Genomic DNA, 109,568 nt, shown 5'->3' with positions numbered 1-109,568 from the left:
CGTGACAGGGCCGACGCTATTTCGGCGCCCGCGGCCTCCGGGCTTTCGTCGAGCGTATCGGGTGGATCGATGACCAGTATGTCGGTTTTCTCGGCCTCGATGATGAAGGGCAGGGCATCAAAGGCGGCGCGGGCGGCCTCCTTGCTGCCGTTCCAGGCGAGCAGAACGTGTTTGAAGGTGGTGACGAGAGGACCGGCATGCGGCACCACCAGCACCGGCCGGCCGGCATCGTAGACCAGCGTATCGACGTCTGCGCTCGGATCGCCGCCGGTCTCGCGTTGGGCGGCGATGATGAGATCGGCGGCGCGCACGCTTGAAATGCCGGTCAGTGCGCTGTCGCCGGAAAAGCTTTCCAGGCTCCGCCATTCGAAAGAGAGGCCGGAATCCTCGATACGCCTCAGGAAGAAAGCCTGGAGTTTCTCGGCCCGTTCCCGGTTCATGTCGGCGGAAACCTGCAGGAACTCCGTATCGGGAAAGCCCGTCGCCGAAGTGTAGGGCACGGGGAGCGCCTCGGCATGGATACCGATCAGATGGCTCTCGAAGCGGCTGGCAAGCGGGATGGCGCAGTCGAGCACCCGCTCGCCGTCCTGTTCGTTCTGCAGAATGGCAACGATGGTCTTGAAACGCATGATGATCCCTCAACTTTGCGAGTGATGGACCTCGCGGCAGAAAAACGTTGCAGCGTCGTTCTTGGTTCCGGTTTGCGCCGGATCAGCTCGCCTTGCCGGCGAAGCCAGCCACCATGGCCTCGACATCGGCGCGCGCGGCCTCGAGCGCATCGGCGCTGCGGGCACGAACCACCAGTTCAGTCCAGAATTTGCCGTCGCCATATTTGGGGTAGGAGCCGATGATCGTATCCGGGTGCGCTTTCTGGATCTCGCCCAATGGCCCGCCGACAAGGCCCTCGCCGAACGGGCAGTGCACCGTGGCCGACAGCATTTTGCTCCCGGCTCTCAGCGTCGGGACGACATTGTCGAGCATGGCCTGGAAGATCGAGGGCACGCCGGCCATGACATGGACGTTGCCGATGCGGAAACCGGGCGCCACGGACACCGGGTTGTCGATATGGTCGGCGCCGCGCGGCATTCGCGCCATGCGTTTGCGAGCCTCCGTGTATTCGATGCCGCGTGCGGCATAGCTCGCCTCCAGCAGGGCATAGGCCTTGGCATCATATTCACAAGGCACGCCGAACGCCTTGGCGATCGAATCGGCTGTGATGTCGTCATGTGTCGGGCCGATGCCGCCGGTTGTGAACACATAGGTATAGCGTGCGCGCACGGCATTCACCGCCGCGACGATCTCGTCTTCCTCGTCGGGAACAATGCGCACCTCCTTCAGATCGATGCCGATCGCCGTCATGATATCGGCGAGGTGGCCGATGTTCTTGTCCTTGGTGCGGCCGGACAGAATCTCATCGCCGATGACAAGCATGGCGGCAGTGACGATTTCAGGCATGGAAGGCTCCGGCAGACGGCCCGTCTGAATAGCGCGACCGACGGGCGGCGGCAATGCCGCCCAAACGGCGAACGATCCAGCATACACGGATATCGCCTGGATTACGGTGGCTGGCGTAGCTTGACCAGGACGGGAGAAAGCTCTTTCCGATTGTTCTCGGGACCCGGGGTGCGATCAACGACCGCCCCGCGAAGTCAGTCCGTTTTTTGCCATCCTTGCGGCGGCATCGCGGGCGGATAAGGTGCACGGCTCGGATCCCGGTGATGACGGATGCCGCAATTCGCCGCGCCTGAACAAGTCGTCGCCTTCATCGAGCGCATAGCGGCGCGCTTTTGTCGCCCGGCATCACCGCCACTTCACGAGAATTTCAGGGAACCATTCGGCTGACTATTGGGTTTCGACCGTGTCGCACCCAAGACGACCAAGGTAGATACGGAGTAACTAATATGTACGCGAAACTTCTAGCCGCATCCGCTCTGACGATTGGCCTCGCAACATCGGCCATGGCTCAGTCGTCAGAACCGACATATACCAACCATAGCTGGTGGCTGTTCGGCAACCATGAGGAGACAACCGTCGATCCGTACACCACCGGGAGCATCGACGCCTACGGCTCCGGGCTGAGCACCCAAGGCAACACTGGAGGTATCGGTCCATGTGCCCACAACACGCCTGGTCCCGACGCCAATTCCGGGCTGAACGTCAACGATAAGTACTGCGGGAAGTAATTCGATTCACGGGGCGCCGGTTGGCTGCGGATCGTTTCACACTATCCGCGGCCATCGCCTGTCGAGATCAATCCGAGATTTCGGTCTGAGGCCGGTCGCGGCCGTCGGCGAGTTCCTCGTGCCATTTGCCCTCGGCGTCCTCATACTGGATGCCATCGGTGGAACCCGCCACCTGTTGTTCGGCCGAAGCGATCTCGGCGGCGCGTAACGCGTCCTGATGGGTGGGAAATGTCTCTGAGAAGGTTGATCCGACCTTATAGGCCCAGCCACCGTCATGCTCGACGATCTTGTAAGTCAGCTTCGCCATCAAAACCTCCAGTTAAAGGTCCGCCTGCTCAATGCAACCGGTCGTCTGGCAGCCGGTCGTCGGGCAGCTTGTCGTCGTGCACCAGCACTTCCGACTCCCTGGCGGCCTCGATCAGTGCCCGGCGCGCTTCCGCTGTCGAACGATAACCTTCCAGCACTTTGAGGCAAGTGTCGAGGGCATCACGATGACGAGGCCCGCGATTAAGCGGCCACACAGTCATCAGACACTCCGCTGCCTCCTGGGTCGAGCGGATATGGCGATATTTGCCGACATGGCCAAGCTCGACCACGACGGGCGTTTCAAAAGGCTTGTTGTCCATCATGGCCGCAACGCAAAGCAGCCAATTTGGTTGCAAAAATGGCCTTTGGCCGGCGCCCAAAGGTCGCGTCGCTTCCGCGGCACTAAATGCATTGGCGTCTCAGTAGCCGCAGTCGTTGCGTAGCCAGCGCGCATTCGCCCAGCCGGTGCCGCCGCCGATTTCGACCTGATACCAGTTGCCGCGCCGGTCGAAGATCTCCGTATGATCGCCGTTGAACAACTGCCCGATCATCCGTGAGGACGAGTTTGGCCATGTGCGCACGGCGAGAAAGCCGCTGCCGGTCGCCAGATTGTAACGGCCGGAGAGGCCGTGCACCGTACCCTCGCAATATTGCCCGACGGTCGGCGTCGAAGAGCCGAGCCAAAATCCGGCCACGGCCACGAGTGCCGCAGCCGGCAAGAATGCCCTGAACGACATGATTACCTCCCAAGCCCGGCCGCGCCCGCCGCAGCCTCACCCAGCGTAGCAGTTCGCGGCCAGAATTGAAGCGGGCCTTGGCAAACCGTCCGGGACCACGAGCAGGGGCGCCGGTCTCGGGAGAATGGGTGATCAGCTCGCCGCCTTCATCCAATGTTCCATCGTCGTCACCGAGCGGGCGAGCTGCGGCGCCGGATGGATCTTTTCGCTGAAGGTGGCCGCCGCACGCCATCCCCAGCGCGGATCGGCGAGGAAGGCGCGCGCCAGCGCCACCATGTCGGCGCGACCTTCGGCGATAACAGCCTCGGCCTGTTTCGGGTCGTCGATCAGGCCGACCGCACGGGTTGGAATGCCGGCGCCCTTGCGTACGGCTTCCGCCAGATGCACCTGATAGCCCGGCCCGGTGGGCAATTTCTGCAACGGCGAATTGCCGCCGCTCGAGCAGCAGAGATAGGCGATGCCTTCGGCCTTCAACGCTTTCGCCACCTCGATCGCGTCCTCGACGTCAAAGCCGCCATCGACCCAGTCCTTCACCGACAGCCGTGCGCCGAGCATCAGCCTTGGCACTGCTTTCTTCACCGCCCTGGCGATCTCGACGACAAGACGCATCCGGTTTTCCAGCGAGCCGCCCCAGCGATCCGTGCGCTGGTTGGACAGCGGCGACAGGAACTGGAAGATCAGGTAGCCATGCGCCGCGTGCAGTTCGATGAAGTCGAATCCGGCACGTTCGGCCCGCCTTGCGGCTTCCGCGAACCGCTCGATGAGCTGCAGGACTTCCTCGTCGTCCAGGGCGTGCGGCACGTTCCAACCGGTGTCGTAGGCGATGGCCGAGGCCGAGACGGTCTGCCAGGGATCCTCGTTTGGCTGCAATGGGCCGCCACCTTCCCAGGGCTTGCGGTTCGAGGCCTTGCGGCCAGCGTGCGCCAGCTGCGTGCCGAACTTCGTGCCGGGTGCGGCCACACGCCGGGCCGCGTCCAGCGCGCGGCGCGCGGCTGCTTCATTGTCTTCGGAATAGAGGCCGAGACAGCCATGGCTGATGCGTCCGCGCCGCTCGACATCGGTCATCTCCACCGTGACCATGCCGGCGCCGGACATGGCCAGGTTCATCCAGTGGTAGAGATGCCAGTCGCTGGCCGACCCGTCCTCGGCGGAATACTGGCACATCGGCGCCACGGCGATGCGGTTGGGAAAGGTGAGGCCATCGAGTGTGATCGGCTGGAAAAGCGATGTCGTCATGAAGAAACTCCGGGGAGGGGAATGCGCTATTTAGGCAATGGCACCCTTCCATACCACACACGAGACAGTGAAGGGCGCTGCACCAATCGCTGGCCCGATTGCGCCTGTACCGGTTCGCGGCTACGCCTGCGTTCGCCAGCAAGCTTCGAGGTGTCAGATGGAAGACCGCGTTCGTATCCGCTCGGAAGAGATTCTCTCCGACGACTGGGCGGTCCTGAAGAAGACCGTGCTCGACTATCGCCGGCGTGACGGACAATGGGAGACGCAGATTCGCCAGACCTATGATCGCGGCGACGGCGCGGTGATCCTGCCCTACGACCCCCAGCGTTCGACCGTGCTTCTGGTGCGCCAGTTCCGCTATCCCGCTTATGTCACTGGCCACCGCGAACCGCTGATCGAGGCCTGTGCCGGATTGCTGGACGAAAACGATCCGGAAACCGCCATCCGCAAGGAAGCCGAGGAAGAACTGGGTTACCGGTTGAACAGGATCGAGCGGCTGTTTTCACCCTACATGAGCCCGGGCAGCGTCACCGAGCGGCTCTGGTTCTTCATCGCCCGCTATTCGCCCGCCGACCGCATTTCGGCCGGCGGCGGCGCTCCAGAGGAGGGCGAGGACATCGAGGTTCTGGAAATGCCGCTCGACGAAGCGCTGGCCGGCATCGCCGACGGCCGCATCGTCGATGCCAAGACCATCATTCTGATCCAGCATCTGAAGCTTAATCCGATGGCAGCTTGATCGGAGACCAAGGAATTCCAATTCAGCCCGCATGATCCAACAGGCGGGTGGTGGCTGCGTCGCGATGATGTTCGGAATTAACGCGATCGATGCCTTCGACGGTGATGGCGAACGTGCCGTTTTCTGTTCTGGCGATCCAGCCCTTCGCTTTTAGATACCACAGGTGAAACTCGAGGTGCTCACGCGGACAGCCTGACATTCGTTCGAGTTCATCGTCGCCAATGCCAGGATTGTTGACGTCCTGTCGGCGTTTTGCATAAAGCAGAGAGAGCACTTTGGCTTGAAAGGCTGAATCTCGATCGAGGTTCTTGGTGTTGCTCGCCTGATCGGCCAGCTCGGCCCGGAGGTTCAAATGAGCCTTGTATTGAATATCGTATTGCGCACGCTTGACCGGATCCTTGAGCGTGTTGTGAGCCTCCAGGATATCGCTGAAGCGTGACTCGTTGCCGGTGACCTGGTTGTCGGGATGGTAGCGCATGGCAAAATGACGAAAAATGCGCTCTATCGTTTCCGAATTGGCATTCGGACTGATTTCGAGCATTTCGTAGAAGTCGATGAACATACCGGGCCTTCCCATGCCGTGTATTCTCGGCTCTCCCCGCCACAGTTCCGGGGCAAGGCCGACGATGATTATAGAGCTGAATATTTCATGATTTGCTAATACAAAGAACGGACAAAGGACAAGAACGGAACTTAAGCGAAAACGTAAGACCTTTGCGTCCTGCATCGCAGACTTTAGTCTGATAGCATTAGCTCGTTGGAGGCAGCTTACCATGACCGACAAATCCTCTGAGCCACCAATCGAGCGTCGAAGTCACTTGAGAGAAGTGGTTTTGAAGGATGCGTTCATAATCACGCAGGATGGCGAAATAGGCTGCGCCGTCAGAAATCAGCATGAGCACGGCGCTGAGTTGCGTGTCGCTGTGGGGGCAAAAGTGCCGGATAGCTTCCGGCTGCGCGTGCCGTTGGACGGTGCGACTTATCGAGCGGAAGTGCGGTGGAGAAAAGGCGAGCGGCTAGGCATCCAAATCCACGGCAATTTCTCGCTGAAGGTTAGATGATAAGGGCAAGCCGGCCTGATTTCAGGGGCGCGCCGATGCACTGCATTGCGGCGGCTTTCGTCGTTCCTGCATCCTGGCCTCCTCTCTTCGATCCTGACCTTATCGCCAATCGCTTGCCTATATATTAGAGCGAGCGCATATTCTTCGGAGAACAATGGGCGAGGGCTAAGAATGTGCAGCACCTGTGATGGTACAGGGGTCGGCCGGAGGGAGTTCCTCAAAGTCGGCGCGGGACTCGTCGCATTCGGCCTTGGTGGGGCCACGTGGTCGGCGCGCGCGGCACAAGGCGCGGCGACCGCGCTAAGCCTCGATGAAGCGCTCGCTGCGCTAAAATCCGGCAACGAAAGCTACGTCAGTCACCCGGAACTCTGCTCGATGGACCTTGCCGCGCAGCGAAACGCCGTCGCCGCACATCAGGCGCCCTGGGCCACGATCATCAGTTGCGCCGACAGTCGCGTTCCTCCGGAGCTGATTTTCGGCGGTCACGGCGTTGGAGAATTGTTCGTCGCCCGCAATGCCGGCAACCTTGTCGACACTGCGACGCTCGGTACCGTCGAATACGGGGCAGCGGTGCTCGGCTCACCCTTGATCGTGGTTCTGGCGCACACAAACTGCGGTGCCGTGAAGGCGGCGTGCGACGTGGTCACCAAGAACGCGACCTATCCTGGCGCGATCGGCCCGATGATCGAACCGATCCTGCCCGCGGCGATAGCAATGCGGAGCGCAGCGGGCGATTTCGTCGACAACACTGCCAAGGAGAGCGCGCGGAGGACCGCGAGGCGCCTTGCGGCCTCGAGCAAGGTGTTAGCCGGTCTCATTAAGGCGGGGAAGCTGAAGATAGTCGCGGCGATCTATGATCTGCAAACGGGTGCGGTGACCTACATCGAATGACACTCCCCGTCGTCGAGATCGAAGGCTCGGGGGATCTCGATGCGTTGGCGTCTGGCCTCAACGCTATTCCGACCCGGCTTAGGTCGAAGCCCGAACAGGTCGACAGAACTATCGCGGCGGGCCGCGAGGCGGTGCGCGTCAACCCGCCCCTGCAGCAGGCGTCCGGCAAGGCGCAAGGACGCGCCGGAATCGTGATGGCGGTCATCAACTGACGATCTTGCCATTGCCCATCGGAATGAGTGGCATGCGCGAAGCTTTCATCGCAACGGCAATCTTCCTGTGCCTGACTACGGCCGCGCTTGCCAGCACGGCTATATGGCCAAAACTGCTGGCCAAACATCGTGACGACGACACGAGCACCGTGGTTCGGCACGCCGCGAACCTGTTCGGGGTCATGACCTCGCTGATGCTCGGGCTGATGATCAATTCGGCCAAGAACACCTTTGAATCGATCGACCACAATGTCCACGCCTACGCGACCGAGTTGATCCTGCTCGACAGGACCTTGCGGCAATATGGCCCGCAAACCGACACGGTACGCCAGCCGCTGGTCGTCTACTTGCAGCGGGTGGCGGGCGATGCCTCGCCGACCAGCGAGACGCTGGTCGCCGCCAACCGGCTCTCTGAGCAGTTGCTGGCGGAAATCGGCACCCGGCTGAGTGCGCTGGCGCCGCCCGACGACGCGCATGGCTTCATTGTGCAGGATGCCCGCCAGCATTTGCAGAAAGTGCTGGAACTGCGCTGGGTGCTGATCGAGCAGTCGGAGGGCACGATTCCAGTGCCTCTGATCACGCTCCTGGTTACCTGGCTGGTGCTGATCTTCGCCAGCTTCGGCTTCAGGGCGCCACGCAATACGATCACCATTTCGACCTACCTGGTGTCGGCGGCTTTGGTTGCCGGGGCGATCTATCTGATCTTCGATATGGACGTGGCCTTTTCCGGCCCGATCCAGATCTCGATGGCTCCGCTGGAGAGGGCACTATCCGAGTTACAGCAGTGATCCGCAGCCGGTAGCCGCGCCGGGCTAAATGACGTTGCGGCGGTTCAACAGAGCAAATCCAACAAATTTGAAGATTTTTGCTGGTGCGGACGACGGGAATCGAACCCGTACGATCAGAGATCGAGGGATTTTAAGTCCCTCTTTTTCTGCGGTGCCTCCCGCTCAACAGTCTGGAAAACCGGGACTTCGAGCTGATGGTGACGTCCGGTTTTCTCCCACATGCGTGGGAAATCCCCACGATATTTCCCACACAATCAAGTGTGCGAGCCTGCTCCCTTGCTCTTTGCAAAATCCCACACCACGCGTACATGTGCGGGCACTGCGGGCGTGGTGAAATTGGTATACACACCGGACTTAAAATCCGGAGGCCTCGGCCATGCGGGTTCAAGTCCCGCCGCCCGCACCATGCTTCCCATAGGATCGAACGCATCACGGCACGGAGGCAATTTGAGCATGGCTAGGCGACCAACGAGCAACTGAAGGACGGCATGACGAAGGCGGAAATCGAACGCGACATTACGCCAGATGAGGCTTATCGGGCTTTCGATACTACCATCATGCATGTGTCCCCCGAGGTGGCTCAGCGCGTGGCCCTCGAAAATGAAGCGGCCGAGAGCAGCAGTACTGACTTAGCTAGGAACTTCACCAAGTTAACCGGATCGTTAGGAAGCCAGCTTGGCCTGTTGCGGCGGCGCTTTTGAACCACTTGCACCCGTTTGGTGAGCGGCATTGCAAACGGGGTTGTTGGCCTTGTTCGCCCAGATGATCCAACTCGTGAGGGTTGGCGTGAACCAGTCCCGTCGAGAGTTGAGGATCTCGGAGAACCGGGGCTCCCGTATCGATTATCCTTCAATGATTTCAATAGTATGCAGTTTATTCGCCCAACTGCGGGTTGTGGTCTGAGTGGCCATCGTCCATGTTTGGGGAACTGCGTCATCGTTGATGGCCGATGCAATCCAATGACAAAATCAACCAAACAGGAGGTAGATCGGGTGTCCGACACCACGAATATTTTTGAACAGTCCCCGGATTTCGACACCTTCGGCGGGCGCCTTTCGAGGGCCCGTGATGCGAGCGGTCTGAGTGTCAAAGAGCTTGCATGGCAATTGAGTGTCAATATGTCGACAATCAATGCTTGGGAGAGCGATCGTTCGCAACCAAGTTCACACCGGCTGTTCAATATCACCGGACTCCTCGGTGTAAGCCTATCGTGGCTGCTCCACGGCATCGGTATCGGGCCTGCGGAAGACGATTTTGAAAGCCCAATGGACGCATTTTCGGAGCAATTGACCAAACTGAGGGCTCTGCATTCTGATACTGGACGGCTCATCCGCCAAATGCAGCAGCAAATGGAAGGATAGCGGCACGAAATCAAAATCAGGCCGCTAGAGGGATGTCTTCGCTAGTGTAACGGGTGTGTGTGGGATTTTAAGTCCCTTGCGTCTACCAATTCCGCCACGTCCGCAGGCCAGCCCTTTTCAGACGCCAGACAAAGCCCGTCAAGTCGTGTTCTGCGGTGGCCGAACCCGCAACCCAGAGGAGGTGGCGTAGGGATACTGGTGCGATCGCGGAATTATCCGCGCCGCGAGCATCGATAAATATCTGGGTGGCGGATCTGATCCGCCTAAGGCCGGCGCCTCTCAAGCCCAACCCATCCCCCCGCCCACTTGGGGGCGCCGGGCGCCCTTTTCCAACAAGTATAGCTGCAGGCGCTTGCGCTTGGCCCGTGAACGTCACCAGTGGGCGATACTCAGAACTTGCAGCTGAGATTGATGCCGACCGTGTTCGGTTGCACGCTCTGATCGCGGTCGTTGAAGGGGGCCGGCGCCTCGTGGTTCTCCGAGCCGAAATCGTAATAGCGATATTGCGCGCCGACGACGAACTTGTCGGTCAGCGCGTAGTCGACGCCCACGCCCACGGTCCAGCCGACATTTGCCGAGCGGATTTCAGCCGGCGACGCCAAGGTCGAAGTCGACGTGGAAGAGTAATCCGGCGATCTCCAGGCAAATCCATTCTTCCTCGCTGGCCAAAACGCCGCCGGCTTGGCACAGTCGGGCAAACAGGAGTCTTTGATGGCCAGGAAGCCGCCCGCCCGCGCGACGAAACCCAAACCGTGGACCGAAATGGCGACCGATCTGGTCGATGTCGCGATGGGCCGCAAACCCGCCGATCTCGTCATTCGCAACGGACGCTGGGTGAACGTCCATTCGGGCGAAATCATCGCCGGCACCGACATCGCCATATCGGGCGGCCGGTTCGCCTATTGCGGGCCGAATGCCAGCCACACGATCGGGCAGGGCAGCAAGGTGGTCGATGCGGGCGGACGCTATCTCGTGCCCGGGCTTTGCGACGCGCACATGCATGTCGAGAGCGGCATGGTGACGGTCACCGAATTTTGCCGCGCCGTCATCCCGCACGGCACCACCTCGATGTTCATCGATCCGCACGAGATCGCCAATGTGCTAGGCCTGCCGGGCGTGCGGCTGATGCATGACGAGGCCGTGGCGATGCCCATCAACGTGCATGTGCAGATGCCGTCCTGCGTGCCCTCGGCGCCTGGGCTCGAACATGCCGGTGCCGAACTGACGGTCGCCGATGTCGCGGAGGCGATGAGCTGGGAAAACATCATCGGACTTGGCGAGGTGATGAATTTCCCCGGCGTCGCCGCCAACGATCCGGTGATGTCTGGCGAGATCGCCGCGACGGTGAAGGCCGGCAAGACGGTTGGCGGGCATTATGCCTCGCGCGATCTTGGTCTGCCATTCCACGGCTATGTCGCCGGCGGACCCGAGGATGATCACGAGGGCACGCGCGCCGAGGACGCCATTGCACGCGTGCGCCAGGGCATGAAGGCGATGCTGCGGCTCGGCTCGGCCTGGTACGACGTTGCCTCACAGATCAAGGCGGTGACGGAAAGCGGCATCGATTCGCGCAACTTCATCCTGTGCACCGACGACAGCCATTCAGGCACGCTGGTGCATGAGGGGCACATGGACCGGGTGGTGCGCCACGCCATCAGCCAAGGTCTGAAGCCGGTGACCGCGATCCAGATGGCAACGCTCAACACCGCCCAGCATTTCAAGCTGGAACGCGAGATCGGTTCGATCGCGCCGGGGCGGTTGGCCGACCTGCTGATCGTTTCCGATCTCACCGCAATGCGCATCGACGAGGTCTATGCGCGCGGCGTCAGGCTGGCCAAGGGCGGCAGGCTCGACATCGATATTCCGGCCTATGACTATCCGAAGACGGCGAAGAACACCGTCAAGTTGGGCAAGAAACTGAAGGCCGGCGATTTCGATATCGCGGCGCCCAAGGGTGCCAACGAAGTGCGGGTGCGGGTGATCGGCGTCATCGAGAACCAGGCACCCACGCGCGCGCTGGAGGCCGATCTGCCGGTCGAGGATGGGCTGGTCGCCATGGATCGCCGCAACGACATATGCCAGATCGCGCTGGTCGAGCGGCACAGGGGCACGGGTGGCGTCACCAATGCCTTCGTCTCAGGTTTCGGCTACATGGCCGACTGCGCCATGGCCTCCAGCGTGGCCCACGACGCCCATCACATCATCTGCGTTGGCACCAATAAGCAGGACATGGCGCTGGCCGTGAACCGACTGGGGGAAGTCGGCGGCGGCGTCGTGCTGTTCTCCAAGGGCAAGGAACTGGCGCTGGTCGAAATGCCGATCGCCGGGCTGATGTCGGACGAGCGCGCCGAGATCGTCGCCGCCAAGGCTGAGAAACTGACCGAGGCAATGCGCAAGATGGGCTGTTCCCTGAACAACGCCTATATGCAGCACTCGCTGCTGGCGCTGGTGGTCATTCCGGAGTTGAGAATTTCCGATGTCGGGCTGATCGACGTGACGACGTTCCAGAAGGTCGATCTGTTTGTCTGAGAAAGGCCGTCCGCTCTTGGTGCTTACCCGCCGGCGGCGATGGTCAGCACCTTGAACGGCGTCGTGATGATGACTTCGGCGGCGGAGCCGACGGCCTTTCCCAAGCCTTGGCCGATATTGCTGAGCTGTGCCGGGTCTTCGTCGGCGGCGAGGCCCGCTGGCGTGCGCAGCCTGTCGCCGAGCAATTGCACCAGGAACGGGTTGTCGGCGAATTTGGCGTGGTTGAGGCCGCCGTCGCCACCCTTGGTCTTGGTCAGGTCGACGACGGCCACGCCGTAGGAGGCGAGATCGGCGGCATTGCCATAGTCGCCGACGCGCGGCTTGTCGCCGGAGATAAACGAGGACAATTTGAGAGCCCGGTCGTCGCCCGAAAGCAGCACGGCGAACGGCTTGTCGGGTTTGCCATAACGGGTCATCTGCTTCTTGAACACGTCGACGTCGATGTCCGGCGAGGCAAGGATGACATAACCCAACTTGCCGCCGAGATCGCGGTCGCCGGTGATGGCGAGTTGGCGCAGCGCCTCCATCGTCAGCCAGGTTCCCATCGAATGGGCGATGATGTCGATGCTCTTGACCCGCGTCTTGGCGAGCATCCTGAGCGTTGCCTCGAGATCGTCACGGGCGGCGGTGGAACTGTCCTTGTCGTAGATATAGCCCGTCGTCTTGGCGCTCGACGCCCACGAGAACAGCACTGGCGTACCCGGATATTTCGTGTCGTGGGCGATCTGCGTCAGCCGGTAGATGCCGTCGTCGAAACCATTGTTGAAGCCATGCACGAAAACCAGCGCACGGTCGCCGCGCCTGGCGATGTCGGCGCCGACCGCCTTGGCGAATTGCGGCGCGCCTTCGTAGAAGGTGACGTCCCTGGCCGTGAAATCCTTGGCCGGGTTGCTGTTGGCCGAACCCTTGGCGCGCTCGATGTTGCCGACCTGATGGCTCTTCGGAACCGTGACATCGACCTGCGCGAAGCTGGTGGTCGGGGAGCGGTCGCCGTCGAAGACCTGCCGTGGGTCCTTCACCGCCTTCTGGCGGGTGGTGGCGACGAATATTTCATGGGTGGCCGCAATATCGGACGCCGGCACGGTGATCGTCGTCTTGTTGAGCAGATCATGCGTTTTTCCGGCGCAGCCAGCGACCAGCAGCGCGAACGCAACGACACCAAAACTCTTCAAGCGCAAGGCCACGCGTCGGCTCCCGCATAGGGGACGTCAAACGCATGACGTCGCTCGATACTCCGATAAGGCCATAGGCGGGCGTGGTCCAGTTCAAAGTGGACCAATGGTTCGGCGATGGTGAACAGGCACGGCGAAACCCGCGAGCCGCATCTATTGTCCAAGCAGGCTGATGCGGTCGGTCACGTCCCGGTCGCTGGCGAAGCCATCGTCCTCGCGCAGCCGCTGGCCGATCATCTTCACCAGTGCCGGATTGTCGGCGAATTTCGTGTGGTTGAAGCTGTCGCTGCCTTTGACCTTGGAGAGATCGACGACCGTCACGCCGTAGGAGGCAAGGTCCGCCGCATCCTTGTAGTCGCCGACGCGCGGCCGCGCGCCGGCGATCAGGCCGGACAACCTCAGCGCGCGGTCGTCGTCCGACAACAGCAGGATGAACGGCTTGTCGGGCTTGCCGTAGCGGCGCATCTGGCTCTTGAACACATCGACATCGATGTCGGGAGAGGCCAACACCACGTCGCCGAGCTTGCCGCCAAGATCGCGATCGCCGCTGATGGCCATCTGGCGCAGCGTTTCCATTGTCACCCAGGTTCCCATCGAATGGGCGACAATGTCGATGCGCCGCGCACCGGACTGCTGCAGCATTCGCAAGGTCACTTCGAGCTGGTCACGGGCGGCGCTGGCGCTTTCCTTGTCATAGACATAGTCGGTGGTCTTGGCGCCCGAGGCCCAGGAGAACAGCACCGGCGTCCCCGGATAGCCGGAATCATGGACGATCTGGGTCAAGCGGTAGACGGCGTCGTCGAAGCCAGTGTTGTAGCCATGGACGAAGACCATCACGCGGCCGCCGCGCGCCGCTATGTCGGCGTTGAGCGCGCTGGAGAATTTCGGCTGGGTGTCGTAGCCGACGACCTCGGAAGCCATGAAATACTTGGCCGGATCATCCGACTTGCCGCGTGAGCGCCGCTCGATCTGGCCGGTCGTGTGGAGCCCCGGGACGGTGACGTTGACGCGGGCGTAGTTCAGCGTCGCCGAGCGTTCGCCGTCGAAAACCTTGTTGGGGTCGTCGGAGGGCTTGCGGGTCGTGGCAATGAAGATCGAGTGGTTGCCGGCGATTTCCGTCACCGGCGCGGACATGACCGCGCTGCCGAGCAGTTCCTCGGTTTTGTGGCCGCCGCAGCCTGCCACCAGCAAGGCAAGCGCAAGAATGCAAATCGTCTTCAAATGCACGTCAAAAAATTCCACTCGAGCCCAAAAAGGGCCATCCACCCTCCGCGATATCTCCCCAGCAGGCGAAGTGCGGCGGAAGTAAGTCGTGTCCAGCCAAAATGCGGTCGGCGCTTCGCGACGGTCATCGCACTGTTGCGCGAAAGCCAAAGCGGCGGCGAGGCCGTACCATCACAGAGGGCAGGCACCGGCATCTCGGCCGGATGTCGAATTCAGGCGTCCACCAATGCGCGTGCTCGGCGCGACGCGAGAAGCATGAACAAACGTCCCCAAGTACTTGCTGGCATTTCGGGAAGGCGCCTTTGCGGGCGTGGGGCTCGGCCGGGCAATGGTCTTGCCGGGCCGGATGTGTAATAGGGTTGTGGTCTAACTCGCCCGCGGGCGATCCGGGATGATCCTGCCATGACCACCTTTTCCTCGCGCGTCGCCACCGCCGCCTCCGCGATCCGCCAGATCTTCCCGGAGACACCGCTGCAGGAAAATGACTATCTGTCGAAAAAGACAGGCGCGCGGGTGCTGTTGAAGCGCGAGGATTTGAGTCCCGTGCGGTCCTACAAGATCCGTGGCGCCTTCAACTTCTTCCGCAAGGCGCTTGGCGAAGGCAACCAGGCGGAGCTGTTTGTCTGCGCGTCCGCCGGCAACCATGCGCAGGGCTTTGCCTTCGTCTGCCGCCATTTCGGCAAGAAGGGCGTGGTCTTCATGCCGGTGACGACCCCGCAGCAGAAGATCGACAAGACCAGGCTGTTTGGCGGCGATTTCGTCGAGATCAGGCTGGTCGGCGATTTTTTCGACGACTGCTATCGCGCCGCCTTCGACTTCACCGAAAGCTCCGGTGCCCATATGGTGCCGCCCTTCGACCACAAGGATATCATCGAGGGCCAGGCGACGGTCGCCTATGAGATCGCGGACCAGATGCCGGGCGCGCGCATGCCCGACATCGTCATGCTTCCGGTGGGTGGCGGCGGTCTGGCTGCCGGGGTCACGCACTATTTCGCCGATCAGGGCCGAGAGGCGCGGTTCGTCTTTTGCGAGCCGGCCGGCGCGCCGAGCCTGCGCGAGAGCCTTGCGGCGGGAAAACGGCTGAAGCTCGCCAAGGTCGACAACTTCGTCGACGGCGCGGCGGTCGCCGAGATCGGCCGCGAACCTTTGCGCTATCTCAGGGAGTTCGCCGCCGACAGCGTGCGGCTGGTCCCGGAGAACCGGCTCTGCGCGACCATGATCGAGATGCTCAACGTCGAAGGCGTGGTCCTGGAGCCCGCCGGCGCGCTGGCGATCGATGCGCTGAAGGATTTTTCCAGGAAGGAGATCCGGGGCAAGACCATCGTCGCCGTGGTATCCGGGGGCAATTTCGATTTCGAGCGGCTGCCGGACGTCAAGGAACGGGCGCTGCGCTTCGAAGGCCTGAAGAAATACTTCATCATCCGCTTTCCGCAGCGGCCGGGCGCGTTGCGCGACTTCCTCGAAATGCTGGGCCCGGACGACGACATCGCGCGCTTCGAATATCTGAAGAAATCGGCGCGCAATTTTGGCTCGGTCCTGATCGGCATCGAAACCAAGGATCGCCGCAATTTCGATCTGCTCAAGGCGAATTTCGAGGCCGAGGGCGTCCAGTATCAGGACATCACCGACAATGAGACGTTGGCGGGTTTCATCATATGAGCGGAAAGATCTTCATCGCCCTGTTTTCCGGCATCAATGTCGGCGGCAACCGCATTGTCAGGATGGCGGAGTTGCGGTCGTTCTTCGAGGGTCTCGGTTTTTCCGATGTCTCCACCTACGTGCAGAGCGGCAATGCCGTGTTCCGGGCTGACAAGGGCGACGCCGCCGTGCTGACCAAACAGATCGAGGCGGCTTTCGAGAAGAAATGGGGTTTCCATTCGCGCATCATGGTGCGCGATTTCGAATGGCTCGAACGGCTGGTTCGCGAAAATCCCTATCCGGAAGCGGCCGCTGACCACACGAAGCTCCACGCCTATGCGCTGGAGCGTGAGCCGACCGCCGAAGAGGTGGCGCGGCTGGCTGAAAAGTGCACTGGCCCGGAGCGTTTCGAGGTCAAGGGCGATGTGCTCTATCTCAGCGCGCCGGACGGGCTCGGCAAATCGGTGTTCGCCAACCTCATTCCGCGCACGTTGAAAGTGCCGGGCACGGCCCGCAATTGGCGATCGATGCTGGCGCTGCTGGAGATGGCGGGCAAGTCCGGTAGCGATTGATCCATGCGTCTCGCCGGAAATGCCTGGCAACACGCATGAACGCGCTACGCCGCCTCTGCGCGTTTCCAGTCGAAAGCCAATTCTTCGCGGAACGCAAAGCGTTTGATGTGGTCGGCAACGACGCTTTCGAGGCGCTCGATCGAAGCGGACTCGTCCGTCGATACCGTGATGTGCAGCGCTGCCCCGTCGGCGTCCATGACCGTGCGGCCGAGTGAAAGGTCGATGACGCCGTGATTGGGGTCGAACTCGACGGGAAACTTGTGCGCCCAATGCTTGCACAACTGCTGCAGATAGCGGCTTGCGTGCGCCGTGGAGACATTGGCGTGGCTGGTCGGCATGAAGGGTTCTCCAAAGCTCGATCTCTTGGCTGGCGCTGCTCTTCAGGGCAGGCGCCATCGCCGCATAGATAGGCACAATTTAGCGAAACACCATGGAGTGGCCGCCGGCCACTCGAAAAGGTGATCGATTACCAGCTTCCGGTATTCGCCATCGACGCCCACGGTTCCGCCTTGGCCTTGGCCGGGCCTTTCTGCAGAAGCTCGATGGAGATGCCGTCCGGCGACCTGATAAAGGCCATGTTGCCGTCGCGCGGCGGCCGGTTGATGGTGACGCCATTGTCCATCAGTCGCTGGCACGTGGCATAGATGTCGTCGACTTCGTAGGCGAGGTGGCCGAAATTGCGCCCGCCCTTGTAGTCTTCCGGATCCCAATTGTAGGTGAGTTCGACCAGCGGCGCTTTCTCGTTGATGCCGCTCTGCTCGTCTTCCGGCGCGGCCAGGAAGATCAGCGTGAAGCGGCCCTGCTCGCTTTCATGGCGGCGAACTTCCTTCAGCCCGAGCTTGTTGCAGTAGAAATCGAGCGAGGCATCGACATCGGCGACGCGGACCATGGTGTGCAGATAGCGCATGTGTTTTCCTCGATCTGTTGGGTTGCGGCGCAACATAGGGTCGGCCCGGTCAAAGGGCAATCGTTCGGGTCAGGCAGCGCCGGCAAAGAACAAATCCGGTATTCCCGCAATGAACCGTGAAAAAAGGCACGTCAGGTCTTGCACACACCGGAAGCCGCGGTGTTAATCTGGTGTCAAGAATCAGTTGCGGTGTTCTTGAATAAAGGGGGCATTCTTATGGGGGAAAAGGCCTCTTTGACGGGGCGGGCCAATACCCTTGGCGACGCTTTGACGCGCGACGAAGGCGGCGATTCCGCCGACCTGACCGAAATTTCCGGCGCCATCAAGTGGTTCGATGTGGCCAAGGGCTATGGTTTCATCCTTCCGGATGATGGTGTTTCGGGCGATATCCTCCTCCATGTGACATGTCTGCGACGGGACGGCTTCCAGACAGCCTTGGAAGGCGCGCGCGTGGTCTGTCTTGTGAAGCAGGGCGAGCGCGGGCTGCAGGCGTTCCGTGTGCTTTCCATGGATGTCACCACCGCCGTCCATCCCGCCGAAATGCAGGAGCAGCGCACCCATGTCTCGGTAACGCCGGAGAGTGGGCTCGAACGCGCTTTGGTCAAATGGTTCAACCGCACCAAAGGGTTTGGCTTCCTGACGCGCGGCGAGGGCACCGAGGATATTTTCGTCCATATGGAGACCTTGCGCCGCTACGGCATCACCGAGCTTCGGCCGGGGCAAGTCGTGCTTGTCCGTTTCGGCCGCGGTGACAAAGGCCTTATGGCCGCCGAAATTCACCCCGATATGGGCACCTTGCCGGTCTCGCACTAGGGCGATCCGGCCGAGGATTTCATATGACACACAGGAACAGGCTGACGGCGGGCGTGATGTGCGCTGTGGCTGCCGTCATGGTCGCCGCCGCATTCTTCTATTTCCAGGTACCCAGCGCCGCCGATGGCCAGGCGATGATCCTTCCGGTCGATCCCGCGCCGCTGGTCGCCGTGACCAAAAACGGTAAACGCTCCTTCTCGATCGAAGTCGCCGATACCGAGGCCGAGCGTGAGGCCGGCCTGATGTTTCGCGAGGACATGGCCGCCAATCATGGCATGCTGTTCGTTTTCGACGAGACGCGCGACGTCAGTTTCTGGATGAAGAATACGCCGATGCCGCTTGATCTGATCTTTGTCGGCCAGGACGGCAGGATCCGCGCAATCAAGCAGGGCGAGCCGCAATCCGAGGCGATCGTCTCGCCGGGCGAGCCGGTCCGCTTCGTGCTTGAACTCAAGGCAGGCACTGCCGCCAGGGACGGCATCGCGGACGGCGATCTGCTGCGCCATCCGGCGATAGGCACCGCATCCGGCCCTGGCATGCCGCCCGCGGACAAGGGCGATTCTCCGAACGTCGATTCCGACTGAGCGCCAGGGATCGCTTTCCGATGCAGTTTTTCTCCCATGACGGGTTCGATCTAGCCTTCCTCGACCGCCAGCCGGCATCGGGTGAGGGCGATCCGGTGCTCATGATTCATGGCTTCGCCTCGAGCCACTATGTCAACTGGGTGTCGCCCGGCTGGTTCAAGACGCTCAGCGATGCCGGCTATCGCGCCATCGCCTTCGACAATCGCGGCCACGGCTCGTCGTCCAAGAGTTACGACGAGGCCGATTATACGCCCGCGAAAATGGCTTCGGACGCGGCAGCCCTGCTCGATCATCTCGGCATCGAGCGGGCCCATGTCATGGGCTATTCGATGGGCGCGCGCATTGCGGCCTTCCTGGCACTGTCCGATCCGGACAAGGTGGCGACGTTGGTCTTTGGCGGCCTCGGCATCGGCATGATCGATGGGGTAGGCGATTGGGATCCGATTGCCGCCGCCCTCCTTGCCGAGGATCCGGCCGCGACCACCCATCCACGCGGCCGCTCTTTTCGTGCCTTCGCCGACCAGACCCGCAGCGACCGCCGGGCGCTTGCCGCCTGCATCGTCACGTCACGGGAATTGCTTGGTGAAGAGGATATTGCCCGCATCGCCCAGCCGACGCTGGTCGCGGTCGGTACCACCGACGACATTGGCGGATCGCCGGACGAGCTTGCGGCGCTGATGCCCAACGCCAGGGCCTTCCACATCGAGGGCCGCGACCATATGCTGGCCGTCGGAGACAAGACCTTCAAGCAACGTGTGCTGGAGTTCTACGCCGAAAATCCGCTCTGACGCGCCGGTTTCTTGAGACGAAGCGCCTCGGATCGCGAAATTGACCTAGGACAAGGTCTCCAGCGACCGCGCCATGTTCAGCCTTGCCTTTGGTTCGAAGCGCTGCCTAAACTCCTGCGTGAGAAAAATATGCGGACGGGCAAGGAAGCTTTTTAGCACCGCGCCGCGTCCGGCACGCCATATCGGCTCCTCCACCCAGTCATATTCGCGGCGAACCGCGCGTTCATAGGCATCGAACGCAACCGGATCAGCGCCTAGGATCGAAAGATCCATGTCGAGAAACAGGCTGGCGTCGCGTGTCGCCGCAGCGTCGTCGAAAGGCGGCAACTGGTGCGTGGCGGTGGCGAGGATCATCGCGCTGATGCGCTTCAGGCGGGCGGCATCGGTGCGGCCCGCGAGCTTTTGCTCGGCAAGGGCGGCACTTTGCGCCTCATTGTCCTTGGCCCTGCTGTCGTAGATGGCGTCGTGGAACCAGATCGCCGCTTCGACGGCTTCAGGGTCGTCCAGTTCTCCCTGATAGTCGCGAGCCAGCGCCAGCATTGCCTCGATATGCGCAAGGCCGTGATAGTGGCGTTCCTCGGCGGCGTAGAGCGCCGAAAGCTCGGTTTTCAGCGCGTCGTCGATCAGGGGTTCGTTTTCCATGGCTGCTTGAATTCCCGCGAACCAAATCCATTTGACACAGCACTAAGGAAAATTGAGTTCAATCGTGCTATGATCTGGCTTATATGTGCGGCCCCGATGACAGCAGACTAGCAGGACGCAGGACGAGACGTCGATGAACAGCATCAGCATTTCCCGCCACAACGCGCTGCAGCCGGTCGATCCGATCTGGCGTTCGATCCGCGACGAAGCGATGGAAGCGGTCAACCGCGACCCGCTGCTGGCCGCGTTCCTCTATGCGACGATCCTCAACCAGGAAAGCCTGGAAGAGGCGGTCATTCACAGGATCGCGGAGCGGCTTGCCCATCAGGATATCGGCTCCGATCTCATCCGCCAGACGTTCAAGTCGATGCTCGCCGACGACAAGGACTGGCCGACCACGGTGCGCGTCGACATCCAGGCCTATTATGACCGCGACCCGGCTTGCGACCGGTTCATCATGCCGGTGCTCTACTTCAAGGGCTTTCACGCCATCCAGACCCATCGGCTGGCGCATTGGCTGTGGAATCAGGGCCGCAAGGATTTCGCGCTCTACCTGCAGAGCCGTTCGTCCGCAGTCTTCCAGACCGACATCAATCCGGCCGCGCGCATCGGCAAGGGCATCTTCATCGATCACGCCACCGGCCTCGTCGTCGGCGAGACCGCCGTGATCGAGGACGATGTGTCCATCCTGCACGGCGTGACGCTGGGCGGTACCGGCAAGGCCGGTGGCGACCGCCATCCCAAGATTCGCTATGGCGTGCTGATTGGCGCCGGCGCCAAGATTCTCGGCAACATCGAGATCGGCCATTGCTCCAAGATTGCCGCCGGATCGGTGGTGCTGTCGCCTGTGCCGCACAACAAGACGGTTGCCGGTGTGCCGGCGCGCGTGGTCGGCGAGACCGGCTGCGACCAGCCTTCGCGCCAGATGGACCAGCTTCTGCCGTCGCAGAAGATGGACCACGTCATCAGTTTCGATATCTGATTTGCTGGCAGCTGCCCGGCATGATTGCCCGGCGGCGCTGCCCGCTTCCGGTGCAATAAGGTCGGCTTGCCTTTACATCGCCATTGTCGACGTGCCAGAAGCGCCGTTCAAACGAGCAAGCCGATGATCGGAGAAGACTGTTGAAGCCGGACGAAATCAGAAAGCTGGACGCCTATTTCAAGCGCGTCTTCCAGAACCCCAAGCTTGAGGTCAAGGCACGGCCGCGCAAGGAAGATTCGGCCGAAGTCTATGTCGGCGAGGAATTCCTCGGCATCGTCTTCAAGGATGAGGACGATGGCGACTATAATTTCTCGATGGCGATCCTCGATATCGACCTGGCCTGAGCCCGCAATGCCACGGCAGGCCGCGTAGAGCGCGGCCGGGCCGCTTTTCAGCCGGTCAATGTCGGGTCTTCAGGATTCGCCCCGCCTCTGCCGCGATCGCCGCATCAAGCGTCTGCCAGTCGCCAAGGAATTCCCTCGGGAAGCGATAGGTAAGGCTGAGATCATCCCCGACATGGATGTCCCGCTCGCAAGGAGCCAGCGATTCGCCGGCGCTCGGCCCGCTGAGGCAGCGGGCCACGAACGGGTCCTTGCCAGCGCGCTTGCCGACGACCAGCACCTCGTTCAGATAACCTGATTTCTCATTGAACCCATAGACCGTCGTGCCGCCGGGTCCTGGAATACCGGGCTGGACGATCAGCGCGCTGTAGATCGGCCCGAACCGGCCGCTCATGTCGCGCGACATCATCTGCTGCTCGAAGGACAGGAAGATGATGTTCCTGTTGGCCCCGGCGTGATTGAAATCGTCGCGCGACGCCTCGCTGTAGCCGTCCATCTGGGGATAGCGCAGGTAAAGGTCGAGGCGCGAGGCGATACCGTCGCGCCTGGCCGGCTCGAACCTGATGAAATTGGCCGGCACGGTGATGACGTTGTTGCCGATCACCACCTCGCGCACGGTCGCGTCGTCGGTGTAGCCGGCCATGGCAATGGAGCGGCCGAACCATTTGCCGCCAAGGCTGATGGCTATCGACAGCAAGGCCAGAGCCGCGAACGCGTAGAACACCCGCTTCATCAGCATGGAATCGACCACGGTGAGTTCCGCGCCGTCGGCGATCGCTGCCTGCTTCATCTCGGTCCTCGTCCCACCGCCTGTGCGCCATCCCGGTGTCCGCCATCCCGGTGTCCCCCATCTGGGTGTCTCTTGACGGCACACATCATACGGCACGGCTCTTGCTGCCATCCTGAAGCGACTGTGCGATTTCATGGTAAATGGAGGGTTAATGTGGCCCAGATGGAACTCTTGCTGTTCGCTTTTGTCGTCGGGCTGACGGTTTGCGGGCTGACCGGCTCGACAATGGAGCTGGTATCGGGTCGCAAGGTCGCCTTCACCGAGCCCTATGTGTCGCCCTCGCATGTACTGCGCTCGCTGGCCGTCACTGCCGGCGCCGGGCCATTCATGCTGGTCAACGATGCCCTCGATGCGCGGCGCCAGAACCGCATCTCGACAGCGGCGCTCTTGTCATGCGGCTGCACCGCTATTGCCTGGTCCCTGGCGCTGGGCATCGTCGTGCTTGCCATTGCTTCCTGGGCGCTCCGTCTCCTAGGGCGTAGTGACGATTTAACTACCTGAGCCAGATGGCGATAGCTGCAAGTTTGACAAAGCCCATGAAGTTGGCGAGCAGCTTGTCGTATCGAGTTGCGACGCGGCGGAACTGTTTGAGTTTGTTGAAGAAACGCTCGATGATGTTGCGCTCCTTGTAGAGATCAGCGTCGTAGGGACGCTGATGCTTTCGATTGCGCTGGGGCGGGATGACGACGTCGGCGCCTATTTCTGCGATCTTTTCAAGCAAATGGTCGGCGTCATAGCCCTTGTCGGCGATCGCTGCGCCGGTCTCGAAGCCGTCGACGAGATCATGCGCGAAGGCGATGTCATTACGCTGCCCTGGGCTTGCGATCAGGCGAACCGGTAACCCAAGAGCATCGCCTGCCGCATGGATTTTGGTGCTCAGGCCGCCGCGAGACCGGCCCAGACCTTGGGCATCCGCCCCCCTTTTGACCGGCGCGCACCGGCGGCGTGCTGATGAGCGCGCACAATGGTCGAGTCGATCATCAGCCATTCCAGATCGGCTTCGCGCGCAAGAACCATAAGCATCTCGTCGAGAACGCCCATTTCGATCCAGCGATAGTAGCGCCGCTTCACGGATCGATAGTCGCCGAGCCGCTCGGGTAGATCACGCCAGCGCCCACCCGAGCGGGCCATCCACAGCAGGGCATCGAGGAACTTCCGGTTGTCGGTGCGCGGGCCGCGCTTGCCCTTCGTACCGCCAGGCACAAAGCCCTTGATCCGTTCCCACTGATCGTCTCGAAGCGCATCGCAGTCCATCGCTGACCTCCAAAAATCAGCGTTGAATCTGATTTGCCCTTCCTTGGGAATCCCAACCCGTTAAATCGTCACTACGTCCTAGGGTTTTCACTCTGAGACGATTCGGAGACCGACAATGCCGCTTTATGCAATCGATGGAACGGAGCCCAGCTTCGCCGACGCGGACTCGAATTGGATTGCGCCCGATGCCACGCTGATTGGCGACATCAGGATCGGCCGCAATGCCGGCTTCTGGTTCGGTGCCGTCATCAGGGGCGACAACGAGCCCGTCGTCATCGGCGCCGACACCAATGTGCAGGAACATACTGTCATGCACACCGATCCCGGCTTTCCGCTGACCATCGGACAGGGCTGTACGATCGGCCATCGCGCCATGCTTCACGGCTGCACGATTGGTGACAATAGCCTGATCGGCATGGGCGCCATCCTGCTGAACGGCGCCAGGATCGGCAAGAATTCACTCGTCGGCGCTGGCGCCCTGGTCACCGAAGGCAAGGAGTTTCCGGACAATTCGCTGATCGTTGGTTCGCCTGCCAAGGCGATCAAGGTGCTGGACGACGCCGCGGTCGAGCGGCTGCGGGCCTCGGCCGCGCATTATGTCGCCAATGGCCAACGCTTCAAGGCTGGGCTGAAGAAGGTCTGAACTCTCGGCCGGGACGTGACTTCGGACACGGGTTGCGTCTAACGATCCCGGTCGCCGAGCGCGCGCTCGGCTGTGGCTTCTCTCAACAGCGAAGCGCCCAACTCGAATCCTGCAATCTCTGCTTCTTCAAGGGCTGTCGTGTAGTGATCGATACGAGTCCTCAAAGAAGGGTCCGCGCCTGCGGTGAGAAGCAGGCGGATCGCCTCGGCGTCACGCATGGCTACGCCGTAGTGGAGCGGCGTCCAGTCGTTGACGCCTCGCATGTCCGGATCGGCGCCGTGATCGACGAGGATACGGATGATGTCGACCTTGTCCGCGCGCTCGGTGGACAGCGCCGCGATGATCGAGGGAAATCCGGCATGATCCCCGTAGTTCGGACTGGATCCGGCGTCGAGCAGCGCCGCGACGAAGGCAAGCGGACTCCAGTAGATCGCGTATTCCAGCGGATGGCCAAGACCGAGTTCGAATGGCATGCGCTCGTCGAACCAGCCGGGCGAACCGCCCAAGGCTTTGCCGAGTCCAACGAAGTCACCGGCCTTGAAGGCATCGTCGATCGCCTTGAACAGCCTGTGGCGCTCGCATCGATCTTCCGGGATTTCCAACATCGCCGTGACCCAGGAAGTGAAACCAACGGCCAATTGTGCATCGATCTGTTGCGCGTGGAAAGGCCGGGGCGACGCGATGCACCACGTGTCGTCGGGTCAGTTTTGGCGGCTTCCCTCCAGAAATGGCGGAGCCGGCCCGGGGACGGGGCCGGCTCCTTTGACCCGGTCGTTGGGGACGGGGAGGGTGGGGACTCGACCGGGTTTCTCGTTACGCCCTAGCGGACGCTGGCGACCGCGTCCGAACGGCCGTCGTTGATCGTCACCCAAACGCCGGAATTCTCCGTCGATTGACGCTTGAGATAGGTGTAGTCGGTGTCCGTCCAGGACAGCACCTTGGTTTCCAGATTGTCGAGAATGAACTCGCCGAGGCTGGTGCGCACGGTCAGCACCGCATGGCCGTCGCCATTCGGCTGGCGCGCAACCGTCATCAACAGGTCGCCGGCCGGCACGCCCACATCCATCAGCTCGCGGCGCTTTTCCAGCGCATAGTCCTCGCAATCGCCATAGCCATTGTCCGGGTAGGCCCAGTATTCCTCGACACCGTAGTTTTCCATGTCGGTGCGCGGCTTGACGCGGGTGTTGACCGAATTGTTGATGCTGACGATCGTCGCCCAGAGCTTACGGGTCAGGTCGACCGGCTCTCCCTTGGGGGTCTTCTCGTTGCATTCGCCAGGAATGCGTTCGCAGAATTCATAGTGGCCCACAGGCTGCGTGGTGCGTCCGCCGGTATGCATATAGGCCGGTCCCGCGGCATATGCTGGTCCCCAGGCGGAAAGCTGTATCGCCGTTGCCATCAGCAACAGCCTGCCCCTCGCTTTTTTCATTATTCAGTCTCCCCGTTCGAAGGAGACATTGCCACATGTGGATTTATTTGACGCAAAAGTGCAGAGTAGATATTAAGTAAAACGCCAATAGAATAAACATAAAATTTGAATCATTCGAGTATTGAATTGTTTGGATTGCCGAAGTTGGCCTTCGGCAGATTCGGCCTCGAGCGGACGATCTCGCCATGGCGACCTGCCATCCGAGGAGATATCGATCGCCGCACCCCGGAAATCAAAAAGCCGGCCGCGAGGGCCGGCTTGACGTGCGTACTTTGCTGCCCTGATCAGGCGCGCGGCGTGTTGAATTCGGAATCGAGCGTTTCGGGGCGCTGGATGACGGCGAATTCGATGGCCACGCCATCTTCGAAATGCCGGACGATCTGGCCGCGCATCGTGCCGAGCATGACCTGGACGCCGATCGCCGGTTTGACGTCGATCTCGATCGCGGCGCCGGACAGTGACAGATCGATGATCCGGCACTGATACTGACGGCCGTCGGTGAGCTGCAGCACGCTGGTCGGGTTGCGTGGCGAGACGCGCTCGTGGCGGCGGTCTTCCGGCAGGTCGAGCTCGTGCTTGTTGGCGAGCCATGTCAACTGCGCCGCGAGCTTGTCCTTCTTGCGGTCGGACGCGATCACCGTCATTGCGAAGCCGTCCGGCAACGTGCGCGTCAAGACACCTTCGATGCGGCCGATATGGTCGATATAGGCGATGACTTTCTCGCCGGGCATGCCAATGCGGTCGGTGCGAAGCGCAACGTTGCCGGGCGACATGTCCACGACCTGGCACGGGTGCTCGGTGCGGTCCTCCAGCATGAATCGTCCGTATATCTTGACCCGGACGCGCTGAAAGTTACGCCTTTCGGCTTGGGACGGCGTGTAGTCGACCGCCGCTGACCTCATGACTGCCTACACCCCGTTGGCATCCCGCGCGTCAATGCGAGGGACTTCGTCAGAGAAATACAACAAAGCGGGTTAACAAAGGGGAAAAACGGGTCCGCGGGCCCGTGTGATCATCAACTATCTTCGCGCCCGCCATCGAAGACGACGAGATGGCGGATGCGGCGAGCGTGGCCGAGCGCAGAGATCGTGTCGGGCGTCCCGATCTCGTCGGGAACGAGCGAGGGAACGGCGATCGCCGGACGGTTGTTCAGCAGCTCTTTCTCCGGGTCGATGACGCGTATGGAATCGATCAAGGCGTCGGTGATCGGATCCGCGCCCAGCCAGAACGGCTTCTCAGCGGCGCTGATCACGCCGAGGCAGCGCGGATTCTCAATGCCGCCATCGAGCGGCAAGGCGAGCAATTCGAACTTGTTGGAGCGGCCGTTGCGGCTGAAGCCCTCGAAATTGATCAGCACGACCGATTTCTGGTCGAAAACTCCGTGGATCAGCCGCGAGACCAGCCGTTGATCCTTCTCGCGCCACAGCGAGGGGAAAGAGAACCCCTTGAGTTCGCGGCCGTAGCAGGCGCAGAGCCTGGTGCCGGCCAGACGGAATACCGGCTGTCCGCGCGTGTCCCTTTCCAGGATGAACGTATCGGCCAGCAGCGACTTGATATCGGCCGGCTCGACTTCCGATCGCTTCGGAGCGGGGCGTCCGTCACGCAGGCGGTTCCAATAGTGGAACAGCGTGATCGATCCGTTTTGGTTCATACTAAAAAGCTCCGCGCATTCTGTCGTCTGATGTCCCATCGGTGAACAGAAGGGCGCCCTCCGATGACCTACATGCGTTGGGGAGCAGGAAGCGTGCCAGCGTCGTTAACACTTGTTCACGGGTCGGGGCCGTTAAGGTTAACAACTGGTTTACGTTGCGCCCTGGCAAGCCGTGTGGCACACCAAAACCACTCCAGAAGCGGTCGTTTCGCGACGATCGGCAGCACTTCAGTCAAGAGTTTTAGGGGAGCAGGGGGCTCGACCGGCCGTCCAGGGGAAACCCTGGGCGGCTTCTTTTTTGATTCGCGCCCCTGATTCGGACCGGGACGATTCGCCGTTTGCGGTTCCATCGGCGGTGATCTAGATGCTGGCCAGACCGAACCGGCCCGGACCCGACCGGCCCTGACCGAACCAGCCCGACCGAACCAGCATCGAGTGCGATTGCAGATGAGCGAACCGCAATATCCGTCCGAGCCCGAAACGGCCGAGCCCATGCCGCCACCGGCGCGTGAGCCGGTGTTCAACCTGCCGCCGATCGTGCTGGCGGTGATGGGCATCTGCGCGATCGTCTATCTGCTGCAGCAATATGCGCTGAACGACGTCCAGCAGATGACGCTGCTGTACGACGGAGCTTTTATTCCGGTCCTCTATACCGGCCAATACGGCTTCGACTGGTTCCTTTTTACCCGGCCTTTCACTTACGCCTTCATGCATGGCGGCTTTGCCCATATCGCCATCAACATGGTCTGGCTCGCCGCTTTTGGCTCGCCGCTGGCCAACCGTTTCGGCACGCTCCGGTTCGCGCTGTTCTTTGCCGTCACCGGACTGGCTTCGGTGGCGCTGTTCTGGGCGATGCATCCCTATGGAGAAGCGCCGCTGGTCGGCGCATCGGGCGCCATATCGGGCATGATGGGGGCCGCGGCGCGTTTTGGTTTCCACACCGACCGCTCGGCCGGCAAGGCGGCTTTCGCCGGCCCGGTGCTGCCGGTCGCGATCGTGCTGCGCGCGCGCGGTGTCGTCATCTTCCTCGCCATGTGGATGATCATCAATCTCGCCACCGGCCTTCTCGGATTCGCGCCGGGCATCGACGGCCAGATCGCCTGGGAGGCCCATATCGGCGGCTTTCTCGCGGGTTTCTTCGGCCTGCGCTGGTTCGACAGGGGATGGCAAGCACCAGAATGGGACACCTCCGACCGGACTTGAAATGCAACCGATCACGGCGCACCATGTTCACTCTTATGTGAAAACCGGTCAGCGCAGGAACCGGTTGGCAAAGTAGAGGAGGACGCCATGACGGTTAAGGCCATTCTCGAGCAAAAAGGCCATGACGTATTGACGCTCGGGCCGAACGAAAAACTGAGCGAAGCCATCCGAATCCTCGCCGAGCACAGGATCGGCGCGCTGGTCATCACCAATGGCGATCACAAGATCGTCGGCATCCTGTCGGAGCGCGACATCGTGCGTGTGGTTGCCAGGGAAGGCGGCGCCGCGCTCGATATCCCCGTGCGTTCGGCCATGACGCCGAAGGTGAAGATCTGCAATGAAAACCACACCGTCAACGAGGTGATGGAGATCATGACCAGGGGCCGCTTCCGCCATCTGCCGGTGGAAAAGGACGGCCTGCTGGACGGCATCGTCTCCATCGGCGACGTGGTCAAGCGCCGCATCGAGGACGTCGAGCGCGAGGCGGAGGAAATCCGGGCCTATATCGCCACCGCCTGAGCGGTGATAGGAACCGCCGGCCGAATGCCGGCCGGCGGCGCCAAGACTACCTGTTGTCGAGTTCGGAGCGGACGAATGCGAGCCCGTGCCTTGTGATGCGGTAAGGCCCGCCGCCCGCCGACCGTCGAGACGTCCAAAAAACGCCAGGCCGCGGCTTTGCGCTTGTCTCTTTTGGCGGTTTGCACTAGCGAATGACTTTCACGCCAGACGTGAAAGTCACGCCCAAACGTGAAACTCCCGTCAGAGTCACCGTAATTCGCAGGCCGCCATGTCTCTCATCGATACCCGCACGCCCGACGCCAAACGCCTGATATCAGGCGCAACCGGCGACTGGGAAATCATCATCGGGCTTGAAGTGCATGCGCAAGTGATATCGGAAGCAAAACTGTTCTCCGGCGCTTCGACCGCCTTCGGGGCTGCTCCCAACGCCAATGTCAGCCTGGTCGACGCGGCAATGCCCGGCATGCTGCCTGTCATCAACGAGGAATGCGTCAAGCAGGCGATCCGCACTGGCCTGGGGCTGAAGGCGGCGATCAACCACAAGTCGGTCTTCGACCGGAAGAACTATTTCTATCCGGACCTGCCGCAGGGCTACCAGATCTCGCAGTTCAAACAGCCGATCGTCGGCGAGGGCACGGTCATCGTCTCGGTCGGTCCCGACCGCCAGGGCGAGTTCGAGGACATCGAGGTCGGCATCGAGCGCCTGCACCTGGAGCAGGATGCCGGCAAGTCGATACACGACCAGCATCCGACCATGTCCTATGTCGACCTCAACCGCTCCGGCGTGGCCCTGATGGAGATCGTGTCGAAACCCGACCTGCGCTCCGGCGACGAGGCCAAGGCCTATGTGACCAAGCTGCGGACCATCATGCGCTATCTCGGCACTTGCGACGGCAACATGGACGAAGGTTCCCTGCGCGCCGACGTCAATGTCTCGGTGCGCCGGCCAGGTGGCGAATTCGGCACCCGCTGCGAAATCAAGAACATGAATTCGATCCGCTTTATCGGCCAGGCCATCGACTACGAGGCGCGCCGGCAGATCGCCATCCTCGAGGACGGCGGCAAGATCGATCAGGAAACGCGGCTGTTCGACGCCGTCAAGGGCGAGACGCGCTCGATGCGCTCGAAGGAAGAGGCGCATGACTATCGCTATTTCCCCGATCCCGACCTTCTGCCGCTGGAATTCGACCAGGCCTATGTCGATGCCTTGGCCAAGGAATTGCCGGAACTGCCCGATGACAAGAAAGTGCGGCTGATCTCCTCGCTCGGTCTCTCGACCTACGACGCCGCGATCCTGGTTTCGGAAAAGCCGATCGCCGATTATTTCGAGAAGGTAGCGGCCGGGCGTGACGGCAAGCTCGCCGCCAACTGGGTCATCAACGATCTGCTGGGCGCTCTCAACAAAGCCGGCAAGGACATTGAATCTGCTCCTGTTTCGCCCGACCAGCTCGGTGCGGTCATCGACCTGATCAAGGAAGGCACCATCTCCGGCAAGATCGCCAAGGACCTGTTCGAGATCGTCTGGAACGAGGGCGGCGACCCGCGCCAACTGGTTGAGAGCCGTGGCATGAAGCAGGTCACCGACACCGGAGCCATCGAGAAGGCGGTCGACGAGGTGATCGCGGCCAATCCCGACAAGGTCGAACAGGCGCGCGCCAAGCCGACCATGGCCGGCTGGTTCGTCGGCCAGGTGATGAAGGCGACCGGCGGCAAGGCCAATCCGCAGGCCGTCAACGACCTCGTCAAGGCCAAGCTGGGCATCGAGTAAGCATGTTCGTCCGCACCGCCGGAGACCGCGACCTCGCAGCCGTACGGGCGTTGCTGGTCGAGACCTGGCATGCCACCTATGACGCGATTTACGGTGCCGAGCGGGTCACCGAGATCACCAATGAATGGCACTCGATCGCTTCGTTGAAGGCCAGGTTGGCAAAGCCGACCAGCGAGTTCCTCGTTGCCGATGATGGCAAGCGCATTGGCGGCATGGCGTTTGCCGAAGCCGTCGGAGACGGCGGCGTGGTCATGCTCAGGCAGCTCTATGTGCTTCCCTTGCTGCAGGGTCGAGGTATCGGCGGCATGCTCCTCGACGAAATCATCGAGAGTTTTCCGGAAGCCCACCGCATTCGGCTCGAAGTGGAAGAGAAGAACGGCCGAGCCGTTGCCTTCTATCAGGCCAATGGCTTCGTCCAGGCCGGCCGCACCGAGAATTGCGGCTCCGCGGGCTCGGCCATCCCGGCGCTGATCTATGAACGGGTACTTGCCGCCTGAGCACCATGGCGGCGTGATCACCTTCGCGCGAGCGCGAGACCCGGGCTCTGTTTTCGTTTGACGGCCCTGATGTGCGGCACCAAAGCTGCAAAGGCCGACCCGCGCGAAGCCGGAATAAACCGGCATGCGCAGGACGGCTTTTGGGGGGAACCATGCCAAGTCTGCCGGAACTGATGCCGACCGAGGTGTCGGACGAAACTTTTGGTGGCGTCACCTATCACATAGCGGGCGAACTGGTGCCTGTGCTTTCCGTCGACGTGACGCGGATGCCCGTCTATTTCGAGCACCACATCCTGTTGTGGAAGAATTCCACGATCTCCATCGGCCTGAAATCGCTGAAGGGTGCGCTGAAGCGCATGATGGCCGGCATGCAGATTTTCGTCACCGAGGCGTCAGGGGCGGGCATCATCGCCTTCAGCCGCGACGGGCCGGGTCACATCGTGCCGATTCACCTGCTGCGAGGCGAGGAGATCCAGGTCCGCGAGCACCAGTTTCTCGCCGCCACCAGCAATGTCGACTACACATTCGAGCGTGTACGCGGCCTGGCGACGATGCTGTTCGGCCAAAGCGGCTTCTTCATCGACCGGTTTCGCGGCGATGCCGGTGACGGCATCGTCTGGCTGCACGGCTACGGCAACGTTTTTGAAAAGACGCTCGCTCCGGGCGAAACCATAGACATCGAGCCCGGCGGCTGGCTGTTCAAGGATGCCTCGGTCAGGATGGAAACCAAGATCGACCGGCTGTCGAGCGGCTTCTTCGGTGCCAACATGAATTTCATCGTCAACCGCTTCACCGGCCCGGGCAGGGTCGGTATCCAGTCGATGTACCTGCATATGCCAACCGAGGAGTAGGTCAGGGAGCCGCAGGCGGGACGGATGGAGGCCGGAGCAATTCCAGGAAAGGTCCGTAGCGCTTTCCCCAGGGAATTGCGTGAAAACAAAGAGTTGGAGCGGTTCGTCGATTCTATCAAACGCTGAACCGCTCCAGGATCAGCGCGAACGCAGCGGCGGCGACGGCTCGCGCATCAGCAGTTAGAGGTCCCGCTGTGCGCCTGACGCCGGCGGCGTCGCGCCTGCAAACGGCGATCGAGAGTGCGAACGCCGATCAGGCGGTGGGAACTTCGACATTGTCGATCAGCCTGGTTTTTCCCAGCCAGGCGGCGGCGAGAAGGCGGCCGGCGCGGTCGTGCCGCCATGGCGTAAGTGTCAGGCTTTCGCGGGCCTCGACATAGTCGACCTTCTGGAAGCCGGCGGCGATCAGGGCGCGGCTTGCTTCGGCGATCGTTTCCTCTCGACCTGCGCCCGCTGCCAGCGCCGCTGCCGCCTTGCGCAGGACAAGGTTGAGCCGACGGGCGATCTGGAGTTCGGCTTCATCGAGATAGGCGTTGCGCGACGACATGGCGAGGCCATACGCGTCACGTATGGTCGGCGCGCCGATGATATCGACGGGCAGGTCGAGGTCGTGGCAAAGCTGCCTGACGACGCAAAGCTGCTGGTAATCCTTTTCGCCAAAGATGGCGAAGTCGGGTGCAGCCTGCAGGAGAAGTTTGGCCACCACGGTGGCGACGCCGTCGAAAAAGGTGGGGCGAAAGTCCGTCTCGAGCCCGGCTGACGGGCCGCCGACCGAGATTTTCGTGGCAAAACCGGCGGGATACATCTCGCTGACGTCAGGCGTGAAGGCAAGATCGGCCTTGGCCGTCGCCAGCATGTCGAGGTCGCGCGCCAACTGGCGCGGGTACTTGTCGAGATCCTCGCTCGGCGCGAACTGCGTCGGATTGACAAAGATCGACACCACGCAGCGATCCGCTCTTTCGAGGGCGATCTTGACCAGCGAAAGATGCCCGTCATGCAATGCGCCCATGGTCGGCACCAAGGCGATGCGCAGCCGATCGCGCCGCCAGTCGAGGATTCGCGCGCGAAGCGCGGCAACGCTGTCGACGACGTCGGCCCGGCTCATGCTTCATCCCCGTCATTTGTTCTCGAGAAGACATGGGTAGGACCGGGGAAATCGCGGTCCCGCACCTCCGATGCGTAGCGCTCGGCGGCATGCGCGATCACACTGCGCAGGTCGGCATATTGCTTGACGAATTTAGGCACCCGATCGACCGTCAGCCCGACCATGTCGTCGATGACCAGGATCTGGCCGTCGCACTCGCCGCTGGCGCCGATGCCGATGGTTGGAATGGCGATGCGGCGGGTGATGTCCGCGGCGACCGTCTCTATCGTTCCTTCGATGACCAGGGAAAACGCACCGGCCTTCTCGACCGCGAGCGCGTCGGCGATCAGGGCGGCCACATTCTCGTCCGTGCGGCCCTTGATCTTGTAGCCGCCATCCTTTTCCACCGATTGCGGCTGCAGGCCGATATGGCCCATGACTGGGATCTCGGCGGCCACGATCGCCGCTATCTGAGCGGCCATGTCGACGCCTCCCTCGAGTTTCACCGCCTGGCAACCGGTCTCGCCAACGATGCGCCGCGCCGAGGCCACGGCCTGCGCGGCTGAATCCTCATAAGTGCCGGCCGGCATGTCGACGACGACGCAGGCCGTGGCCGAGCCCCGCATCACGGCTTGGCCGTGCGCGATCATCATGTCCAGCGAGGCGCCCCGCGTCGTCTCATGGCCATGCAGGACCATGGCCACACTGTCTCCGACCAGGAGCAGGTCGACATGGGGATCGAGCAGGCGGGCGATCGGGTAGGTGTAGGCGGTGAGGCACACGATCGGCATGCCGCCCTTGCGGCGGCGAATCAGGTCGGCGCCGATGCGAATGTCGGTGGTCGGCAATTGCGCGGCCAATCGTCGCCTCCTTCAGCCCCCGGCCGGACGGGATTTCCGGACGGGCGCGCAGAGCTTTAGAAAGAGTGGCAACGCTTGGCAAGCGCGCATCCGGTCACCCCCGGGGATCAAAGGCTTGTGTCGGGTCCCTGGCGCGCCATTTGCGCGCTCCCCATGGCAAAACTCTTGCCTTCCCGAAAGCCTGACGCCATAAGCAGGAAACGGGCGCCGCCAGCGCGAGGGTTCTGAGATGAAGACTTTCCTGACGCAGTTTTTCACTTGGTGGAACAGCCAGACGCTGGGAACGCGCCTGCACACCTGGCGGTACGGCAAGAAGGTCGGCCAGGACGAGGCCGGCAATGTCTACTACGAAGGCGGCATCGATTCGGAAGGCCGTACGCGCCGCTGGGTCATCTACCGCAACTATTCGGAAGCTTCGGCCATTCCGCCGGGCTGGCACGGCTGGATTCACCATCGGGTCGATGTCGCTCCCCCCAGCGACGACTACCGGCCGCGCGATTGGCAAAAGCCACATTTGCCCAATCTGACCGGCACGCCAGCGGCCTATCGTCCGAAGGGCTCGGTGCTGACCAATCAACATCGCCCGCAGGTCACCGGCGACTACGACGCCTGGACGCCGGGGTCGTAACGGCGCGGGTTGTAACGGTAAGGTGCAGGCCGGTCCTTTATCGCCACAATTGGTGTTTAGCTGCTTGCTGATCAGAAAACGGCGACTAGCCTTGGCGATCGACGGAATCACCTGGGCGCGAACCACCGGTACCCCTGCATGAGCTTTTTCAACCTGATATCGACGGGCGGCCTGACGCTAGCCGCCAGCCTCGCCGTCAGCACTATCGCCTTTGCGGCTTCACCCGCACCTGCACCCGCGGCCCCGGCGCCGGCTGCGCCCGCGGGATCGGATCGGATCACCAATCCGGTCGCCGAGTTCGCCGGCATCGACAAGATCACCGGCCGCATCATCACCTTCGATGTCTATATCGACGAGACGGTGCAGTTCGGCGCCCTGCAGGTGACGCCACGCGTCTGCTATTCCCGGCCGCAGAACGAAGAGCCGAAGACCGACTCCTTCGTCGAGGTCGACGAGATCACGCTCGACCGCAAGATCCGCCGCATCTTCACTGGCTGGATGTTCGCCGAAAGCCCTGGGCTCAATGCTGTCGAACATGCCGTCTATGACGTCTGGCTGAAGGCGTGCAAGCAGAAGTCGGATGTGCCGGCGCCCGATGCCGGCAAGAGCGGTGCGACCAAGGCCGACGGGGCGAAAGCCGACGCGTCGAAGCCAGCCGCGGCCACAGTCGGTCCGGACGCGGCACAGCCCGACGACGCCGCGGAACCCAATACGACGGACACCAACAACTGATCTCTTGGAACCGCCATGGCTGGCGCGCGTTGGACAATCACCACGCGCGTGGAGGACACGCCAATGTCGGACAGCAAGCGGATCATGGCCAACAAGGCCGAGTTGCTGGAACTCGAAAAAGGTTTCTGGACCGGTGACGCCGCCTACTATGCTGCCAATGTCGATAGCGAATGCCTGGTGGCGTTTCCGCAGATGGCACAGGCGATGGACAATGCCGATCTGGCCAAGACCGCAACCAAACCCAACCGCTGGCGCGACCTCGACATCGAGCTCAAGGGAATAATCGAACCCGGTAGCGATATCGTCATGCTGACTTACGAAGCGCGCGCGACGAGGGAGAATGGCGAGCCCTATGCGGCGCTGGTCAGCACCGGCTACGTCCATCGCGCCAACGGCTGGAAGATGATGTTCCATGCGCAGACGCCGCTCGAGGCTTCGCCCAAATCGCCCAAATAGGCCTTGATCCCTACGGAAAAAAGACCGCTTCACCTTTCAGCGCGTCGGCCAGCATCTTTTCGTATTTGCCGCGCGGCACGTCTACCGCGCCGAAGCGCTTCAGGTGCTCGGTGGTGAACTGCGTATCGAGGAGCGCGAAACCGCGTGCCTTCAGGCGCTCGACGAGATGCACGAGGCAGGTCTTCGACGCGTCCGTTTCTTTGGAAAACATGCTTTCCCCGAAAAACACCCGCCCGAGCGAGACCCCATAGAGCCCGCCGACCAGACGCCCCTCGCGCCATGCCTCGACCGAATGGCAGTGTCCCATCCGGTGCAGTTGCACATAGGCTTCGCGGATCGGCGCGTTGATCCATGTCGAGCGGCGCTCCTCGCGCTTTTCGGCACAGCCGTCGATCGTCGCCTCGAAATCGAAGTCGAAACGGATGTCGAACGGGTGCCTACGGATCGTCTTCTTCAGGCTTTTGGGCGTGTGAAAGCCATCGAGCGGAATGACGCCCCGCGTCTCCGGTCGCACCCAGAAGACCTCGGGGTCACCAGCACTCTCGGCCATCGGAAAGACGCCCGAGGCGTATGCCTTGAGCAGAAGGTCGGTGGGAATGCGATAGCCTGGCGCGTAGGGACGGGTCATCGCGTCATTATAGCGGCAAGTTGGGGCTATTCGCCCTTGGCCAGATATTTTTCCAGCCAATGGATGTCGTAGTCGCCATTGGCGATGTCGGCATTCCCAACGAGATCGCGAAACAGCGGCAACGTCGTCTTGATGCCGTCGACGACGAATTCGTCGAGCGCCCGGCGCAGCCGCATCATGCATTCGACGCGATTGCGCCCATGCACGATCAGCTTTCCGATCAGGCTGTCATAGTAGGGCGGGATCTTGTAGCCGGAGTAGACACCGGAATCGACGCGGATGCCGAGGCCGCCGGGCGTGTGGAAATGGGTGATAGTGCCGGGCGAGGGGGTGAAGGTGCGCGGATCCTCGGCATTGATGCGGCATTCGATGGCGTGGCCGTTGAACTTGATGTCTTCCTGCCTGACCGAAAGGCCGCCGCCGGAAGCGACGCGGATCTGCTCGTGGACTAGATCGATGCCGGTAATCGCTTCCGTCACCGGATGCTCGACCTGGAGGCGCGTGTTCATCTCGATGAAATAGAACTCGCCGTTCTCGTACAGGAACTCGATGGTGCCGGCGCCAGAATAGCCGAGATCGGCAATCGCCTTGGCGCAGATGCCGCCGATGCGCGACCGTTCCTCGGCGTTGAGCGCCGGCGAATTGGCCTCTTCCCAGACTTTCTGGTGGCGCCGTTGCAACGAACAGTCGCGCTCGCCGAAATGCACGCCGTGGCCAAAGCCGTCGCCGAACACCTGCACCTCGATGTGGCGCGGTTTCTCCAGGTATTTCTCGATGTAGACCGCGTCGTCGCCGAAGGCCGCGCCCGCTTCCGAGCGCGCCGTCTGCAAGGCGATCTCGAGGTCTGTCTCGGTATGCGCCACCTTCATGCCGCGCCCGCCGCCGCCGGCCGACGCCTTGATGATGACGGGATAGCCGATCTCGGCGGCGATGCGCCTGGCTTCCTTCTCCTCGGTCACCGCGCCATCGGAACCCGGCACCACCGGAATGCCGAGGCGTTTTGCCGTGCGCTTGGCCTCGATCTTGTCGCCCATGACGCGGATGTGGTCGCCGGACGGGCCGATGAAGGTGATGTTGTGGGCCGCCAGAATGTCGGCGAACTTGGCGTTCTCCGACAGGAAGCCGTAGCCCGGATGCACGGCGTCGGCGCCAGTGATCTCGCAGGCCGCGACGATCTGGTGGATGTTGAGATAGCTGTCGCGCGACGGCGGCGGACCGATGCACACGCTCTCGTCGGCGAGCCTGACATGCATGGCGTCAGCGTCGGCGGTCGAATGCACCACCACGGTCTGGATGCCGAGTTCCTTGCAGGCACGCAGCACCCGAAGCGCGATTTCGCCGCGATTGGCGATGAGGATCTTCTGGAACATCCGGTCGGCTCTACTCGATCACGACGAGCGGCATGCCGTATTCGACCGGCGTGGCGTCCTCGAACAGGATCGCCGTCACGGTGCCGGCGCGTGGCGAGGGGATCTGGTTCATTGTCTTCATCGCCTCGATGATCAGCAGCGTCTGGCCTTCCTTGACCTTCTGGCCGATCTCGATGAACGGCTTGGCGTCCGGCGAGGGCGCGAGGTAGGCGGTGCCGACCATGGGCGAAGGGACGGCGTTCTTGGACACGTCGACCGCCGCCGGGGCAGCCGCGGCGACAGATTGGGCGGCCGCTGCCGGCGCATAGGTCGGTTGCGGTGCGGCGATCGCATGGACGGTGGGCGCCTGCCGCGACACCCGCACTTTCAGGTCGCCGAGTTCAACCTCGATCTCGGTCAGGTTGGTGTCGTTCAGTATGCCCGCGAGATCGCGGATCAGTTGCTGGTCAACACCGGTCTTCTTTATCGACATTTTCGAGCCTTCTGTTTGTTGGCCGGTCATAGGCGTGCGGCCAGCGCTTGCAGCGCCAGCGTGTAGCCGAGCGGCCCAAAGCCACAGATCATGCCGACAGCGACCGGCGCGACCATGGAGACGTGGCGGAACGGTTCCCGCGCGTGGATGTTGGAAAGGTGAACTTCGGCGACCGGCAGCGGCGCGATCGAGCGGATGGCGTCGTGGATGGCGATCGAGGTATGGCTATAGGCGCCTGGGTTGATGACGATGCCTGCGGCTTTGTCGCCGGCTTCCTGGATCCAGTCGACAAGATCGCCTTCATGGTTCGACTGGCGGAAATCGATCTCGATCCCAAGCGATTTGCCTGCCTGCTTGCAGTCGTCCGCGATGGCTGCGAGCGTCTTGCCGCCATAGATGCCCGGCTCGCGCTTGCCGAGCGCGTTGAGATTGGGACCGTTCAGGACGAAAACCGTTTTCAAAAAAGCCGACCTTTTCCGGCGCCAGCGTCAAGCCGGCGCGCTGGGCCTCTATACCGGGCATAGTCGTCCGCGGAAAGAGCGCAAGTGCGTTCTTTCACTGTCCACAACAGGCCGAAATGCGCCCGTGAAGAAAACCGCTTGCCGGTCAAAGCGCGGCTTTCGCCGCCTCGATCTTTTCGGCAAGCACTTCCTGCCCGAGCGCCCCGAATACGACCTCGTTGCCGACGACGTAGGAAGGGGTTCCGGTGATCTGCAGCTTGTTGGCAAGATCGTAAGTCTTGGAGAAGGCCTGGGGGATCGACGCGTCCTTCATCTTCTCGCGCAGCGTCGCCTCGTCGGCGCCGAGCGAAAGCGCGATCTTGATCGCCGTTGCCTCGGTGGCGCGCCCCTGGCCGCCGAGCAGCGCATTGTGGAACGCGCCGTACTTCTCCGGCATCATCATGTGGAACGCCATCGAAACGACGCTGGCCTTCTGCGAATCCGGGCCCAGGATCGGGAATTCCTTGAGGACGAAGCGCAGATCCGGATCGGACTTGGTCAGCGCCCGCATGTCCTCGATGGCGCGTTTGCAGAAGCCGCAATTATAGTCGTAGAACTCGACGATCGTGACCTTGCCGTTCGGGTTGCCGACGACCCCGTCGAAAGTGGAGTTGAAGATCTGGTCCTTGGCGTTCTTGATGACGCCGAGCGCCGCGAGCCGCTGTTCCTCCTTCTGCTTGGCTTCGAGCGCATCCTGCACTTCGAGCAGCACTTCCGGATTCTTCAGCAGATAGTCGCGGATGATTCCCTCGACCTCGGTGCGGTCGATTTTAGTGTCGGCCACGGCCGTCTGGACGGGCTGAGCCGCCTGGACAGGCTGTGCCGTTCCGGCCTTCGCAATCTGCGGACTGCCGGCCACGAAACCGAAAGCCAGCATGGCAAGGGCGACCGCAACCCCTGTGGTGCCCAGCAGCAGTGCCTTTTTCATCGTTCTCGTTCCTTCTGCCTGTTTTCCGGTCTGTCGCAGCACGCGGCCGGAGGGTTCATGAAATTACTGGCTCTTGCCTGATGATTTGTAGTTAATGATGTCCTGGGCGCGTATCCAGCGCGGCTCGCCGCGCTTCATCTGCTGTTGCGCCCGCATGGCGAAGATCTTCGCATCCTTGTAGTCGCCGGAATAGAAGTGGCCTTCGGCGGTGGCAAGGTCGGCCCCCGGTATGTCTCCCAGCTTGCCGTAAGCCTGCGCCAGATAACGATACCCCGTGGAATTTTCCTTGTCGCGCCCCAGGCCATTGTTGATCTGTACGACGGCTTTCTTGAGCGAGTCGGGCGTGCCGACCGCCATCAGCGCCTGGCCAAGCGAGACAGGCAGCAGTCCGGATCGTGCCGGATCGAGGCTGACCGCTTTGGAATAAGCGTCGGCCGCATCTCCAGGTTTGTTCGCTTTCAGCAATATGTCGCCGCGCAGCTCCTGGAAGTAGGCATTCTTGGGCTGCGCCTTGATCAGGGCGTTGGTCTTGGCGAGCGCCGAGGCGAGATTGCCGTAGAGATAGGTCGACTGGGCATCGCCATAGAGCGCCGCCATGCTGCCCCGCATCTTCTGCATCAGCCGCGCCGCGGCGGCCTGGCCTTCCATGTAGACGGCAATCTTCACCCGCATCATGTCATGGCGCTGCTGCAGCGTCGGCGGGTCGAGCGTGTCGACGTTGGGGCTTTGCTTGACCAGCACTTCGAGGTTGGCGATGCGGTCCTGCGGCATGGGATGGCTGATCCGGTAGGGATCGACCTGCGCGCCCGACAGCGACAGCGCGGTCTGGAAGCGGTGGAAGGTCTTCAGCATGCCCATGCCGGACTGGCCGGTGGCGTTGAGATAGGTGATCGCCGAGCGGTCGGCCGTGATTTCCTCGGTGCGCTGATAGGCGAGGATGCTGCGCTGCGCCATCTCGCCGCCGCCAGCCGCAACGCCCATGCCGGCGCCGGCAAGGCCGCGGCTGTTTGTGGTCGCGCCGGCAACCATGGCGCCGGCGCCGAGCAAAGTGGCGATGATGGCCATGGTCTTGGCGCGTTCGAGCTGTTCGCGTAGTTTCTGTTGGTGGCCGCCGGCGATATGCCCGGCTTCGTGCGCGATGACGCCGATGATCTCGTTCGGCGTCTCAGCCATCATCAGCGCGCCGGTGTTGATGAACAGACGGCGCCCGGTGACGAAGGCGTTGAAGCTGGAATCGTTGACCAGCACGATGTCGATGCCGTCATTCGCGAGCCCGGCCGCCCTGAAGATCGGCCGCGCATAATCGCGCACCAGAGCTTCGATCTCGGCGTCGCGTACCACTGGCACGCCCTGGGCGAAGGCGGTCGCCGAACCGGCCACCGCAACCGCGGCGGCAAGCGAAATCGTCGCGAAGACACGCGCTGTCTTGGCAATCGTCGATCTGGATCGGCTCAACATAATGTGTCGACTGGTAGACGAGCGGGCGAAAGATGAAAAGTCGGCGCCGGAAAAACTTCCTCAACTTGTGATCCTAACATCAATCGGGCATTTGTGCGGCGCATGCGTCAGGACCTGGCGCGCTCAATCCTCGGACAGGGATAAAAATGGTCGTTTCGCTCTCCCATCGCGGCAATGTCGAGCCGTTCCACGCCATGGATGTGCTGGCCGAGGCGAACCGGCTAAAAGCGGCCGGCATACCGGTGATTTCCATGGCGGTTGGCCAGCCATCCGATCCAGCGCCGGTACGAATTCGCGCCGCTGCGGCCAAGGCGCTGGAGGACGGACGCATAGGCTATACCGACACCTTGGGTCTTGCCTCGCTGCGCAAGGCGATCGCCGGGCATTACGCGGACCACTATGGCCTCGATGTCGACCCCGGCCGGATCGGGGTAACCACCGGATCGTCGGCGGCCTTCAATCTCGCCTTTCTGGCGATGTTCGATCCGGGCGACCGGGTCGCCATCGCCGCGCCCGGCTACCCCGCCTATCGCAACATCATGGCAGCCCTTGGCATCGACGTGGTCGAAATCGAACTCGGTGACGCGGCTTATCTGCACGCCGGCCATCTGGAGGCCGCGCATCGCGAGAAGCCGCTGAAGGGCGTGCTGTTCGCAAGTCCGGCCAATCCGACCGGCGCTGTCATACCGGCCGACGAACTGGCGATCCTGGTCAACACGGCGGAATCCTTTGGCATCGCCGTCATTTCCGATGAGATCTACCATCGGCTGGCCTATGGCGCCCCGGACACCACGGCACTCGCCTTTAGCAACAGCGTGACGGTGATCAACTCCTTCTCGAAATACTACTGCATGACCGGCTGGCGCATCGGCTGGATGGTGTTGCCGGACGAACTCGTGCGCCCCGTCGAGCGGATCGCCCAGAGCCTCTACATCTCGCCGCCGGAGCTGTCGCAGATCGCGGCGATCGAGGCCTTTGCCGCAACCGAGGAATTGGAGGCGGTGAAACGACGCTATGCCTGGAATCGCGAGCTCTTGATGAAGCGACTCCCGGAGTTGGGTTTTCCCCTGGCGGCGCCCATGGATGGCGCCTTCTATGCCTTTTGCGATGTCACCCGGCACAGCAATGACAGCATGGCCTTTGCCCGCAAGATGCTGGCCGAAGCGCATGTGGCGGCGACGCCCGGCCGCGACTTCGACACCCGGGCTGGGCACCGTACGATGCGGTTTTCCTATGCCGGCAGCCACGACGACATGGTCGAGGCGCTGGCACGCATCGAACGCTGGTTGAGGTAGCGCTATGCCGGAGCTCGAACAGGCGCTGGCGGAAGTCGCGGCGGAAATGGCTGAACGCACCGATCGCGGCGATGTCGCGACCTACATTCCCCAACTGGGCAAGGTCGACCCGAAGAAATTCGGCATCGCGGCCGTCACCAATGATGGTCGCACGCTGGTGGCCGGCGATGCCGACCAGGTTTTTTCGATCCAGAGCATCTCGAAGGTGTTCGCCCTGACGCTGGCGCTCGGCAATGTCGGCGACGCGCTGTGGGAGCGGGTAGGGCGTGAGCCCTCCGGCAACCCGTTCAACTCGATTGTCCAGCTCGAGCATGAGAACGGCATTCCGCGCAATCCGTTCATCAATGCCGGCGCCATCGTCATTTCCGACATCCTGCTTGCCGGCCACCAGCCGCGCGAGGCGATCGGCGAGATCCTGCGCTTCATCCAGTTCCTCTGCGACGACGAGACAATCATCATCGACCGCGAGGTCGCGGCCTCCGAACGCGCCACCGGCTACCGCAACTTTGCGCTCGCCAATTACATGAAGTCCTTCGGCAATCTCCACCATGCGCCGGAACTGGCGCTGGGCGTCTATTTTCACCATTGCGCCATCGCCATGAGCTGCCGGCAGCTGGCAATGGCCGGCCGCTTCCTCGCCAATGGCGGCAAGAACCCGGCGACGGGGCATTCCGTGGTCTCGGCTGAGCGGGCGCGGCGCATCGGCGCCATGATGCTGACCTGTGGCCACTATGACGGCTCGGGCGATTTCGCCTTCCGCGTCGGTATTCCCGGCAAGAGCGGCGTCGGCGGCGGCATATTGGGCATCGTGCCGGGTATCGCCTCGCTCGCCGTCTGGTCGCCTGGCCTCAACGCCAACGGCAATTCCAAGCTGGGTTCGATCGCGCTGGAAAAGCTCGCCAGGATGATGAACTGGTCGATCTTCGCGCCATAGGGATCACGACCTGCCGGACATGAAAAATCCCGCGCCGTTCGTTTCGATCGGCGCGGGATTCTTTTTTTGTCAGAAAATCAATTCAACAGTTTGAAAAGCTTAGAAAAACCCTTTCCGCTGCCACCAACCGGCACGCTTCGGCTTTTCTTCGGCCTTGGCTTCGGGCTCATCGGCCACCGTCGAGGAAACCACCGGCACGACAGGTGTATCGGCGGCTGCCGCCTTGCGGCGTGATGGCCGGGCCTTGGGTGTCTCCCCCGTGACCGCTGCCTCGTCCGATGCCATGGCTGGCGTCTCGGCGGGTGCCTGCACGGCCATTTCCGCGGTCGGCTCCTCGGCGGCGGCTTCGGCGGCTGCCTTCTTCGGCTTGACTGCGCGGCGCGGCTTCTTGGGCTTCTCGGTGCTCGGCGCCTCATCGCTCACGGCAGCCGCCGGTTCTTCGACGGCAGCGGCAGCCACCGGCTCGATCGACACAGGCTCGCTTAGGGAAGCGTCAGCCTCGGCAGGCTCGGTTGTTTCACCGGCTTCCGCCTCGGTCTCGCCTTCGCCGTCTTCGCGACGGTTGCGCTTGCCGCCGCGTTTGCCGCGCCGGCGCTTCTTGCCCTGGCCATCGTCGGATGCTTCCGCCGTTTCGACGGTCTCGCTTGCGGCGCCCGCGGCCTCGTCGTCTGTCTCGGCGTCGTCATGATCCGCCGCGCTTTCCGACGCGGAGAAGCCGTCATCTGGCGTGGAGAGAGAAGTGCCGTCCGTCGGGGCGCCATGCTCGCGGTCGCGATCCTTGCCGCCGCGCCGCCTGCGACGCTTGCGGCGCTTGCGGTCGCGGCCTTCGCCTTCCTCGCCGGATCTGGGCTGCTGATGCTGCGACGGCTGGGCGTGCCGTGGTTGCTCGGCTTGAGCCGGCGCTTCGTCTTCCTCCTCGACGACGACGATCTCGTCCTCGGGCTCTTCCGGCTCGACATAGGCCGGCAGACTGCGCACCTCGACGAAGCCTTCCGGCTTCTCGGCCAGTGCCCCGCGGAAGATCGCATAGTGCTGCGCGCCGACCGTATCGTCGGCCTCGATGGTGACGGTCAGGCCGAAGCGGCTTTCCAGCTCCACCAGCGTGCCGCGCTTGTGGTTGAGCACGTAGAGCGCGGTCGCGGCCGGCGTGCGTACCGTGATGTGGCTGCGCGAATCCTTGAGCAGGAATTCCTCGATCGCCCGTACCACCATCAGCGCCACCGACGAATCGGAGCGCACATGCCCGGTGCCGCCGCAATGCGGGCACGGCTTCATGGTCGATTCCAGCACGCTGGCGCGGATGCGCTGGCGCGACATCTCCATCAGGCCGAAATGCGAGATGCGGCCGACCTGAATGCGTGCGCGGTCGTTCTTGAGGTGATCCTTCAGCCGCTTCTCGACGGAGCGGTTGTTGCGGTTCTCCTCCATGTCGATGAAGTCGATGACGATCAGCCCGGCAAGGTCGCGCAGCCTGAGCTGGCGGGCGACTTCCTCGGCCGCTTCCAGATTGGTGTGGAGCGCGGTGTCCTCGATCGAGTGCTCCTTGGTGGAGCGTCCCGAATTGACGTCGATGGCGACCAGCGCTTCGGTCTGGTTGATGATGATGTAGCCGCCGCTCTTCAGCGTCACTTGCGGCTGCAGCATGCGGTCGAGCTGCGCCTCGATGCCGTTGCGCACGAAGATCGGCGTCGTGTCGCGGAACGGCTGAACCACCTTGGCGTGGCTCGGCATCAGCATGCGCATGAAGTCCTTGGCTTCGCGGTAGCCCTCTTCGCCGGAAACCAGAATCTCGTCGATATCCTTGTTGTAGAGATCGCGCACCGAGCGCTTGATCAGGCTGCCTTCTTCATAGACGAGGGCAGGGGCGGTGGACTGGAGCGTGAGATTGCGCACGTTCTCCCACAGTCGCATCAGATATTCGTAGTCGCGCTTGATCTCGGCCTTGGTGCGGCTCTCGCCGGCGGTGCGCAGGATGACCCCCATGCCTTGCGGCACTTCGAGATCGGCAACGACTTCCTTGAGGCGCTTGCGGTCGACCGCGCTGGTGATTTTGCGCGAAATACCGCCGCCGCGCGCCGTGTTCGGCATCAACACCGAATAGCGTCCGGCGAGCGACAGGTAGGTGGTGAGCGCCGCGCCCTTGTTGCCACGCTCTTCCTTGACGACCTGCACCAGCAGGATCTGCCGGCGCTTGATCACTTCCTGGATCTTGTACTGGCGGCGCACCGGCTTGCGGCGGTTGCGCACTTCCTCGAGTGCATCCTCGGCGCCGACGGATTCGATCTCATGATCGTCGGGATGGGAAGAGGATACTTCCTCGAGCATCCCGCGATCATTGTCGCTGGAAGTGGCTTCGCTGCCCTGTTCCGGCTGCGGAACAGGCTCGGAAATCACATCGGCTTCGACGGAGGCGGCGATCGACTTGGGGCCGCCGTCGCTGGCCTCGCTTTCATCCTGTTCGGAAGAGCCCCCGTCATGCTCGGGTGCAGCATCATCTTCGGATGCACCGGCGTGCTCCGAGGCATCCCCCGCGTGTTCCGTGATCCCGGAAACGTCGGGCATGTCCTCGGCGACGGCATCCGCGCCATTGTCGCTGTGTTCGTCTGCCTCGCCAGCGGTTTCGTTTGCCTCGCCGGTATCGGCTGTGCCGGCATCGCGCCTGTTTTCACCACGGTCGCGGGTCTTTCCGCCGCGCCGGCGACTGCGCCGTCCACGGTCCCGGCTCTGGCGATCGTCGCCTTCGCCGTCCTCGTTCTCTTCGTCCTCGGCCTCCTGTGCTTCCGCGCGCAGCAGTGCCTGACGGTCGGCGACCGGAATCTGGTAGTAGTCGGGGTGTATTTCACTGAAGGCGAGAAAACCGTGACGGTTACCGCCATATTCGACAAAGGCTGCCTGAAGGGAAGGTTCGACGCGCGTTACGCGGGCGAGGTAGATATTTCCTTTGAGCTGCTTCTTGTCCTGGGATTCAAAGTCGAATTCTTCGATACGGTTACCGCGTACGACGACAACGCGTGTTTCCTCCGGGTGGGAGGCGTCTATCAGCATTTTGTTGGGCATTATTTCGTTTCCCCCCGGCAGCCGTCAGCCGCAGCTGGCGGGGCAAAGCCCGCTGCTGTGTGTCTGGATGAGAGTGGGTGCCGGACAATTGAACGTCCGCCGGACGCTGCCCGCGTGTCATGGCGGTGCCGCCCGCAGCCATATTGGCGCGGTTTGATGCGGACCTTTCCATGATTGCGCTTGAAGCCATCGTCACCAGCAGAACCTTTTGAACCAAAGCCCGGAAACCGGACCAGCTTGTTTGCTCATACAGAGCCGGCGCGGGAACAAACCCGGCCGTTTTCCTCACGCAGGCGATTCCCCCGCCACGGGCGCACACCTGCGAAATTCGTCGCAATCACCTGAAGCCTTTTCGCCTGAAGCGAAAGGAGCCGCCTTTCATCTGACCCTGTAGCAGGAAGCTGCGGAGGAGGGCGGTTCCAGGATTGCAGTGATCCACCATCGCTTTTATGATTTGGCGGGTTGGAAGGCAACCCCGATTTCCGATGCCGGCAAAAAGCAGTTCCGTTGCGTAAGCCTGGGTTCCGATCCTGCATGAAAAGGCTTGGTTAACCTTCTCTGGATACCAATCGTTAATCGAGTTCGCCGCCTAACCGGCACTTCGACGAAACGAGCCGGCGCCTGGCGCCAAACCGGGAGCGACTGGAAGAGAGATGGGACTGGCGGACTTCACAGACAAGGGATGTCGTGTTGGCGGCCAGATCCTCGGTGCCTTCTGTCTCGTGCTGCTGGTGGTGTTTTCGTTCGCCTTTTCCACTATTGCCGATGCCGCCGACGCGCCGCTCGTGGCGAAGGGCTACAAAATGGCCGGCGATGCCACCAAGATGCGCATCGTCATGGATTTCGATCGCGAGCCTGACATCAAATGGTTCCTGCTGCGCGGGCCCAACCGCCTTGTCATCGATCTTGCGAACACCCGATTTGCCGTCGATGCCAAGGATTTGAAGCCGCGTGGCCTTGTCAAGGGCGTGCGGCTCGGCGAACTCGGCGAGGGCGTCTCGCGACTGATCCTGACCGGCAAGGGGCCGTTCGCCGTCGACAAGCTCGATGTGCTCAAGAACGAGGACGGAAGCGGCTACCGCATTGCCATCGACATGTCGGCGGCGTCCGAACGTGAGTTTGACGCCGCCCTTGCCAATCAGGCACTGAGCACCGGTTCCACGGTTTCGACCGACAAGGGCGGCCGGGTCGGCACGGGACCAGTCTCCAATCCGGGCCACCGATTCACCGTCGTCATCGACCCCGGCCATGGCGGCATAGATGGCGGCGCCGAGGGCCTGCACGGTACTATCGAGAAGAACGTCACGCTGGCCTTTGCCACGGAGTTGCGCGACAAGCTCGCGGCCATCGGCAAATACGATGTCTTCATGACCCGTGATACCGATGAATATCTGCGCCTGGACGACCGCGTCCGCATTGCCCGCCAGCATGAGGCCGATCTGCTGATTTCCATTCATGCCGACACGATCAGCGTCAAGGGCATCCGCGGCGCCACTGTCTATACGGTCTCCGACAAGGCTTCCGACCCGGAAGCGCAGGCGCTTGCCGACCGTGAAAACCTGTCCGACCAGTTCGCCGGCATGGTCATCAAGGACGACAACAAGGAAGTGACCGATATCCTGATCGACCTGATCCGCCGCGAGACGCACACTTTCTCGATGAGTTTTGCCCACACATTGGTCGGTCAGCTCTCGACCAGCGTCGGCCTTATCAACAATCCGCAGCGTTCGGCCGGATTCAAAGTGCTGAAGGCCCCGGACGTGCCGTCCGTGCTGGTCGAGCTCGGCTATCTCTCGAACGCCAAGGACGAGGCGCAACTGCTCGACGCCGAGTGGCGCGGCAAGGCAGCGCAAAGCATCGCCAACGCCGTCGCATTGTTCGCTTCCGCGCGCGCCGGGATCGGAACCGGAGGTTGACCTCTGTCGCGGCGCCTGCAACCAGAGGCGGCGTTGCGGGATGACAACACCCGGCACTTTTATTTCCGGCTTGTGGCCGTGAAACGCGGCCCTGCCGTATTTTGTCCACATGGTGGCGACATGGGTTTTCGATTGCGGATTGGGACCGGCTCGAAAGCTTGCGTGGAAGGCGGCTTCGTTTAGGAAATTCCCGAACCAAGGACTGGAGCGGGTATGATTCGTCTCATTGGCTATTTTTTCGGCATCGGAACGACGCTGGCCCTTCTGGCCGCGGCGGGCGTTGCCCTCTACATCGGCCATATAGCAAAGGATCTGCCCGACTACGAAGTGTTGGCCAAGTACGAGCCGCCGGTGACCACCCGTATTCATGCCTCGGATGGCTCGCTGATGGCGGAGTATGCACGAGAACGGCGCCTGTATTTGCCAATCCAGGCCATCCCGGATCGCGTCAAGGCCGCCTTTCTGTCCGCGGAGGACAAGAATTTCTACAGCCACCCTGGTGTCGACATAACGGGGTTGGGCAGAGCGGTGATGACTTATGTTTCGGGTGGCCCCATGCAGGGCGGCTCGACGATCACCCAACAGGTTGCCAAGAACTTCCTGCTGACCAACGAGCGCTCCCTGGAACGCAAGGTCAAGGAAGCCATCCTTTCATTCCGCATCGAACAGGCCTATTCGAAGGATCGTATCCTCGAGCTCTATCTCAATGAGATTTTCTTCGGCTTCAATGCCTATGGTGTCGCCGGCGCCGCGCTGACCTACTTCGATAAATCGGTGAACGAGCTGACCGTGGCCGAGGCCGCTTATCTGGCATCGCTCCCGAAAGGTCCGGCCAACTACAATCCCTTCAAGCACGCCGACCGGGCTATCGAACGGCGAAACTGGGTGATCGGCCAGATGGTCGAAAACGGTTATGTGACGCCCGAAGAGGGCGCGAAGGCGAAGGCCGAGCCGCTTGGCGTTGCTCCGCGCCGCACCGGCTCCTACCTTTTCGCCGGCGAGTACTTCACGGAAGAGGTTCGTCGGCAGATCATCGCCCGCTACGGCGAGAACGCCCTCTACGAGGGCGGGCTGTCGATTCGCACCACCCTTGACCCGAAGGTCCAGCTCATTGCCCGCAAGGCGATGCAGAATGGATTGATGAAATACGATACTTTGCGCGGCTATCGCGGACCGGTGAAGACGATCGACGTCTCTGGCGACTGGGGTGTGCCGTTGGGCGCCGTCAAGGGACTGGAAGACGTTCCCGAGTGGTCGCTGGCCGTCGTGCTCGACAGTTCGGCGTCCGGGCTGTCGATCGGCCTGCAGCCCGCACGCCAGGCGTCGGGCGATATCGTGAAGGAACGCGTCGAAGGCACCGTCAGCAAGGAAGACATGGGCTTTGCCATGCGCCATGTGGTCGACGGCAAGACAGTCAAGGCCAAGTCGCCGGCCGACGTGCTGAAGCCGGGCGACGTCATCTTCGTCCAGAAGAACGACGGTTCCGACAATGCCTACAGCCTGCGCCAGGTTCCCGAGGTGGAAGGCGGCCTGATCGCGATGGATCCGCACACCGGCCGCGTGCTGGCCATGGTCGGCGGTTTTTCTTATTCGCAGTCGGAATTCAACCGCGCCACGCAGGCAATGCGCCAGCCGGGCTCCTCGTTCAAGCCGATCGTCTATTCGGCCGCGCTCGACAATGGCTATACCCCGGCCTCGGTGATCATGGACGGACCGATTACCATCCAGAGCGGCAACACCACCTGGACGCCGAAGAACTATGACGGCACGGTCGCCGGCCCGGCGACACTGCGTTCCGGCATCGAGAAGTCGCGCAACCTGATGACGGTGCGGCTTGCCAATGACATGGGCATGAAGCTGGTCGTCGAATATGCCGAGCGCTTCGGCGTCTATGATCACCTGGCGCCATATCTGCCGATGGCGCTGGGTTCGGGTGAGACGACCGTCATGCGCATGGTTTCGGCCTATTCGATCATGGCCAATGGCGGCAAGTCGATCAAGCCGTCGCTGATCGATCGCATCCAGGACCGCTACGGCAAGACGGTGTTCAAGCAGGACGAGCGTGGCTGCGAAGGTTGCAACGCGACTGAGTGGAAGAATCAGCCGGAGCCGGAACTTGTCGACAATTCCGAGCAGGTGCTCGATCCGATGACCGCCTACCAGATCACCTCGATGATGGAAGGCGTCGTCCAGCGCGGCACCGGTGCAACCGTCGGCGAGCTTGGCCGCCATATCGCCGGCAAGACCGGCACCACCAACGACGAGAAGGACGCCTGGTTCATCGGCTACACGCCGAACCTCGTGGTTGGTCTCTACATGGGTTACGACACGCCGCGCGGCCTTGGTCATGGCGCCACCGGCGGCGGTCTTGCCGCCCCGATCTTCAAGGATTTCATGCGCGTGGCGCTGGACGGCACGCCCAATGTCGACTTCAAGGTGCCCGACGGCATGAACCTGATCGCCATCAACCGCAAGACCGGCATGCGCGCCACCTCGGGCGATCCAGGCACCATCATCGAGGCCTTCAAGCCGGGCACCGGCCCCGCCGACAGCTACTGGGTAATCGGCATGGGCGCCGACGGCTCCAATGCCTCCGGCGGCGCGTTGTCGCCGCAGGCCAACCAGGCCATCCAGGACGGCGGCGGCGGCCTTTACTGACGGTTCACACGTCCAAATGGGCCAGCCTCGAACTGGTCCATTTCGCTTTACACTTGGCGGCACCGTCCCTATGTATCGCGCCGACCGAAGCGTCATTTCAGCAACAGGACAAAATACCAGGCCATGCGCGCGGAAACGCAGAATATTGTCGACGAGATCAGGCAGGCGATAACCCTGCTGAGGAGGCATCTTTGACTGGGATCAGGCCATAAAGCGGCTTGAATACCTGAACGTGCGAGCCGAGGACGCCAGCCTCTGGAACGAACCGCTGGAAGCGCAGAAGCTGATGCGCGAACGCCAGGGCCTCGAGGAAGGCATCGCGGCGGTCAAGGGGCTGACCCAGGCGCTGGAAGACAATATCGGCCTGATCGAGCTGGGCGAGGAAGAGGGCGACGAAGGCGTCATCGCCGAAGCCGAAGCCGCGATCCGCTCGATGCAGGGCGAGGCCAAGGCCCGCCAGGTCGAGACGTTGCTCTCGGGCGAGGCCGACGCCAACGACACCTACCTCGAAATCCACGCCGGCGCCGGCGGAACCGAAAGCCAGGACTGGGCCTCGATGTTGTTGCGCATGTACACGCGCTGGGCCGAGCGCCGCCGCTTCAAGGTCGAGGTGCTGGAAGTGCATGACGGCGAAGAGGCCGGCATTAAGTCCGCAACCTTGCTGATCAAGGGCCACAATGCCTATGGCTGGATGAAGACCGAATCCGGTGTCCATCGCCTGGTGCGCATCTCACCCTATGACAGCAATGCGCGCCGCCATACGTCGTTCTCCAGTGTCTGGGTCTATCCTGTCGTCGACGACAGGATAGAGATCGACGTCTCCGAATCGGACGTGCGCATCGACACCTATCGTTCGTCCGGCTCGGGAGGCCAGCACGTCAACACCACCGATTCGGCCGTGCGCATCACCCATATCGCCACCGGTATCGCGGTCGCCTGCCAGGCCGAACGCTCGCAGCACAAGAACAAGGCCAAGGCCTGGGAAATGCTGCGCTCGCGACTCTACGAGGAAGAGCTGAAGAAGCGCGAAGCGGTCGCCAACGCCACCGAGGCGTCGAAAAGCGATATCGGCTGGGGTCACCAGATCCGCTCCTACGTGCTGCAGCCCTATCAGTTGGTGAAGGATCTGCGCACCGGCGTCGAGAGCACCAGCCCGTCGAGCGTGCTCGACGGCGACCTCGACGATTTCATGGAGGCCTCGCTGTCACAACGCATCGAGGGCGGCGCGGGCGAAGTGGTAGCCGACCTGGATTAGGCTGCATGTGCGCGTCATCGCAAGGCTTCTGATTCGGCATGTTGCTCTCGTGCAGGACGGGGTCTTTTCCTGTCCCCAAAACGGGAGCGTCGCATGTTTGTCGCTCGTCCGACCGCCCCACATCTTCGTGGGCCGCGGGGCGACTGGTGCTCCATTGCTGACGATCTGCGACCATGTCACCGGCAATCAAGAGCATGTGATCGCGCGCATCTGACGATCTGCCGGCTGGAACCACTCCGGACCAATCCCGTTGTTTGCATGCCCCGCCTTCCGGGAACGAACCTGGTCTGAATCTCGTCAGGGGTAGCAGTATGTCATGCGCGTGCGCCTCATGGTCTGGGCGCTGCGGCTTCTTGCGCCGACCAAGGAATCAGCCCAGCATCCAAACGCTGGGAGACAAAAAAGCATTTATGGCCGGACGCGGCATATCTGCGACTGACGATCCGGCCACTGGGAAGACACGTTCCGGGAACGGGCAGGCGAAATGCTTGACGCTCGAAAGGAACGTCCCATGTCTGCTGCCACGCCCAGATCGGCCCGAGCCGTTCAACCGGTCGGCCGACTTATGTTTTCCCTGTTCGCTATCGGCGTGATCGCGATGTTCGCGCCAGCTGCTTTTGCTCATGACGCCAAGCCTACGGCGGCAAAGCCGCAGGGTTGGAGCTATCCGTTCGCCTGCTGCGCCAACTATGACTGTCGTGCCGCGCATACCGGCGAGGTGCTGGAGAAACCCGAGGGCTACGTGATCGCCGGCACCGGCGAGGTGGTTCCGATGACGGACAAGCGCGTCAAGGACAGCCCTGACGGCGAGTTTCACTGGTGCGCTCATCAAGCCGGTCTCGATGCCGGCAAGACGATATGCCTGTTCGTGCCGCCGCGTTCTTTTTGATGCTGCGCGGCTAACGCCCGTCGGTACACGCGTCTGCTGACGGATGGTTGTCAGGATCGCTTCTTTATGCTGCCTTGCCGCTTGGGCGCAGGACAATGGAGAGGTGATGTTCATGGCCATCAAAGGAAGCTGCCACTGCAAGGCGACGATATTCGAGGTGTCGGAGGCGCCGCGGACGGTGACACAATGCACCTGTTCGTTCTGTTCGAAACGCGGCTCGCTTTGGGCCTACTATACCCCATCGCAGTTCAAGCTCGTCACGCCGCTGAAGAACGTTTCCTTCTATCAATGGGGCTCGAAGACCGTAAAGCATGGTTTTTGCGCAAGCTGCGGCTGCGGCACCTTCACCGAAACACCGGACTGGTCGACCGGCGAGCCGGATTTCGACAATCCGAAGATCAGCGTCAACTCGCGGCTGTTCGATGACTTCGATCTCGACAAGGTCGAAGTGGTGATCATTGACGGCAAGAATCTCTGGTAGCCCGTCAAGGGTGCTTCGTTGCGCAACAGAGCCCGGGAAAAGCCGCGACGCCCACTTTTCCCGTTCCGTTTTTCGCCGCATTTCATGGTACAAGTCGCGGTAAGGGCTGATTTGGCGCCGTCGTAAGGCGTGACTTGGAGAGGGACCATCCTATGAAAAAGACCGTGCTCGTCGCGATGGCGACGGCTCTGCTCGTGACCGCGTGCACCACCACCGATCCGTATACGGGCGACCAGAAGATTTCCAACACGGCCGCGGGCGCGGGTCTTGGCGCCCTGGCAGGCGCCAGCCTTGGTCTGCTTGCTGGCGGCAATGATCGTCGCAACGCGCTGATCGGCGCCGGCATCGGCGCGCTGGCCGGGGGCGCCATCGGTGCAACCATGGACCAGAACGAGGCTGAACTGCGCCGGCAGCTCCAGGGCACCGGCGTCAGCGTCACCCGCAGCGGTGATCAGATCATCCTCAACATGCCGTCCGACATCACCTTCAACACCGACCAGGACGCGGTGAAGCCCGGCTTCTACCAGGTGCTGAATTCGGTGGCGCTGGTGCTGAAGAAGTTCAAGCAGACCACGGTCGACGTTTTCGGCCATACCGATTCGACCGGTGGCGACCAGCACAATTTCGATCTGTCGCAGCGCCGTGCGCTGGCGGTCGCGAACTATCTGTCCGGCCAGGGCGTCGATCAACGCCGCTTCGCCGTCACAGGATTTGGCAAGACAAGGCCCGTCGCGTCGAATGCCACGGCCGAGGGCCGGGCCCAGAACCGACGCGTCGAGATCCAGCTTTCGCCGCTCACCTGAGCAGAATCGCGTCTCAAGCGATGCGAGAAACGGCCCCAAATGGGGCCGTTTTTCATCCAGCCGTGTATTGGCGCTCGGTTTCGTGACAGCAGTCAAAGAAAATTAGCAATATCTAATAAATTCTTTTCCGCGGCCGTGGAAAGGATTAGCATCGACGCTGTTCCAGAGAGGATGGGGCGGTTTAATCGGCCGCGCAATCAACATCGTTGCCGCCTCGGTCTTGCACGGCCAGATCATGAAATCTGGGAGGAATGCATGACAAGAACAGCCAGTCTTGGGCGCTGCGGCGTCCTCGCTTTGACAAGCGTTGTAGGCGCATGGTTAGGCCTCGCCACGGCTCATGCCGAGGACGCCAACAAGGCCGACATCGACGCGTTGAAGAAATCGCTCGCCAAATATCAGGATTACACCGCCGCCGTCCGCGATCTCTATCTGTCGACGGTCGGCTGCGTCTACTACAGCGGAGAAAAGATACCCGGCTCCATGGTTTATCCGAAGGGCGCCATGGGCATCCATTTCGTCAACGTCCCAAGTGTCGGCCAGAAACTAGATCCGATGCATCCCAATGTATTGATCTACGAGCCGACCAAGAAAGGCCTGAAATTGGTCGGCGTGGAGTGGCTGGTGCCGCTGACCCCCGACATCAAGGAACCACCCAAGCTGTTTGGTCAAACCTTCATGGGCCCGATGGAGGGGCACTATCCGTTAATTCCCAGGGAGTTCGTCCACTACGATCTTCACGCCTGGCTCGAGGACAATCCGAACGGCATGTTCAGCCCGACGAACCCGAAGGTGAAATGCGACAAGGCCGAGTTTCCGATGCTGGAGAAACCGACCAAGATGATGCCCGGGCCGATGTGACCTGGAGCGGACCAGCGTCCAATGGAATTGCTGAACTGCCCCAATGTTTCGTTCCCAGGCAATTCCGGGACGCTATGCGCTTTTCCTTGAATTGCTCTTGGCTACAGGGCGAAAAAGGAGGCAAGCCGGGTAGCCGGCTTGCTGGCTGGAATCAGACCTTGGCGACGATGCGCATGAAGGCCGGCATGTCGTCGCCGAAGCCGACTGTGGTGTCGTTGTCTTCCTGATGATGGCGGGCAGGGCGGTTATTGCTGCGCTGCGGCCTGGTATCACCGCGCTCAGGTGCGCGCGGCTCATTGCGGTCGGACGATTTGCGCTCCGTGTTTTCCGAACGGATTGCATCCTTGCGCGCGCGCCGTTCGACAATATCGGCCGTCTCGGCCACATCGGGCTGCGGTTGAGCAACCGCGGTCGTGACATCTTCCTCGCTGTGCCTGCCGCGACGCTCGCCGCCCTTCTTGCGCCCGCCCCTGTCGTTGCGGTCCTCATCCTTGCGGCCGGCACGGCGCGGCGCGCCTTTGCCGCGGCGCGGAGCATCGTCCTCGCCTTCGCTGGCAACCACCGTCGACAGGTCGCCGTCATGCCACTCGATCTTGGCGCCGATCAGCCGCTCGATGGCATCGATATACTTGGTGTCGGACTTGGTCGCGATGGTGAAGGACTTGCCCGAGCGCCCGGCGCGGCCGGTGCGGCCGATGCGGTGGACATAGTCCTCGGCGTGGATCGGCACGTCGTAGTTGAAGACATGGCTGACATCGGGAATGTCGAGGCCGCGCGCGGCGACATCCGAGGCGACGAGATAGCGCAGCTTGCCGTCGCGGAAATTGGCCAGCATCTGCATGCGCGCGCGCTGGTCCATGTCGCCATGCAGCGCACCGGCGTCGAAATCATATTTCAGCAGCGAGCGGAACAGCTCCGAAACCTCGATCTTGCGGTTGCAGAAGATGATCGCGTTCTTCAGCTCCGCGTCCTCGGCCTTGATCAGGTTACGCAGCGTTTCGCGCTTGTCCCAAGGCTTCGAGCCCGATTTGACCAGCCGCTGGGTGATGTTGGTAGCCGCCGACGCGGCCTTGGAGACCTCGACGCGGACCGGCGCATGCAGGAATTTTTCCGTCAGCTTGGTGATCTCCGGCGGCATCGTCGCCGAGAAGAACAGCGTCTGCCGAGTGAACGGGATCATCTCGCAGATACGCTCGATATCGGGAATGAAACCCATGTCGAGCATGCGGTCGGCCTCGTCGATGACCAGGATCTCGACGCCGTTGAGCAGCAATTTGCCGCGCTCGCGGTGGTCGAGCAGGCGGCCTGGCGTCGCGATCAGCACATCGGCGCCGCGCTCCAGTTTCTTGTCCTGCTCGTCGAACGACACGCCGCCGATCAGCAATGCGATGTTGAGCTTGTGGTTCTTGCCGTATTTGACGAAGTTTTCTTCGACCTGCGCGGCAAGCTCACGCGTCGGCTCCAGGATCAGCGTGCGCGGCATGCGGGCGCGGGCGCGGCCCTTTTCCAGCCGGGTCAGCATCGGCAGCACGAAGGAGGCGGTCTTGCCGGTGCCGGTCTGGGCAATGCCCAGCACGTCCTTGCCGAGCAAGGCGTGCGGGATCGCACCAGCCTGGATCGGGGTCGGCTGGGTGTAGCCGGCATCGGTGACTGCGGAAAGCACCTTCGGCGACAGGCCAAGGTCCGAAAAGGTCAACGCTTCTTGAGCGATCGTCGTGTCTGAGGACAAGTGTTGCTGTCTTTGGCTGGTTCGGGGAAGCGCAACGTCATTCGTCGCGGCAAGCGCCACGCGCCTGCAAGATTGGTATTGCGATTAGGCGCAAGCCCGCGATTTGTCAACAGAAACGGGCAGGATTGGTGCGATTGTGAAGTTGTAACCTTAATCGCGATGCTTAATCCGACCGCTTGTCTCCGTGCCGGCTCAGTAACGGAACTGTTCGGCCAGGATGCGTTCGTTCCAGGAGTGGTTGGGATCGAACAGCAAAGTCGCGGTGGCGGTCGGCGATTCCCGCACCGTGACCGATGTCACCGCCTTGACCTCCGTGTGGTCGGCGGCGGCGTTCACCGGCCGCTTTTCCGGCTCCAGAATGTCGAAGCGCACGGTCGCCTTGTTGGAGAGCAATGCGCCGCGCCAGCGTCGCGGACGAAACGGGCTGACCGGCGTGAGAGCCAGAAGGGGCGCATCGAGCGGCAGGATAGGGCCGTGCGCGGAAAGATTGTACGCGGTCGATCCGGCAGGCGTCGCGATCATGACGCCGTCGCAGTTCAGTTCCTCGATCCGTATCTGATCATCGACGCTGATGCGGATCTTGGCCGTCTGATAGGATTGGCGCCAAAGCGCAACTTCGTTGATCGCCAGCGCCGTGACGTGTTCGCCATCCGAGGTGGTTGCCAGCATCTCCAGCGGGCGGATCGTCTCGGCGACCGCGGCCGCGATGCGCTCGGTGAGCCCTCCGGACCGGTACTCATTCATCAGGAAGCCGATGGTGCCACGGTTCATGCCGTAGACTTTCTTTCCGGTGCCCATCGTGTCGCGCAAGGTCTGCAGCAGGAAGCCGTCGCCTCCCAGCGCCACCACGACGGTCGCCTCGGCGACCGAACGTTGGCCATAGCGCGCCGACAGGCTTTCAACAGCCGCCTTGGCGTCTGTTGTCTCGGACGAGACGAAGGCGATGCTGTTGGCGGCTGTGCTCATGGCTTCCCGATCGCGACCGATTGGCGCCGGCAGGTTCTGGCCGCGCCAGCGCCGGGGTAGCATGGGGCGGGCGGGTCTGCAAAGAGAGCCTCCGCCAGTTCACGAAGTGACGTGCGGCAGTGCCGCCACATGGGCCGGTCGCGGTTGATGTCGTGGCGCGATCGAATGTGATGGTTAAGGCCACGCTTAAGGTCTCGTAAAGCTGGATCGATCATGTTAGCCGGCATGGGGTGGCGTGGGGCGCCCGCAGCACCGGCTTATCCTTCGGGACGCAAAGGACGCTGCGCACGTTAGATTTGTGTGCACGATCCCGCGGATCCTGATGCCGGCGGACATGCGCCAACCGGACGAGGCCGACATATTGCCGGTAGCACGCCTGATCATCGTCTTTGTCATGTTGGGAAGTTTCGCGCTTGTCTTCGCCGAACTGGTGCGCCAGTCGGAACAAATGAGCGCCAGGCCGGTCCCGACGGCGTCACGCTGCGGTGATGCCGCCGGAATGCCTTGCCCGCAAAGGGCACTGTAGGCCGCCCAGACACGCTGACCGGACCAATATCGCCGAACTCGGCAGGCACCAGCCGTGACCCAGAGGTGACCGATCACCGGCTGGCGCAAGACAAGTTTGATCGTTGCAATTGCGGCATATACAAAAGCACTGATAGAAGCGCTTTGGATCTGACATTGGATTCCGTTTCTCTCGTTTCTGGGAATCGAGCCGCGCGCCGGGTTGACCGGCCGAATCTGGGTGGTAGGGCATGCTGCGTAGCGTATTGGTTTCCGGGGGCTGCGGCTTCATCGGATCGCATCTTGTCGATCGCCTGCTGCGGCGCGACGATCTGGAAACGCTTGTCGTCGTCGACAATTTGTGGACCGGATTGCGCGACAACATAGCCCATGTCTCGGATCCACGCTTCAGCCTGCGGATTGGCGATGCCGAAAGCTTCGAGGCGAGTGGGCATTTCGATGAGATCATCCATCTGGCGTCACCGGCTTCGCCCGTATGGTATATGCGCGAACCGGTCCGCACGATCAAAGCCAATATAGGCGGCGCGCTCAATCTCCTGTCGCTGCTGCGGCCCGGCGGCCGCTTCTGTTTTGCCTCGACCTCGGAAGTCTATGGCGATCCCCTGGTTTCGCCGCAGCCGGAGAGCTACCGGGGATCCGTCGACTGCACCGGGCCACGGGCCTCCTACGACGAGGGCAAGCGCTGCACCGAAGCGCTGCTGTTCGAACAGCAGCGCGTCAGCGGGCTCGATGTCCGCGTCGTCAGGCTGTTCAACACCTATGGGCCGCGAACGCGCATCGATGATGGCCGCGCCGTTTCGAATTTTGTCAGCCAGGCCCTGACGACCGGAATCCTGACGGTTTACGGCGACGGCTCCCAGTCACGCAGCTGGGGTTATGTCGACGATATCGTCGATGGGTTGGAGCGCTTCTTCTGGCGCGACAGCATCTCGCACCGTGGTCCCCTGAACATCGGCAACAACCGCGAAATCTCGGTTCTCGACACCGCGAAATTCGTCTGCTCGCTTGTTCCCGGCAGTCGTATCGAACACCATGCGCCTGTCCCGCAGGATCCCACGAACCGGTGCCCGGACCTGACACTGGCAAGGCAGGTTCTTCCCGGCTGGGAAGCCACGACCGGTTACCAGGAGGGGATCCGGCGTACTTTCGAATGGTTCAGGCAACAGATTGCCGACGGCGGCAAATTGGCGGCGACGGCCTGAGAACCAGAGATTTGCGGCTTCAGACCCGGTCCGTCATGGCGACCGCGAAACAGAATCGAGCCGACCGGCGAAATAGGGCTCAAGCACGGTTTCGAAGGCCTTTAGGGCGGCACCGATCGCCTGGTGCATGTCGAGGTAGCGGTAGGTCCCCAACCGTCCCCCGAGATGCAGGTTTTTCTCCGCACTCGCCCGATCGAGATAACGGCGATAGACCGCCTGATCCTTGCGCGTGTCGATCGGATAATAAGGCTCGTCGGTGCGGCCGGCAAAACGGGAATACTCGCGGCCGATGAGCGTTTTGTCGCTCCCGTGCTGGCGCTCCGGGTTGAAATGCCGGAATTCGACGACGCGGGTATAAGGCACGGCTTCGTCCGCGTAGTTCATGATCGCCGTACCCTGGTGGTCCGGCATGTTCAGGACCTCCAGATCGATATCGATGGTTCGCCAGCCGAGTTCGCCCTCGCTATAGTCGAAATAGCGGTCGATCGGGCCGGTGTAGACGACCGGCAGGCCCTTCGGCAGCAAGGGCTTGATATCGAAGAAGTCGATGCCAAGCCGTGTTTCGATAAGCTCGTGCGCGAGCATCCTTTCGAATATCGCCGTATAGCCATCCACGGGTTGCCCCTGGAAGCGGTCGTTGAAATAACCGTCCTCGAACGTGTAACGGACGGGCAGGCGCGCGATGATCTGCGCCGGCAGTTCGCGCGGGTCCGTCTGCCATTGCTTGGCGGTGTAGCCCTTGATGAAGGCCTCGTAGAGGTGGCGGCCGACGAGGGAGATCGCCTTCTCCTCGAGATTGGCCGGTTGGCGGTCGCCCAGTTCCGCCGCCTGCTCGGCGATCATGCCACGCGCCTCGTCGGGGCTCAGCCGCCTGCCGAAGAACTGGCAGATCGTGGCAAGGTTGATCGGCAGTGGATAGACCTTGTCGCGGTAAGTTGAGAACGCACGATGGCGATAGGCCGTGAAACCGGTGAAGGCGCGCAGATAATTCCAGACCACCTCGTTGGATGTATGGAACAGATGCGGCCCGTAGCGATGGATCTCGACGCCGGTGACCGGATCTGGTTCGGTGTAGGCATTGCCGCCGATATGCCGGCGCCGGTCGATCACCAGCACGCGCCGGCCAAGCTGCGTAGCGATGCGCTCGGCGAGTGTCGCACCGTAAAAGCCTGCGCCGACGATGAGGATGTCGGCCTTGGCCAGCAGGTTCCTGTCCATTCGCCTATCCGAATCCTTAGGGCTCGAGAATTATCTGGGACAGGTCGACCGACTTGGAATATTGCCTGCGCAGCAGGCGCCATAACAATTTCATCAATCGGTTCACCTGGCGAAAAGCTTTCCTGTCCAAGAGATAGTCGGCCACCATACGCAGGCCGATCATGGGTTTCGATCGCCAGCGCCTGCCTTTGCGATCGACGGCCTCATAGGACAATGGAAAGAACTCGCCAAATCCATATTGCGACGCCAGTTGGTGATATTCGTCATGAGGCGTTCTGCCTGACTTGAGCATCGCTGTCGCCAGATGAACTCCCACCGGCCGCGTATGACGAACGGGCAAGGCGTCGAAAACAGCCGATCTTCCCAGATTTTGCGCGGCAAGCCTCGTCCATAGGGAATCGAGGCCAAAACCGCTCATGGATTCTTTGAAAAGGGGCAGCATCTTGGCCGCGACGTCGGTTCTCAGGCAGGGAGCCATGATCTCGATCTTATCGACCAGGCGAAATTCGAAGCTCTTGCAGCGAAGAAATGGTAGGTGAGAAAAATAGCTGTCCAGCGTCAGTGCCGGCTGGGCAATGTGCAGATCCAGTCGGCGCATTTTGGCGAACATTGCTTCGATAGTCGCCCGGTCAGCCTCCAGATCATCATCGGGGAACCAGATATACTGGTAACGATCGAGCAGGTCCGGCCGCTGGCTGAGCAGAGCATGGATGCCATCCCATTTGCCGCCCTTGTAGTCGACCCTGTTTTCATACGGCTGCCGAAATGACGACGGATCAGTTCCATAGTAACTGACAATCAGGTCGAATTCGCATTCGGACACATCCGCTCCCCATCCGCGATGGAGAGAATTGTCTCCAGCCCTGACGATGACGAGATTGCGGCGGGTACTCGTCAAGGACTTGGTTTCGGCGTCCATTCATGAGTCCAAAGCTATAATGGTGAGCCCCTACACCAAACCCGAATGAAAGCGAAGAGCCAAACATCCGAAGAAAATGATCGTCCAGCACTGATGTCTTGTACTGTGCTTGCGACACACCGCGAATCTAGATTCGCCGCTCGATCGATTCTAGGCTCGATGCGCAACCATTGCAGGCGGGACTCTCATGAAGCTGATTGTTGTGACCCCGGCCGGCCGCGAGAAATATCTTCGCCTGCTGAGCCATCATGTACTGAAAAGTCCCGAGGTGGACGAATGGCATCTGTGGGACAATTGCCGCAATGAAGCCGACCGCGCCTATCTCCAGAAATTGGCAGCCAGCGATCCTCGCTGCAAGATCAAGACGCTCCCGAGCGCCGACGGCAGCCTAGAGATCATCGGCAGGTTTTTCCGCTTCTGTGACGACGCCGACGCTCTCTATCTGCGCCTCGACGACGACGTGGTGTTTCTGGAGGAGGGTTTTCTTCCCAGATTTAAGGAGCGGGCGATGGCGGAAAAAGGCTCGGCCCTCTGGTATGCGCCGCTCATCATCAACAACGCGGTCTGCAGCACCCTGATCAAGAATTTTTCCAGGGTGCTGATCGATGGGCCACTCACCTGTCAGGCGATGTGTCCGTACTCTTGGGCGCACGCAAGCTTTCCAATGGCGCTTCATCCGGTCTTCATCGAGGCCGTTCGGACGAACCGGCTTAGTGATTTCCGCGTCCCTGATCGGGAAGTCAGGTTGGGGCGCTTCTCGATCAACGCGATCGGTTTTTTCGGGTCGGAAGTGCTGGACATCGGCGAAGTCTTCTTTCCGCCGGGAAATGACGAAGAGGAATGGCTGTCAGTGACGTTGCCGGCGAAGCTCGATCGTCCAGGCAAGGTTTTCGGCGATCTGGTCGCCGCCCATTTCAGCTTCTTCACACAGGAGCAGCGCCTGCTGCAAACCACCATCCTTGACGACTATTACGCGCTCGCCGGGCTGCCCGCTCCCGCTTACGAGAAGCCGGTTGTCAAAGCGAGATTGAAGGACCGATTGAGGCCATGGCGGAAGCGGAAGGACCCCGCGCCTAAATATAGGGTTTCCCTTCCAGCCGACAGGCATGGCGCCTGAAGGCTGGAGCCTTCTCTTCGCTTTTTCACCCAGGTCGAAACTTCAGGCAATTGCCGGGCAACACCAAGCCTGTCGAAAAGATATTGACTGTATAGTTAGTTATAATCTAGCTTCGAAAGCGAACACCGAGTTGGTCAGCTGGCGTCAGCCAGTGAATGGCCGCGAAGAGGGGGACTTTCCTGACCGCCATTCGGCCCGTTGCTGGGGCGGAAGGCTCAGGCTTGTTCATCAGCAGGAATGGACCTGAGGCGGCGACGCCGCCGGTCCCAACAATGGGAGCAACTCGCATGAACTGGAAATTGACCGCTGCGGCCGTCGGGCTGTCGCTGTTCGCCGCAACAGGCGTCGCCCGCGCCGATGGCGAACTCAACATCTACACCTGGGGCAACTACACCAGTCCGGACCTGATCAAGAAGTTCGAGGAGACCTACAAGATCAAGGTCACCGTGACCGACTACGACTCCAACGACACCGCGTTAGCCAAGGTCCGCCAGGGCGCTTCCGGCTATGACATCGTCGTGCCTTCCGCCAGCGTCGTGCCGATCTGGATCAGCGAAGGCCTCCTGCTGGAAACCGATCCCAACACGATGGAGAATTTCAAGAATGTCGATCCGCGATGGGTCGACGTTCCCTTCGATCCGGGCCGCAAATACACCGTTCCCTGGCAGTGGGGCACGACAGGCATTTCAGTGAACAAGTCGGTCTATTCAGGCGACCCGAACACGTCTGCGCTGTTCCTCGACCCACCGCCCGAGCTTGTCGGCAAGATCAATGTCGTCCCCGAAATGGGGGACATCATGTTCCTCGCAATCGCTTATGAAGGCGGAAAATACTGCACCAACGACATGCAGGTGCTGAAGAAGGTCCGTGACAAGCTGGTCGAGGCGAAGGCGAAATGGCTTTCGCTCGACTACGCGGCCGTCGACGGCCTGGGCAGGGGCGACATCGCCGCCGGCGTCGACTGGAATGGCATATCGCTGCGCGAGCGGCTGCAGAACGACAAGATCGTCTACGGCTATCCGAAGGAAGGTTTTCCGATCTGGATGGACAATGTCGCCGTTCTCAAGGACGCCAAGAACGTCGACAATGCCAAGCTCTTCCAGAACTTCATAATGGACCCGAAGAACGCCGCGATGATCTCGGCTTTCGCTCGCTATTCGAACGGGATCAAGGGCTCGGAAGCCTTCATGCCCGACGATATGAAGAACGCACCTGAGGTGAATATTCCGGCCGAATTCGCCGCCAAGGGCCAGTTCATGCCGGCCTGCCCACCGGATGTGCAGGCGCTTTACACCAAGATCTGGACCGACCTCCAGAAGTAGCGCCACCAGCCGAACCCGACAAAAAAGCCACCGGGCCGCGATGCGCGGTCCGGTCATCCCCAATGCCAGGTGCGATCACGTGATCGCGGGAGATTTTCGATGTCCGATCTCGACCTTTGCTACATGCCGGCCAGCGAGGCGCTGCGGCTGTTCAAGGCGAAGAAACTCTCGCCCGTCGAACTGATGCGGGCCACCATCCGCCGCGCCGAGGCTACCAAATCGGCGATCAACTGCTTCACCTTCACGCATTTCGAGGAGGCAATGAAGCTGGCCGCGAAGGCAGAGGCGAAATATGCCAAGGGCGCCAGGACCGGCGCGCTCGAGGGGCTGCCGATCGGCATCAAGGACGAGAGCTACATCAAGGGCAAGCCGACGTCGCATGGCTCGCTGCTGTCCAGGGATGCCATAAGCGGACACACCTCGACTATGAACGAGCGTATCATCAACGCCGGTGGCATCGTCCATGCGCGCACGGCGACGCCCGAATTCAGCTGCGCCGGTTATACCTGGTCGAAGCGGTGGGGCGTCACCCGCAACCCTTGGAATCCCGACTTCACGCCGGGTGGCTCGTCGGGAGGTTCGGCGGCAACGCTGGCGTCGGGCACATCGTCGATCGCCACCGGCTCCGACATTGGCGGATCGATCCGTATTCCGGCGTCGGCCTGCGGTCTCGTCGGCTACAAGCCGCCTTATGGGCGCAACCCGGACGAGCCGCCCTTCAACCTGGATTTCTATTGCCATACCGGGCCGCTGGCGCGGAACGTCCGGGATGCGATCCTGCTGCAGAATGTCATGGCGGGTCCGAGCCCGCTCGACATCGCCACGCTTCGCCCCAAGCTGCGCCTGCCGCTTGATTACAAGCCAATCAAGGGCTGGAAGATTGCGTTCTCGATGGACCTGGGCTCTTTCGAGGTCGATGCCGACGTCCGCGGCAACATGCTTGCCGCGTGCGATGTGTTCCGCTCGCTTGGGGCGACGGTCGAGGAAGTCGATCTTGGCTGGGATGACGGAGTGCTCAAGGCAGGAATGGCCTATCTGGAGCATCTTTTCGGCGCTTCGCTATCGCAATTGCTCGCCGAGCACGGCAGCGACATGACCAGCTATGCCAGGCGGTTTGCCGAGGACGGGCAAAAGTCCAAGGCCACCGACTTCGTCGCGACGCTGGATGTGGCGGCACGGATGTATCAGACGCTGGGTCCGCTGTTGGAAACCTACGATGTGCTGATCTGCCCGACGAATGCGCTTCCCGCGGTGCCGGCGGAGTTCGATCAGACCACCGGAACCGTCGAGATCAACGGCAGAGAGGTGAACCCTTCGCTGGGCTGGGTGATGACGACGCCGTTCAACATGCTGAGCCGCTGTCCGGTGCTTTCCATGCCTTCGGGGCGGGCGGCGAGCGGTGTGCCGACGGGCTTCCAGATCGTCGGTCGTACCTATAGCGATGCCGACGTCTTCCGGGCTGCGATGGCCTATGAAACGGCGCAGGGGCAATGGTACACAGACGCCGGAACGCGCCCATCGCTTTGACAGGCGGTGCAAGGGAAGTGGATGAAGATAGTGCAACGCAAGGCAACGGCAAAAGGCACGGTCGAGAGGGCCAAGGGCAGGGCTTCGGCCAATGACGCCGCGCCCAAGGACCGTCGCCGGGAACGCGGTGAAGCCAGCGTGCAGCGCATCATCGACGCCACCATCGAACTCATTGCGGAGGAGGGGCTGGCGAGCGTCACCATGCAGCGCATCGCCGAGCATGTCGGCTCGTCCAACGCCCTGGTGGTCTTTCATTTCCGCAGCAAGGAGAACTTGTTCAGGGCGGTGCTTAAGTATCTCAGCGATCAATATGACGCGCTGTGGCTCAACCTGGTGCGAGCCCCCGGCCTGTCGCCGGTCGAACGGCTGTTGGGCGCGGTCGGCTGCGCGCAGCGCTTCGCCAGGCAGCATCCGAAATGGGTGTCGGTCTTTGTCGCCTTCTCCAGCGACCGCAAGAGCATGCAGATCTACAATGAAATCGGCCTGCCCAGCGATCTCGCCTACACCGCCGAAGCGCGCGAATTGCTGGTCGAGATTTCGCGCGGCGGCGGTTACGCCGGCGTCGACATAGACACGCTGTCGGAGAGCCTGAATTACCTCGTTCACGGAGCGTGGTACTGGGATCACCTCAACCCGGCTGGCCGCGACACTGACGTCGTGCGCAAGACCATGCTGCTGCTGCTGCACCAGGCCTTTCCACGGCATTTTGACTTGATGCCATAACCCGCCCCTCAAAGGCTCTGCCGCAGATGGCAGCCGGCCTGCCGCTTGCGCGCGAGATACTCGTCGATCAACTGGCGGTAGCGCACCTTGCCGAAGCTCGGGAAATGGCCGCCATGCACGACCGAGACGTCCAGATCGCGCATGGCGAGCAGCGTCGCCATGTAGTCTGGAATATCCGAGTGGTAGACATCGTCGATAAGCGGGCCGTCATAGATGATGTCGCCGGACAGCAGGATGCCGGTCTTCTTTTCGTAAAGCGCAATGCCGCCCGGCGAGTGGCCTGGCGTGTGGACGACTTCGAAGGCGCGGTCGCCGAGATCGATGATGTCGCCATGCGCGAGCAGATGGTCGGCCGGCGCCGGCTGGATGCGGTAGCGCGCTGTTTCCCAGCCCTTCGGCTGGCGATCGAACATGTCATCGGTCGCATAGGTGCCGGCGGCGGTCCATTCGTTGCGCGGATCGGCGAGGATTGCCGCCTCCGCCGAATGCACGCAGCGATCGGGGAACTCATGGTGGCAGCCGATGTGGTCGAAATGCGTATGGCTGGCGACGCAGGTCAGCTTGCGCTCGCTCACCAGTGGCACATGCGTGCGCAGGCTGAAATGACCGAGACCACTGTCGAACAGGAGATCGCGGTCGCGGCCGCGCACGTGCCACATATTGCAGCGGAAGAACGGCTTGATCCAGGGCTCGTGGATCAGCGTGATGCCGTCCGCCATGCGGATCGTCTCGTACCAGTCCGGTGCGTCGATGACCGCGAGCATGCCCATGTTCAATCCGTCAGCAGGATGATCTGGTCGGTATCGCACGAAACCGCCACGGTGTCGCCCGGTCGGACAGTGGCGGTAGCGGGCAGCTTGGCGCATCGCCGACCGGTGCCTGGTCGGGCAAGGCAAAGTATGTTGCCAATTTCTTCAATGGCGCGTGGTTCTTCATCCCTCCTTTGCCTGGCGCTCAAGCCTATGCAGCCGACGAGGACGCCTACTATTACTATGATGCCGGTGGGACATGGACGTCCCTCGGCAGCGGCGGCGGCAGCGGCGGCACATCGAACCCAACGGAATCTCTCATCATCGCCATTGGCGACGAGACGACCGCCATCACGACCGGAACGGCGAAAGTCACGTTCCGCATGCCCTACGCCTTCACGCTATCGACGGTGCGGGCGTCGCTGACGACGGCGTCGTCATCTGGGACGCCGACGGTCGATATCAACGAGGCCGGCACCACGATCCTGTCGACAAAGCTGACGATCGACATGAGCGAGAAGACGTCGACAACGGCGGCCACTCCGGCGGTGATTTCCGACCCGGATTTGGCCGACGATACCGAGATCACCATCGACATCGATACCGCCGGCACGGACGCCGCTGGGCTGAAGGTCTACCTGATCGGGTCTCGCCCGTGAGCATGATGGTTCAATCGGGCCGCTTTGGCGGCGGGGGTGGTGGTGGTGGCGGCGGTTCGCCAACCTCATATTTCAACACCGGTGGCAGAGGCGATCGAACCGCGTCAATCACCACCACCCTGGTTTCTGGAAGCATCGCAGGCACGATCGACAATCTGGTTGACGGTGCCTTTGGAACCAACACAACGGATTCGTGTGCATTCTTTGCCAGCCAGACCAACATCGTCATCAAGTTCGATTTCGGAACCGGCAAGATCATCGACGGCTTCCGCTGGTATCAAAACCAAGGCAGCGGCCACGGCACCTATGTGTTCGAGGGCTCGAACGACGACAGTTCCTACACGCAGATCGGTGGTTCGTTTACCCTGGGTGCGGCCATTCTAACGGATTTCACGGGGATCAATAGTACGGCGTACCGGTATTACCGGCTGCGCCAAACCGCCGGCACGACATCGAACATTCCGTGGCTGGAGGAAATCGAATTCCGCATCGCGGCGTCTGGTGATGCAGCGCGAGACACCCGGGAGTATGGCGACCGCACTGCGATCATCACCATATCCACAACTGCGTCGATCACCGGCGGCGCCATCAACCACCTGATCAATGGTGGGCCTCGCAGATGACTCGTCGGGCGGTGTTCAATTCTCAAGCGGCGAGTCGTCCAAGGAGATCAAGTTCGACCTCGGAACCGGGAAGATCCTGACCGGGCTGCATTGGCTTCAGGATGGCACGAATTCGCATGGAACCTGGGTGTTCGAAGGCTCCAACGATGACAGCACCTATACCGGGCAGGGAAGCAGCTTCACGCTTGGCGGCGCGCTGATAACGGAAGTGACATGGTCGAATTCCACCGCCTATCGATATTATAAGCTTCGGCAAACCTCTGGCTCGACTTCCACGCAGATCAACCTCGAAACCGAGTTCAGGATCACCTGATCGAAAAGGACGAGGGCCGGCGCGACGAACGCCGACCCTCTAGCGCGTCCCGTCGGGTTCAATGACAGGGGCGTGCGTTGCTTGTTACGAAGACGCTAGGCTGCAGCGGCAGCGCAAGCAGTGTTGCCAGTAGCCCCGTGGCCATTGAGCGCGGTGCAAAGGCCGGTGAACTGACCCGTTACCCAGACGCCGATGCCGATGATGATCAGGATCGACGCGGCGGCGATAATGCCGATGAGGATGGAATATTCGACCATGGCAGCGCCGGATTCTTCGTCACGGAATGCCCTGGCAATGCTGATAAGTTTCGTCATTTGGATTCCCCTGTTTACACCCTACTAACCCGGACAGAGGTGCCTAAAAGGTGCTCATCCCCCGGTCCTGATCTCGATCCTGTTCCTCCCAATGCTTGGGTGTCAACTGTCGTTTAATGAACGGTTAACTCTTGAATGCTTCGAGACGCAAGGTTCACATGCTTAAGTAGCTGCTAATGCAAGCGAATTCCGCGCCTTAACCATAGGGCGATGTTGGCTACCCCTTCGGTAGGATCTTATCGGCAGATATATCCCGTTATTAAGCAGCGGCTAATGCGATCACGCCCAATGCGCTGGCCCCCTATGCCCCGCTGATCCGCTCTGCCGAAGATCACGGCCGGGTCGTTACTCCGGTGTTTGCCTAACCCGGGGCAGCGCCTGTCCATGATCAGCTTAGCAGCGCAGGAGACCACTCCGGAAAGCGGAGATGTATCTCTAACGCTATCAGGATACCCCCCAAAATCGCTATCGCCATTACAAGCTTTTGCGACGCCGTCATCTGAACCTCCTTAGCCGCCGCCTGGGGCTGGTCGCTTCGGCAGATTCTGGCGCGGCACAAGCGGATATCCGACCTGGCCGAAGTAGTTTTTTGGGATAGGATCGTCGACCCCGTATTTCTGCGGTGCCTCGTCCCCGGGCAGGTTAAACGTGCCGAAGATCGCGTCGATGATAGCCAGTTGGCCAGCGAAGTTCTTGTCATAGGCGGCACGCTCGTTGGCGTGGTGCCAATGATGGAGTTGCGGACTGACAATCAGCCATTTGAATGGTCCGAAATTCATCTTGACGTTGGAGTGGATCAAGAGCGTGTGCCCTAGGTATATGACGAAATATATGCCCAAGGCCTCGGTTGTAAATCCGAGCAGGAAGACAGGTATAAGCGTCAAGGACTTGGAGACGAACAGGTCCACCGGGTGAAGGTGGAAGCCGACGAGCCAGTCCATCTCGTCGACGGCGTGGTGGATGGAATGGAACCGCCATAACGCCGGGATCGCATGAAAGGCGCGATGGATGAAATAGACGCCTAGATCGGTCAAGATGATGATCTCGATGACCTGAAGCCATGTGGGCTGCCCACTTATAGCATTGGTCAGACTCATGGGGATAAGCAGCGCCCCAGCGTTAATCGCAGGCGCCAGCATGAGCCCCGCCAGGAGGTTGACTATGCCGCCGTTGAAGGTGGCATAGATCAGATCGTTGACGATGCCTTTGCGGAAGATTTGCTGGGGCCGCAGAGAAAAAAGCCGCTCCAGCGGAATGAAGATCAAAGCGCAGATCAACAGCGATTTGAGGCCAAACATATCCATGATCCATCCCACCCAATGTCTGCCGGAGAATGAAGCACTCGCAAGCTTCCCATGCAAGCGGATGGTGTACGGGAGGTTAGTTCCTGGGCAGCCGGACTAAATGAGCCAGCGTGCGTGGAGATCATCCCACGCTTCGTCTCTTTGGCGCCTCAACTCATATTCCGGCACCAGCACCGGCTTTTCGAGGACGGCCGTGTGCTTCGGCCATACATAATCGCTGGCTTTCTGCCCGCCCCAAATGGCGATCAGCACAGCGACCGCTACACCACAGGCGCGCTCGAAAGATAGTTCCACCGTAACGGCCCCCTCTGCTGCCGGGATGATGAGCAAATAATGCCAATAAAAGATGAACGGATGGCAGGCTTGAGTGGTCCATGCGCCTCGCGCACTTTGCAAAACGGCTGATTTAAGTCGGCTTGTCCACCAGCGGCTTCTTTCTCGTTGGAGGCTTGTAGGCGTTCACCAGCCTGACGACAGTGGCATCGACCGTGACGGGAATGCCCAGGTTCACCGTCACACGGTCTTTGTCGAGTAGGTGCGTAACGTTGCCGATCAGTTCGATCGGCTGGCCGTGCGCGACCTTTGTCGTTCGGTCGAAGATCGAGTGCGGAAAATCGTAGGAGGGGATCGTCACGCTGATGCGATCCTCTGTCACGCGACCCCGTACCTTCGCGGTGATGGCGACCTCATCGCCGATGTTGAAGCTGCCCTTTGCCATACGATGAGTCTGGCGCGGCCAAGGCCTTCGTCAAGCGATTGCTAATGTGAGATTGGTGCCTTCGAGGCGACCCGGCTACCAGGAGGGGGATCTGGGGGATCATCCAACAGCAGCCGGGTCATGCCGGAGATCCTCCCGGCGGCGCTATCATGTGCTTGTATTAGCAATAGCGCAAATACCTCTTTCGTAGCGAGCACGGAAGCGTAAGGGTGCCTAAGCGAACTGAAGCTGCTCTTCGACTGGCCTCTCGCGCATCCTCAACACAAGCAGTCGCGTAGCTGCGAATGGACCCATGACGATGAACGCCAGTGCGAGGTCGAAGAAGACCGAAAAGAATGCGCTGGGGACGTAACAAACGGCTTCCATGCTGTTGACCCTTTCAACCACCTGCCTGGTGGCCTCCTCCGCCCTATCAGCATGATCCGGCTTTGGCGGAAATGCAAGCACGGCGCGGCAGCCGGGGCTCAACCGGGCAGCGCCTGGCTGATCGTCAGCGGCCGCGCCGGATTTCGAACACCAGGGTCACCGCGAGCGCGACGAGGGCCACAAGCACGGCGCCCACGGCAGGATGAAGGCCGGTCCAAAACGCGACGAGTATGACCGGATAATGCGTGGCATAGAGCGGGTAGGACAATGCTCCGGCCCAGGCAGCCCATTGTGCGCGCGGCAAGGCGAGAGACGCCCGAACGATGAAGGGGCAGGCGAGCAACGCCGCGATTTCGAAGCTGGCATTGCTTGATCCGATACTGAGCAGGATCGCCAAGGCGACTACCGCCGCAACAGGATGATGTCTGAGCGGGGTGTCGCCATAGCGGCGGAACATCCAGATTCCGACCAGGTAACAGGTCAGTTCACGCGGGATAAGCCACAGGATCGACCCGATATCGGCTCCCCAGTGCAGGTGGCCTTCAAAGTCGACGGCGGCGAGAACACCGCAGAGCCCCGCCAGTATGAGCAGCCGCGCATTGGACAATCTCGCGAAGATCGCACCATGAAGCGCGTTGGCGATGATCTCCACGAACAGCGACCACGTCGGGACGTTCAAGGCGAATGCCGTTGGACCGCCTGCTGGGAGAAACAGTAGGATCAGCGCATAGGACACCACCATCGGGATCGACGGGCCAAGCATGGCGGCCGTTACCGCGAGCCCGATGGTCGAACCGATGGCAAGCGGAAGGAATAGGCGGCGATATCGTAGGCCGATGAAGCCAAGCGTCGACAGCCCGTCCCGCAAGCGATGCTCGTAGGTCCTGGTCATGACGAAACCGGACAGGATGAAGAACAGGTCGACGGCCACCGAAAAGCCGATGGGAACGTGCGGGAGGTCGTACGTCAACACCAAATGGAAGGTAGCCACGGCTAAAGCCGCGACCCCGCGTAGAGCATCCAGCCCGTAAAGCCTTCCCCCCATGCACTTCAAGGTGGACCGGGAACGTCTGCCGGTCAACTTCCGCAGCGCCGCGATGGCAGTTTGCCCGAGGCTTGCCGATAAATCGCAACTTATGCAACATCCGCGGCATGCGCGATTGTGAGCTGACAGAGCGGCCGGGCAAGGGGTGGACACCGTGGAAAGAGGGCGCCGTCGACCTTGAGATCGATCGAATCTGGTGGGCGGCGCGGTGCCTCCACTTCGCCAAGCTGAACGTCTCATGCTGGTTTGACGGATCAGATCTCGTCGCGATCGAGCATTGGGGCTATCGTCGGCCGCAATGGTGCATGCGGCTCAAGCCGAAGGGCTGGGTGCCGCTGCCGGGAGAATTCAGGCTGGAGCGCGAGCGCGTGCAGCAGGAGGCGCTTGCCAGATATCGGGCGGCGGCGACGGAGCGATGCCTTGCGGCCACAGCGAGGCGCCATCGTGATCACCGGGCGCTTTTCTCGCCGTGCCATGCTCGTCGGCGCAATTGCCGCTCTTCCCGCCCTGGCAGGCGCTACAGCGCTTCAGGGCCTGCCGGCAGTGATATCGCTCACCACAAAGCCGCTTCGCAGCCACGCGGATCGGTGGGCCAGCATCGAGGCGAGGTTGGCCGAGCTGCCCCCCAAGATAGCCGAGAACCTTCGAGAGCAGTTCTACACTGTGATCGAGCGTGTCTGGCAGATGCAGCAGAGCGGCGTCGATTCGACGACGATCAGGGCCTACATCACCGATTGGAAAGGGGACAGGATCGCCTACATCGACAGCCCGGAGGCGTGGGCATGAACGCGCCAGTCGGAACCCTGAAGCCGCTCGGGATGCCCTCGGGCATGGACCCTCGCACATGGCGCAAGGCGATCGAAGCCCGTGTCAACGAACTGCTTGACCAGTCCATGGCGCTGATCACCGCGCTCGACGTGATGGAGGTGGACTGCGATCTCGAGCCCAGCGGCGACGAGCTGGACGCCTCGACTGCCCATGGCGGCGCCATAGGAGGCCATTGGAACGAGGACACAGAGCAGGAAGACAGCGGCTTCGGCGATCAGGACGGCATGAACGAGGACTGCACGGGCGAGCCGTCGCTTGGCTGGACAATGGCCATGAACCAAGACCACGCAATGACGAGATCGGCCGGCTGGGCGCTTGACGACGGCGAGCAGGACGTCGGCGACATGCCCGAAGACGAGCGCTACAGCGGCCTCTGACTTTCCCTCATTTGCGGGAATGTGGCCCGGCTGCGCAGGTGGCCGGGCTTTCTGTGGCGGAAAAGTCACGCAACCTGGATAAGCGGTGCTGCAACTGGCGCGCGCTTATTAACCAGCTAGGCGAAGCGTATCGTCATGGAGGGTAAAGGGGAACCTTGACCGCACGCGTTTTTCATTTCCTCCCGAACTAGCGCCCGCTGCGGAAAACGTGGTGGGCGTCTTTCTTTTTGAGACTGGTGGGCTTCGGCTTCCGGGCCTTTTTTGATGTTGCCTAATCTCAGCCAATAGGAACATATTCCCGGCGCGGCGATTTCTAATTCGAGCTGCACCTGGTGCTGCGTTTGAAGAAAGATCGCCTGGCGAAGCCCCCAAGCCTCAAGCCCGGCAAAGTTACGTCCTGATCCCCATCAGGAGGCCGGTGGAGGAACCGGCAATCTCTTCGATGCAAGACAGATGCCAGCATTTTGGTCCCAAAACGAGACAGGATGTCCAAGACCATCGCCGACGCCATTCGCAGCCGTGAGACGTTCTACGTCACCTGCGGTCATCCCATGTGCAATCATTCCACCCAGCTCGACCTGCAGGCGCTAGGCGCCCGCCTGGGGCTCGACCACGGCGCCATGCACAATGACCTGGTGAAGGTGTTTCGGTGCGATCGGTGCAAGCAGGCGGGAAGGGATCAGCGGCCGGCGTTTTTCACCTGCATCCCGGATTATGGCCGATTCGATCGGGAGAGGATGGGGACGAAGGGCTGACTGCTGGGTGGCCACGGTTTTTCGTTAGGATAACGATTCTGTCACCCGAAACGTTACCCAGGGTGACATCTGCCACAAGACATGGTTACGCAATCGTTAGCTAAGTTGTTGATGTTGCTGGTGCCCCCGGACGGAATCGAACCGCCGACCTTCGGTTTACAAAACCGCTGCTCTACCAGCTGAGCTACAAGGGCACGGCGCTTCGGTTAGCATATTTGTTGCGCCAGTAAAGACAAAACTCCATTTTTGGCCCCGTCGTGGTGGATGACGCCATGGTCCGTGCTGAAATCCGCAAACGCGCTTCCTACATGAGGACGAGGTGCAATCGCTTCGGACTGGAGTGTCGCATGATCAGGCTTGTCATCATTCTCCCTATCGTCATCGTGGCGTGGATGCTGCTGGTGAAGCTCATCAGCGACGTGAAGAAGGCCAATGTCGACTGGACGGGCGTCACGACGATCATCGGCTTCATCGCGCTCGCCTTCTGGCTTCGCCATATCACCGGCTTGGGCTGAGCCCGTGGCGAATAGTCAGTAGTGGTCATGGCGCGAACCGATATGGCCTGCTCACTACACACCAACCGTGTTTCAAAAAAATCTCCGGATCTGTCGAACCTTTTGCCGGGCCGCGCCGACTGATCTTCAGAGGCGAATGGTCGCCTCGATCAAAGATCCAGGAGATCATCATGTTCAAGCGCAGTTTCGTTTCCGCCCTCGTCGCCATCTTCGTTGCAACCGGCGCGCTCGCCGGCACCGTACAGTCTTCGTCGGCTCATGGCATGCATCACCATCATGATCATTACGACGACTACCTCGACTACCAGGATTATCCGGACTACCCGGATTACTGGTGGGTCTACGGCCATCACCATCACCATCATCACCACCACCACATCATCGTCTACTGAGCGCGGCCTGGCCGCGTGACTGAAGAAACCAGTTCCAGGAAAGGGCGGCTTCGGCCGCCCTTTTTGCTTTTGCATTGACGCGGCCTCCCTGTCGCAGTCACGGACGATGACCTGATTGGCGAAAGGTACCTGAAGCGCACGAGTCTGGTTGATCAACACCGGCGAGGGCGCCGAGCCTTTTAGGCTGCGGCTATCTGCTTCTTCGAAAATTCTTCGAAAAAATAAAAACCCCGTCGAACCTTTTTCGACGCCGCGGCGACAGATGATCAAGAGGCGGATGGATCGCCTCGGTCAACGAAGCAAGGAGATCGTCATGTTCAAGCGCACACTCGTTTCCGGCCTTATCGCGTCCACCGTCGCCGCCACCGCTTTGGTCGGCACCGTCCAGCCCTCGGCGGCCCATTCGCATCACCACGACCTCGGCATCGGCATCGCCGCCGGCGTTGGCGGTTTCGTCCTCGGCAGCCTGCTTGCCCAGCAGCAGCCGCGTACGGTCTATGTCGATGAAGATGGTGGTTCCTGGCACGTCCGTCGCTGCTTCGAGCGTTACGCGAGCTACGATCCGGACTCCGACACCTATATCGGCCATGACGGCTACAGCCACTACTGCCGGCTCTGAGGACCAGCGACAGGAAAGTGGACAAACAGGAAAAAGGGGTTGCGAGGCAGCCCCTCTTCCTCGTTTGAAGACCGCCCGTCTAGAGGTGCGTCCTCGGGCCGGTGTCGAGGATCGGCAGACCGGCCGCGCGGCAGGACCCGCCAATTTGAAGCCGGGCAGCCTGCGTCTCGTCTCCCATCGCGACCAGTTCAAAGCTGCTTGCGGCTTCCGGGTAGACCTTGGCGATGAATGGCTTGTCGCCGCCTTGGGCGCCGGACAAGGTCTTGGCGCTGACTGTGCCGCAGGCCACGATCTCCTGGCGGCCATCGAGCGTTCGCTCGCCGGCGAGCATGGTTCCGAACCTGGCGGAGGCCGGATTCGGCAGGCGCTGGCGGATACCGGCCGTGATGATCTCCTCCAGCGCGAGTGAGATCGGAATTGGATTGACCCGTTGGCCGCCGGTATCGGGTCGTGGTGTCGCCGCCACGCATCCGCAAAGCGAAGCGGCAAGCAGAAGCTGAACCATTGTCCTCATTCGCGCCCTTTCGCATGCATTCGGGCACCCAGGCAAGACGGCCAAATCCCAAGCGGCGTGCGCCATGTCGGACTGGCGATGGTGGTCGATTTCTTCGACATGGCGGCTACAAGCATCTAGGCAGGCGCTTCGTGATCAACTGACCGCCACGCCGCCTATCATCCTGGTCACTTCGGCTGCGGCATCGCGCACCAGCGGGCCGATCTCCGCCAGTCGGTCGGGCGTGACCCGTACCGTCGGCCCCGACACGGAAACGCCGCCAATCGGTTCGCCATACTCGTTGAAGATGGCGGCGGCGACACAACGCATGCCGGGGTGGCGCTCCTCGTCGTCGACCGACCAGCCGCGATGCTTGGTGGCCGCCAGATCGTGGGCGAGGGCGGAGATGTCGGAAAGGGTCCTGTCAGTATAGCGCTGCAGGCCCGCCTTGCGCAGGATGGCTCCGACGCGCTCCGGTTCGAGATGCGCCAGCACCGCCTTGCCGATGCCCGAGGCATGGAAGGGACTGCGCGTGCCCGGCCGGAAGAAGGCGCGGATCGCCTGGTGCGTCTCGACCTGGCTGACGAAGACTACGCAGTCGTCCTCGGCGACGCCGAGATTGGCAGTCTCCCCGGTCTTCTCCATCAGGTCCTGCATGACGATGCGGGCACGGTCGACCAGCTTGCGGCGGCGTAGGAACGCCGCGCCCATGCGGTAGGTCTCGACGCCGATCGACCAGAGCTGGTCAGACGTATCGAACTCGACCATGCCGTGGTTTTCGAGGGTCGTCAGCATGCGGTAGGCGGTGGAGGCGGCGAGCCCGCTTTGCGCCGATATCTCGCTCAGCGACAGGCCGCTGCCGTCCGCGACAATGGCCAGAATGCGCAAGGCCCGGTCGAGCGACTGTACCGAGGAAGCTTCGGCCGGACCATTGAAGGCACGCGGGCGCCCACGTTGCCGTTTTTCGGTCGTTTCCATGGTCGGCATTGTCGGCCCGTTTTCCCAAAAAGCAATGAAAAAGTTTTCCATGAAATTCCGGGCGCAAATACTGGAAAAGGGAAAACCAAATAAATTCAGGCGGTAGCATTTGTTTTCTAAAAATGAAAAAATATTCTGAAAAAATTGAAAAATCACCGAGTCGATGACATCCTTAGCCATCCAACAATCATCTCGTGGAGGCTGGAAATGGCCAGGATGCGCGCTGTCGATGCCGCTGTTCTCGTTCTCGAAAAGGAAGGCATTTCCTGCGCCTTCGGCGTGCCGGGCGCGGCGATCAATCCCCTGTATTCGGCGATGAAGGCGAGGGGCACCATCCGCCATGTCCTTGCCCGCCACGTCGAGGGCGCCTCGCATATGGCGGAAGGCTATACCCGCGCGAAATCAGGCAATATCGGTCTCTGCATCGGCACTTCGGGGCCGGCCGGCACCGACATGATCACCGGGCTCTATTCGGCCGCGGCCGATTCCATCCCGATCCTGTGCATCACCGGCCAGGCGCCGCGTGCGCGCCTCAACAAGGAGGATTTCCAGGCCGTCGACATCGCCGCCATCGCTGCGCCCGTCGCCAAATGGGCGGTGACGGTCATGGAGCCCTATCTGGTGCCGATGGCGCTGCAGAAGGCGTTCCATCTGATGCGGTCGTCGCGGCCGGGTCCGGTGCTGATCGACCTGCCGGTCGACGTCCAGTTGGCCGAGATCGAGTTCGACATCGATGCCTACGAGCCGCTGGCGCCGTTCAAGCCGGCAATGACACACGCCCAGGCGGAAAAGGCGCTGACGATGCTCAACGCGGCCGAGAAGCCGCTGATCGTCGCCGGCGGCGGCATCATCAACGCCGACGCATCGGACCTGCTGATCGAATTTGCCGAGATCACGGGCGTTCCGGTCATCCCGACGCTGATGGGCTGGGGCGCAATCCCCGACGACCACCGGCTGATGGCCGGCATGTGCGGGCTGCAGACCTCGCACCGCTACGGCAATGCCACCATGTTGGAAGCCGATTTCGTCTTCGGCATCGGCAACCGCTGGGCCAACCGTCACACCGGCTCGGTCGACGTCTATACCAAGGGCAAGAAATTCATCCATGTCGACATCGAGCCCACTCAAATAGGCCGTGTCTTCGCGCCCGATCTCGGAGTCGTCTCCGATGCCGGCGCTGCGCTTAAGATGCTGCTCGACGTCGCCACCGAGTGGAAGATGGCGGGCAAGCTGCGCGACTGGTCGGGCTGGGCCAAGGAATGCCAGGGCCGCAAGAAGACGATGAAGCGCAAGACCCATTTCGAACAGGTGCCGCTGAAGCCGCAGCGTGTCTATGAGGAGATGAACAAGGCGTTTGGCCGCGACGTCACCTATGTCACGACCATCGGCCTGTCGCAGATCGCCGGGGCGCAGTTCCTGCATGTCTACAAGCCGCGCAACTGGATCAATTGCGGCCAGGCCGGCCCGCTTGGCTGGACCTTGCCGGCAGCACTCGGCGTGCGCGCCGCCGATCCAGACCGCACCATCGTGGCGCTGTCGGGCGACTATGATTTCCAGTTCATGATCGAGGAACTGGCGGTCGGCGCGCAGCACAAGCTGCCCTACATCCACGTCGTCGTGAACAACGCCTATCTCGGCCTGATCCGCCAGGCGCAGCGCGGCTTCTCGATGGATTACGAGGTCAGCCTGGCCTTCGAGAACATCAACCGTACCGGTGATCCGGAGGCGGGCTACGGCGTCGACCACGTCGCCGTCGCCGAGGCGATGGGCTGCAAGGCGATCAGAGTGCGCAAGCCGGAGGAATTCGCCGGCGCCTTCAAGCAAGCGGAGCGGTTGATGAAGGAACATCAGGTTCCGGTCGTGCTCGAATTCATTCTCGAACGGGTCACGAACATCTCGATGGGCACCGAGATCGACAAGATCACCGAATTCGAGGACCTTGCCGAACGTCAGGAAGACGCTCCGACCGCCATCGTGATGCTCGACTAATTTTGTTCGAGCATCGGGTCGATGCTCCAGGGAGAAAAAGAATGCCACGTTTTTCAGCCAATCTGTCGATGCTCTTTGGCGAGCATGATTTCCTCGACCGCTTCGATGCCGCCGCCCGCGCCGGCTTCAAAGGTGTCGAATATATCGGCCCTTATGATCACGCGCCCGAGGTAGTGGCCGCGAGGCTGAAGAAGAATGGTCTGACGCAAGTGCTGTTCAACCTTCCCGCAGGCGACTGGGCCAAGGGCGAGCGCGGCATCGCCGTGCTGCCGGATCGCGTGCCGGAATTCCGCCAGGGCATTGCCAAGGCGATCACCTATGCGCAGGCGCTTGGCTGCCAGCAGGTCAACTGCCTGGCCGGGATCGAGCCGCAGGACATTGCACGGGACACGCTTGAAAATGTCTTTGCCGAAAATCTCGCCTTCGCTGCGGAGAAGCTGGAGCAGGCCGGCATTAAGCTGCTGATCGAACCGATCAACACGCGCGATATTCCCGGCTTCTTCCTGAACTATTCCGACCAGGCGCTGGCGCTGATCGACCGCGTCGGCTCGAAGAACCTGTTCCTGCAATACGACATCTATCACATGCAGATCATGGAGGGGGATCTCGCCCGTAAAATCGAGGCAAACCTCGGCCGCATCGCGCATATCCAGCTTGCGGACAATCCCGGCCGTCACGAGCCGGGGACGGGCGAGATCAACTATCCCTTCCTCTACGACCATATCGATCGGATTGGTTATTCCGGCTGGGTGGGGGCGGAATACAAGCCGAAGGCGGGGACGGAAGCCGGACTGGGTTGGTTCAGGGAACTGACCGGGCAGGGAATCGCGGCGGCGTAGCGGCTGGGAAATTGTCAACGTCGGCGCTGCCCCTCACCCTTACCCTCTCCCCGTGAAGAACGGGGAGAGGGGATCGTCAGCGTTGAAGCGCGTCCCTTCTCCCCGTCACTATACGGGGAGAAGGTGCCGGCAGGCGGATGAGGGGCGGCGCCAACTTTTGATGAATTCGAAAGAACTTGCAGGAGAAACCACATGGAAACCATCGGCTTCATCGGCCTCGGCATCATGGGCGCGCCCATGGCGGGGCATCTGCTCGACGCCGGCTACAGCGTCATCGCCAGCGACCATCGCTCCAAGCCGCCGGCTGATCTCGTCGCCAAGGGCCTGAAGACGGTTACCGGCCATGCCGCCGTGGCCAAGGCCGCCGACATCATCATCACCATGGTGCCGGATACCCCACAGGTGGCCGAGGTGCTGTTCGGTGAGAACGGCGTCGCCTCTGGCCTTTCCAAGGGCAAACTCGTTATCGACATGAGCTCGATCTCGCCGATCGAGACAAAGGAATTCGCAAAAAGGATCAACGATCTCGGTTGCGACTATCTCGATGCGCCGGTTTCGGGCGGCGAGGTCGGCGCCAAGGCCGCATCCCTCACCATCATGGTCGGAGGCGAGGAACAGGCGTTCGAGCGTGCGAAACCGGTTTTCGAAAAGATGGGCAAGAACATCACCTTGGTCGGGCCGAACGGTGTCGGCCAGACCACCAAGGTCGCCAATCAGATCGTCGTCGCGCTGACCATTGAAGCCGTCGCCGAAGCACTTGTTTTTGCATCGAAAGCCGGGGCCGATCCAGCCAAGGTCAGGCAGGCGCTGATGGGCGGGCTGGCAGCGTCACGCATCCTCGAAGTGCATGGCGAGCGCATGGTCAAGCGCACCTTCGCGCCGGGTTTCCGCATCGAACTGCACCAGAAGGATTTGAACCTGGCGCTGGAGGGTGCAAAGGCGCTTGGCGTGTCGCTGCCCAACACATCGACCACCCAGCAGCTATTCAATTCCTGCGCCGCCAACGGTGGCGCCAAGGAGGATCACTCGGCGCTGGTGAGGGCGCTGGAGCGGATGGCGAATTTCGAGATCGGCAAGGAGGCAAAAGAAAGCAAAGGCAAAGCGGCATAGGTCGGAAGAGGGCGGCATAACGTTCCCAAGCCGCAAACTTTTGTCTTAACCCAGGAACGGGTTCCGGCAAGCGTTCGCCGGAACCCGTTTTGATTCATGGCGGGAAGCTTGCCGCTTCCAATCAGCCACGCTTCAGAAATGCCCGCGCTGCATAAAGGCTCACCGCCGCTGCGTTCGACACGTTGAGTGAGCGGATAGCGCCGGGCATGTCGAGCCTGGCCAACGTCGTCACCGTCTCGCGCGTTTTCTGGCGCAGGCCCTTGCCTTCAGCGCCGAGGACCAGGGCTATCTTCTCGCCAGCAAAACTCGTTTCGAGTTCCGCCGGCCCGTCCGAATCGAGCCCGATGGTCTGGAAGCCGGCTTCGTGCAACTGGCCGAGCGCATTGGCGAGATTCCTCACCTCGATCTGGTCGATATGCTCCAGCGCGCCGGAGGCGGATTTCGCCAGCACGCCGGATTCCTGCGGACTATGGCGGGCCGTGGTAATCAGCGCCCCGGCGCCGAAAGCGACCGCCGAGCGCAGGATGGCGCCGACATTGTGCGGGTCGGTGACCTGGTCGAGCACCAGCACCAGCCTGGTGTCGCCGAGTGCGTCGAGACGCTTCGGCTTCAGTGGCTCCGCCTCGATCAGCACGCCCTGATGCACCGCGTCCGAGCCGGTGACTTTGTCGATGTCCCTGGGTTCGACCAGTTCAGCCTTGAATGGCAGGGCGGCGAGATCGCCGATCTCGAGCCGTTCGGCCGCATTGCGCGTCACCAGCATTTTCTTGATCCGGCGGCGCGGATTATCGAGTGCCGCTCGCACGGTGTGCAGGCCATAAAGTCGCACCAGGCCATCCCCGGCGTTCTCGCCTGGTGGCACGGGTTGGCGCTGCCTGAACGCCGGTGCGCCGCCGCTTTTCTCGTCGCGAAAGGCGCGGCGCAGCTTGGCGTAGTGGGTGTCTTTCGGGGTATTGGAATTGTTGCTCATGGCCGGCTTCTATAGCGGTCTCCTGCTGTCAGGGATATGCCCTGTCGCCGCAGCCGGCGAACAACGTCGAAAAACCCTTCCTGCGCGGTTGACACCCACTGGCCTTGCCGCCATAAGGCGCTTCGCTGGTTTCGGAGAAGACACAACTCGGGTCCGAACTGGCGCGAATGCCTCGTTGCATGGCTCCGGCGGCAGAATGGAGAGGTGCCCGAGTGGTTAAAGGGGACGGACTGTAAATCCGTTAGCTTAGCTTACGTTGGTTCGAATCCAACCCTCTCCACCACTGCCGGTCCGGAAGCCCTGAATGCGAAAAATATCGGACCGAAAGTGCACGGCGCTATCGGGCAATCTGGCACGTCAGGTTGCCGTCTGAGCCGCTCGAACGCAATCGTGCCATCGCTTGATCTCCATCTTGGACCGGATCGGAATGAGGCTGAGGGTGATCGCAGGCACCGCTCCGTACGAAATCAACAATTGGCTCCTGTGTGAAAATGCGCGATCATTGGAAAATGGCACGCAAATTGGACGACAAACTCGATTGCAAGGCTTGCGGGACGATCCAGATGGACATTCCCGACGACGCCACGGAGTCGACGCCAATTTATTGCAGCAATTGCGGTGCCTTCCTCGGCGAATGGGGTGAATTGCAGGACGATTTCTACCGCCAGGCTCGCGACGCCGAAGCATTCGACCTGCGCGACGGCAACATTATCAAAAAGTAGGATGCCATAAAGGCAACCGCCGGGTGCTAGGCCGCTATTGGACCGCTCCTCCGTCGGCAGAGCCTGTGGAAAAGCGCGCCATTGAGTGAACGCGGTCAGCGCATTTGTGATCCGGCCCAGACGCATTCGGTGGGGCCGAATTCTTCCGGTTTCGCGCTCTTGTCGAAGTACCGCCGCGCGGTAATTCCCTTGAAGGGGTGGGCACTCCTCCCCTTCACGACAGGAGCTGACCATGAAACACCAGACACTCGACCAACTACAGGCCGTCGCCAGGATTGAACCCTCGGCGCCATATTCGGAAATGACACGGGATGAGCGCATCGCGCGATGGGCTGAACTTCTCGATCAGAATCCCGAGCGATGCCTTGGCGCGTTTACAGGCACCGAACATATGCATCCGGAGGCACGCGCCATCGCACGCGGCGAAGGGTCGGCAATTACTGTTGCCTTCGAAGACCCGATGCTGCGCGCGTTGGGTCTTCGGGATGACACTTATGGCGAGGCCAAGCGCTTCTTCGAACTGAACGACTGGCAACTGCATGACATCGTTTGCGATTGTCACGTAGGCTCTACCATGAAAGCACGGTGGGCTGCCGCTCGGGTCCGCGCGACAATTGGCGGCAACAGGTTTCTTACGTGGTTGAGGCAAAGGATCATGTTCTGACGCGCGCGGGGCGGCTTAGGTGAGGATCGTCACCTGTTCGCATTCGCAACCGCGCGCGGTGCGACCCCACCTGACCCGTCTTGTCGATCAGTCCCTGTGCTCGTGGCAAAGCCGGACGGCTGCACGATGACTTCTCTGCGTTCCGCCGGCTACGGCGGCGGCCAACGGCCACTCCATGCCGGTTGCGAAAGAGCGCGGTTAATGGAGTAAGAGCATGCGCGTTTTGATGGTTTTCACGCTCCTGCTGGTCGCAATCGCAACGGCGCTCTCGCTTGCACATGCATTGGAGCTACCGGGCAAAATGCGCCTGAAAGAGGCGACCTACAAGGCAGTGCAGACGATCTACTATCCCGGCTTCACGATTGGCGGTTTTTCCGAAATCGGAGGCATCCTCGCGCTTGCCATCCTGCTCTATTTGACGCCTTCTGCAAGTACTCGGTTCTGGTGGACGCTCGCGTCGCTGATTTTCCTGGCGGCGCAACACGCGACCTATTGGCTGGTCACGCATCCCGTCAATAATTTCTGGGTGAAGGACGTCGCCATGTCGAGATCGGGCGCGGCGTTTTTCTCCATATTCGCTCGGAAGCAAGATGGTGATTGGAGAGATTTCCGGAATATCTGGGAGATGTCGCACGTCATCAGGGCAAGCCTTGCAATGTCGAGCCTGACCTCGATCGCCGTTGCGGCAACGCTTTTTGCGGATGGCTGATCGGGGGCGCCCCGGGCAACCAAATTCGCGGAACCTCGTTGTCGACCATCAGTCAGGGGAGGTTTCGATGAAGAAATCCTTGTCGCTTCTGGTGTTGGCTGCTGCTCTTGCGCTCGGTGCCTGTGATAACAGCACCCAACCGACGAAAGCCAACACCGACTCCGTCAACAAGAATCCGCAGGTTGACCAGGATGTCAGACCCAAGTCGACGACTGGCGGCGACCAGCCGGTTACAGCGCCGGAGAGCAAATGAACCTTGTCTCATTTTGCGATACGCCACTGCTGCGCGTCGCTTATCTCAGTGGTGGGCCGCAAGACGGTCCGCCGGTCGTCCTGCTGCATGGCTGGCCGGACGACGCGACCACTTACGCGCGCATTTCGCCGGTCCTCCACGAGGCCGGCTTTCGGACGTTTTCGCCGTGGTTGCGAGGTTTTGGGCAGACATCGTTCCTGTCGAAAGAAACCATGCGATCCGGCGAAATTGCCGCAATGGCGCAGGATGTGCTGGACTTTGCCGACGCGCTTGGCCTCAGCCGCTTTGCTATCGTCGGTCACGACTGGGGAGCACGGATCGCCTACCTCCTGGCCTCGATCTTTCCCGATCGCATCAGTTGCTGTGCCGCGCTATCGCTTGGCTGGCAACCCGGCACACCGGCAACGCCGGCGCCTGAACAGGCGAAAGCATTTTGGTATCAATGGTTCATGGCAACAGCGCGCGGCGCTGAGTTCGTGCGAAAGAACCGCAAGGAATTCGCCAGATTCCAATGGGACAGCTGGAGCCCGTTGGGCTGGTTCGACGACGCCATTTTCGATGAAGTGGCTGCATCCTTCGACAACCCGGATTGGCCGGACGTGACGTTGCATTCCTATCGGGTTCGCTGGGGTGAGGCGGAGCCCGATGCGCGCTACGCGGAGCTGGCCCGCCGGCAAACATCGGTCAAGATCATCACGGTGCCGACCTTGACGCTTCATGGTGGCGACGACCGTGTCGTACTGACCGCATCCTCGGAAGGACTGGAGGAGCATTTCACGGCGCCCTACAAACGAGTGGTCCTGGACGCGGTCGGGCACTTCCCGACACGTGAGGCTCCACACGAGGTTTCGAGGCTGTTGGCGAGCTTTCTCGATAGTTTCGGCAGCTGATAATCACTTGGCTCGGCGGCCCGCTCGGCTTCACCGCACAAGCTGGAACCTGATGCATCGCCGCGCATTTCGTCTCCATCGATGGATCGAGACGCAGTCCAACGATCAATCGATAGTCAGGGAGAATTCGGATGCAAACTTCAGCCGCAACGTCAGAACACGACTTTCGCCCACTGACCATAGAGCCGTTTGCCGGGACGGTGACCGTGCGATTTTCCGATGCTGTGGTCGCAGCCACGGAGCACGCGAAGGTAGTCAGGGAAGAGGGGCAGGAGCCGACGTTCTTTATCCCTTTCGAGGACATCTATTTCGACCTTTTCGAAAAGACCAACACCACAAGCAGCTCACCGCTCAAGGGGACCGCGAGTTACTGGCGGGTCCATGCTGTCGGTAGCTCGGCCGACGACTTCATGTGGGCATACGAGACGCCCGATACGGCAGCGCTGGCCATTGCAGGTCATGGCACCTTCGATCCGGGAAAGGCGCGCATCGATGTCGACCCGGTGGAGGACCAACGGCACACCCCCCATGTCATGGAATAGGATTATCTTCGATGTCGATGCCGGGCCTGGCATATGGTCCGTTGGGGCACCGATGCATGCATGTTTGTGTCGATATGCAAAAGCTGTTTGCCGAGCCGTCGCGGTGGGCGACCCCCTGGATCACCCGTGTCCTTCCTCAAATCGAGAGGCTGGTCGAAAGACGAGCGCCACAGACCGTCTTCACGCGCTTCCTGCCGGCGCAAAAGCCGGGGCAGGGCGTCGGCACATGGAAGCGCTATTATGAGCGCTGGGCCTCGATGGCGATCGAAAATATTGGTTCCGACATGGTCGACCTGTTGCCGGCGTTGGTCACTTACTGCCCGCCAGCGGCAGTCATCGACAAGCACATATACTCGCCTTGGTTCGAAGGTCACCTCAGGGCCTTTCTGAACGAACGCGACATCGACACGCTGGTTATCACCGGCGGCGAAACCGACGTGTGCGTTCTGGCCACGGTGCTCGGAGCGATCGATTTCGGCTATCGCGTGGTTCTTGTTACGGACGCGCTGTGCAGTTCATCCGACGCAACGCATGACGCGCTGTTGACCGTTTATCACCAACGGTTCGCGCTGCAGGTGGAGACGGTCGAGATGGAAACGGTTCTCTCGAACTGGATCTGACGTTGCCGGTCATTCGCCAAGCATTCAATGCTTGCGACTTGCGATGCTTGCCGGGAAAAATAGCAGGCGGCGGAAGTCCTGGAATAGGTTGGTGGGGCGGGCCGGCTATTTCGGCTGGCGTCCGTCAGGTTTTGGAGACCGCAGCAGCAAGGCGAGGGGAACAAAAAGTGCCGTCGCGATGGCGCAGTAGCGAAAAACGTCGATGTAGGCGAGCAGCGAAGCCTGGCGCGCGATCAACTGCCCAAGCCAGCCGATGGCTTGCTGCTTGGCCTGAAGCATGCCCGAGCCTTGGGCGACAAAGTGATCCGTCACCTGACGCAGCACCTGCTGATAGGCGGGTGACGACTGCACGGTATGGCTGACAAGGTTCGATTGATGCAGCTGCGCGTTTTGAGCGATCACGGTGTTCGACAATGACACGCCGATGCTCCCGCCGATGTTACGGGCGACGTTGATCAGCGCCGACGCCTGGTTGGTCTTCTGCGGAGCGAGGCCGACATAGGCCGCAGTCGAAATGGGGATGAACAGGAACGGCAGGCCGATCATCAGGAAGATGCGCGCGAAGGCAAAGAAGCGGAAACTGGCGTCCGGGGTGAGGGACGTCATGTGCCACAGGGCGACCACGACAACGGACATGCCCATCATGATCAGATATTTGGGCTGCACCAATCCGGCGGCAAATCCGGAAATCGGCATCAAGATCAGCATGGCGATGCCGCCGGGCATCATGGAAAGGCCCGACAGGGTGGCCGTATAGTCGAAGGCGGTCTGTTGCAGCTGCGGCATCAACTGCGTGGTGCTGAACAACACGGCTCCGACAGCCATCATCACCAGGAACGACGCGCCGAACTGGCGGGTGAACAGCAGGCGCACGTCGACGATCGGATCGCGGTGACTGAACTCCCATGGGATGAGCAGCAGGAACGAGATCGCCGAAATCACTGCAAAAGTCGTGATGAAACCCGATGCGAACCAGTCGTTTCTCTGACCCTCATCGAGGAAGATTTCCAGGCAGCCAAGAGCGGTGGCGACCAGGATGAACCCGACCCAATCTATTCTGAGGCCGCCCTTCAGCCGCTCCTGACGTTCGCGCTCGATCACGTCCGGCTCGACGAGAAGCCACTGCACCAAGGCAAGCGACATGATGCCGAACGGCACGTTGATGAAGAAGATCCAGTGCCAGGAGAAATGGTCCGTCAGCCAGCCGCCGAGGGTCGGCCCGACTGTCGGTGCGACGATGACGGCGATGCCATAAAGGGCAAAAGCCTGGGAACGCTTCTCGGGCGGAAAGGTATCGGCAAGGATGGATTGTTCGCTCGGCGCCATGCCGCCGCCGCCGAGACCCTGCAGGATCCTGAAGAAAATGAGCATTTCCAGATTGGGCGCGAGGCCGCACAACAGCGATGCGATGGTGAACGTCGCCACGCAAAGCATGTAGTAGCGCTTCCGCCCGATCACGCTGGCCAACCAGCCGCTGACCGGGATGATCACGGAATTCGCGACCAGATAGGTAGTGATCACCCAGGTGCTCTCGTCCATGCCGGCAGCCAGGCTGCCGGCGATGTTGCGCAGGGCCACGTTGGCAATCGAAGTGTCCAGCACCAGCATGAAGGTGGCGATGGAGACGACGATGGCGATCAGCCAGGGATTGCGCCCGCCGGCGGCGGACCGGCTTTCGCTTTGGGCGCTGGAGATTTCGCCAGTCATCGCACCTTGACCGTCGGCACCACCGACAGGCCCGGACCCAGCAGCACGCCGGGCGGTTTGTCGAAGACGATCTTCACCGGCACGCGCTGCACCACCTTGACGAAGTTGCCGGTGGCGTTTTCTGCCGGCAGCAGGCTGAAGGCGGTGCCACTGCCCGCCTGGATGCTGTCGACGCGGCCATGAAAAGATCTGTCCGGATAGGCGTCAATCTCGATGTCGACCGGCTGTCCGGGCCGCATCAGATCGAGCTGTGTTTCCTTGAAGTTGGCCTTCACCCAGACTTCGTCCGGAACAAACATCATCAGCACCTGGCCTGGCTGGGTATAGGTACCGTTGGCGACCGAGATGCTGGTTGCCCGCCCGGCGACCGGTGCGGTGATGGTTGTGCGGGATAGCATGGTCCTCGCCTGGTCCTGGCTGGCCTTGGCCTGATTGAGCTTGGCTTCGGCGCTTTTGGTCTGCGCCTGCAAAACAGCGACCTGGCTCCTGGCGGCTGTTACATTGGCTTGAGCGCTGTCGAGAGCAGCCTGGTCCTGGCGCAGCGTCGAAGCGGCCTGCTGCGCCTGCTGTTGGGTAGCCGTGCCCTTGGCCAGAAGTTCACGGTTGCGCTGGTCCTCGGCTTTGGCGAAATCGAGCGCGGCCTGTGCCTCCGCCGTCTGCTTCTGCGCCGCATCGATCTTTGCGTTTTGTGCTTCGATCTGAGCCCCTAGTTCGACAATGTCGGCCTGCGCCGAAACCACGCCGGCATCGGCCTGTTCAAGGCTGGCCCGATAGTCGCTGTCATCGATGCGCAACAGGACGTCGCCCGCCTTGACCGGTTGGTTGTCGGTCACCGCAAGGTCAGTGACCCGTCCTGATATCTCGGCGCTGATAGTTATCGTGCGGGCGTCGATAAAGGCGTCGTCGGTCGATTCATACTGGCGGGCATTCAGCCACCACATGATCAGTGCCACGGCGGCTAGCAACATCACGATCAAGATTGCAATGGCCACGTAAGGATGCCGCCGGGGGAAACCTAGGAGGCTGGGCTTTTGTTCATCCGCCTGCTTGTCCCGCGCTTCGCGCTCCGGAGCGTTAGGCTGCGCCACATCGCCCCTGCGTTTTGGCGACGCATCCTGTCCGGCCTTGCTCGAAACGCCGCGCGCATCTCTGACTTTGTCTGGTTCTTCAGTCTCGGTTTTTGCATCCACGGGGAGAACTTTCAGGGAAGGCGCCGACCGCTTTAACGACCGATTCAACGACAGCTCTTCACAAAAGTTCCTGACGAACCGGCTCGGCGGCATTCGTCGGGATCGTAGCCAAAGCCATTCAACCGACGGCAAATCTGATCACTGTGATGAGGATCACGATGCCGACCAGCCCTGCGATGAAGATGATCCGGCGTGTGCGGGTTCGCAGGATGATCTCACCTTGTCGCGCCTGTTCAGCCGAAAAGACAGGGCCTTCGTCATCAAGCCGATCGCTTCGCCGATCGCTCCGATCATTGCTCATGATCGCCTCCTTCCTTGGAACCTGTCGAGGACAACCATGGTCTTGCGGCTGAAGTTCCGCATGGCCGTCCTGCAAAGGAAACGATCACAGCGATGTGAGGAGGGAACTTTGCCTCCCGCGAACAGTTTCGTCCGCTTGAGACTCCAGCCAGGCGGAAAGCCAGCCATGTCCAATCCCACAAGCCCTAGCGGCCTGAGCAGACGCACCTTCATGACGGGTTCTGTTACGGCGGCAGCCGCAATGCCTCTCATGGCCACCTCGACAAAAGCCGCCGAGCCATCGCCTGCCAGAGCGGCCGAACCTCGTGACCTGTCGACGATTTCGCTTCGGATCAACAAGCAGGCCTACACTCTCGCACTCGACAATCGCACGAGCCTGCTTGACGCTCTGCGTGACCATGTTGGTCTGACCGGCACCAAGAAGGGTTGCGACCACGGCCAGTGCGGTGCCTGCACCGTTCTTGTCGATGGGAAGCGGGTGCTATCCTGCCTGAGCTTTGCCGTCATGAACCAGGGCCGCGAGGTCACGACTGTCGAAGGCCTGGCTTCGGCCGACGGCGAACTGCACCCGGTGCAGCAGGCGTTTGTCGACCATGATGCCTTTCAATGTGGCTACTGCACGCCGGGCCAGATCATGTCCGCCATCGGTTGCATCGACGAAGGCCATGCCGGTTCGGAGGATGATATCCGGGAGTATATGAGCGGCAATCTGTGCCGGTGCGCAGCCTATCCGAACATCGTCGCGGCGATCATCCAGGCGCGCGACGAGATCAGGAGGGCCTAGGATGCGTCCCTTCCTCTATGAAAGACCAACGAGCGTCACCGCGGCGATCGCCATGGCGTCTCATCTCGATGGTGCGCCAACACAGGCCGACACCCAGTTCATCGCCGGCGGCACCAATCTGGCCGACTACATGAAGCTGGGTATCGCACGGCCGGAGCGGCTGCTCGACCTTAACGAGCTTGCCGAGCCTGCTTTGCGGCAGATCAAAACGGACGACGACACCATCCGTTTCGGTGCGCTGGTTCGCATGGGTGAGGCAGCCGACAACAAAGACGTCAGGCGCCGCTGCCCGCTCCTTGCCGACAGCCTGAAATTCGCCGCTAGCGGCCAGCTTCGCAATATGGCCAGCCTTGCCGGCAACGTGTTGCAACGAACGCGGTGCGAGTATTTTCGGGAAACCTCCTGGCCGTGCAACAAGCGGGAGCCCGGTTCCGGCTGTGCGGCGATGGAAGGGATAAACCGCCAGCATGCCGTGCTCGGCACCAGCGATGCCTGCATAGCGACCTATCACGGTGATTTCGCGCAGGCGCTGATTGCACTCGGTGCGGTCGTCGAAGTGGAGGGGCGGCGTGGCCCGCGCAAGATCCCATTCGCCAGCCTGCACCGGCTTCCCGGCGACACGCCCAACATCGAGACGGATCTGGCCGCCGATGAAGTCATCGTCGCCATCGACGTTCCGCTTGGTGCATGGAGCCGTCGCTCGCGCTACCTGAAGATACGCGATCGCGAATCCTACGCATTTGCGCTGGCCTCGGCGGCGGTGGCGCTGGAGATGGACGGAGACACGGTCAGGCAAGCGCGCATAGCACTCGGTGGCGTCGCGACGGTGCCATGGCGCGCGAGGGCGGCGGAGGATGCGCTGCGTGGCAATGCCCTCGACGACAAGGCCGCGAGGGCTGCTGCCGAAGCCGCATTCGCTGATGCCAAGCCACGAGAACACAACGCGTTCAAGATACCGCTCGGAAAGCGCACGCTGGTGCGAGCGCTGCTCGAGACCCGTGACATGAAGGTCTGAGCCATGAATCAAGCCGCTCCAGCTCCAAAAGAAAACCAAGGCGAACCGGTCGTCCGCATCGACGGCAGGCTGAAGGTTACCGGGCAGGCCAGCTATCCGGCCGACATCGCCACGGCCAATGTCGCTTATGGCGCTCTAGCCACGAGCAGCATCGCTCGGGGCAAGGTTTCCAAACTCCATACGGATGACGCCAGGGCCGTGCCAGGAGTGCTGGACATCGTGACCTATGGCGACATGGATCAGACAGACACGCCGAAATTTGGCAACACCGGTGCAAGCTCCATCGCCCCCCTGCACGACAAGACGATCTTCCACGATGGCCAGATCATCGCCCTGGTCGTTGCCGAGACATTCGAGGCGGCGGAGGAAGCGTCGATGTTGATCCGCGCCGACTACGAAGACGAATCGCCAAGCGCCAGCTTCGATTCCGAAGGCGTGAAGGTGGAACCGGCGGCCGGCAAGAGCCCGATGTTGCAGGAGGATGTCAAAGCCGGCGACTTCGACGCTGCCTATGCATCCGCAGCCGTCAAGATCGACCAAAAATATTCGACGCCGACCCAGCATCACAATCCGATCGAACTGTTTTCGACCACGGCGATGTGGCAAGGCGATCAACTCACCGTCCATGAGCCAAGCCAGAATGTCACCGGCTGGAAAATCGAACTTGCCCGGCAGTTGAAGATCGACCCTGCCAATGTGCGGATTGTCAGCCCTTATGTCGGAGGCGCGTTCGGTTCCAAGGGACCGATGACGGCTCGCACCGCAATTGTCGCGGTTGCCGCGCATCGTGTTGGACGGCCGGTACGCTGCGTCGTCAGCCGCATGCAGGCTTTCAACACCCAGACCTACCGGGCCGAGACCAGGCATCGAATCCGCATCGGCGCCGGCAAGGACGGCCGCATCACGGCGTTCGGACACGAGGGCTGGGAGGTTACATCACGCCCTGACCCTTATGTCGTCGGCGGCACGTCAGCCACCGGTCGCATGTACAACTACGATTCCGTGCTCACTCACGTTTCTATCGTCCATGCCGATCGCAACACACCGGGCTACATGCGCTCGCCGCCGGAGACGCCGTACGTCTACGCGCTCGAGAACGCCATGGACGAAATGGCTGTGGCGCTCGGCATGGATCCCGTCGAGTTTCGGCGCATCAACGAGCCTGAAAAAGAGCCTATCGGAGGCAAGCCATTCTCTAGCCGGTCGCTGGTCAAATGCTACGACCAAGCCGCCGAAGCCTTTGGCTGGTCGAAGCGTGACGCCGCGGTCGGATCGATGCGCGAGGGCGACTGGCTGGTCGGCCTGGGATGCGCGACAGCCATCTATCCAACGGCCAGCGCGCCATGCGCGGCCCGAGTTCGCTTGACCGCCGATGGACAGGTTCGCGTTCAGTGCGGTTCGCACGAGATTGGCACCGGTGTGCGCACCGTCGCCGGACAGATGGCCGCCGAGCGTCTCGGCATAGGGATGGACAAGGTCAGTGTCGAGATGGGCGACAGCACCCTGCCGCCCGCGCCGGTCTCGGGTGGCTCGATTTCGACCGCGAGCGTCTGCTCGGCGGTTCTGAAGGCCTGTGACGCGGTGCGCGGAAAACTTTTCGCGGCAGCCGTCGCCGGAGATGGCCCATTGGCTGGTTCCGGCAATGCCAAGCTGGACATGGAGCAAGAGAAGATCGTGGCAATCGGCGGCAAATCCGCCAGGCTGTCGGATGTCTTCAAGGTGATGCAGGTCGGCGCGATAGAGGAGTACGCCGAGTTTGCACCAAGGGGTTCGACGCCGGAAGCACTGAAGAAACTCTATGCCGGGCAGGCGGAATTCCACGGCGGCGATCAGGACAAGGAGTCCGTGAAATACGCCTTTGGCGCTGAATTCGTCGAAGTGCGCGTCAACAGCTACACGCGCGAGATCCGGGTGCCGCGCATCGTCGGTGCCTTTGCCGCCGGCCGTATCATGAACACGCGCACCGCGCGCAGCCAACTGATGGGCGGCATGATCTGGGGTATCGGCCAAGCCCTTCACGAGGCGACGGAGATCGACCGGCGCAACGCCCGCTACGTCAATCGTGACCTGCAGGACTATCTGGTGCCGGTCAACGCCGACATCAAACAGGTCGACGTCATCCTTGTTCCCGAGGTCGACCTAGACGTCAACCCGGCTGGCGTCAAAGGCTTGGGGGAGCTAGGCAATGTCGGGACCGCGGCGGCCGTGGCAAGCGCCGTGTACCATGCCACGGGCAAACGCATTCGAGACTTGCCGATCAGGATAGACGATTTGATAAGCCGATGATCAAGGGCCGCGACGGGAAGGTGGCTTCGCTGGCGCGATGCAAACGGCGCGGTGGCGCGCGGTATAGCGCCGGCCCGATACCTTGTCGTGCCACCTCATGTCGGAGCAGTGGCGGAATAGACGGCGCACGGCATCGACTACGCGCTTGCGGCTTCCTCTGCCAACAAGCTGTCGGGGCCAGGTGGTATCTGCGGGATGACCGTGCCGAGAGCATCTCAAGCCAGGCCCTCAGGCTCCCTGAGGACCGGCTCAGCCCGCGGGCAATGCGTAAGCAATGACCTCGTCGCCGACCTTCGTCTCCATGAAGTGGTGGCCGCCAGGTGCGATCACGACGTACTGCCGGCCGCCGACTTCATAGGTCATCGGCGTGGTCTGGCCGCCTGCCGGCAAGTCTGTTTGCCAAACCACCTTGCCAGTCTTGATGTCGATGGCGCGCAGCTTGTCATCCGTCGCCGCGGCAATGAAGATCAGCCCGCCCGCGGTCACGAGCGGCCCACCATTGTTCGGCGTGCCGATGTCGATCGGCAGCATGGACGGGATGCCCAATGGGCCGTTCTTGACCGCCTCGCCGAGCGGCTTGTCCCACAGCGTCTTGCCAGTTTTCAGGTCGATGGCGCGGATGTGGCCATAAGGCGGTTCGGAACACAAAAGTCCCGTCGAGAGTCGCCAACCCGCGTTGACGGCGATGGCATAGGGCGATCCCATCTGCGGATCGCCCATGTCCTTGGCCTTCTGCGAACCGCCGCCCTGCTCGATCGACTTGAAACCGATCTGATCGGCTTTTTCCCGCGGCAGCAGCTGGTTGTAGTTGGGCATGTCATTGTAGTTGGCGATCAGGATGCCGTCATCGGTATCGACAGCGATGCTGCCCCAGTCGGAACCGCCATTGTAGCCGGGATATTCGATGAAAGGCTTGTCCACGGTCGGCGGCGTATATTCGCCCTGGTAGGAGGCCTGTCGGAACTGGATGCGGCAGTAGAGCTGGTCGAGCGGGCTCATGCCCCACATGTCCTTCTCGGTCAGCACCGGCTGGTCGAGATGCGCATAGCCGGAGTAGGGCTGCGTCTTGGACAGCTTTTCGGGTTCGACACCACCCGACGGAACCGGCCGCTCCTCGACCGGGAAGAGCGATTTTCCGGTCTTACGGTCGAGCACGTATATCTGGCCCTGTTTGCTCGGCACGATGATTGCGGGGACTTTTCCATCAGCTGTCGGGAAGTCGACGAGCGTCGGCTGCGAGCCGAGGTCGTAATCCCAAAGGTCGTGATGAACGGTCTGGAAATGCCAGGCCGGCTTGCCTGTGGCGACGTCGATCGCCACGATCGAGGAGTTGTATTGATTTTCGAAGTCCTTGCGATCCACGCCGTAATAGTCGACCGAGGCGTTGCCGAGCGGCAAATAGACATAGCCGAGCTGAGGATCGGCGGCCGCGACGGTCCACATATTGGGCGTGCCGCGCGTATAAGTGGCGCCTTGGGGCGGCGCGCCGGTGCGGTCGGGATGGCCCATGTCCCACGCCCAGACCAGTTTGCCTGATATCACGTCATAGCCGCGCACCACGCCCGACGGGGCATTTTCAGCCTGTCCGTCCTTCACCTGGGCGCCAAGCACGGCTATGCCGCGCACGATGGTCGGCGGCGCGGTCACCGAGTACCAGCCGGGAACCGTCTTGCCGAGCCCCTGGGTGAGGTCTACGACGCCTTGCTGGCCGAAATCACCGCATGCCTTGCCGGTCCTGGCATCGATGGCGATCAACCTGGCATCGAGCGTGCCCCACAGGATGCGTGTCGCGCATGGCTGCTCGGCGTTTGCTCCCTGAGCGGCGTAATAGGCGACACCGCGGCAGCTGGCGCCGTACGGAATGGCGTCGTCGGACACTTTCGGATCATATCGCCACTCCTCCTTGCCGGTCGCCGCATTGGCGGAGATGACGATACCCTTGGCCGAACAGGCAAAGAGATGACCGTCGACCTCAAGCGGTGTGTTTTCCGGAGAGTATTTGTCGGCCGCCGCCTTGCTTGGCATGTCGTCGGTGTGGAAATCCCAAACCTTGGTCAGCTTCGCCACGTTGCCGGCGGTGATCTGTTTGAGGGGCGAATACCGCGTCGCCAGCTCCGAGCCGCCGTAGACAGGCCAATTCGATCCAGCCTGGTGGATCGCGGTGTCGGCCTGAGCCGGCGGGGCGGTTTCCACCGCGCCTCCAACTGGCGGCGTGGCAGGAGCGATCGCTTCCTGCGATTGTGCCGCAAGCGTGAAATGATGGAGCCCGATTGCGCAGCCGACAATGACAACGCCAGCGGATGTGGTCGCGTACGCAGCGTCGCGAACGCGCTTCGCGCGGTCAGCGCTGAAGGCCGGCAAGGTCAGCAGAACGAAAATTAGGACAATTGTCGGGGCGAGCACGCGGGGCATCAGCCCCCAGCCGTCCATGCCCACTTCCCAATAGGCCCAGGCAAGCGTCGCTATCCAGGTTAGGGCGTAAAGCCAGACGCCTGCGGCATTGCCACTCAAAAGCAAAATCCCGGCGACCAGGAGCGCCACTCCGGCAGGCAGGTAGTACCAAGACCCGCCCAGCGCGATCAGCCAGGCGCCGCCTGCGCCGATCAGCAAGCCAAGTATCACCAGCAATACGCCTATGAACATTGACCACCAGAAGGCGAGACCTGAGCGGGTGAGAGTGGCGGGGTTTGGATTGGCGTGTGTCATGTCGACATTTCCACGTGGCATTTATCGTGATCATGTCGAACGCCCGCCATTGCGCATGGTTGCGGTTTGCTGCTGTTTTCGGCAGCGCCCGAACGTCACCATTTTGTGAGCATTCCGCGCCTACGGAACCTTTGGCACGTCCCCGCCGTTAGGCGCTCGATCCAAAAAACATGCAAATCGGCGAGGGGATGCCGCAGGTCTTTTCCAGCAATGCCAATGGAATTGCCCGCTTCGTGTTGTGGGGACTTTGTTTCTTCGCGATTTTCGCGGCCATGGGCGGCACGGCACTTTTGCGTTCGGGGTTCATCACCGGCGTGGGCCGGCCCGTGGCACAGGCAGTCCCGTTCAGTCACAAGCACCATGTCGGCGATATCGGACTGGACTGCCGCTATTGCCACAATGGCGTCGAGACGTCGGCTTCGGCGGGACTACCGGCGACAGAGGTGTGCATGACCTGCCATTCGCAACTCTTCACCGATGCCGACATGCTGGCACCGGTGCGTGCAAGCCTTGCCTCAGGTCAGCCGCTGCAATGGCGGCGCGTCAATTCCGTGCCGGATTTCGTCTACTTCAACCACTCCATCCATATCGCCAAGGGCGTCGCCTGCGAGACCTGCCACGGCGACGTCGATGAGATGCCGCTGATGCAGCGCGCGCATTCGCTGTCGATGGAATGGTGCCTGGGCTGTCATCGCGATCCCGGTCCCAATCTCCGTCCGCCGCAGGATGTCTTTCAGCTGCACTGGAAACCGCCGCAGGACATCGAAGAGGTCAGGCGTTCCCTGATCAGCATCCTTGATATCCACCCCGAGACGATGACGGATTGCTATGTCTGCCATCGCTGACATCAAGCCGTTCCCAGCCACGGATCTAGCGGCATTGCGGCGGGCCGCGACGGGACGCGAGCCGTGGCGGAGCCTGGACGAACTGGCCGAAACGGCGGAGTTCCGGCGCTTCGTCGAGGCGGAATTTCCAGCGATCGCCGAACGCCTGCCGTTCAGTCTCGACCGGCGCACCTTGTTGAAGCTGATGGGCGCGTCGCTTTCGCTGGCCGGTCTGACCGCCTGCAGCGAAGCGGAGCGCATCGTGCCTTACGTGCGCCAGCCGGAAGACATCATTCCAGGCAAGCCGCTCTACTATGCGACCGCACTCTCCAGCGATGGTTACGGTATCGGCGCGGTTGTCGAGAGCCATGAAGGCCGGCCGACCAAGGTTGAGGGCAATCCGGATCATCCGGCCTCGCGCGGCGCTACCGATGCGATCATGCAGGCGGCGGTGCTGTCGCTGTTCGATCCCGAACGGTCGCGTACGCCGCTCAGGCAAGGCGAGCCGGCGGGTTACGGCGACTTTCTCAAGGACATGGCGAAGCTTGCCGGCGGATTGGCCGCTTCGGGCGGGCAAGGTTTGGCACTGCTGATCGAGGCAACAACGTCGCCGACGACCAAGGCGCAGATCGGATCGCTCAGGCAGCGCTATCCCAAACTTCGCGTCTTCAAGCACGATCCGCTTGCAGCCAGCGCGAACGAGCAGGCAACGGCCAAGCTGTTCGGCAGGCCGCTGACGCCGATCTACCATCTAGACCGCGCCGATGTGATCGTCAGCCTTGATGCCGATTTCCTCGGCGAAGGGCCGGGGCGTCTGGCCTACGCCCGCGATTTCGCCTGGCGGCGGCGCGTGCGTCAATCGACGGACACGATGAGCCGTCTCTACGTCGTCGAGTCGACACCCACAATCACGGGTGCGGCGGCGGATCATCGCCGTGCTGTCAGACCGAGTGCCGTCGAGGGCGTTGCCGTCGCAATCAAGGCTGCCCTGGAAGGCGACCTGCATGCGGCCAGCTTGTCACCCTTCGGCCCGGAATGGATCAACGCGCTTGTCGACGATCTCCGCAGCGCCGGCCGCAACGCACTGGTGATGCCTGGCGCGCATCACACGCCGTTTGTCCATGCCGTTGCCTTTGCCATGAATGCCAGACTTGGAGCCATCGGCAATACGCTGGACTTCATCGAGCCGCCGGACACCATGCCGATCGACGGCGATCTTGCCGCGCTTTGCCAGGCCATCGCGACCGGATCGGTCGACAGCGCCATGGTGCTCGGTCCCAATCCCTTGCATACGGCGCCGTCGGACGTCGATGTACGCAAGGCCTTTTTGAAGCTGAAGCTTCTCTTCCACTGGGGGCTCTATCGCGACGAGACCGCATTTCTAGCGCAGTGGCACATTCCCGCCGCGCACGAATTGGAGAGTTGGAGCGACATCCGCGCCTATGATGGCACGGCCTCGATCGTGCAGCCGCTGATCCAACCTCTGTTCGGCGGCAAGAGCCTGCATCAACTGCTGGCGGCGCTCGGCGGTGAGTTCGATGCCGATATGCAAGCCCTGGTGCGTCGGACATGGACGGCCATGGACGAGCCGGCTTGGCGAAAGGCACTGCGCGATGGTGTCGTGCCGAATACCGTCACTGCTCCTGTCGCCGTCTCGATGCCGGCGGATATCGGCGGTCCCACGCCGCATGCCTCCGTTGCCGATCGGCTGGACATCCGCTTCATGGCCGATCCTTGGCTGCGCGATGGCCGTCACGCCAATTCATCGTGGCTGCAGGAACTGCCCCGCCCACTGAGCAAGCTTGTCTGGGGCAATGCGGCACTGATCTCACCGGCGACCGCGCAGCGCTTGGGACTAGAAAACGGGCAAATGGTCAATCTGGCGCGAAGCGGCAAGGATATCGACGCGCCGGCCTGGATCATGCCCGGACAGCCCGACGACACGGTGACGCTGTCGCTTGGCTTTGGCCGCAAGGTCGGTTCGGTCGCGGCGCTGTCCGCTGGTTACGACGCCTTTGCCTTGCGCACCACCGGCGCTCCATGGTTTGCGGATAGCGTCGCGTTGACCGCGCGCGACAGTTCGGCGCGGGTGGTGACGACCCAGCACCATCAGGCGATGGAGGGCAGGGCGATCGTGCGACACGCGACGCTCGACGCCTTCAGGCAAAATCCGCATTTCGTCCGTGAAGGCGTGCCGCCGGCGCCGATGGAATCGCTGTACCCCGATTGGAAATACGACCAGGAAGCCTGGGGCATGTCGATCGACCTCTCGGCCTGCATCGGCTGTATGGCTTGCGTATCGGCTTGCCAGGCCGAGAACAACATCGCAACCGTCGGACCGGATGAAGCCGCCCTCGGTCACGAGATGCATTGGCTGCGCATCGACCGCTACTATGCCGGCGCTGTCGACGACCCCGACATCTTCTTCCAACCGGTGCCCTGCATGCATTGCGAGAAGGCGCCGTGCGAGGTCGTCTGTCCGGTCAACGCGACGGTCCACACCCATGACGGCCTGAACGCGCAGGTCTACAACCGCTGCATCGGCACGCGCTACTGTTCGCAGAACTGCCCCTACAAGGTGCGTCGCTTCAATTTCCTCGAATACCAGGAATTCGACAAGGACAGCGCGGGGCCACGGCAGGCCGTGCAGAACCCTGACGTCACCGTGCGTTCGCGCGGCGTCATGGAAAAATGCACCTATTGCGTCCAGCGCATTGCCGAAAAGCGCATTCGCGCGCAGATCGAGAACCGTGAGATCGGCGACGGCGAAGTTGTCACCGCCTGCCAGCAGGCGTGCCCGACGCAGGCCATCACCTTCGGGGATCTAAAAAAGAAGGATTCTCACGTATCGCGCGAGAAAGCCGCGCCGCATAGCTATGCGCTTCTCGAAGAGCTGAACACGCGGCCGCGCACAACCTATCTCGGCAAGATCAGCAATCCGAACGCCGGGATCGCCGGCAAACCTGGTGCGGAGACCGGCGATGGCTGAAGCGGTCGGCGCCAGAGCCGAAAAAGCCCAGCCGCGAGCACCGGTGCTGCGCGGCCACCATGATTTCCCCGAGATCAGCGGCCGCATCAGCGCGATCGTCCTGCAAGGCAGGCTGCCGCGCTTCTTTTGGGCCGCGTTCTTCGTCTGCTTCGCCTTGGTACTGCTTTTCCTCTATTCCATCACCTATCTGATCTCGGTCGGCGTCGGCGCATACGGCATCAACATCCCCGTTGCCTGGGGCACGATGATCTCCAGCTTCGTCTGGTGGATCGGCATCGGCCATGCCGGCACGCTGATCTCGGCGGTGCTGCTTTTGCTGCGCCAGCCCTGGCGCGCCTCGATCAACCGCTTCGCCGAAGCCATGACGCTGTTTGCCGTGGCAATGGCCGGGCTCTACCCGATCCTGCATCTCGGCCGGCCATGGTTCTTCTACTGGCTGCTGCCTTTGCCCAACACGCAAATGCACTGGCCGCAATGGCGCAGTCCGCTGGTATGGGACTTTTCCGCGATCGCCACTTACGCCACCGTCTCGCTGCTGTTCTGGTACATGGGCCTGCTGCCGGATCTCGGCGTGCTGCGCGACCGCGCCAGATCACGCGCCGCGCAACTCTTCTACGGCATCCTGGCGCTTGGCTGGCGCGGCTCGGCCTTCCACTGGGCGCGCTATCGGACCGTCTATTTCCTGATGGCAGCGCTCGCCACGCCGCTCGTCGTGTCGGTGCATTCGATCGTCGCGCTCGACTTCACCTTTGCCATCGCACCGGGTTATCACTCGACGATCTTCCCGCCATACTTCGTCGCCGGCGCGCTGCTCTCCGGATTTGCCATGGTGCTGACCATCGCCATTCCCTTGCGCTGGGCCTTCGCGGTCGAAGACCTGATCACGTTGCGCCACATGGAGAACGCCGCCAAGCTGATGATCGCGGCCGGCATGATCGTCATCTACGGCTACGCGTCGGAAGCATTCTTCGCCTGGTATTCCGGGCAGCCTTATGAGCGCGCCATAATGGTCCAGCGCGCCGTTGGTCCTTACGCGCCATTGTTCTGGATCATGCTGTTTTGCAATTGCATCGCGCTGCAGCTGCTCTGGCAGCGCCGCGTGCGGCTCAATATGCCGATTTTGTTTTCGATCGCGCTCGTCATCAACATCGGCATGTGGCTGGAGCGCTACGTCATCGTGGTGACTGGTCCGAGCCGCGATTACCTGCCATCGTCCTGGGGCGAACAGTCGCTGACCTGGCTCGATTTCGGCATCCTGTTCGGCTCGATCGGCACCTTCTTCGCGCTGGTCTTCCTGTTCATCCGCATCCTGCCGGCGATCACCATCTTCGAGGTCGAGGAACTGGTCGAAGAGAAAAGCGGGGCCGCATGAGCCTGCATGGCGTCATCGCGGTATTCGCCGATCCCGATGCGCTGACGCAAGCGGCACGGACGATGCGCGACAAGGGTTACCGGCGCATGGACGCGTTCTCGCCCTTCGAGGTGCGCGGCCTTGCCGGGATTTTGGGCATGCCAAGGACTCGGCTGCCATGGGCCGTGCTGGCGGGCGGCATTGCCGGCGGCCTGCTGGTCTACGCACTGATACTCTATTCGGTCGAGATCGACTACCCCGTCAATGTCGGCGGCCGGCCGCTGCATTCCTGGCCGCCTTTTACGGTGATCGCCTTCGAGGCAGCCATCCTGGGCGCCGCCCTGGCCGGGTTCGTGGGCATGCTCTGGGCGAACGGTTTGCCGCGATACTACCATCCAGTCTTCAATGCCAAGACCTTCACTTATGCGCGGGGCGGCAAGTTCTACCTGCTCGTCGAAGCGGCCGATCCGAAATACCGCAAGGGCGTCACCAAGGGACAGCTGACGCGGCTTGGCGCGGAGACGGTCGAGGAGGTGGAGGCATGAAACGGCGCACGCTACTTGTGCCATTCCTCCTGCTGCTCGCCGGCTGCAAACAGGACATGGCCGACCAACCGCGTTACAACCCGCTCGACGCCAGCAAGCAATTCGCCGACGGCATGTCGGCCCGGACGCCGGTCGAAGGCGCCGTGGCGCGCGACGCCGACATCGCGGCAACGCCGGACAAATTTCCGTACCCGGTCACCATGGCGCTGCTCCAGCGCGGGCAGCAACGCTTCGACATCTTCTGCTCTCCCTGTCATGGCCGCACCGGCGACGGTCACGGCATGGTGGTCCAGCGTGGTTTCCCGGCGCCGCCGAGCTATCATCAGGACGCGCTGCGCAAGGCAACCGATCGCCATTTCTACGATGTGATCACCAATGGCTATGGCGCGATGTACTCCTATGCCGCGCGGGTGCCACCGACCGATCGCTGGGCGATCGTCGCCTATATCAGGGCCTTGCAGTATTCACGCCATGCACCCGCCGATGCGCTGCCGGAGACCCTTCGCGCGAAACTCGACGCGGAGGCCGCGCGATGAGAGGTCTCGCATGGCCCGATGGATATTTTGCGCCGTTGGCCGTGGTGGCCGCCGCAGGGCTTCTGCTTTGCGGCGTCGGACTTTTCCTCGATCCGCGCACGACGTTTGCCGGTTGGCTGACGATGTGCCTGTTCCTTGTCGGATTGCCGCTTGGCGCGATGACTGTCCTGATGGTCCATGGCCTGACCGGCGGTCGCTGGGGCGACGTGCTGCGTCCGCCCTTGCGCGCCATCGTCGCGACGCTGCCGGTGGCGTTGCTGTTGTTCCTGCCGATCCTTGCGCGGCTCGATCTGGTCTTTCCCTGGGCGGGAGCGGACCCTGCGATGCTGCCGGAAGCTGTGCGGCAAAAACTTGCCTATCTCAACGTGCCGTTGTTCATCGGTCGTTTCCTGGCGTGCGCACTGGCGTGGCTGGTGCTCGCTTGGCTCGTCATCGGCTGGACAGAGCCTGATGGCGACAGATCGAGACAGGGGACCACCACCGGCTATGCGATCGGACTCATCGTCCACGGCCTGGCCGTAACAGTGCTTGCGATCGACTGGATGCTATCGATCAGGCCGGAGTTCACGTCGACCATCTACGCGATGCTCGAAGCGGCGGCCGAAGTCGTTGGCGCGTGCGCATCGGCTCTGGTCGTGTTGGCCGCCGGCCGCGCGATCGAGACGATGCCGGGTGGCGAGGAGGACGTCGCGCTTGGCGAAGACGTCGCCAACATGCTGTTCGGCTTCATGCTGATGTGGGCCTACCTCTCCTTCATGCAGTGGCTGATCGTCTGGGCCGGCGACCTGCCGGAAGAAATCCACTGGTACGTGCTTCGTGGCCAGGACGGCTGGCAATATCTGCTCTGGTTGTTGATCGCGCTGCAATTCGTCTTGCCGTTCTTCGCTTTCCTCATGCGCTCGGTCAAACGCAGCCATCGCGGCCTGCTGGGGCTCGGCGCGGCCGTTCTTGCCGGACATTTCCTCGACGTCGTCTGGCGCGTTCGCCCGTCGCTGTCGGCAGCCGGCGCGCAATTGTCCTGGCCGGACCTTGCGGCGTTCGCAGGGGCGGGTGGCGCGTGGTGTGCGTGTTTCCTCTATCTCTGGGCGAGGCCGGATCGGATCGCTATGTGGCGCAGGAGGCTGCTCCGTGGCTAAGGCCTTGCATCCCGAAACGCGTGATGTCTGGCCACGCACCCTGCTGCTCTTTGGGATCGCCCTGCTGGTCTTTCTGGCGCTTGCGGCGCTGGCGCTGAAGCTGATTTTCGATACGGCGCCATACCGGCCCTTGGTGAATACCGAGAAAGCCAGCCAAGCAGGTCCCGCACTACAGCACTTGCCGGGAGCCGACCTCGCGGCATTCCGCAAACAGGAAGAGGAGGAACTCGGCAAGCTTGCCTGGGTTGACCGCGGTGCCGGCATAGCGCGCATTCCAATCGAAGACGCGATGAAGCTGGTTGCGGCGCAAGGTCTGCCGGACTGGGCGGGCGCGGCCGCTTCGGCAGGTAAGGATTGCGCCTTGCTCGAAAGCCAGGTTCCACGCGCGCCCCAGGCCAGCAATTGCCACGCCGGATCATTCACCGCGCAGCCAAACGACAAGGCGCGCCAGCCGAGCCAAGCCGCACCGGCCACGGGAGCGAGCCCATGACGCGCTTGGGGCTGCTGATACTCTTGCTGCTTCTTCCAACTGCCGCCAGTGCCGCGGCGCGACCCTCTTTCGATCCGCAAATCGGCGCCCAACTCGATCTCGACCGGGTTTTTCAAGACAGCTCCGGCAAGCAGGCGCCGTTATCGGGCATTCTCGACGGTCGGCCGGCGCTCGTCATCTTCGGCTATGACAAATGTCCCAACCTTTGTGGCGTGACACAGCAGGCCGTGGCCTCGGATCTGAACAAGACCGGCCTGGATCCTTCGACCTATCACGCGCTTTTCGTCTCGATAGATCCTTCGGAAACCGCCGGAGATGCGGCCTCCGTCCGGAGCGAGGTCGCGGGGTCCGCCGGTCAGGCCGGCTTGTCGGCCTGGCGTTTTCTGACCAGCGCCGATGGCGCGGGTGCCTTCCTTGCATCGGAGGCCGGCATCACCTTCGACCGGCGTGACCGCATCGCCCAATACGTCCATCCGATCGCCGTCATCGCGCTGACGCCGCAAGGGCGGATCGCGCAGGTGCTGCCAGCGCTGACCTTCGAGCCGCGCGATCTCAGGCTCGCTCTGGTCGAGGCGTCGGCAGGGCGGCTGGGATCGATCGCCGACCATGTCTTCCTGCTCTGCGCCGGCTTCGATACCTCGAAAGGGCAGTACACCTCGACGATACAGGCAGTTCTGAAGATAGCGGGACTGGCAATGCTGCTGGTGCTCGGCGCCAGCCTTTTCATGCTGACGCGGGGGAGGCGGGTTTGAGCTTCGGCATTCCCTTCACGCCGCCCGAGGCATCGTCGATTGCCGGCAGCGTCGACACGTTGTTCTACGCCTTGCTGGCGTTCACCGCGGCCTTGGGGATCTTCCTGGCGAGCCTCGTCGTCTTCTATGCCATCAAATATCGCGCCGGCTCCAGGGCCGAACGAACCGGCGAGCGCGCGCGCAGCCTGCCCCTGGAGGTGGCCTGGACAGTAGCGAGCCTGCTGATCGCCTTCGTCATCTTCGGGTGGGGCGCCGTGCTGTTCCTGCGTCGCGAACATCCGCCACTCGATGCGCTCGAAATCGCCGGCCTCGGCAAGCAGTGGATGTGGGAGTTCCGTCATCCCGGCGGCCAACGCGAGATCAACGAGCTGCATGTGCCGGTCGGCAAGGCGGTGATCGTCTCGTTGGCATCGCAGGATGTCATCCACTCCTTCTTCGTACCGGCTTTCCGGGTCAAGCAGGACGCCGTGCCGGGCCGCACCACGCATGTCTGGTTCATCGCCGAGGAGCCCGGGCGCTATCATCTGTTCTGCGCGCAATATTGCGGCACCCAGCATTCGGAAATGGGCGGTTGGGTAACGGTGATGCCGCCGGAAGATTATGCGGCGTGGCTGGAAAACCAGGGCAAGGGTGACACGCTCGCGGCAGATGGTGAAAAACTGTTTCGGGCGCTCGGCTGTTCCGGTTGCCATGAGAAGTCCAGCAAGGTGAGGGCGCCGGATCTCGCCGGGGTCTTCGGACGGCCGGTGGCGTTGGACAACCAGCAGACCGTCATCGCCGACGAACGCTATCTGCGCGATTCCATCCTCGACCCGAAGAAGGAAATCGCCGCCGGCTACGATCCGGTGATGCCGAGCTTCGATGGAATTGTCGACGAGGGCGAGATGCAGATGCTGCTCGCTTATCTCAAATCGCTTTCACCGCGGGCGGCGACCAAGAACGAGGCGATCCAATGAGCACCGAAGCGCTGAGGCCTTCGAGCTATCTTGGCGAGGGCGCCGGTCCCGCGGCATGGCTGTTGACCACCGACCACAAGCGCGTCGCCTGGCTCTATCTGGTGTCGCTCACGGCTTTCTTCTTCCTCGGCGGCGCCTTTGCCGTGCTGATGCGCGTGGAGCTTGCCACGCCTGCCGGCGACCTCGTCTCCGACGACACCTACAACCGACTGTTCTCCCTGCACGGCATCATCATGGTGTGGTTCTTCCTGGTGCCGTCGATCCCGGGGACGTTAGGCAATTTCCTTTTGCCATTGATGATCGGCGCGCGCGATCTCGCCTTTCCGCGTCTCAACCTCGCCAGCTGGTATGTGTTCATCCTCGGCAGTGCCTTTGCCCTGGCCTCGGTGCTCGCCGGCGGCGTCGACACGGGCTGGACCTTCTACACGCCGCTCTCGACGCTTTATGCGAATGGTTTCGTGTCGATGGCGGCCCTTGGCGTCTTCATCGTCGGTTTCTCGACGATCATGACCGGCATCAATTTCATCGTCACCATCCATACGCTGCGCGCGCCGGGGCTGACCTGGTTCCGGCTGCCGATCTTTGTCTGGACGATGTACGCCACCGCGCTGGTGATGGTGCTGGCAACGCCCGTACTGGCCGCCTCGCTGCTCCTGATCGTGCTCGAGCGGGTCTTCGGCATCGGCATCTTCAACCCGGCGCTCGGCGGCGACCCGCTGCTGTTCCAGCATCTGTTCTGGTTCTATTCGCATCCGGCCGTGTACATCATGATCCTACCCGGCATGGGCGTCGTTTCGGAGGTGCTGCCCTGCTTCAGCCGCCGGCCGTTGTTCGGCTACAAGGCCGTTGCCTTGTCCTCGATGGCGATCGCGGTGTTCGGCTTCCTCGTCTGGGGCCACCACATGTTCGTCTCCGGCCAATCGGCCTATGCGGGCGTACTGTTCTCGTTCCTGTCGTTCTGCGTCGCCATCCCTTCGGCGATAAAAGTGTTCAACTGGAGCCTGACGCTGCGCAAGGGCGAAATAAGCTTCGAGACGCCGATGCTCTATGCGTTGTTCTTCCTGGCGCTGTTCACTTTCGGGGGGCTGGCTGGGCTGTTCCTGGCGGCGCTCGCCATCGATGTCCATGTCCACGACACCTACTTCGTCGTGGCGCATTTCCACTACATCATGGTCGGCGGCATGGTGACGGCCTACATGGCGGGGCTGCATTTCTGGTGGCCGAAACTGACCGGCCGCATGTATTCCGAGACCTGGGGACGCATCGCCGCGACTGTCACCTTCCTCGGTTTCAACCTGACTTTCTTTCCACAATTCGTGCTCGGTTTTCTCGGCATGCCGAGGCGATATCACACCTATCCGCCCGAATTTCAGTTCTGGCATGTCCTGTCGTCCGCCGGCGCGGTGGTACTGGCGGTGGGCTACCTGATGCCGTTGTTCTATCTCGGCTGGTCGATGTTTCGAGGTGCGCGAGCGCCCGCCAACCCGTGGAGCGCGACCGGGCTCGAATGGCAGACGGCTTCACCACCTCCGCCGCACAATTTCGACACCATGCCGAGCGTCAGCCGGCCCGCTTATGACTATGCGATGAAAGGGTTGCAGCACGAGACATTCAGTCCCCACAAGGACGAAGCCTGATGAGTACCGAAAGTGTCGCCTTCGATACAAAGGCCCGCGAGAAGGCTGCCGACACGTTCGGCATGTGGGTGTTCATCGGTTCCGAGGCGATGCTGTTCGGCGCGATCCTGCTGGTGTTTTTCTTCGCACGGTCGAGCTACGGACCCGCATTCGCCGCCGCATCACAACATCTATCGCTGCCGCTCGGCACGCTGAATACGGCCGTTCTTTTGACCAGCAGCTTCGCAATGGCGCTTGCTCACATGTTCACGGCCAGCCGGCGTTGGCGCCCGGCCGTCTGGGCGTTGATCTGCACGGCCCTGCTTGGAATTGTCTTTCTGTTCGTCAAGGCCATCGAGTACGGCAGGGAATTCGAGGAGGGCCTGGCGCCGGTCCTTGGCGCGCCGTTCAACTTCCCAGGCCCAGATCCGGCCCATGCCGAGTTCTTCTTCGCGCTCTATTTCGCCATGACTTCGCTGCATGCGCTGCACCTGATATGCGGCATCGCCGTGATTGCCGGCATGCTCCTGCTGTGGCCACGCACGGCGGAGGCCAGCCGCGCTCATCGTGTCCAGGCAATCGGGCTTTACTGGCATTTCGTCGATATCGTCTGGGTCTTCCTGTTTCCCGTTCTCTATCTGATCAACCGATGAACCACATGCGCAAGCTTACATTCGCCTATCTCGGGCTCCTGGCCTTGCTGGCTTTGACGGTCGGCTCGTCGTTCCTCGACCTCAGTGGGTTGAATTCGGCGCTCAACCTGGCGATCGCCGCGGCCAAGGCCGCGATCATCGCCATTTTGTTCATGCAATTGACCAGCGAGGGCATCTTGCCCCGGCTGGCGGTAGCAGCGACAGGCTTGTGGTTAGTCGTTCTGTTTGGCTTGACGTTGATCGGACAATGACGTCGAGCCTGGCCTGCAATATCGGTTTGGATCGCGAGAGGCTTCTTGACCTTGGGAACCTTGTCGAATAGCTAGGGCCTGCGTGCGCGGGTATGGTGAAATGGTATCACATGAGCCTTCCAAGCTCTTGGTGCGGGTTCGATTCCCGCTACCCGCTCCAGATTTTCAGCTACACATGGGTAAGCCGAAACACTGCGCGGCAGGCGCGCAGTGTTTCAGGCATTGGTGTGCGCCGCGCTAGAGCGGTTCAGCGTTTGATAGGATCGCCGAACCGCTCTAACTCTTTGTTTTCACGCAATTCCGG

At 61.7% G+C, this 109,568-nt stretch carries 119 protein-coding genes and 4 tRNA genes (1 of these 123 cut by a window edge); 78 read left to right on the top strand and 45 right to left on the bottom strand.

Annotated elements, in window-relative coordinates; genetic code table 11:
* Both FJ970_RS21355 and FJ970_RS21350 read right to left on the bottom strand, forming a co-directional pair.
* On the bottom strand, window positions 1-629 hold the 5' portion of the coding sequence (locus tag FJ970_RS21355; protein ID WP_140755084.1) for a universal stress protein. Its footprint begins 205 nt before the window's first position; the window shows 629 of its 834 coding nt (coding positions 1-629); its start codon is at window positions 627-629; its stop codon lies off the left edge, out of view.
* A gap of 82 nt (window positions 630-711) precedes the next feature.
* Window positions 712-1,455, bottom strand: coding sequence for a competence/damage-inducible protein A (locus FJ970_RS21350; protein WP_140755082.1), 744 nt, complete (start codon window positions 1,453-1,455; stop codon window positions 712-714).
* A gap of 446 nt (window positions 1,456-1,901) precedes the next feature.
* Between FJ970_RS21350 and FJ970_RS21345 the strand changes: the two genes are divergently transcribed.
* Window positions 1,902-2,183 (top strand): hypothetical protein, encoded by a 282-nt coding sequence (locus tag FJ970_RS21345; RefSeq protein ID WP_140755080.1) that lies wholly within the window; start codon window positions 1,902-1,904, stop codon window positions 2,181-2,183.
* Window positions 2,184-2,250: 67 nt separating this feature from the next.
* Here the strand turns inward: FJ970_RS21345 and FJ970_RS21340 are convergent, their stop codons facing one another.
* The 4 genes from FJ970_RS21340 to FJ970_RS21325 form a co-directional block, all read right to left on the bottom strand.
* Window positions 2,251-2,490 (bottom strand): DUF2188 domain-containing protein, encoded by a 240-nt coding sequence (locus FJ970_RS21340; RefSeq protein WP_027145493.1) that lies wholly within the window; start codon window positions 2,488-2,490, stop codon window positions 2,251-2,253.
* A 28-nt stretch (window positions 2,491-2,518) separates the two neighbouring features.
* Window positions 2,519-2,812: a DUF982 domain-containing protein gene (locus tag FJ970_RS21335; RefSeq protein ID WP_140755078.1), complete on the bottom strand. Its 294-nt coding sequence runs from the start codon at window positions 2,810-2,812 to the stop codon at window positions 2,519-2,521.
* Between the two features lie 96 nt (window positions 2,813-2,908).
* Complete coding sequence (locus tag FJ970_RS21330; protein ID WP_140755076.1) at window positions 2,909-3,226, bottom strand: SH3 domain-containing protein; 318 nt, start codon at window positions 3,224-3,226, stop codon at window positions 2,909-2,911.
* A 132-nt stretch (window positions 3,227-3,358) separates the two neighbouring features.
* Window positions 3,359-4,462 (bottom strand): NADH:flavin oxidoreductase/NADH oxidase, encoded by a 1,104-nt coding sequence (locus tag FJ970_RS21325; protein ID WP_140755074.1) that lies wholly within the window; start codon window positions 4,460-4,462, stop codon window positions 3,359-3,361.
* 157 nt (window positions 4,463-4,619) lie between these two features.
* Between FJ970_RS21325 and FJ970_RS21320 the strand changes: the two genes are divergently transcribed.
* A complete protein-coding gene (locus FJ970_RS21320) occupies window positions 4,620-5,198 on the top strand; it encodes an NUDIX domain-containing protein (protein ID WP_140755072.1) in 579 nt (192 codons plus the stop codon).
* A 22-nt stretch (window positions 5,199-5,220) separates the two neighbouring features.
* Here FJ970_RS21320 and FJ970_RS21315 read toward each other — a convergent pair whose 3' ends face one another.
* Complete coding sequence (locus FJ970_RS21315; protein WP_140755070.1) at window positions 5,221-5,760, bottom strand: DnaJ domain-containing protein; 540 nt, start codon at window positions 5,758-5,760, stop codon at window positions 5,221-5,223.
* 211 nt (window positions 5,761-5,971) lie between these two features.
* On the opposite strand from FJ970_RS21315, the gene FJ970_RS21310 reads away from it, so the two are divergent.
* The 7 genes from FJ970_RS21310 to FJ970_RS21280 all read left to right on the top strand — a co-directional run bounded on the left by FJ970_RS21310 (window position 5,972) and on the right by FJ970_RS21280 (window position 9,511).
* A complete protein-coding gene (locus tag FJ970_RS21310; protein WP_140755068.1) occupies window positions 5,972-6,259 on the top strand; it encodes a PilZ domain-containing protein in 288 nt (95 codons plus the stop codon).
* A gap of 375 nt (window positions 6,260-6,634) precedes the next feature.
* Window positions 6,635-7,150 carry a carbonic anhydrase gene (locus tag FJ970_RS21305; RefSeq protein WP_224593893.1) on the top strand — a complete coding sequence of 172 codons (516 nt, stop codon included), beginning with the start codon at window positions 6,635-6,637 and terminating at the stop codon, window positions 7,148-7,150.
* Window positions 7,147-7,362, top strand: coding sequence for a hypothetical protein (locus FJ970_RS21300; protein WP_140755064.1), 216 nt, complete (start codon window positions 7,147-7,149; stop codon window positions 7,360-7,362). The genes FJ970_RS21305 and FJ970_RS21300 overlap by 4 nt, the downstream gene beginning before the upstream one ends.
* Window positions 7,363-7,394: 32 nt before the next feature.
* Complete coding sequence (locus FJ970_RS21295; protein WP_140755062.1) at window positions 7,395-8,150, top strand: DUF4239 domain-containing protein; 756 nt, start codon at window positions 7,395-7,397, stop codon at window positions 8,148-8,150.
* Window positions 8,151-8,471: 321 nt separating this feature from the next.
* Window positions 8,472-8,556: transfer RNA gene (locus FJ970_RS21290), tRNA-Leu, on the top strand.
* A gap of 82 nt (window positions 8,557-8,638) precedes the next feature.
* The gene (locus FJ970_RS21285; protein ID WP_140755060.1) at window positions 8,639-8,851 is read left to right on the top strand and encodes a hypothetical protein; all 213 of its coding nucleotides are present in this window, start codon (window positions 8,639-8,641) and stop codon (window positions 8,849-8,851) included.
* A gap of 291 nt (window positions 8,852-9,142) precedes the next feature.
* Window positions 9,143-9,511: a helix-turn-helix domain-containing protein gene (locus FJ970_RS21280; RefSeq protein ID WP_181178246.1), complete on the top strand. Its 369-nt coding sequence runs from the start codon at window positions 9,143-9,145 to the stop codon at window positions 9,509-9,511.
* Window positions 9,512-9,900: 389 nt separating this feature from the next.
* Here the strand turns inward: FJ970_RS21280 and FJ970_RS21275 are convergent, their stop codons facing one another.
* The gene (locus FJ970_RS21275; RefSeq protein WP_227791867.1) at window positions 9,901-10,113 is read right to left on the bottom strand and encodes an outer membrane protein; all 213 of its coding nucleotides are present in this window, start codon (window positions 10,111-10,113) and stop codon (window positions 9,901-9,903) included.
* 109 nt (window positions 10,114-10,222) lie between these two features.
* On the opposite strand from FJ970_RS21275, the gene ade reads away from it, so the two are divergent.
* Complete coding sequence (gene ade, locus FJ970_RS21270) at window positions 10,223-12,040, top strand: adenine deaminase (protein ID WP_140755056.1); 1,818 nt, start codon at window positions 10,223-10,225, stop codon at window positions 12,038-12,040.
* Window positions 12,041-12,063: 23 nt separating this feature from the next.
* Here ade and FJ970_RS21265 read toward each other — a convergent pair whose 3' ends face one another.
* Window positions 12,064-13,224 (bottom strand): alpha/beta hydrolase, encoded by a 1,161-nt coding sequence (locus tag FJ970_RS21265; protein WP_140755054.1) that lies wholly within the window; start codon window positions 13,222-13,224, stop codon window positions 12,064-12,066.
* Between the two features lie 141 nt (window positions 13,225-13,365).
* Entirely contained in the window at window positions 13,366-14,439 is a 1,074-nt protein-coding gene (locus tag FJ970_RS21260) for an alpha/beta hydrolase (RefSeq protein ID WP_140755052.1), read from the bottom strand.
* A gap of 399 nt (window positions 14,440-14,838) precedes the next feature.
* On the opposite strand from FJ970_RS21260, the gene ilvA reads away from it, so the two are divergent.
* Both ilvA and FJ970_RS21250 read left to right on the top strand, forming a co-directional pair.
* Complete coding sequence (gene ilvA / locus FJ970_RS21255; RefSeq protein WP_140755050.1) at window positions 14,839-16,095, top strand: threonine ammonia-lyase IlvA; 1,257 nt, start codon at window positions 14,839-14,841, stop codon at window positions 16,093-16,095.
* Window positions 16,092-16,646, top strand: coding sequence for a DUF1697 domain-containing protein (locus tag FJ970_RS21250; RefSeq protein ID WP_140755048.1), 555 nt, complete (start codon window positions 16,092-16,094; stop codon window positions 16,644-16,646). The genes ilvA and FJ970_RS21250 overlap by 4 nt, the downstream gene beginning before the upstream one ends.
* Window positions 16,647-16,690: 44 nt before the next feature.
* Here the strand turns inward: FJ970_RS21250 and FJ970_RS21245 are convergent, their stop codons facing one another.
* Window positions 16,691-16,984 (bottom strand): DUF2218 domain-containing protein, encoded by a 294-nt coding sequence (locus FJ970_RS21245; protein ID WP_027145506.1) that lies wholly within the window; start codon window positions 16,982-16,984, stop codon window positions 16,691-16,693.
* Window positions 16,985-17,112: 128 nt separating this feature from the next.
* Complete coding sequence (gene gloA / locus FJ970_RS21240; protein WP_140755046.1) at window positions 17,113-17,553, bottom strand: lactoylglutathione lyase; 441 nt, start codon at window positions 17,551-17,553, stop codon at window positions 17,113-17,115.
* Between the two features lie 216 nt (window positions 17,554-17,769).
* Here gloA and FJ970_RS21235 point away from each other — a divergent pair, with 216 nt between their 5' ends.
* From FJ970_RS21235 to FJ970_RS21225, 3 genes are read left to right on the top strand one after another with little or no spacing between them, the layout of a single operon-like run.
* Complete coding sequence (locus FJ970_RS21235; RefSeq protein ID WP_140755750.1) at window positions 17,770-18,366, top strand: cold-shock protein; 597 nt, start codon at window positions 17,770-17,772, stop codon at window positions 18,364-18,366.
* Between the two features lie 23 nt (window positions 18,367-18,389).
* Window positions 18,390-18,950: a DUF192 domain-containing protein gene (locus FJ970_RS21230; RefSeq protein WP_140755044.1), complete on the top strand. Its 561-nt coding sequence runs from the start codon at window positions 18,390-18,392 to the stop codon at window positions 18,948-18,950.
* A 20-nt stretch (window positions 18,951-18,970) separates the two neighbouring features.
* On the top strand, window positions 18,971-19,738 hold the full coding sequence (locus FJ970_RS21225; RefSeq protein ID WP_181178244.1) for an alpha/beta fold hydrolase: 768 nt from the start codon (window positions 18,971-18,973) through the stop codon (window positions 19,736-19,738).
* Between the two features lie 45 nt (window positions 19,739-19,783).
* Here the strand turns inward: FJ970_RS21225 and FJ970_RS21220 are convergent, their stop codons facing one another.
* On the bottom strand, window positions 19,784-20,380 hold the full coding sequence (locus FJ970_RS21220; RefSeq protein WP_140755040.1) for a hypothetical protein: 597 nt from the start codon (window positions 20,378-20,380) through the stop codon (window positions 19,784-19,786).
* Between the two features lie 133 nt (window positions 20,381-20,513).
* On the opposite strand from FJ970_RS21220, the gene cysE reads away from it, so the two are divergent.
* Both cysE and FJ970_RS21210 read left to right on the top strand, forming a co-directional pair.
* The gene (gene cysE, locus FJ970_RS21215; RefSeq protein ID WP_140755038.1) at window positions 20,514-21,362 is read left to right on the top strand and encodes a serine O-acetyltransferase; all 849 of its coding nucleotides are present in this window, start codon (window positions 20,514-20,516) and stop codon (window positions 21,360-21,362) included.
* Between the two features lie 140 nt (window positions 21,363-21,502).
* Complete coding sequence (locus tag FJ970_RS21210; RefSeq protein WP_140755036.1) at window positions 21,503-21,706, top strand: DUF3126 family protein; 204 nt, start codon at window positions 21,503-21,505, stop codon at window positions 21,704-21,706.
* Window positions 21,707-21,761: 55 nt separating this feature from the next.
* Here the strand turns inward: FJ970_RS21210 and FJ970_RS21205 are convergent, their stop codons facing one another.
* Window positions 21,762-22,493 carry a hypothetical protein gene (locus FJ970_RS21205; protein WP_140755034.1) on the bottom strand — a complete coding sequence of 244 codons (732 nt, stop codon included), beginning with the start codon at window positions 22,491-22,493 and terminating at the stop codon, window positions 21,762-21,764.
* Window positions 22,494-22,655: 162 nt separating this feature from the next.
* On the opposite strand from FJ970_RS21205, the gene FJ970_RS21200 reads away from it, so the two are divergent.
* Complete coding sequence (locus FJ970_RS21200) at window positions 22,656-22,994, top strand: DUF6949 family protein (protein ID WP_415752048.1); 339 nt, start codon at window positions 22,656-22,658, stop codon at window positions 22,992-22,994.
* On the opposite strand, the gene FJ970_RS21195 is transcribed toward FJ970_RS21200, so the two are convergent.
* A protein-coding gene (locus FJ970_RS21195) for an IS5 family transposase (protein ID WP_227791866.1) occupies window positions 22,987-23,747 on the bottom strand; the annotation gives its coding sequence in 2 pieces (ribosomal slippage) (window positions 22,987-23,408 and window positions 23,408-23,747; 762 coding nt in all). The genes FJ970_RS21200 and FJ970_RS21195 overlap by 8 nt on opposite strands.
* Window positions 23,748-23,862: 115 nt before the next feature.
* Here FJ970_RS21195 and FJ970_RS21190 point away from each other — a divergent pair.
* Window positions 23,863-24,390: a gamma carbonic anhydrase family protein gene (locus FJ970_RS21190; RefSeq protein ID WP_140760079.1), complete on the top strand. Its 528-nt coding sequence runs from the start codon at window positions 23,863-23,865 to the stop codon at window positions 24,388-24,390.
* Window positions 24,391-24,428: 38 nt separating this feature from the next.
* On the opposite strand, the gene FJ970_RS21185 is transcribed toward FJ970_RS21190, so the two are convergent.
* From FJ970_RS21185 to FJ970_RS21170, 4 genes are all read right to left on the bottom strand, one after another.
* Window positions 24,429-24,995, bottom strand: a complete 567-nt coding sequence (locus tag FJ970_RS21185; protein ID WP_140760081.1) for an ankyrin repeat domain-containing protein — start codon at window positions 24,993-24,995, stop codon at window positions 24,429-24,431.
* A 215-nt stretch (window positions 24,996-25,210) separates the two neighbouring features.
* Window positions 25,211-25,819 carry a transglutaminase-like cysteine peptidase gene (locus FJ970_RS21180; RefSeq protein WP_140760083.1) on the bottom strand — a complete coding sequence of 203 codons (609 nt, stop codon included), beginning with the start codon at window positions 25,817-25,819 and terminating at the stop codon, window positions 25,211-25,213.
* A 284-nt stretch (window positions 25,820-26,103) separates the two neighbouring features.
* Window positions 26,104-26,721 (bottom strand): PilZ domain-containing protein, encoded by a 618-nt coding sequence (locus FJ970_RS21175; protein ID WP_140760086.1) that lies wholly within the window; start codon window positions 26,719-26,721, stop codon window positions 26,104-26,106.
* Window positions 26,722-26,834: 113 nt separating this feature from the next.
* Complete coding sequence (locus FJ970_RS21170; protein WP_140760088.1) at window positions 26,835-27,470, bottom strand: PAS domain-containing protein; 636 nt, start codon at window positions 27,468-27,470, stop codon at window positions 26,835-26,837.
* 447 nt (window positions 27,471-27,917) lie between these two features.
* On the opposite strand from FJ970_RS21170, the gene FJ970_RS21165 reads away from it, so the two are divergent.
* From FJ970_RS21165 to FJ970_RS21140, 5 genes are all read left to right on the top strand, one after another.
* On the top strand, window positions 27,918-28,673 hold the full coding sequence (locus FJ970_RS21165; RefSeq protein ID WP_140760090.1) for a rhomboid family intramembrane serine protease: 756 nt from the start codon (window positions 27,918-27,920) through the stop codon (window positions 28,671-28,673).
* A gap of 87 nt (window positions 28,674-28,760) precedes the next feature.
* Entirely contained in the window at window positions 28,761-29,192 is a 432-nt protein-coding gene (locus tag FJ970_RS21160) for a CBS domain-containing protein (RefSeq protein ID WP_140760092.1), read from the top strand.
* A gap of 268 nt (window positions 29,193-29,460) precedes the next feature.
* Window positions 29,461-30,960 carry an Asp-tRNA(Asn)/Glu-tRNA(Gln) amidotransferase subunit GatB gene (gatB, locus tag FJ970_RS21150; RefSeq protein WP_140760095.1) on the top strand — a complete coding sequence of 500 codons (1,500 nt, stop codon included), beginning with the start codon at window positions 29,461-29,463 and terminating at the stop codon, window positions 30,958-30,960.
* 2 nt (window positions 30,961-30,962) lie between these two features.
* Complete coding sequence (locus FJ970_RS21145; protein ID WP_140760097.1) at window positions 30,963-31,457, top strand: GNAT family N-acetyltransferase; 495 nt, start codon at window positions 30,963-30,965, stop codon at window positions 31,455-31,457.
* 152 nt (window positions 31,458-31,609) lie between these two features.
* Window positions 31,610-32,308 carry an AIM24 family protein gene (locus FJ970_RS21140; protein ID WP_140760099.1) on the top strand — a complete coding sequence of 233 codons (699 nt, stop codon included), beginning with the start codon at window positions 31,610-31,612 and terminating at the stop codon, window positions 32,306-32,308.
* A gap of 253 nt (window positions 32,309-32,561) precedes the next feature.
* Here FJ970_RS21140 and panC read toward each other — a convergent pair whose 3' ends face one another.
* Window positions 32,562-33,413, bottom strand: coding sequence for a pantoate--beta-alanine ligase (panC, locus tag FJ970_RS21135; protein ID WP_140760101.1), 852 nt, complete (start codon window positions 33,411-33,413; stop codon window positions 32,562-32,564).
* Entirely contained in the window at window positions 33,410-34,252 is an 843-nt protein-coding gene (panB, locus tag FJ970_RS21130; protein WP_140760103.1) for a 3-methyl-2-oxobutanoate hydroxymethyltransferase, read from the bottom strand. Before panB ends, panC begins: the two co-directional genes overlap by 4 nt.
* Window positions 34,253-34,481: 229 nt before the next feature.
* On the opposite strand from panB, the gene FJ970_RS21125 reads away from it, so the two are divergent.
* The 3 genes from FJ970_RS21125 (at window position 34,482) to FJ970_RS21115 (ending at window position 36,068) form a co-directional block, all read left to right on the top strand.
* Window positions 34,482-34,880 carry an NADH:ubiquinone oxidoreductase subunit NDUFA12 gene (locus tag FJ970_RS21125; RefSeq protein ID WP_140760106.1) on the top strand — a complete coding sequence of 133 codons (399 nt, stop codon included), beginning with the start codon at window positions 34,482-34,484 and terminating at the stop codon, window positions 34,878-34,880.
* Window positions 34,881-35,018: 138 nt separating this feature from the next.
* Complete coding sequence (locus FJ970_RS21120) at window positions 35,019-35,612, top strand: DUF2155 domain-containing protein (RefSeq protein WP_140760109.1); 594 nt, start codon at window positions 35,019-35,021, stop codon at window positions 35,610-35,612.
* A gap of 63 nt (window positions 35,613-35,675) precedes the next feature.
* Window positions 35,676-36,068, top strand: a complete 393-nt coding sequence (locus tag FJ970_RS21115; RefSeq protein WP_140760269.1) for a hypothetical protein — start codon at window positions 35,676-35,678, stop codon at window positions 36,066-36,068.
* A gap of 10 nt (window positions 36,069-36,078) precedes the next feature.
* On the opposite strand, the gene aat is transcribed toward FJ970_RS21115, so the two are convergent.
* From aat to FJ970_RS21085, 6 genes are all read right to left on the bottom strand, one after another.
* Window positions 36,079-36,696: a leucyl/phenylalanyl-tRNA--protein transferase gene (gene aat, locus FJ970_RS21110; RefSeq protein WP_140760111.1), complete on the bottom strand. Its 618-nt coding sequence runs from the start codon at window positions 36,694-36,696 to the stop codon at window positions 36,079-36,081.
* Window positions 36,697-36,722: 26 nt separating this feature from the next.
* A complete protein-coding gene (accC, locus tag FJ970_RS21105; RefSeq protein WP_140760113.1) occupies window positions 36,723-38,066 on the bottom strand; it encodes an acetyl-CoA carboxylase biotin carboxylase subunit in 1,344 nt (447 codons plus the stop codon).
* A 10-nt stretch (window positions 38,067-38,076) separates the two neighbouring features.
* Window positions 38,077-38,538, bottom strand: a complete 462-nt coding sequence (gene accB, locus FJ970_RS21100) for an acetyl-CoA carboxylase biotin carboxyl carrier protein (RefSeq protein WP_140760115.1) — start codon at window positions 38,536-38,538, stop codon at window positions 38,077-38,079.
* A gap of 26 nt (window positions 38,539-38,564) precedes the next feature.
* Window positions 38,565-38,999 (bottom strand): type II 3-dehydroquinate dehydratase, encoded by a 435-nt coding sequence (aroQ, locus tag FJ970_RS21095; RefSeq protein WP_027146847.1) that lies wholly within the window; start codon window positions 38,997-38,999, stop codon window positions 38,565-38,567.
* A gap of 145 nt (window positions 39,000-39,144) precedes the next feature.
* Window positions 39,145-39,966, bottom strand: coding sequence for a DsbA family protein (locus FJ970_RS21090; RefSeq protein ID WP_140760117.1), 822 nt, complete (start codon window positions 39,964-39,966; stop codon window positions 39,145-39,147).
* Between the two features lie 63 nt (window positions 39,967-40,029).
* The gene (locus FJ970_RS21085) at window positions 40,030-41,424 is read right to left on the bottom strand and encodes a M48 family metalloprotease (RefSeq protein WP_140760119.1); all 1,395 of its coding nucleotides are present in this window, start codon (window positions 41,422-41,424) and stop codon (window positions 40,030-40,032) included.
* Between the two features lie 146 nt (window positions 41,425-41,570).
* On the opposite strand from FJ970_RS21085, the gene FJ970_RS21080 reads away from it, so the two are divergent.
* Window positions 41,571-42,719, top strand: coding sequence for a pyridoxal phosphate-dependent aminotransferase (locus FJ970_RS21080; protein ID WP_140760121.1), 1,149 nt, complete (start codon window positions 41,571-41,573; stop codon window positions 42,717-42,719).
* A gap of 4 nt (window positions 42,720-42,723) precedes the next feature.
* Window positions 42,724-43,653: a glutaminase gene (locus tag FJ970_RS21075; RefSeq protein WP_140760124.1), complete on the top strand. Its 930-nt coding sequence runs from the start codon at window positions 42,724-42,726 to the stop codon at window positions 43,651-43,653.
* Between the two features lie 99 nt (window positions 43,654-43,752).
* Here FJ970_RS21075 and FJ970_RS21070 read toward each other — a convergent pair whose 3' ends face one another.
* On the bottom strand, window positions 43,753-46,710 hold the full coding sequence (locus FJ970_RS21070; protein ID WP_140760126.1) for a ribonuclease E/G: 2,958 nt from the start codon (window positions 46,708-46,710) through the stop codon (window positions 43,753-43,755).
* A gap of 653 nt (window positions 46,711-47,363) precedes the next feature.
* Here FJ970_RS21070 and FJ970_RS21065 point away from each other — a divergent pair.
* From FJ970_RS21065 to FJ970_RS21035, 7 genes are all read left to right on the top strand, one after another.
* Window positions 47,364-48,626 carry an N-acetylmuramoyl-L-alanine amidase gene (locus tag FJ970_RS21065; protein WP_140760128.1) on the top strand — a complete coding sequence of 421 codons (1,263 nt, stop codon included), beginning with the start codon at window positions 47,364-47,366 and terminating at the stop codon, window positions 48,624-48,626.
* A gap of 213 nt (window positions 48,627-48,839) precedes the next feature.
* Window positions 48,840-51,284 carry a penicillin-binding protein 1A gene (locus FJ970_RS21060; RefSeq protein ID WP_140760130.1) on the top strand — a complete coding sequence of 815 codons (2,445 nt, stop codon included), beginning with the start codon at window positions 48,840-48,842 and terminating at the stop codon, window positions 51,282-51,284.
* Window positions 51,285-51,407: 123 nt separating this feature from the next.
* Window positions 51,408-52,539, top strand: a protein-coding gene (prfB, locus tag FJ970_RS21055) for a peptide chain release factor 2 (protein WP_140760132.1) whose coding sequence is annotated in 2 segments (ribosomal slippage) — window positions 51,408-51,473 and window positions 51,475-52,539 — 1,131 coding nt in all. Because the reading frame shifts where the segments join, the coding sequence is not laid out codon by codon here.
* Window positions 52,540-53,050: 511 nt separating this feature from the next.
* Entirely contained in the window at window positions 53,051-53,428 is a 378-nt protein-coding gene (locus FJ970_RS21050; protein ID WP_140760134.1) for a hypothetical protein, read from the top strand.
* A gap of 112 nt (window positions 53,429-53,540) precedes the next feature.
* Window positions 53,541-53,909: a GFA family protein gene (locus tag FJ970_RS21045; RefSeq protein WP_140760136.1), complete on the top strand. Its 369-nt coding sequence runs from the start codon at window positions 53,541-53,543 to the stop codon at window positions 53,907-53,909.
* Between the two features lie 152 nt (window positions 53,910-54,061).
* Window positions 54,062-54,712 carry an OmpA family protein gene (locus FJ970_RS21040; RefSeq protein WP_140760139.1) on the top strand — a complete coding sequence of 217 codons (651 nt, stop codon included), beginning with the start codon at window positions 54,062-54,064 and terminating at the stop codon, window positions 54,710-54,712.
* 255 nt (window positions 54,713-54,967) lie between these two features.
* On the top strand, window positions 54,968-55,573 hold the full coding sequence (locus FJ970_RS21035; protein WP_140760141.1) for a hypothetical protein: 606 nt from the start codon (window positions 54,968-54,970) through the stop codon (window positions 55,571-55,573).
* 151 nt (window positions 55,574-55,724) lie between these two features.
* On the opposite strand, the gene FJ970_RS21030 is transcribed toward FJ970_RS21035, so the two are convergent.
* Window positions 55,725-57,302, bottom strand: coding sequence for a DEAD/DEAH box helicase (locus tag FJ970_RS21030; protein WP_181178674.1), 1,578 nt, complete (start codon window positions 57,300-57,302; stop codon window positions 55,725-55,727).
* Window positions 57,303-57,494: 192 nt separating this feature from the next.
* On the bottom strand, window positions 57,495-58,268 hold the full coding sequence (locus FJ970_RS21025) for an NAD kinase (protein ID WP_140760143.1): 774 nt from the start codon (window positions 58,266-58,268) through the stop codon (window positions 57,495-57,497).
* Between the two features lie 322 nt (window positions 58,269-58,590).
* On the opposite strand from FJ970_RS21025, the gene FJ970_RS21020 reads away from it, so the two are divergent.
* Together FJ970_RS21020 and FJ970_RS21015 are read left to right on the top strand one after the other, a co-directional pair.
* Window positions 58,591-58,794: a hypothetical protein gene (locus FJ970_RS21020; protein WP_140760145.1), complete on the top strand. Its 204-nt coding sequence runs from the start codon at window positions 58,591-58,593 to the stop codon at window positions 58,792-58,794.
* A gap of 232 nt (window positions 58,795-59,026) precedes the next feature.
* Window positions 59,027-59,995, top strand: a complete 969-nt coding sequence (locus FJ970_RS21015) for an NAD-dependent epimerase/dehydratase family protein (RefSeq protein ID WP_210243051.1) — start codon at window positions 59,027-59,029, stop codon at window positions 59,993-59,995.
* 33 nt (window positions 59,996-60,028) lie between these two features.
* Here FJ970_RS21015 and glf read toward each other — a convergent pair whose 3' ends face one another.
* Together glf and FJ970_RS21005 are read right to left on the bottom strand one after the other, a co-directional pair.
* On the bottom strand, window positions 60,029-61,213 hold the full coding sequence (glf, locus tag FJ970_RS21010) for a UDP-galactopyranose mutase (RefSeq protein ID WP_140760150.1): 1,185 nt from the start codon (window positions 61,211-61,213) through the stop codon (window positions 60,029-60,031).
* Between the two features lie 16 nt (window positions 61,214-61,229).
* On the bottom strand, window positions 61,230-62,132 hold the full coding sequence (locus FJ970_RS21005) for a hypothetical protein (protein WP_140760153.1): 903 nt from the start codon (window positions 62,130-62,132) through the stop codon (window positions 61,230-61,232).
* A 187-nt stretch (window positions 62,133-62,319) separates the two neighbouring features.
* Here FJ970_RS21005 and FJ970_RS21000 point away from each other — a divergent pair, with 187 nt between their 5' ends.
* The 4 genes from FJ970_RS21000 to FJ970_RS20985 all read left to right on the top strand — a co-directional run bounded on the left by FJ970_RS21000 (window position 62,320) and on the right by FJ970_RS20985 (window position 66,821).
* Window positions 62,320-63,249, top strand: a complete 930-nt coding sequence (locus tag FJ970_RS21000) for a hypothetical protein (RefSeq protein ID WP_140760156.1) — start codon at window positions 62,320-62,322, stop codon at window positions 63,247-63,249.
* Window positions 63,250-63,536: 287 nt separating this feature from the next.
* On the top strand, window positions 63,537-64,571 hold the full coding sequence (locus FJ970_RS20995; protein WP_140760159.1) for an extracellular solute-binding protein: 1,035 nt from the start codon (window positions 63,537-63,539) through the stop codon (window positions 64,569-64,571).
* A 99-nt stretch (window positions 64,572-64,670) separates the two neighbouring features.
* Complete coding sequence (locus FJ970_RS20990; RefSeq protein ID WP_140760162.1) at window positions 64,671-66,098, top strand: amidase; 1,428 nt, start codon at window positions 64,671-64,673, stop codon at window positions 66,096-66,098.
* Between the two features lie 21 nt (window positions 66,099-66,119).
* Window positions 66,120-66,821: a TetR/AcrR family transcriptional regulator gene (locus tag FJ970_RS20985; protein WP_181178675.1), complete on the top strand. Its 702-nt coding sequence runs from the start codon at window positions 66,120-66,122 to the stop codon at window positions 66,819-66,821.
* Window positions 66,822-66,829: 8 nt separating this feature from the next.
* Here FJ970_RS20985 and FJ970_RS20980 read toward each other — a convergent pair whose 3' ends face one another.
* Window positions 66,830-67,591, bottom strand: a complete 762-nt coding sequence (locus FJ970_RS20980; RefSeq protein WP_140760165.1) for an MBL fold metallo-hydrolase — start codon at window positions 67,589-67,591, stop codon at window positions 66,830-66,832.
* 5 nt (window positions 67,592-67,596) lie between these two features.
* Between FJ970_RS20980 and FJ970_RS20975 the strand changes: the two genes are divergently transcribed.
* The 3 genes from FJ970_RS20975 to FJ970_RS20965 are packed head-to-tail and all read left to right on the top strand — an operon-like array spanning window position 67,597 to window position 69,165.
* Window positions 67,597-68,229: a DUF2793 domain-containing protein gene (locus tag FJ970_RS20975; protein WP_140760167.1), complete on the top strand. Its 633-nt coding sequence runs from the start codon at window positions 67,597-67,599 to the stop codon at window positions 68,227-68,229.
* Window positions 68,226-68,852, top strand: a complete 627-nt coding sequence (locus FJ970_RS20970) for a hypothetical protein (RefSeq protein WP_140760169.1) — start codon at window positions 68,226-68,228, stop codon at window positions 68,850-68,852. The genes FJ970_RS20975 and FJ970_RS20970 overlap by 4 nt, the downstream gene beginning before the upstream one ends.
* Window positions 68,836-69,165 carry a hypothetical protein gene (locus tag FJ970_RS20965; RefSeq protein ID WP_227791865.1) on the top strand — a complete coding sequence of 110 codons (330 nt, stop codon included), beginning with the start codon at window positions 68,836-68,838 and terminating at the stop codon, window positions 69,163-69,165. Before FJ970_RS20970 ends, FJ970_RS20965 begins: the two co-directional genes overlap by 17 nt.
* Window positions 69,166-69,260: 95 nt before the next feature.
* Here the strand turns inward: FJ970_RS20965 and FJ970_RS20960 are convergent, their stop codons facing one another.
* The 5 genes from FJ970_RS20960 to FJ970_RS20940 form a co-directional block, all read right to left on the bottom strand.
* Window positions 69,261-69,479, bottom strand: a complete 219-nt coding sequence (locus FJ970_RS20960; protein WP_140760174.1) for a Flp family type IVb pilin — start codon at window positions 69,477-69,479, stop codon at window positions 69,261-69,263.
* Between the two features lie 509 nt (window positions 69,480-69,988).
* On the bottom strand, window positions 69,989-70,783 hold the full coding sequence (locus FJ970_RS20955; RefSeq protein ID WP_140760177.1) for a sterol desaturase family protein: 795 nt from the start codon (window positions 70,781-70,783) through the stop codon (window positions 69,989-69,991).
* 96 nt (window positions 70,784-70,879) lie between these two features.
* Window positions 70,880-71,077 carry a hypothetical protein gene (locus FJ970_RS20950; RefSeq protein ID WP_140760180.1) on the bottom strand — a complete coding sequence of 66 codons (198 nt, stop codon included), beginning with the start codon at window positions 71,075-71,077 and terminating at the stop codon, window positions 70,880-70,882.
* 112 nt (window positions 71,078-71,189) lie between these two features.
* Window positions 71,190-71,501: a hypothetical protein gene (locus FJ970_RS20945; RefSeq protein WP_140760182.1), complete on the bottom strand. Its 312-nt coding sequence runs from the start codon at window positions 71,499-71,501 to the stop codon at window positions 71,190-71,192.
* A gap of 490 nt (window positions 71,502-71,991) precedes the next feature.
* Window positions 71,992-72,858, bottom strand: coding sequence for an acyltransferase family protein (locus FJ970_RS20940; RefSeq protein ID WP_181178676.1), 867 nt, complete (start codon window positions 72,856-72,858; stop codon window positions 71,992-71,994).
* 474 nt (window positions 72,859-73,332) lie between these two features.
* On the opposite strand from FJ970_RS20940, the gene FJ970_RS20935 reads away from it, so the two are divergent.
* The 3 genes from FJ970_RS20935 (at window position 73,333) to FJ970_RS20925 (ending at window position 74,872) form a co-directional block, all read left to right on the top strand.
* Window positions 73,333-73,698: a hypothetical protein gene (locus FJ970_RS20935; protein ID WP_140760186.1), complete on the top strand. Its 366-nt coding sequence runs from the start codon at window positions 73,333-73,335 to the stop codon at window positions 73,696-73,698.
* Complete coding sequence (locus FJ970_RS20930; RefSeq protein ID WP_140760188.1) at window positions 73,695-74,117, top strand: hypothetical protein; 423 nt, start codon at window positions 73,695-73,697, stop codon at window positions 74,115-74,117. The genes FJ970_RS20935 and FJ970_RS20930 overlap by 4 nt, the downstream gene beginning before the upstream one ends.
* Before the next feature lie 485 nt (window positions 74,118-74,602).
* Window positions 74,603-74,872, top strand: a complete 270-nt coding sequence (locus FJ970_RS20925) for a hypothetical protein (RefSeq protein WP_140760191.1) — start codon at window positions 74,603-74,605, stop codon at window positions 74,870-74,872.
* 118 nt (window positions 74,873-74,990) lie between these two features.
* Here FJ970_RS20925 and FJ970_RS20920 read toward each other — a convergent pair.
* Window positions 74,991-75,066 (bottom strand) — tRNA-Thr (locus FJ970_RS20920).
* A 153-nt stretch (window positions 75,067-75,219) separates the two neighbouring features.
* On the opposite strand from FJ970_RS20920, the gene FJ970_RS20915 reads away from it, so the two are divergent.
* The 3 genes from FJ970_RS20915 (at window position 75,220) to FJ970_RS20905 (ending at window position 76,398) form a co-directional block, all read left to right on the top strand.
* Window positions 75,220-75,387, top strand: coding sequence for a hypothetical protein (locus FJ970_RS20915; protein ID WP_140760193.1), 168 nt, complete (start codon window positions 75,220-75,222; stop codon window positions 75,385-75,387).
* Window positions 75,388-75,557: 170 nt separating this feature from the next.
* Complete coding sequence (locus tag FJ970_RS20910; protein ID WP_140760195.1) at window positions 75,558-75,779, top strand: hypothetical protein; 222 nt, start codon at window positions 75,558-75,560, stop codon at window positions 75,777-75,779.
* A gap of 313 nt (window positions 75,780-76,092) precedes the next feature.
* On the top strand, window positions 76,093-76,398 hold the full coding sequence (locus tag FJ970_RS20905; protein ID WP_140760197.1) for a BA14K family protein: 306 nt from the start codon (window positions 76,093-76,095) through the stop codon (window positions 76,396-76,398).
* Window positions 76,399-76,477: 79 nt separating this feature from the next.
* Here FJ970_RS20905 and FJ970_RS20900 read toward each other — a convergent pair whose 3' ends face one another.
* Window positions 76,478-76,903, bottom strand: coding sequence for a hypothetical protein (locus FJ970_RS20900; protein WP_227791863.1), 426 nt, complete (start codon window positions 76,901-76,903; stop codon window positions 76,478-76,480).
* Window positions 76,904-77,047: 144 nt separating this feature from the next.
* Window positions 77,048-77,869 carry an HTH-type transcriptional regulator BhcR gene (bhcR, locus tag FJ970_RS20895; RefSeq protein WP_140760275.1) on the bottom strand — a complete coding sequence of 274 codons (822 nt, stop codon included), beginning with the start codon at window positions 77,867-77,869 and terminating at the stop codon, window positions 77,048-77,050.
* Window positions 77,870-78,076: 207 nt separating this feature from the next.
* Here bhcR and gcl point away from each other — a divergent pair, with 207 nt between their 5' ends.
* The 3 genes from gcl (at window position 78,077) to FJ970_RS20880 (ending at window position 81,807) form a co-directional block, all read left to right on the top strand.
* A complete protein-coding gene (gene gcl / locus FJ970_RS20890; protein ID WP_140760201.1) occupies window positions 78,077-79,858 on the top strand; it encodes a glyoxylate carboligase in 1,782 nt (593 codons plus the stop codon).
* 41 nt (window positions 79,859-79,899) lie between these two features.
* The gene (gene otnI, locus FJ970_RS20885; protein WP_140760203.1) at window positions 79,900-80,697 is read left to right on the top strand and encodes a 2-oxo-tetronate isomerase; all 798 of its coding nucleotides are present in this window, start codon (window positions 79,900-79,902) and stop codon (window positions 80,695-80,697) included.
* A gap of 192 nt (window positions 80,698-80,889) precedes the next feature.
* The gene (locus FJ970_RS20880; protein ID WP_140760208.1) at window positions 80,890-81,807 is read left to right on the top strand and encodes a 2-hydroxy-3-oxopropionate reductase; all 918 of its coding nucleotides are present in this window, start codon (window positions 80,890-80,892) and stop codon (window positions 81,805-81,807) included.
* A 121-nt stretch (window positions 81,808-81,928) separates the two neighbouring features.
* Here the strand turns inward: FJ970_RS20880 and FJ970_RS20875 are convergent, their stop codons facing one another.
* The gene (locus tag FJ970_RS20875) at window positions 81,929-82,777 is read right to left on the bottom strand and encodes a TrmH family RNA methyltransferase (protein WP_140760210.1); all 849 of its coding nucleotides are present in this window, start codon (window positions 82,775-82,777) and stop codon (window positions 81,929-81,931) included.
* A 198-nt stretch (window positions 82,778-82,975) separates the two neighbouring features.
* Here FJ970_RS20875 and FJ970_RS20870 point away from each other — a divergent pair.
* The 8 genes from FJ970_RS20870 (at window position 82,976) to FJ970_RS20835 (ending at window position 87,177) form a co-directional block, all read left to right on the top strand.
* Window positions 82,976-83,060: transfer RNA gene (locus FJ970_RS20870), tRNA-Tyr, on the top strand.
* 280 nt (window positions 83,061-83,340) lie between these two features.
* Window positions 83,341-83,499, top strand: a complete 159-nt coding sequence (locus FJ970_RS20865; RefSeq protein ID WP_084637125.1) for a hypothetical protein — start codon at window positions 83,341-83,343, stop codon at window positions 83,497-83,499.
* A 232-nt stretch (window positions 83,500-83,731) separates the two neighbouring features.
* On the top strand, window positions 83,732-84,163 hold the full coding sequence (locus FJ970_RS20860; RefSeq protein ID WP_140760212.1) for a hypothetical protein: 432 nt from the start codon (window positions 83,732-83,734) through the stop codon (window positions 84,161-84,163).
* 214 nt (window positions 84,164-84,377) lie between these two features.
* A complete protein-coding gene (locus tag FJ970_RS20855; RefSeq protein WP_140760213.1) occupies window positions 84,378-84,872 on the top strand; it encodes a DUF1772 domain-containing protein in 495 nt (164 codons plus the stop codon).
* 67 nt (window positions 84,873-84,939) lie between these two features.
* Window positions 84,940-85,125, top strand: coding sequence for a hypothetical protein (locus tag FJ970_RS20850; protein ID WP_140760215.1), 186 nt, complete (start codon window positions 84,940-84,942; stop codon window positions 85,123-85,125).
* A complete protein-coding gene (locus FJ970_RS20845) occupies window positions 85,122-86,015 on the top strand; it encodes an alpha/beta fold hydrolase (RefSeq protein ID WP_140760218.1) in 894 nt (297 codons plus the stop codon). Before FJ970_RS20850 ends, FJ970_RS20845 begins: the two co-directional genes overlap by 4 nt.
* Window positions 86,016-86,146: 131 nt before the next feature.
* Window positions 86,147-86,557: a DUF427 domain-containing protein gene (locus tag FJ970_RS20840; protein WP_140760220.1), complete on the top strand. Its 411-nt coding sequence runs from the start codon at window positions 86,147-86,149 to the stop codon at window positions 86,555-86,557.
* Between the two features lie 11 nt (window positions 86,558-86,568).
* Window positions 86,569-87,177, top strand: a complete 609-nt coding sequence (locus tag FJ970_RS20835) for a cysteine hydrolase family protein (RefSeq protein WP_140760222.1) — start codon at window positions 86,569-86,571, stop codon at window positions 87,175-87,177.
* 105 nt (window positions 87,178-87,282) lie between these two features.
* Here the strand turns inward: FJ970_RS20835 and FJ970_RS20830 are convergent, their stop codons facing one another.
* Together FJ970_RS20830 and FJ970_RS20825 are read right to left on the bottom strand one after the other, a co-directional pair.
* Window positions 87,283-88,884 (bottom strand): DHA2 family efflux MFS transporter permease subunit, encoded by a 1,602-nt coding sequence (locus tag FJ970_RS20830; RefSeq protein ID WP_140760224.1) that lies wholly within the window; start codon window positions 88,882-88,884, stop codon window positions 87,283-87,285.
* The gene (locus FJ970_RS20825) at window positions 88,881-90,167 is read right to left on the bottom strand and encodes an HlyD family secretion protein (RefSeq protein WP_224595513.1); all 1,287 of its coding nucleotides are present in this window, start codon (window positions 90,165-90,167) and stop codon (window positions 88,881-88,883) included. The genes FJ970_RS20830 and FJ970_RS20825 overlap by 4 nt, the downstream gene beginning before the upstream one ends.
* A 373-nt stretch (window positions 90,168-90,540) precedes the next feature.
* Between FJ970_RS20825 and FJ970_RS20820 the strand changes: the two genes are divergently transcribed.
* The 3 genes from FJ970_RS20820 to FJ970_RS20810 are packed head-to-tail and all read left to right on the top strand — an operon-like array spanning window position 90,541 to window position 94,459.
* A complete protein-coding gene (locus FJ970_RS20820; RefSeq protein ID WP_140760228.1) occupies window positions 90,541-91,158 on the top strand; it encodes a (2Fe-2S)-binding protein in 618 nt (205 codons plus the stop codon).
* A 1-nt stretch (window position 91,159) separates the two neighbouring features.
* A complete protein-coding gene (locus FJ970_RS20815; protein ID WP_140760231.1) occupies window positions 91,160-92,173 on the top strand; it encodes an FAD binding domain-containing protein in 1,014 nt (337 codons plus the stop codon).
* Between the two features lie 3 nt (window positions 92,174-92,176).
* The gene (locus FJ970_RS20810) at window positions 92,177-94,459 is read left to right on the top strand and encodes a xanthine dehydrogenase family protein molybdopterin-binding subunit (protein WP_140760233.1); all 2,283 of its coding nucleotides are present in this window, start codon (window positions 92,177-92,179) and stop codon (window positions 94,457-94,459) included.
* A 249-nt stretch (window positions 94,460-94,708) separates the two neighbouring features.
* Here the strand turns inward: FJ970_RS20810 and FJ970_RS20805 are convergent, their stop codons facing one another.
* Window positions 94,709-97,165, bottom strand: coding sequence for a membrane-bound PQQ-dependent dehydrogenase, glucose/quinate/shikimate family (locus FJ970_RS20805; protein WP_140760235.1), 2,457 nt, complete (start codon window positions 97,163-97,165; stop codon window positions 94,709-94,711).
* Window positions 97,166-97,353: 188 nt separating this feature from the next.
* Here FJ970_RS20805 and FJ970_RS20800 point away from each other — a divergent pair, with 188 nt between their 5' ends.
* From FJ970_RS20800 to FJ970_RS20740, 13 genes are all read left to right on the top strand, one after another.
* A complete protein-coding gene (locus FJ970_RS20800; RefSeq protein WP_140760237.1) occupies window positions 97,354-98,010 on the top strand; it encodes a cytochrome c3 family protein in 657 nt (218 codons plus the stop codon).
* Window positions 97,994-100,978, top strand: a complete 2,985-nt coding sequence (locus FJ970_RS20795) for a TAT-variant-translocated molybdopterin oxidoreductase (protein WP_140760239.1) — start codon at window positions 97,994-97,996, stop codon at window positions 100,976-100,978. Before FJ970_RS20800 ends, FJ970_RS20795 begins: the two co-directional genes overlap by 17 nt.
* Window positions 100,971-102,350 carry an NrfD/PsrC family molybdoenzyme membrane anchor subunit gene (gene nrfD, locus FJ970_RS20790; RefSeq protein WP_140760241.1) on the top strand — a complete coding sequence of 460 codons (1,380 nt, stop codon included), beginning with the start codon at window positions 100,971-100,973 and terminating at the stop codon, window positions 102,348-102,350. Before FJ970_RS20795 ends, nrfD begins: the two co-directional genes overlap by 8 nt.
* Window positions 102,347-102,874 (top strand): DUF3341 domain-containing protein, encoded by a 528-nt coding sequence (locus FJ970_RS20785; RefSeq protein ID WP_140760243.1) that lies wholly within the window; start codon window positions 102,347-102,349, stop codon window positions 102,872-102,874. The genes nrfD and FJ970_RS20785 overlap by 4 nt, the downstream gene beginning before the upstream one ends.
* On the top strand, window positions 102,871-103,410 hold the full coding sequence (locus FJ970_RS20780; RefSeq protein ID WP_140760246.1) for a c-type cytochrome: 540 nt from the start codon (window positions 102,871-102,873) through the stop codon (window positions 103,408-103,410). The genes FJ970_RS20785 and FJ970_RS20780 overlap by 4 nt, the downstream gene beginning before the upstream one ends.
* Complete coding sequence (locus FJ970_RS20775) at window positions 103,407-104,546, top strand: hypothetical protein (RefSeq protein ID WP_140760248.1); 1,140 nt, start codon at window positions 103,407-103,409, stop codon at window positions 104,544-104,546. Before FJ970_RS20780 ends, FJ970_RS20775 begins: the two co-directional genes overlap by 4 nt.
* Window positions 104,539-105,036, top strand: coding sequence for a hypothetical protein (locus tag FJ970_RS20770; protein ID WP_140760250.1), 498 nt, complete (start codon window positions 104,539-104,541; stop codon window positions 105,034-105,036). Before FJ970_RS20775 ends, FJ970_RS20770 begins: the two co-directional genes overlap by 8 nt.
* Window positions 105,033-105,788, top strand: a complete 756-nt coding sequence (locus FJ970_RS20765) for an SCO family protein (RefSeq protein ID WP_140760252.1) — start codon at window positions 105,033-105,035, stop codon at window positions 105,786-105,788. The genes FJ970_RS20770 and FJ970_RS20765 overlap by 4 nt, the downstream gene beginning before the upstream one ends.
* Window positions 105,785-106,744 carry a cytochrome c oxidase subunit II gene (gene coxB / locus FJ970_RS20760; RefSeq protein WP_140760254.1) on the top strand — a complete coding sequence of 320 codons (960 nt, stop codon included), beginning with the start codon at window positions 105,785-105,787 and terminating at the stop codon, window positions 106,742-106,744. The genes FJ970_RS20765 and coxB overlap by 4 nt, the downstream gene beginning before the upstream one ends.
* Window positions 106,741-108,381 carry a cytochrome c oxidase subunit I gene (ctaD, locus tag FJ970_RS20755; protein ID WP_140760256.1) on the top strand — a complete coding sequence of 547 codons (1,641 nt, stop codon included), beginning with the start codon at window positions 106,741-106,743 and terminating at the stop codon, window positions 108,379-108,381. Before coxB ends, ctaD begins: the two co-directional genes overlap by 4 nt.
* Window positions 108,381-109,013 carry a cytochrome c oxidase subunit 3 gene (locus FJ970_RS20750; RefSeq protein ID WP_140760258.1) on the top strand — a complete coding sequence of 211 codons (633 nt, stop codon included), beginning with the start codon at window positions 108,381-108,383 and terminating at the stop codon, window positions 109,011-109,013. Before ctaD ends, FJ970_RS20750 begins: the two co-directional genes overlap by 1 nt.
* A gap of 5 nt (window positions 109,014-109,018) precedes the next feature.
* Window positions 109,019-109,264, top strand: a complete 246-nt coding sequence (locus tag FJ970_RS20745; RefSeq protein WP_181178677.1) for a cytochrome C oxidase subunit IV family protein — start codon at window positions 109,019-109,021, stop codon at window positions 109,262-109,264.
* Window positions 109,265-109,350: 86 nt separating this feature from the next.
* A tRNA-Gly gene (locus FJ970_RS20740) sits at window positions 109,351-109,424 on the top strand.
* Window positions 109,425-109,568: the final 144 nt, after the last annotated feature.

The organism is Mesorhizobium sp. B2-1-8, assembly GCF_006442545.2.
Lineage (GTDB): Bacteria > Pseudomonadota > Alphaproteobacteria > Rhizobiales > Rhizobiaceae > Mesorhizobium.
This window is presented reverse-complemented; position numbering and strand designations above follow the sequence as displayed.

Bases quoted from the DNA above. Each gene is read 5' to 3' on its own strand.
- FJ970_RS21350 (WP_140755082.1), bottom strand. From the start codon at position 1,455: ATGCCTGAAATCGTCACTGCCGCCATGCTTGTCATCGGCGATGAGATT.
- FJ970_RS21345 (WP_140755080.1), top strand. From the start codon at position 1,902: ATGTACGCGAAACTTCTAGCCGCATCCGCTCTGACGATTGGCCTCGCA.
- FJ970_RS21340 (WP_027145493.1), bottom strand. From the start codon at position 2,490: ATGGCGAAGCTGACTTACAAGATCGTCGAGCATGACGGTGGCTGGGCC.
- FJ970_RS21335 (WP_140755078.1), bottom strand. From the start codon at position 2,812: ATGATGGACAACAAGCCTTTTGAAACGCCCGTCGTGGTCGAGCTTGGC.
- FJ970_RS21330 (WP_140755076.1), bottom strand. From the start codon at position 3,226: ATGTCGTTCAGGGCATTCTTGCCGGCTGCGGCACTCGTGGCCGTGGCC.
- FJ970_RS21325 (WP_140755074.1), bottom strand. From the start codon at position 4,462: ATGACGACATCGCTTTTCCAGCCGATCACACTCGATGGCCTCACCTTT.
- FJ970_RS21320 (WP_140755072.1), top strand. From the start codon at position 4,620: ATGGAAGACCGCGTTCGTATCCGCTCGGAAGAGATTCTCTCCGACGAC.
- FJ970_RS21315 (WP_140755070.1), bottom strand. From the start codon at position 5,760: ATGTTCATCGACTTCTACGAAATGCTCGAAATCAGTCCGAATGCCAAT.
- FJ970_RS21310 (WP_140755068.1), top strand. From the start codon at position 5,972: ATGACCGACAAATCCTCTGAGCCACCAATCGAGCGTCGAAGTCACTTG.
- FJ970_RS21305 (WP_224593893.1), top strand. From the start codon at position 6,635: ATGGACCTTGCCGCGCAGCGAAACGCCGTCGCCGCACATCAGGCGCCC.
- FJ970_RS21300 (WP_140755064.1), top strand. From the start codon at position 7,147: ATGACACTCCCCGTCGTCGAGATCGAAGGCTCGGGGGATCTCGATGCG.
- FJ970_RS21295 (WP_140755062.1), top strand. From the start codon at position 7,395: ATGCGCGAAGCTTTCATCGCAACGGCAATCTTCCTGTGCCTGACTACG.
- FJ970_RS21285 (WP_140755060.1), top strand. From the start codon at position 8,639: ATGACGAAGGCGGAAATCGAACGCGACATTACGCCAGATGAGGCTTAT.
- ade (WP_140755056.1), top strand. From the start codon at position 10,223: ATGGCCAGGAAGCCGCCCGCCCGCGCGACGAAACCCAAACCGTGGACC.
- ilvA (WP_140755050.1), top strand. From the start codon at position 14,839: ATGACCACCTTTTCCTCGCGCGTCGCCACCGCCGCCTCCGCGATCCGC.
- FJ970_RS21250 (WP_140755048.1), top strand. From the start codon at position 16,092: ATGAGCGGAAAGATCTTCATCGCCCTGTTTTCCGGCATCAATGTCGGC.
- FJ970_RS21245 (WP_027145506.1), bottom strand. From the start codon at position 16,984: ATGCCGACCAGCCACGCCAATGTCTCCACGGCGCACGCAAGCCGCTAT.
- gloA (WP_140755046.1), bottom strand. From the start codon at position 17,553: ATGCGCTATCTGCACACCATGGTCCGCGTCGCCGATGTCGATGCCTCG.
- FJ970_RS21235 (WP_140755750.1), top strand. From the start codon at position 17,770: ATGGGGGAAAAGGCCTCTTTGACGGGGCGGGCCAATACCCTTGGCGAC.
- FJ970_RS21230 (WP_140755044.1), top strand. From the start codon at position 18,390: ATGACACACAGGAACAGGCTGACGGCGGGCGTGATGTGCGCTGTGGCT.
- FJ970_RS21225 (WP_181178244.1), top strand. From the start codon at position 18,971: ATGCAGTTTTTCTCCCATGACGGGTTCGATCTAGCCTTCCTCGACCGC.
- FJ970_RS21220 (WP_140755040.1), bottom strand. From the start codon at position 20,380: ATGGAAAACGAACCCCTGATCGACGACGCGCTGAAAACCGAGCTTTCG.
- cysE (WP_140755038.1), top strand. From the start codon at position 20,514: ATGAACAGCATCAGCATTTCCCGCCACAACGCGCTGCAGCCGGTCGAT.
- FJ970_RS21205 (WP_140755034.1), bottom strand. From the start codon at position 22,493: ATGAAGCAGGCAGCGATCGCCGACGGCGCGGAACTCACCGTGGTCGAT.
- FJ970_RS21200 (WP_415752048.1), top strand. From the start codon at position 22,656: ATGGAACTCTTGCTGTTCGCTTTTGTCGTCGGGCTGACGGTTTGCGGG.
- FJ970_RS21190 (WP_140760079.1), top strand. From the start codon at position 23,863: ATGCCGCTTTATGCAATCGATGGAACGGAGCCCAGCTTCGCCGACGCG.
- FJ970_RS21185 (WP_140760081.1), bottom strand. From the start codon at position 24,995: ATGTTGGAAATCCCGGAAGATCGATGCGAGCGCCACAGGCTGTTCAAG.
- FJ970_RS21180 (WP_140760083.1), bottom strand. From the start codon at position 25,819: ATGAAAAAAGCGAGGGGCAGGCTGTTGCTGATGGCAACGGCGATACAG.
- FJ970_RS21175 (WP_140760086.1), bottom strand. From the start codon at position 26,721: ATGAGGTCAGCGGCGGTCGACTACACGCCGTCCCAAGCCGAAAGGCGT.
- FJ970_RS21170 (WP_140760088.1), bottom strand. From the start codon at position 27,470: ATGAACCAAAACGGATCGATCACGCTGTTCCACTATTGGAACCGCCTG.
- FJ970_RS21165 (WP_140760090.1), top strand. From the start codon at position 27,918: ATGAGCGAACCGCAATATCCGTCCGAGCCCGAAACGGCCGAGCCCATG.
- FJ970_RS21160 (WP_140760092.1), top strand. From the start codon at position 28,761: ATGACGGTTAAGGCCATTCTCGAGCAAAAAGGCCATGACGTATTGACG.
- gatB (WP_140760095.1), top strand. From the start codon at position 29,461: ATGTCTCTCATCGATACCCGCACGCCCGACGCCAAACGCCTGATATCA.
- FJ970_RS21145 (WP_140760097.1), top strand. From the start codon at position 30,963: ATGTTCGTCCGCACCGCCGGAGACCGCGACCTCGCAGCCGTACGGGCG.
- FJ970_RS21140 (WP_140760099.1), top strand. From the start codon at position 31,610: ATGCCAAGTCTGCCGGAACTGATGCCGACCGAGGTGTCGGACGAAACT.
- panC (WP_140760101.1), bottom strand. From the start codon at position 33,413: ATGAGCCGGGCCGACGTCGTCGACAGCGTTGCCGCGCTTCGCGCGCGA.
- FJ970_RS21125 (WP_140760106.1), top strand. From the start codon at position 34,482: ATGAAGACTTTCCTGACGCAGTTTTTCACTTGGTGGAACAGCCAGACG.
- FJ970_RS21120 (WP_140760109.1), top strand. From the start codon at position 35,019: ATGAGCTTTTTCAACCTGATATCGACGGGCGGCCTGACGCTAGCCGCC.
- FJ970_RS21115 (WP_140760269.1), top strand. From the start codon at position 35,676: ATGTCGGACAGCAAGCGGATCATGGCCAACAAGGCCGAGTTGCTGGAA.
- aat (WP_140760111.1), bottom strand. From the start codon at position 36,696: ATGACCCGTCCCTACGCGCCAGGCTATCGCATTCCCACCGACCTTCTG.
- accC (WP_140760113.1), bottom strand. From the start codon at position 38,066: ATGTTCCAGAAGATCCTCATCGCCAATCGCGGCGAAATCGCGCTTCGG.
- accB (WP_140760115.1), bottom strand. From the start codon at position 38,538: ATGTCGATAAAGAAGACCGGTGTTGACCAGCAACTGATCCGCGATCTC.
- FJ970_RS21090 (WP_140760117.1), bottom strand. From the start codon at position 39,966: ATGAAAAAGGCACTGCTGCTGGGCACCACAGGGGTTGCGGTCGCCCTT.
- FJ970_RS21085 (WP_140760119.1), bottom strand. From the start codon at position 41,424: ATGTTGAGCCGATCCAGATCGACGATTGCCAAGACAGCGCGTGTCTTC.
- FJ970_RS21080 (WP_140760121.1), top strand. From the start codon at position 41,571: ATGGTCGTTTCGCTCTCCCATCGCGGCAATGTCGAGCCGTTCCACGCC.
- FJ970_RS21075 (WP_140760124.1), top strand. From the start codon at position 42,724: ATGCCGGAGCTCGAACAGGCGCTGGCGGAAGTCGCGGCGGAAATGGCT.
- FJ970_RS21070 (WP_140760126.1), bottom strand. From the start codon at position 46,710: ATGCCCAACAAAATGCTGATAGACGCCTCCCACCCGGAGGAAACACGC.
- FJ970_RS21065 (WP_140760128.1), top strand. From the start codon at position 47,364: ATGGGACTGGCGGACTTCACAGACAAGGGATGTCGTGTTGGCGGCCAG.
- FJ970_RS21060 (WP_140760130.1), top strand. From the start codon at position 48,840: ATGATTCGTCTCATTGGCTATTTTTTCGGCATCGGAACGACGCTGGCC.
- FJ970_RS21050 (WP_140760134.1), top strand. From the start codon at position 53,051: ATGTCTGCTGCCACGCCCAGATCGGCCCGAGCCGTTCAACCGGTCGGC.
- FJ970_RS21045 (WP_140760136.1), top strand. From the start codon at position 53,541: ATGGCCATCAAAGGAAGCTGCCACTGCAAGGCGACGATATTCGAGGTG.
- FJ970_RS21040 (WP_140760139.1), top strand. From the start codon at position 54,062: ATGAAAAAGACCGTGCTCGTCGCGATGGCGACGGCTCTGCTCGTGACC.
- FJ970_RS21035 (WP_140760141.1), top strand. From the start codon at position 54,968: ATGACAAGAACAGCCAGTCTTGGGCGCTGCGGCGTCCTCGCTTTGACA.
- FJ970_RS21025 (WP_140760143.1), bottom strand. From the start codon at position 58,268: ATGAGCACAGCCGCCAACAGCATCGCCTTCGTCTCGTCCGAGACAACA.
- FJ970_RS21020 (WP_140760145.1), top strand. From the start codon at position 58,591: ATGCCGGCGGACATGCGCCAACCGGACGAGGCCGACATATTGCCGGTA.
- glf (WP_140760150.1), bottom strand. From the start codon at position 61,213: ATGGACAGGAACCTGCTGGCCAAGGCCGACATCCTCATCGTCGGCGCA.
- FJ970_RS21005 (WP_140760153.1), bottom strand. From the start codon at position 62,132: ATGGACGCCGAAACCAAGTCCTTGACGAGTACCCGCCGCAATCTCGTC.
- FJ970_RS21000 (WP_140760156.1), top strand. From the start codon at position 62,320: ATGAAGCTGATTGTTGTGACCCCGGCCGGCCGCGAGAAATATCTTCGC.
- FJ970_RS20995 (WP_140760159.1), top strand. From the start codon at position 63,537: ATGAACTGGAAATTGACCGCTGCGGCCGTCGGGCTGTCGCTGTTCGCC.
- FJ970_RS20990 (WP_140760162.1), top strand. From the start codon at position 64,671: ATGTCCGATCTCGACCTTTGCTACATGCCGGCCAGCGAGGCGCTGCGG.
- FJ970_RS20985 (WP_181178675.1), top strand. From the start codon at position 66,120: ATGAAGATAGTGCAACGCAAGGCAACGGCAAAAGGCACGGTCGAGAGG.
- FJ970_RS20980 (WP_140760165.1), bottom strand. From the start codon at position 67,591: ATGGGCATGCTCGCGGTCATCGACGCACCGGACTGGTACGAGACGATC.
- FJ970_RS20960 (WP_140760174.1), bottom strand. From the start codon at position 69,479: ATGACGAAACTTATCAGCATTGCCAGGGCATTCCGTGACGAAGAATCC.
- FJ970_RS20955 (WP_140760177.1), bottom strand. From the start codon at position 70,783: ATGGATATGTTTGGCCTCAAATCGCTGTTGATCTGCGCTTTGATCTTC.
- FJ970_RS20945 (WP_140760182.1), bottom strand. From the start codon at position 71,501: ATGGCAAAGGGCAGCTTCAACATCGGCGATGAGGTCGCCATCACCGCG.
- FJ970_RS20930 (WP_140760188.1), top strand. From the start codon at position 73,695: ATGAACGCGCCAGTCGGAACCCTGAAGCCGCTCGGGATGCCCTCGGGC.
- FJ970_RS20925 (WP_140760191.1), top strand. From the start codon at position 74,603: ATGTCCAAGACCATCGCCGACGCCATTCGCAGCCGTGAGACGTTCTAC.
- FJ970_RS20915 (WP_140760193.1), top strand. From the start codon at position 75,220: ATGATCAGGCTTGTCATCATTCTCCCTATCGTCATCGTGGCGTGGATG.
- FJ970_RS20910 (WP_140760195.1), top strand. From the start codon at position 75,558: ATGTTCAAGCGCAGTTTCGTTTCCGCCCTCGTCGCCATCTTCGTTGCA.
- FJ970_RS20905 (WP_140760197.1), top strand. From the start codon at position 76,093: ATGTTCAAGCGCACACTCGTTTCCGGCCTTATCGCGTCCACCGTCGCC.
- FJ970_RS20900 (WP_227791863.1), bottom strand. From the start codon at position 76,903: ATGGTTCAGCTTCTGCTTGCCGCTTCGCTTTGCGGATGCGTGGCGGCG.
- bhcR (WP_140760275.1), bottom strand. From the start codon at position 77,869: ATGGAAACGACCGAAAAACGGCAACGTGGGCGCCCGCGTGCCTTCAAT.
- gcl (WP_140760201.1), top strand. From the start codon at position 78,077: ATGGCCAGGATGCGCGCTGTCGATGCCGCTGTTCTCGTTCTCGAAAAG.
- otnI (WP_140760203.1), top strand. From the start codon at position 79,900: ATGCCACGTTTTTCAGCCAATCTGTCGATGCTCTTTGGCGAGCATGAT.
- FJ970_RS20880 (WP_140760208.1), top strand. From the start codon at position 80,890: ATGGAAACCATCGGCTTCATCGGCCTCGGCATCATGGGCGCGCCCATG.
- FJ970_RS20875 (WP_140760210.1), bottom strand. From the start codon at position 82,777: ATGAGCAACAATTCCAATACCCCGAAAGACACCCACTACGCCAAGCTG.
- FJ970_RS20865 (WP_084637125.1), top strand. From the start codon at position 83,341: ATGGACATTCCCGACGACGCCACGGAGTCGACGCCAATTTATTGCAGC.
- FJ970_RS20860 (WP_140760212.1), top strand. From the start codon at position 83,732: ATGAAACACCAGACACTCGACCAACTACAGGCCGTCGCCAGGATTGAA.
- FJ970_RS20855 (WP_140760213.1), top strand. From the start codon at position 84,378: ATGCGCGTTTTGATGGTTTTCACGCTCCTGCTGGTCGCAATCGCAACG.
- FJ970_RS20850 (WP_140760215.1), top strand. From the start codon at position 84,940: ATGAAGAAATCCTTGTCGCTTCTGGTGTTGGCTGCTGCTCTTGCGCTC.
- FJ970_RS20845 (WP_140760218.1), top strand. From the start codon at position 85,122: ATGAACCTTGTCTCATTTTGCGATACGCCACTGCTGCGCGTCGCTTAT.
- FJ970_RS20840 (WP_140760220.1), top strand. From the start codon at position 86,147: ATGCAAACTTCAGCCGCAACGTCAGAACACGACTTTCGCCCACTGACC.
- FJ970_RS20835 (WP_140760222.1), top strand. From the start codon at position 86,569: ATGTCGATGCCGGGCCTGGCATATGGTCCGTTGGGGCACCGATGCATG.
- FJ970_RS20830 (WP_140760224.1), bottom strand. From the start codon at position 88,884: ATGACTGGCGAAATCTCCAGCGCCCAAAGCGAAAGCCGGTCCGCCGCC.
- FJ970_RS20825 (WP_224595513.1), bottom strand. From the start codon at position 90,167: ATGCCGCCGAGCCGGTTCGTCAGGAACTTTTGTGAAGAGCTGTCGTTG.
- FJ970_RS20820 (WP_140760228.1), top strand. From the start codon at position 90,541: ATGTCCAATCCCACAAGCCCTAGCGGCCTGAGCAGACGCACCTTCATG.
- FJ970_RS20815 (WP_140760231.1), top strand. From the start codon at position 91,160: ATGCGTCCCTTCCTCTATGAAAGACCAACGAGCGTCACCGCGGCGATC.
- FJ970_RS20810 (WP_140760233.1), top strand. From the start codon at position 92,177: ATGAATCAAGCCGCTCCAGCTCCAAAAGAAAACCAAGGCGAACCGGTC.
- FJ970_RS20805 (WP_140760235.1), bottom strand. From the start codon at position 97,165: ATGACACACGCCAATCCAAACCCCGCCACTCTCACCCGCTCAGGTCTC.
- FJ970_RS20800 (WP_140760237.1), top strand. From the start codon at position 97,354: ATGCCGCAGGTCTTTTCCAGCAATGCCAATGGAATTGCCCGCTTCGTG.
- FJ970_RS20795 (WP_140760239.1), top strand. From the start codon at position 97,994: ATGTCTGCCATCGCTGACATCAAGCCGTTCCCAGCCACGGATCTAGCG.
- nrfD (WP_140760241.1), top strand. From the start codon at position 100,971: ATGGCTGAAGCGGTCGGCGCCAGAGCCGAAAAAGCCCAGCCGCGAGCA.
- FJ970_RS20785 (WP_140760243.1), top strand. From the start codon at position 102,347: ATGAGCCTGCATGGCGTCATCGCGGTATTCGCCGATCCCGATGCGCTG.
- FJ970_RS20780 (WP_140760246.1), top strand. From the start codon at position 102,871: ATGAAACGGCGCACGCTACTTGTGCCATTCCTCCTGCTGCTCGCCGGC.
- FJ970_RS20775 (WP_140760248.1), top strand. From the start codon at position 103,407: ATGAGAGGTCTCGCATGGCCCGATGGATATTTTGCGCCGTTGGCCGTG.
- FJ970_RS20765 (WP_140760252.1), top strand. From the start codon at position 105,033: ATGACGCGCTTGGGGCTGCTGATACTCTTGCTGCTTCTTCCAACTGCC.
- ctaD (WP_140760256.1), top strand. From the start codon at position 106,741: ATGAGCACCGAAGCGCTGAGGCCTTCGAGCTATCTTGGCGAGGGCGCC.
- FJ970_RS20750 (WP_140760258.1), top strand. From the start codon at position 108,381: ATGAGTACCGAAAGTGTCGCCTTCGATACAAAGGCCCGCGAGAAGGCT.
- FJ970_RS20745 (WP_181178677.1), top strand. From the start codon at position 109,019: ATGCGCAAGCTTACATTCGCCTATCTCGGGCTCCTGGCCTTGCTGGCT.